This window comes from Streptomyces sp. 11x1, assembly GCF_032598905.1.
Taxonomy (GTDB): Bacteria; Actinomycetota; Actinomycetes; order Streptomycetales; family Streptomycetaceae; genus Streptomyces.
Genome location: NZ_CP122458.1, coordinates 8,949,607 through 9,064,949, shown reverse-complemented (window position 1 = coordinate 9,064,949; position 115,343 = coordinate 8,949,607). Strand labels below are relative to the sequence as shown.

At 71.0% G+C, this 115,343-nt stretch carries 89 protein-coding genes, 3 rRNA genes, 1 pseudogene and 1 riboswitch (2 of these 94 only partly in view); of the genes and pseudogenes, 34 read left to right on the top strand and 59 right to left on the bottom strand.

Annotation, left to right across the window (positions count from 1 at the left end; genetic code table 11):
* The 5 genes from P8T65_RS39850 to P8T65_RS39830 all read right to left on the bottom strand — a co-directional run.
* A protein-coding gene (locus P8T65_RS39850; RefSeq protein ID WP_184896552.1) for a mannose-1-phosphate guanyltransferase crosses the window boundary here: on the bottom strand, positions 1-2,413 show its 5' portion. 83 nt of this gene lie to the left of the window's left edge; only the first 2,413 of its 2,496 coding nucleotides appear in the window; it begins with the start codon at positions 2,411-2,413; the stop codon falls past the left edge of the window.
* A gap of 112 nt (positions 2,414-2,525) precedes the next feature.
* Positions 2,526-3,134 (bottom strand): CDP-alcohol phosphatidyltransferase family protein, encoded by a 609-nt coding sequence (locus P8T65_RS39845; protein WP_184896551.1) that lies wholly within the window; start codon positions 3,132-3,134, stop codon positions 2,526-2,528.
* Positions 3,135-3,245: 111 nt separating this feature from the next.
* Positions 3,246-3,362, bottom strand: a 5S ribosomal RNA gene (gene rrf / locus P8T65_RS39840).
* Between the two features lie 95 nt (positions 3,363-3,457).
* A 23S ribosomal RNA gene (locus P8T65_RS39835) occupies positions 3,458-6,581 on the bottom strand.
* Between the two features lie 308 nt (positions 6,582-6,889).
* A 16S ribosomal RNA gene (locus P8T65_RS39830) occupies positions 6,890-8,415 on the bottom strand.
* The 16S, 23S and 5S rRNA genes sit together here, the layout of an rRNA operon.
* 571 nt (positions 8,416-8,986) lie before the next feature.
* On the opposite strand from P8T65_RS39830, the gene P8T65_RS39825 reads away from it, so the two are divergent.
* Both P8T65_RS39825 and ptsP read left to right on the top strand, forming a co-directional pair.
* Positions 8,987-9,436: a PTS glucose transporter subunit IIA gene (locus P8T65_RS39825; RefSeq protein WP_316730248.1), complete on the top strand. Its 450-nt coding sequence runs from the start codon at positions 8,987-8,989 to the stop codon at positions 9,434-9,436.
* Between the two features lie 78 nt (positions 9,437-9,514).
* Positions 9,515-11,185, top strand: coding sequence for a phosphoenolpyruvate--protein phosphotransferase (gene ptsP, locus P8T65_RS39820; RefSeq protein WP_316730247.1), 1,671 nt, complete (start codon positions 9,515-9,517; stop codon positions 11,183-11,185).
* A gap of 61 nt (positions 11,186-11,246) precedes the next feature.
* Here ptsP and P8T65_RS39815 read toward each other — a convergent pair whose 3' ends face one another.
* Both P8T65_RS39815 and P8T65_RS39810 read right to left on the bottom strand, forming a co-directional pair.
* Positions 11,247-12,155 carry a hypothetical protein gene (locus tag P8T65_RS39815; protein WP_316730246.1) on the bottom strand — a complete coding sequence of 303 codons (909 nt, stop codon included), beginning with the start codon at positions 12,153-12,155 and terminating at the stop codon, positions 11,247-11,249.
* Positions 12,156-12,233: 78 nt separating this feature from the next.
* Positions 12,234-14,201, bottom strand: coding sequence for an acetoacetate--CoA ligase (locus tag P8T65_RS39810; RefSeq protein WP_316730245.1), 1,968 nt, complete (start codon positions 14,199-14,201; stop codon positions 12,234-12,236).
* Positions 14,202-14,415: 214 nt separating this feature from the next.
* On the opposite strand from P8T65_RS39810, the gene P8T65_RS39805 reads away from it, so the two are divergent.
* Complete coding sequence (locus P8T65_RS39805; RefSeq protein ID WP_316730244.1) at positions 14,416-16,782, top strand: TIM-barrel domain-containing protein; 2,367 nt, start codon at positions 14,416-14,418, stop codon at positions 16,780-16,782.
* 30 nt (positions 16,783-16,812) lie between these two features.
* Here P8T65_RS39805 and P8T65_RS39800 read toward each other — a convergent pair whose 3' ends face one another.
* Positions 16,813-17,349, bottom strand: a complete 537-nt coding sequence (locus P8T65_RS39800) for an NUDIX domain-containing protein (protein ID WP_316730243.1) — start codon at positions 17,347-17,349, stop codon at positions 16,813-16,815.
* A 260-nt stretch (positions 17,350-17,609) separates the two neighbouring features.
* Here P8T65_RS39800 and P8T65_RS39795 point away from each other — a divergent pair, with 260 nt between their 5' ends.
* The 4 genes from P8T65_RS39795 (at position 17,610) to glpK (ending at position 21,912) form a co-directional block, all read left to right on the top strand.
* A complete protein-coding gene (locus P8T65_RS39795; protein ID WP_316730242.1) occupies positions 17,610-18,035 on the top strand; it encodes a zinc ribbon domain-containing protein in 426 nt (141 codons plus the stop codon).
* A complete protein-coding gene (locus tag P8T65_RS39790) occupies positions 18,032-19,222 on the top strand; it encodes a lipid-transfer protein (protein WP_316730241.1) in 1,191 nt (396 codons plus the stop codon). The genes P8T65_RS39795 and P8T65_RS39790 overlap by 4 nt, the downstream gene beginning before the upstream one ends.
* 337 nt (positions 19,223-19,559) lie before the next feature.
* Positions 19,560-20,345 (top strand): MIP/aquaporin family protein, encoded by a 786-nt coding sequence (locus P8T65_RS39785; protein ID WP_316730240.1) that lies wholly within the window; start codon positions 19,560-19,562, stop codon positions 20,343-20,345.
* Between the two features lie 46 nt (positions 20,346-20,391).
* On the top strand, positions 20,392-21,912 hold the full coding sequence (glpK, locus tag P8T65_RS39780; protein ID WP_316730239.1) for a glycerol kinase GlpK: 1,521 nt from the start codon (positions 20,392-20,394) through the stop codon (positions 21,910-21,912).
* 111 nt (positions 21,913-22,023) lie between these two features.
* Here glpK and P8T65_RS39775 read toward each other — a convergent pair whose 3' ends face one another.
* From P8T65_RS39775 to P8T65_RS39760, 4 genes are read right to left on the bottom strand one after another with little or no spacing between them, the layout of a single operon-like run.
* A complete protein-coding gene (locus P8T65_RS39775) occupies positions 22,024-22,629 on the bottom strand; it encodes an ATP/GTP-binding protein (protein WP_316730238.1) in 606 nt (201 codons plus the stop codon).
* Positions 22,630-22,687: 58 nt separating this feature from the next.
* Entirely contained in the window at positions 22,688-23,083 is a 396-nt protein-coding gene (locus tag P8T65_RS39770) for a DUF742 domain-containing protein (protein WP_086802490.1), read from the bottom strand.
* A 9-nt stretch (positions 23,084-23,092) separates the two neighbouring features.
* Complete coding sequence (locus P8T65_RS39765) at positions 23,093-23,527, bottom strand: roadblock/LC7 domain-containing protein (protein WP_316730237.1); 435 nt, start codon at positions 23,525-23,527, stop codon at positions 23,093-23,095.
* Positions 23,524-26,307 (bottom strand): nitrate- and nitrite sensing domain-containing protein, encoded by a 2,784-nt coding sequence (locus P8T65_RS39760; RefSeq protein WP_316730236.1) that lies wholly within the window; start codon positions 26,305-26,307, stop codon positions 23,524-23,526. The genes P8T65_RS39765 and P8T65_RS39760 overlap by 4 nt, the downstream gene beginning before the upstream one ends.
* A 418-nt stretch (positions 26,308-26,725) precedes the next feature.
* Here P8T65_RS39760 and P8T65_RS39755 point away from each other — a divergent pair, with 418 nt between their 5' ends.
* From P8T65_RS39755 to P8T65_RS39740, 4 genes are all read left to right on the top strand, one after another.
* Positions 26,726-27,277, top strand: a complete 552-nt coding sequence (locus P8T65_RS39755; protein ID WP_316730235.1) for a hypothetical protein — start codon at positions 26,726-26,728, stop codon at positions 27,275-27,277.
* A gap of 221 nt (positions 27,278-27,498) precedes the next feature.
* The gene (locus tag P8T65_RS39750) at positions 27,499-28,965 is read left to right on the top strand and encodes an aldehyde dehydrogenase family protein (protein WP_316730234.1); all 1,467 of its coding nucleotides are present in this window, start codon (positions 27,499-27,501) and stop codon (positions 28,963-28,965) included.
* Between the two features lie 67 nt (positions 28,966-29,032).
* The gene (locus tag P8T65_RS39745; protein ID WP_316730233.1) at positions 29,033-30,622 is read left to right on the top strand and encodes an amino acid permease; all 1,590 of its coding nucleotides are present in this window, start codon (positions 29,033-29,035) and stop codon (positions 30,620-30,622) included.
* Positions 30,623-30,685: 63 nt separating this feature from the next.
* Positions 30,686-32,236 carry a GMC family oxidoreductase N-terminal domain-containing protein gene (locus tag P8T65_RS39740; RefSeq protein WP_316730232.1) on the top strand — a complete coding sequence of 517 codons (1,551 nt, stop codon included), beginning with the start codon at positions 30,686-30,688 and terminating at the stop codon, positions 32,234-32,236.
* A 71-nt stretch (positions 32,237-32,307) separates the two neighbouring features.
* Here P8T65_RS39740 and P8T65_RS39735 read toward each other — a convergent pair whose 3' ends face one another.
* From P8T65_RS39735 to P8T65_RS39720, 4 genes are all read right to left on the bottom strand, one after another.
* Positions 32,308-37,005, bottom strand: coding sequence for a hypothetical protein (locus P8T65_RS39735; RefSeq protein WP_316730231.1), 4,698 nt, complete (start codon positions 37,003-37,005; stop codon positions 32,308-32,310).
* A gap of 83 nt (positions 37,006-37,088) precedes the next feature.
* Entirely contained in the window at positions 37,089-37,967 is an 879-nt protein-coding gene (locus P8T65_RS39730) for a hypothetical protein (RefSeq protein WP_316730230.1), read from the bottom strand.
* A 148-nt stretch (positions 37,968-38,115) separates the two neighbouring features.
* Entirely contained in the window at positions 38,116-39,639 is a 1,524-nt protein-coding gene (locus P8T65_RS39725) for a hypothetical protein (protein ID WP_184896515.1), read from the bottom strand.
* A gap of 121 nt (positions 39,640-39,760) precedes the next feature.
* On the bottom strand, positions 39,761-40,459 hold the full coding sequence (locus tag P8T65_RS39720) for a GntR family transcriptional regulator (RefSeq protein ID WP_316730228.1): 699 nt from the start codon (positions 40,457-40,459) through the stop codon (positions 39,761-39,763).
* A gap of 139 nt (positions 40,460-40,598) precedes the next feature.
* Here P8T65_RS39720 and P8T65_RS39715 point away from each other — a divergent pair, with 139 nt between their 5' ends.
* From P8T65_RS39715 to P8T65_RS39695, 5 genes are read left to right on the top strand one after another with little or no spacing between them, the layout of a single operon-like run.
* Positions 40,599-41,918: an MFS transporter gene (locus P8T65_RS39715; RefSeq protein WP_316730226.1), complete on the top strand. Its 1,320-nt coding sequence runs from the start codon at positions 40,599-40,601 to the stop codon at positions 41,916-41,918.
* Entirely contained in the window at positions 41,915-42,799 is an 885-nt protein-coding gene (locus tag P8T65_RS39710) for a putative hydro-lyase (protein WP_399102106.1), read from the top strand. Before P8T65_RS39715 ends, P8T65_RS39710 begins: the two co-directional genes overlap by 4 nt.
* Positions 42,800-42,825: 26 nt before the next feature.
* A complete protein-coding gene (locus P8T65_RS39705) occupies positions 42,826-43,584 on the top strand; it encodes a 5-oxoprolinase subunit PxpA (RefSeq protein ID WP_316730225.1) in 759 nt (252 codons plus the stop codon).
* Positions 43,581-44,192 carry an allophanate hydrolase subunit 1 gene (locus P8T65_RS39700; RefSeq protein WP_184896509.1) on the top strand — a complete coding sequence of 204 codons (612 nt, stop codon included), beginning with the start codon at positions 43,581-43,583 and terminating at the stop codon, positions 44,190-44,192. The genes P8T65_RS39705 and P8T65_RS39700 overlap by 4 nt, the downstream gene beginning before the upstream one ends.
* Positions 44,189-45,061, top strand: a complete 873-nt coding sequence (locus P8T65_RS39695; RefSeq protein ID WP_316730224.1) for a biotin-dependent carboxyltransferase family protein — start codon at positions 44,189-44,191, stop codon at positions 45,059-45,061. The genes P8T65_RS39700 and P8T65_RS39695 overlap by 4 nt, the downstream gene beginning before the upstream one ends.
* A gap of 30 nt (positions 45,062-45,091) precedes the next feature.
* On the opposite strand, the gene P8T65_RS39690 is transcribed toward P8T65_RS39695, so the two are convergent.
* The 5 genes from P8T65_RS39690 to P8T65_RS39670 all read right to left on the bottom strand — a co-directional run bounded on the left by P8T65_RS39690 (position 45,092) and on the right by P8T65_RS39670 (position 50,495).
* The gene (locus tag P8T65_RS39690; protein ID WP_316730223.1) at positions 45,092-45,940 is read right to left on the bottom strand and encodes an SGNH/GDSL hydrolase family protein; all 849 of its coding nucleotides are present in this window, start codon (positions 45,938-45,940) and stop codon (positions 45,092-45,094) included.
* On the bottom strand, positions 45,937-47,121 hold the full coding sequence (locus P8T65_RS39685; protein ID WP_316730222.1) for a glycosyltransferase: 1,185 nt from the start codon (positions 47,119-47,121) through the stop codon (positions 45,937-45,939). The genes P8T65_RS39690 and P8T65_RS39685 overlap by 4 nt, the downstream gene beginning before the upstream one ends.
* Positions 47,118-48,242, bottom strand: a complete 1,125-nt coding sequence (locus P8T65_RS39680) for a glycosyltransferase family 1 protein (RefSeq protein WP_316730220.1) — start codon at positions 48,240-48,242, stop codon at positions 47,118-47,120. The genes P8T65_RS39685 and P8T65_RS39680 overlap by 4 nt, the downstream gene beginning before the upstream one ends.
* 139 nt (positions 48,243-48,381) lie before the next feature.
* A complete protein-coding gene (locus P8T65_RS39675; protein ID WP_316730218.1) occupies positions 48,382-49,800 on the bottom strand; it encodes a HEAT repeat domain-containing protein in 1,419 nt (472 codons plus the stop codon).
* 302 nt (positions 49,801-50,102) lie between these two features.
* Positions 50,103-50,495: an ankyrin repeat domain-containing protein gene (locus P8T65_RS39670; RefSeq protein ID WP_184896500.1), complete on the bottom strand. Its 393-nt coding sequence runs from the start codon at positions 50,493-50,495 to the stop codon at positions 50,103-50,105.
* Between the two features lie 271 nt (positions 50,496-50,766).
* Here P8T65_RS39670 and P8T65_RS39665 point away from each other — a divergent pair, with 271 nt between their 5' ends.
* A complete protein-coding gene (locus P8T65_RS39665) occupies positions 50,767-50,961 on the top strand; it encodes a hypothetical protein (RefSeq protein WP_005485586.1) in 195 nt (64 codons plus the stop codon).
* 37 nt (positions 50,962-50,998) lie between these two features.
* The gene (locus P8T65_RS39660) at positions 50,999-52,579 is read left to right on the top strand and encodes a hypothetical protein (protein WP_316730216.1); all 1,581 of its coding nucleotides are present in this window, start codon (positions 50,999-51,001) and stop codon (positions 52,577-52,579) included.
* A gap of 35 nt (positions 52,580-52,614) precedes the next feature.
* Here P8T65_RS39660 and P8T65_RS39655 read toward each other — a convergent pair whose 3' ends face one another.
* Positions 52,615-54,114: a PLP-dependent aminotransferase family protein gene (locus P8T65_RS39655; RefSeq protein ID WP_316730215.1), complete on the bottom strand. Its 1,500-nt coding sequence runs from the start codon at positions 54,112-54,114 to the stop codon at positions 52,615-52,617.
* 63 nt (positions 54,115-54,177) lie between these two features.
* Between P8T65_RS39655 and P8T65_RS39650 the strand changes: the two genes are divergently transcribed.
* The 4 genes from P8T65_RS39650 (at position 54,178) to P8T65_RS39635 (ending at position 57,728) form a co-directional block, all read left to right on the top strand.
* Entirely contained in the window at positions 54,178-54,924 is a 747-nt protein-coding gene (locus P8T65_RS39650) for a hypothetical protein (RefSeq protein ID WP_316730214.1), read from the top strand.
* Positions 54,921-55,688, top strand: a complete 768-nt coding sequence (locus P8T65_RS39645; RefSeq protein WP_316730213.1) for a glycerophosphodiester phosphodiesterase — start codon at positions 54,921-54,923, stop codon at positions 55,686-55,688. Before P8T65_RS39650 ends, P8T65_RS39645 begins: the two co-directional genes overlap by 4 nt.
* Before the next feature lie 43 nt (positions 55,689-55,731).
* Complete coding sequence (locus P8T65_RS39640) at positions 55,732-57,087, top strand: MFS transporter (protein WP_316730212.1); 1,356 nt, start codon at positions 55,732-55,734, stop codon at positions 57,085-57,087.
* Positions 57,088-57,353: 266 nt separating this feature from the next.
* Positions 57,354-57,728: an RNA polymerase-binding protein RbpA gene (locus tag P8T65_RS39635; RefSeq protein ID WP_003977404.1), complete on the top strand. Its 375-nt coding sequence runs from the start codon at positions 57,354-57,356 to the stop codon at positions 57,726-57,728.
* A gap of 333 nt (positions 57,729-58,061) precedes the next feature.
* On the opposite strand, the gene fxsA is transcribed toward P8T65_RS39635, so the two are convergent.
* The 4 genes from fxsA to P8T65_RS39615 form a co-directional block, all read right to left on the bottom strand.
* Positions 58,062-58,667 (bottom strand): FxsA family membrane protein, encoded by a 606-nt coding sequence (gene fxsA, locus P8T65_RS39630; protein WP_316730201.1) that lies wholly within the window; start codon positions 58,665-58,667, stop codon positions 58,062-58,064.
* Between the two features lie 45 nt (positions 58,668-58,712).
* Positions 58,713-59,531, bottom strand: coding sequence for a polyprenol monophosphomannose synthase (locus P8T65_RS39625; protein ID WP_316730200.1), 819 nt, complete (start codon positions 59,529-59,531; stop codon positions 58,713-58,715).
* 596 nt (positions 59,532-60,127) lie between these two features.
* Complete coding sequence (locus tag P8T65_RS39620; RefSeq protein WP_316730198.1) at positions 60,128-61,732, bottom strand: amidohydrolase; 1,605 nt, start codon at positions 61,730-61,732, stop codon at positions 60,128-60,130.
* Between the two features lie 306 nt (positions 61,733-62,038).
* A complete protein-coding gene (locus P8T65_RS39615; protein WP_033532524.1) occupies positions 62,039-62,479 on the bottom strand; it encodes an Lrp/AsnC family transcriptional regulator in 441 nt (146 codons plus the stop codon).
* 268 nt (positions 62,480-62,747) lie between these two features.
* Here P8T65_RS39615 and P8T65_RS39610 point away from each other — a divergent pair, with 268 nt between their 5' ends.
* The gene (locus P8T65_RS39610) at positions 62,748-63,206 is read left to right on the top strand and encodes a hypothetical protein (RefSeq protein WP_316730194.1); all 459 of its coding nucleotides are present in this window, start codon (positions 62,748-62,750) and stop codon (positions 63,204-63,206) included.
* A gap of 395 nt (positions 63,207-63,601) precedes the next feature.
* Here the strand turns inward: P8T65_RS39610 and P8T65_RS39605 are convergent, their stop codons facing one another.
* Entirely contained in the window at positions 63,602-64,780 is a 1,179-nt protein-coding gene (locus tag P8T65_RS39605) for an acyl-CoA dehydrogenase family protein (protein ID WP_316731870.1), read from the bottom strand.
* A gap of 357 nt (positions 64,781-65,137) precedes the next feature.
* Here P8T65_RS39605 and P8T65_RS39600 point away from each other — a divergent pair, with 357 nt between their 5' ends.
* Positions 65,138-66,385: a glycoside hydrolase family 18 protein gene (locus tag P8T65_RS39600; protein ID WP_316730193.1), complete on the top strand. Its 1,248-nt coding sequence runs from the start codon at positions 65,138-65,140 to the stop codon at positions 66,383-66,385.
* Between the two features lie 90 nt (positions 66,386-66,475).
* Here P8T65_RS39600 and P8T65_RS39595 read toward each other — a convergent pair whose 3' ends face one another.
* From P8T65_RS39595 to P8T65_RS39585, 3 genes are all read right to left on the bottom strand, one after another.
* Positions 66,476-67,135: a TetR/AcrR family transcriptional regulator gene (locus P8T65_RS39595; RefSeq protein WP_316730192.1), complete on the bottom strand. Its 660-nt coding sequence runs from the start codon at positions 67,133-67,135 to the stop codon at positions 66,476-66,478.
* 103 nt (positions 67,136-67,238) lie between these two features.
* Positions 67,239-67,385 (bottom strand): SCO1431 family membrane protein, encoded by a 147-nt coding sequence (locus P8T65_RS39590; RefSeq protein ID WP_184896477.1) that lies wholly within the window; start codon positions 67,383-67,385, stop codon positions 67,239-67,241.
* A 150-nt stretch (positions 67,386-67,535) separates the two neighbouring features.
* A complete protein-coding gene (locus P8T65_RS39585) occupies positions 67,536-68,921 on the bottom strand; it encodes a peptidase C39 family protein (RefSeq protein WP_316730190.1) in 1,386 nt (461 codons plus the stop codon).
* A 172-nt stretch (positions 68,922-69,093) separates the two neighbouring features.
* Between P8T65_RS39585 and P8T65_RS39580 the strand changes: the two genes are divergently transcribed.
* Both P8T65_RS39580 and P8T65_RS39575 read left to right on the top strand, forming a co-directional pair.
* The gene (locus P8T65_RS39580) at positions 69,094-69,747 is read left to right on the top strand and encodes a hypothetical protein (protein WP_316730189.1); all 654 of its coding nucleotides are present in this window, start codon (positions 69,094-69,096) and stop codon (positions 69,745-69,747) included.
* A gap of 434 nt (positions 69,748-70,181) precedes the next feature.
* Positions 70,182-72,059, top strand: coding sequence for an AAA family ATPase (locus tag P8T65_RS39575; RefSeq protein ID WP_230219294.1), 1,878 nt, complete (start codon positions 70,182-70,184; stop codon positions 72,057-72,059).
* A gap of 246 nt (positions 72,060-72,305) precedes the next feature.
* Here the strand turns inward: P8T65_RS39575 and P8T65_RS39570 are convergent, their stop codons facing one another.
* From P8T65_RS39570 to P8T65_RS39530, 9 genes are all read right to left on the bottom strand, one after another.
* A complete protein-coding gene (locus P8T65_RS39570) occupies positions 72,306-73,394 on the bottom strand; it encodes a hemolysin family protein (RefSeq protein WP_184896470.1) in 1,089 nt (362 codons plus the stop codon).
* Positions 73,391-74,857 (bottom strand): hemolysin family protein, encoded by a 1,467-nt coding sequence (locus P8T65_RS39565; RefSeq protein WP_316730188.1) that lies wholly within the window; start codon positions 74,855-74,857, stop codon positions 73,391-73,393. The genes P8T65_RS39570 and P8T65_RS39565 overlap by 4 nt, the downstream gene beginning before the upstream one ends.
* Positions 74,858-75,101: 244 nt before the next feature.
* Positions 75,102-75,566, bottom strand: a complete 465-nt coding sequence (locus tag P8T65_RS39560) for a PH domain-containing protein (RefSeq protein WP_184896468.1) — start codon at positions 75,564-75,566, stop codon at positions 75,102-75,104.
* Between the two features lie 20 nt (positions 75,567-75,586).
* Positions 75,587-76,444, bottom strand: a complete 858-nt coding sequence (gene hisG, locus P8T65_RS39555) for an ATP phosphoribosyltransferase (protein WP_184896465.1) — start codon at positions 76,442-76,444, stop codon at positions 75,587-75,589.
* A 50-nt stretch (positions 76,445-76,494) separates the two neighbouring features.
* Positions 76,495-76,767: a phosphoribosyl-ATP diphosphatase gene (locus P8T65_RS39550; RefSeq protein ID WP_003988914.1), complete on the bottom strand. Its 273-nt coding sequence runs from the start codon at positions 76,765-76,767 to the stop codon at positions 76,495-76,497.
* A 34-nt stretch (positions 76,768-76,801) separates the two neighbouring features.
* A complete protein-coding gene (ribH, locus tag P8T65_RS39545; protein WP_033532534.1) occupies positions 76,802-77,287 on the bottom strand; it encodes a 6,7-dimethyl-8-ribityllumazine synthase in 486 nt (161 codons plus the stop codon).
* A 57-nt stretch (positions 77,288-77,344) separates the two neighbouring features.
* Positions 77,345-78,634, bottom strand: coding sequence for a bifunctional 3,4-dihydroxy-2-butanone-4-phosphate synthase/GTP cyclohydrolase II (locus tag P8T65_RS39540; RefSeq protein WP_316730185.1), 1,290 nt, complete (start codon positions 78,632-78,634; stop codon positions 77,345-77,347).
* Positions 78,631-79,263 carry a nicotinamide mononucleotide transporter family protein gene (locus P8T65_RS39535; protein ID WP_316730184.1) on the bottom strand — a complete coding sequence of 211 codons (633 nt, stop codon included), beginning with the start codon at positions 79,261-79,263 and terminating at the stop codon, positions 78,631-78,633. Before P8T65_RS39535 ends, P8T65_RS39540 begins: the two co-directional genes overlap by 4 nt.
* Positions 79,260-79,880: a riboflavin synthase gene (locus P8T65_RS39530; protein WP_184896457.1), complete on the bottom strand. Its 621-nt coding sequence runs from the start codon at positions 79,878-79,880 to the stop codon at positions 79,260-79,262. Before P8T65_RS39530 ends, P8T65_RS39535 begins: the two co-directional genes overlap by 4 nt.
* Before the next feature lie 154 nt (positions 79,881-80,034).
* Positions 80,035-80,165: riboswitch (FMN riboswitch) on the bottom strand.
* Positions 80,166-80,450: 285 nt separating this feature from the next.
* On the opposite strand from P8T65_RS39530, the gene P8T65_RS39525 reads away from it, so the two are divergent.
* From P8T65_RS39525 to P8T65_RS39515, 3 genes and pseudogenes are all read left to right on the top strand, one after another.
* The gene (locus tag P8T65_RS39525) at positions 80,451-80,858 is read left to right on the top strand and encodes a helix-turn-helix domain-containing protein (RefSeq protein WP_316731502.1); all 408 of its coding nucleotides are present in this window, start codon (positions 80,451-80,453) and stop codon (positions 80,856-80,858) included.
* On the top strand, positions 80,855-81,538 hold the full coding sequence (locus P8T65_RS39520) for an IS630 family transposase (protein WP_316724412.1): 684 nt from the start codon (positions 80,855-80,857) through the stop codon (positions 81,536-81,538). Before P8T65_RS39525 ends, P8T65_RS39520 begins: the two co-directional genes overlap by 4 nt.
* A 245-nt stretch (positions 81,539-81,783) precedes the next feature.
* Positions 81,784-82,547 (top strand): annotated as a pseudogene (locus tag P8T65_RS39515) (SDR family oxidoreductase).
* 89 nt (positions 82,548-82,636) lie between these two features.
* On the opposite strand, the gene P8T65_RS39510 reads toward P8T65_RS39515, so the two are convergent.
* The gene (locus P8T65_RS39510) at positions 82,637-83,851 is read right to left on the bottom strand and encodes an ROK family transcriptional regulator (RefSeq protein ID WP_316730183.1); all 1,215 of its coding nucleotides are present in this window, start codon (positions 83,849-83,851) and stop codon (positions 82,637-82,639) included.
* Positions 83,852-84,287: 436 nt separating this feature from the next.
* On the opposite strand from P8T65_RS39510, the gene P8T65_RS39505 reads away from it, so the two are divergent.
* Positions 84,288-85,499, top strand: coding sequence for an MFS transporter (locus P8T65_RS39505; RefSeq protein WP_316730182.1), 1,212 nt, complete (start codon positions 84,288-84,290; stop codon positions 85,497-85,499).
* A gap of 108 nt (positions 85,500-85,607) precedes the next feature.
* Here P8T65_RS39505 and P8T65_RS39500 read toward each other — a convergent pair whose 3' ends face one another.
* A complete protein-coding gene (locus P8T65_RS39500) occupies positions 85,608-86,774 on the bottom strand; it encodes a glycoside hydrolase family 6 protein (protein WP_316731869.1) in 1,167 nt (388 codons plus the stop codon).
* Between the two features lie 209 nt (positions 86,775-86,983).
* Here P8T65_RS39500 and P8T65_RS39495 point away from each other — a divergent pair, with 209 nt between their 5' ends.
* A complete protein-coding gene (locus P8T65_RS39495) occupies positions 86,984-87,721 on the top strand; it encodes a DUF5995 family protein (protein WP_316730180.1) in 738 nt (245 codons plus the stop codon).
* Positions 87,722-88,021: 300 nt separating this feature from the next.
* Here the strand turns inward: P8T65_RS39495 and P8T65_RS39490 are convergent, their stop codons facing one another.
* The 8 genes from P8T65_RS39490 to P8T65_RS39455 form a co-directional block, all read right to left on the bottom strand.
* Positions 88,022-89,734, bottom strand: coding sequence for an NAD(P)/FAD-dependent oxidoreductase (locus tag P8T65_RS39490; protein ID WP_316730178.1), 1,713 nt, complete (start codon positions 89,732-89,734; stop codon positions 88,022-88,024).
* Positions 89,735-89,791: 57 nt separating this feature from the next.
* Positions 89,792-90,580: a carbon-nitrogen hydrolase family protein gene (locus tag P8T65_RS39485; protein WP_316730176.1), complete on the bottom strand. Its 789-nt coding sequence runs from the start codon at positions 90,578-90,580 to the stop codon at positions 89,792-89,794.
* Positions 90,581-90,829: 249 nt separating this feature from the next.
* Positions 90,830-92,029 (bottom strand): MFS transporter, encoded by a 1,200-nt coding sequence (locus tag P8T65_RS39480; RefSeq protein ID WP_316730175.1) that lies wholly within the window; start codon positions 92,027-92,029, stop codon positions 90,830-90,832.
* A 135-nt stretch (positions 92,030-92,164) separates the two neighbouring features.
* Positions 92,165-93,670: an HAD-IA family hydrolase gene (locus P8T65_RS39475; RefSeq protein ID WP_316730173.1), complete on the bottom strand. Its 1,506-nt coding sequence runs from the start codon at positions 93,668-93,670 to the stop codon at positions 92,165-92,167.
* A 68-nt stretch (positions 93,671-93,738) separates the two neighbouring features.
* A complete protein-coding gene (locus P8T65_RS39470; protein WP_316730171.1) occupies positions 93,739-94,821 on the bottom strand; it encodes an ABC transporter ATP-binding protein in 1,083 nt (360 codons plus the stop codon).
* Positions 94,822-94,824: 3 nt separating this feature from the next.
* Complete coding sequence (locus tag P8T65_RS39465; protein WP_184896431.1) at positions 94,825-95,673, bottom strand: ABC transporter permease subunit; 849 nt, start codon at positions 95,671-95,673, stop codon at positions 94,825-94,827.
* A complete protein-coding gene (locus P8T65_RS39460; RefSeq protein ID WP_316730169.1) occupies positions 95,661-96,563 on the bottom strand; it encodes an ABC transporter permease subunit in 903 nt (300 codons plus the stop codon). The genes P8T65_RS39465 and P8T65_RS39460 overlap by 13 nt, the downstream gene beginning before the upstream one ends.
* Positions 96,560-97,711: an extracellular solute-binding protein gene (locus P8T65_RS39455; RefSeq protein WP_316730167.1), complete on the bottom strand. Its 1,152-nt coding sequence runs from the start codon at positions 97,709-97,711 to the stop codon at positions 96,560-96,562. Before P8T65_RS39455 ends, P8T65_RS39460 begins: the two co-directional genes overlap by 4 nt.
* Positions 97,712-97,938: 227 nt before the next feature.
* Between P8T65_RS39455 and P8T65_RS39450 the strand changes: the two genes are divergently transcribed.
* On the top strand, positions 97,939-98,679 hold the full coding sequence (locus P8T65_RS39450) for a GntR family transcriptional regulator (protein WP_316730166.1): 741 nt from the start codon (positions 97,939-97,941) through the stop codon (positions 98,677-98,679).
* A gap of 94 nt (positions 98,680-98,773) precedes the next feature.
* Here P8T65_RS39450 and P8T65_RS39445 read toward each other — a convergent pair whose 3' ends face one another.
* The 5 genes from P8T65_RS39445 to rpe form a co-directional block, all read right to left on the bottom strand.
* Positions 98,774-99,226 carry an Lrp/AsnC family transcriptional regulator gene (locus tag P8T65_RS39445; RefSeq protein WP_045557267.1) on the bottom strand — a complete coding sequence of 151 codons (453 nt, stop codon included), beginning with the start codon at positions 99,224-99,226 and terminating at the stop codon, positions 98,774-98,776.
* A gap of 82 nt (positions 99,227-99,308) precedes the next feature.
* Complete coding sequence (locus P8T65_RS39440) at positions 99,309-100,562, bottom strand: transposase (protein ID WP_316730164.1); 1,254 nt, start codon at positions 100,560-100,562, stop codon at positions 99,309-99,311.
* 444 nt (positions 100,563-101,006) lie between these two features.
* The gene (locus tag P8T65_RS39435; protein WP_316730163.1) at positions 101,007-102,449 is read right to left on the bottom strand and encodes a GuaB1 family IMP dehydrogenase-related protein; all 1,443 of its coding nucleotides are present in this window, start codon (positions 102,447-102,449) and stop codon (positions 101,007-101,009) included.
* A gap of 294 nt (positions 102,450-102,743) precedes the next feature.
* Positions 102,744-103,787, bottom strand: coding sequence for a sugar-binding transcriptional regulator (locus P8T65_RS39430; RefSeq protein WP_215451002.1), 1,044 nt, complete (start codon positions 103,785-103,787; stop codon positions 102,744-102,746).
* Positions 103,788-103,946: 159 nt separating this feature from the next.
* Positions 103,947-104,633: a ribulose-phosphate 3-epimerase gene (rpe, locus tag P8T65_RS39425; RefSeq protein ID WP_316730161.1), complete on the bottom strand. Its 687-nt coding sequence runs from the start codon at positions 104,631-104,633 to the stop codon at positions 103,947-103,949.
* Positions 104,634-104,794: 161 nt separating this feature from the next.
* On the opposite strand from rpe, the gene P8T65_RS39420 reads away from it, so the two are divergent.
* A complete protein-coding gene (locus P8T65_RS39420; RefSeq protein WP_316730160.1) occupies positions 104,795-106,948 on the top strand; it encodes an MMPL family transporter in 2,154 nt (717 codons plus the stop codon).
* 16 nt (positions 106,949-106,964) lie between these two features.
* Here P8T65_RS39420 and P8T65_RS39415 read toward each other — a convergent pair whose 3' ends face one another.
* Entirely contained in the window at positions 106,965-108,392 is a 1,428-nt protein-coding gene (locus P8T65_RS39415) for a transcription antitermination factor NusB (RefSeq protein WP_316730159.1), read from the bottom strand.
* A 139-nt stretch (positions 108,393-108,531) separates the two neighbouring features.
* Complete coding sequence (gene fmt, locus P8T65_RS39410) at positions 108,532-109,464, bottom strand: methionyl-tRNA formyltransferase (protein ID WP_316730158.1); 933 nt, start codon at positions 109,462-109,464, stop codon at positions 108,532-108,534.
* A 412-nt stretch (positions 109,465-109,876) separates the two neighbouring features.
* Here fmt and P8T65_RS39405 point away from each other — a divergent pair, with 412 nt between their 5' ends.
* Positions 109,877-110,446, top strand: a complete 570-nt coding sequence (locus tag P8T65_RS39405) for a hypothetical protein (protein ID WP_316730155.1) — start codon at positions 109,877-109,879, stop codon at positions 110,444-110,446.
* Positions 110,447-110,525: 79 nt separating this feature from the next.
* Here P8T65_RS39405 and P8T65_RS39400 read toward each other — a convergent pair whose 3' ends face one another.
* From P8T65_RS39400 to coaBC, 3 genes are all read right to left on the bottom strand, one after another.
* Complete coding sequence (locus P8T65_RS39400) at positions 110,526-112,718, bottom strand: primosomal protein N' (protein WP_316730154.1); 2,193 nt, start codon at positions 112,716-112,718, stop codon at positions 110,526-110,528.
* Positions 112,719-112,877: 159 nt separating this feature from the next.
* Positions 112,878-114,086, bottom strand: coding sequence for a methionine adenosyltransferase (metK, locus tag P8T65_RS39395; RefSeq protein ID WP_215450995.1), 1,209 nt, complete (start codon positions 114,084-114,086; stop codon positions 112,878-112,880).
* 240 nt (positions 114,087-114,326) lie between these two features.
* Positions 114,327-115,343, bottom strand: partial view of a bifunctional phosphopantothenoylcysteine decarboxylase/phosphopantothenate--cysteine ligase CoaBC gene (gene coaBC, locus P8T65_RS39390; RefSeq protein ID WP_316730153.1) — the 3' portion only. 186 nt of this gene lie beyond the right edge of the window; only the last 1,017 of its 1,203 coding nucleotides appear in the window; the start codon falls outside the window, past its right edge — the gene reads right to left on this strand; its stop codon occupies positions 114,327-114,329.

The following is a 115,343-nucleotide window of genomic DNA, read 5'->3' as shown; positions in this document are numbered from 1 at the left end:
GATGTGTGACGGCTTCGGCGGGATCCGGGAGGACCATCACCCACCGCCCGTCGGTCTCCACGACCCGCACCCCGTCGGTGGTGTCCACGAAACGGTCCCCGGCCGCCTCCACGACCCGCCGCATCACCAGGCCCTTGACGGCCCACGGAGTGGCGAGATCCCGCTTCAGGACGTGCGCCCGCGGAATCCGCGCGTCGATCTGGCTGAGCGTGAGCTGCGTGCGCGCCACCAACCCGATGAGCCGTACGAAGGCCGCCGTCCCGTCGAAGACGCTGCTGAACTCCGGCACGATGAAACCGCCGCGCCCGTCGCCGCCGAAGATGGTCGTCTCGTCCCCGCCGACCCGCGTGAGGTCGTCGGGCGAGGTGGTCGTCCACTCGACCTGCGTGCCGTGGTACGCGGCGACCTGCTCGCCGATCCTGGTGGTGGTGACAGGGAGCGCGACCCGTCCGCTCCGCCGTTCGGCGGCCACCAGGTCGAGCATGACCAGCAGGGCCCGGTCGTCCTCGACGATCCGGCCCTTCTCGTCGACGAGCGACAGCCGTTCACCGACAGGGTCGAACCGGACGCCGAATGCGGCCCGCGAGGACGCGACGATCTCGCCCAGTCGCACCAGACCGGAGCGCCTCATGTCGCCCGTCTCCGTCGGGCGCGACTCGTCGAGACCCGGGTTGATCGTCAGCGAGTCGACACCCAGCTTGCCGAGCAGACTCGGCAGCACCAGACCGGCGCTGCCGTTGGACGCGTCCACGACGACCTTGAGCCCCGACTCGGCGATCCCGGTGGTGTCGACGTTGCGGAGCAACGACCCGGTGTACGAGTCGAACACACTGGCCGGGAAGTGCAGGTCCCCGATCTCGCCCGGGAACGCGCGCCTGTACTCCTGCCGCGCGAACACCCGGTCCAGCTTGCGCTGGCTGGCCTGCGACAGGTCGGCGCCCTGCCCGTCGAAGAACATGATGTCGACGGAGTCGGGAACGCCCGGTGTCGTCCGGATCATGATCCCGCCGGCGCTGCCCCGGGCGGTCTGCTGCCGAGCCACCGGCAGCGGGACGTTCTCCAGGTCCCGTACGTCGATGGCGCTGGCCTGCAGCGCCGAGATGACCGCCCGCTTCAGCGCGCGGGCGCCTCGGGAGTGGTCGCGGGCGGTGGTGACCGTGGAACCCTTCTTGAGGGTCGTGGCATAGGCACCCGCGAGCCTCACGGCCAGCTCGGGGGTGATCTCCACATTCAGGATGCCGGAGACGCCCCGGGCACCGAACAGGTGGGCTTGCCCTCGGGATTCCCAGATCACCGAGGTGTTGACGAAAGCACCGGCCTCGATCGTCTTGAAGGGGTAGACGCGCACGTTCCCCTGGATGATCGATTCTTCGCCGACGAGACACTCGTCGCCGATCACCGCGCCGTCCTCGATCCGCGCGGCGCGCATGATGTCGGTGTTCTTTCCGACCACGCAGCCACGCAAATTGCTGTGCTGCCCGATGTAGACGTTGTCGTGGACCACGGCCTTGTGCAGAAAGGCCCCGCTCTTGACGACGACGTTCGAGCCCACGACCGTGTGCTCGCGGATTTCGGCGCCTGCTTCCACCTTGGCGTAGTCCCCGATGTACAGCGGCCCGCGCAGCACGGCGTCGGGGTGCACTTCGGCGCCTTCGGCGATCCACACACCGGGCGAGAGCTCGAACCCGTCGATCTCGACGTCGACCTTGCCCTCCAGCACGTCGGCCTGAGCCTTCACATAGCTCTCGTGCGTGCCGACGTCCTCCCAGTAGCCCTCGGCGACATAGCCGTAGACCGGCTTGCCCTCCTTCATCAGCTGCGGGAAGACATCGCCGGACCAGTCGACGGGAACGTCTGCCTCGACGTAGTCGAAGACCTCCGGCTCCATCACATAGATGCCCGTGTTGACGGTGTCGGAGAAGACCTGGCCCCAGGTGGGCTTCTCCAGGAATCGCTCGACCTTGCCTTCCTCGTCCACGATCGTGATACCGAATTCCAATGGATTCGGCACCCGAGTCAGACAGACGGTGACCAGCGCACCCTTTTCCTTGTGGAAATTGATGAGCTCGGTGAGGTCGAAGTCGGTGAGGGCATCCCCGGAGATGACGAGGAAGGCATCGTCCTTCAGCGCCTCCTCGGCGTTCTTGACGCTCCCGGCGGTACCGAGTGGCTTCTCCTCGTTGGCATAGGAGAGCTCCATCCCGAGCTCCTCGCCGTCCCCGAAGTAGTTCTTGACGAGTGACGCCAGGAACTGGACAGTAACGACGGTCTCATTGAGCCCATGCCTTTTGAGCAGCCGCAGTACGTGCTCCATGATCGGGCGGTTCGCCACGGGCAGGAGCGGTTTGGGCATGCTCGAGGTCATGGGGCGAAGGCGTGTGCCTTCGCCTCCGGCCATCACGACGGCCTTCATGTCGGAAGCGTCCTCCTTGAAGAGACGGTCTAGCCGACTTCACCCGTCCAGATTGTCCCGCACTTTTCCGACACGGGCCATCGAGCCACTAACGGCCGCCCACTGGGCGGGCTCAATCGGCCATGGCGTCCGCACTGACGAGTCGGCGGACCTGAACCACGTAGAGGATCCCTGCCCACCAGTACAGCGTTGTACCCCATCCGGCGAACGCCCATCCGAAAATAGCAGCGAGTGACGAGATCCATCCGCTTCCGTCACTGAGCAGCAGCAACGGGAAGGCATACATAAGGTTGAACGTAGCCGCCTTGCCGAGGAAGTTCACCTGGGGCGGCGGATAGCCGTGCCGTCTGAGGATGCCCACCATCACCAGCAGAACCAGCTCACGCAGGAGCAGGACAGCGGTCAACCACAAGGGCAGAATCTCGCGCCAGGTGAGCCCCACGAGAGTTGACAGGATGTACAACCTGTCAGCCGCGGGATCGAGAAGCCGGCCGAGGCTGCTGATCTGGTTCCAGCGTCGAGCCAGCATGCCGTCCAGATAGTCACTGACGCCGCTGAGAGCGAGCACCAGGAGCGCCCAGCCGTCGGCCTTGGGGCCGCCGAACTCGGGCCAGAGAATCAGCCACAGGAAGACGGGAACGCCAACGAGCCGCGCCATGCTGAGGATGTTCGGGATGGTGAGGACCCGGTCCGTCTGGACCCGTGTCTCCTGGACCTCCACCCGGGTGCCTCCTGGGGGAAAATGAGCCAACGATGCCCCCTGACCCTACCTCAACGCAAAAAAGCTCTGGCTCCTGGGCTTGTGTGCCCAAGAGCCAGAGCTCTAAAAGGAGTTCGGCGGCGTCCTACTCTCCCACAGGGTCCCCCCTGCAGTACCATCGGCGCTGTAAGGCTTAGCTTCCGGGTTCGGAATGTAACCGGGCGTTTCCCTCACGCTATGACCACCGAAACACTATGAAACTATGAATACCGCACCATCCCTCATGACCATGAGAAATGGGGTTGTTCGTGGTTTCAGAACCAACACAGTGGACGCGAGCAACTGAGGACAAGCCCTCGGCCTATTAGTACCAGTCAACTCCACCCGTTACCAGGCTTCCATATCTGGCCTATCAACCCAGTCGTCTACTGGGAGCCTTAACCCCTCAAAGGGGGTGGGAGTCCTCATCTCGAAGCAGGCTTCCCGCTTAGATGCTTTCAGCGGTTATCCCTCCCGAACGTAGCCAACCAGCCATGCCCTTGGCAGAACAACTGGCACACCAGAGGTTCGTCCGTCCCGGTCCTCTCGTACTAGGGACAGCCCTTCTCAAGACTCCTACGCGCACAGCGGATAGGGACCGAACTGTCTCACGACGTTCTAAACCCAGCTCGCGTACCGCTTTAATGGGCGAACAGCCCAACCCTTGGGACCGACTCCAGCCCCAGGATGCGACGAGCCGACATCGAGGTGCCAAACCATCCCGTCGATATGGACTCTTGGGGAAGATCAGCCTGTTATCCCCGGGGTACCTTTTATCCGTTGAGCGACGGCGCTTCCACAAGCCACCGCCGGATCACTAGTCCCGACTTTCGTCCCTGCTCGACCCGTCGGTCTCACAGTCAAGCTCCCTTGTGCACTTACACTCACCACCTGATTGCCAACCAGGCTGAGGGAACCTTTGGGCGCCTCCGTTACCCTTTGGGAGGCAACCGCCCCAGTTAAACTACCCATCAGACACTGTCCCCGATCCGGATCACGGACCCGGGTTAGACATCCAGCACGACCAGACTGGTATTTCAACGACGACTCCACCCGAACTGGCGTCCGAGCTTCACAGTCTCCCAGCTATCCTACACAAGCCGAACCGAACACCAATATCAAACTGTAGTAAAGGTCCCGGGGTCTTTCCGTCCTGCTGCGCGAAACGAGCATCTTTACTCGTAGTGCAATTTCACCGGGCCTATGGTTGAGACAGTCGAGAAGTCGTTACGCCATTCGTGCAGGTCGGAACTTACCCGACAAGGAATTTCGCTACCTTAGGATGGTTATAGTTACCACCGCCGTTTACTGGCGCTTAAGTTCTCAGCTTCGCCACCCCGAAGAGTGACTAACCGGTCCCCTTAACGTTCCAGCACCGGGCAGGCGTCAGTCCGTATACATCGCCTTACGGCTTCGCACGGACCTGTGTTTTTAGTAAACAGTCGCTTCTCGCTGGTCTCTGCGGCCACCCCCAGCTCACCGAGTAAATCGGATCACCAGGTGTGGCCCCCCTTCTCCCGAAGTTACGGGGGCATTTTGCCGAGTTCCTTAACCATAGTTCACCCGAACGCCTCGGTATTCTCTACCAGACCACCTGAGTCGGTTTAGGGTACGGGCCGCCATGAAACTCGCTAGAGGCTTTTCTCGACAGCATAGGATCATCCACTTCACCACAATCGGCTCGGCATCAGGTCTCAGACTATGTGCCAGGCGGATTTACCTACCCGACGTCCTACACCCTTACCCCGGGACAACCACCGCCCGGGATGGACTACCTTCCTGCGTCACCCCATCACTCACCTACTGCAAGTCTGGTTCGTCGGCTCCACCACTCCCCTTCACCCGAAGGATCCGGGACGGCTTCACGGACTTAGCATCGCCTGGTTCAATGTTTGACGCTTCACAGCGGGTACCGGAATATCAACCGGTTATCCATCGACTACGCCTGTCGGCCTCGCCTTAGGTCCCGACTTACCCTGGGCAGATCAGCTTGACCCAGGAACCCTTGGTCAATCGGCGCAAACGTTTCTCACGTTTGTATCGCTACTCATGCCTGCATTCTCACTCGTGAACCGTCCACAACTCGCTTCCGCGGCTGCTTCACCCGGCACACGACGCTCCCCTACCCATCCCAGCGGGCGTTGGCCCTCATGCTGGAATGACACGACTTCGGCGGTACGCTTGAGCCCCGCTACATTGTCGGCGCGGAATCACTAGACCAGTGAGCTATTACGCACTCTTTCAAGGGTGGCTGCTTCTAAGCCAACCTCCTGGTTGTCTCTGCGACTCCACATCCTTTCCCACTTAGCGTACGCTTAGGGGCCTTAGTCGATGCTCTGGGCTGTTTCCCTCTCGACCATGGAGCTTATCCCCCACAGTCTCACTGCCGCGCTCTCACTTACCGGCATTCGGAGTTTGGCTAAGGTCAGTAACCCGGTAGGGCCCATCGCCTATCCAGTGCTCTACCTCCGGCAAGAAACACACGACGCTGCACCTAAATGCATTTCGGGGAGAACCAGCTATCACGGAGTTTGATTGGCCTTTCACCCCTAACCACAGGTCATCCCCCAGGTTTTCAACCCTGGTGGGTTCGGTCCTCCACGAAGTCTTACCTCCGCTTCAACCTGCCCATGGCTAGATCACTCCGCTTCGGGTCTTGAGCGTGCTACTGAGTCGCCCTGTTCGGACTCGCTTTCGCTACGGCTACCCCACCCGGGTTAACCTCGCAACACACCGCAAACTCGCAGGCTCATTCTTCAAAAGGCACGCAGTCACGACGCACTGAGTAAACTCAATGCGCGACGCTCCCACGGCTTGTAGGCACACGGTTTCAGGTACTATTTCACTCCGCTCCCGCGGTACTTTTCACCATTCCCTCACGGTACTATCCGCTATCGGTCACCAGGGAATATTTAGGCTTAGCGGGTGGTCCCGCCAGATTCACACGGGATTTCTCGGGCCCCGTGCTACTTGGGTGTCTCTCAAACGAGCCGCTGATGTTTCAGCTACGGGGGTCTTACCCTCTACGCCGGACCTTTCGCATGTCCTTCGCCTACATCAACGGTTTCTGACTCGTCCTGTTGCCGGCAGACAACAGAAGAGAGATCCCACAACCCCGTATACGCAACCCCTGCCGGGTCTCACACGCATACGGTTTGGCCTCATCCAGTTTCGCTCGCCACTACTCCCGGAATCACGGTTGTTTTCTCTTCCTGCGGGTACTGAGATGTTTCACTTCCCCGCGTTCCCTCCACACTGCCTATGTGTTCAGCAGCGGGTGACAGCCCATGACGACTGCCGGGTTTCCCCATTCGGAAACCCCCGGATCAAAGCCTGGTTGACGACTCCCCGGGGACTATCGTGGCCTCCCACGTCCTTCATCGGTTCCTGGTGCCAAGGCATCCACCGTGCGCCCTTAAAAACTTGGCCACAGATGCTCGCGTCCACTGTGCAGTTCTCAAACAACGACCAACCACCCATCACCCCGAACCAGTAGATTCGAGTGCACCGGGGCCGGCACTGAAGGCAGCCACACGGCCGTGCCCTCAGACACCCAACAGCGTGCCCGACCGGATTCCGTCCGGAGATCATGTTTTCCACGCTCTTGCGAGCAGTACTAACAGCCTCCGGCCCGTGAAACCGGCCGAATAATCAACGTTCCACCCATGAGCAACCACCGTCGGACGTTCGCCGACGTTGTGGCCCTGGATCTCTTGCGAGATCTAGATGCTCCTTAGAAAGGAGGTGATCCAGCCGCACCTTCCGGTACGGCTACCTTGTTACGACTTCGTCCCAATCGCCAGTCCCACCTTCGACAGCTCCCTCCCTTACGGGTTGGGCCACCGGCTTCGGGTGTTACCGACTTTCGTGACGTGACGGGCGGTGTGTACAAGGCCCGGGAACGTATTCACCGCAGCACTGCTGATCTGCGATTACTAGCAACTCCGACTTCATGGGGTCGAGTTGCAGACCCCAATCCGAACTGAGACAGGCTTTTTGAGATTCGCTCCGCCTCACGGCTTCGCAGCTCATTGTACCTGCCATTGTAGCACGTGTGCAGCCCAAGACATAAGGGGCATGATGACTTGACGTCGTCCCCACCTTCCTCCGAGTTGACCCCGGCAGTCTCCTGTGAGTCCCCATCACCCCGAAGGGCATGCTGGCAACACAGAACAAGGGTTGCGCTCGTTGCGGGACTTAACCCAACATCTCACGACACGAGCTGACGACAGCCATGCACCACCTGTACACCGACCACAAGGGGGCGACCATCTCTGGCCGTTTCCGGTGTATGTCAAGCCTTGGTAAGGTTCTTCGCGTTGCGTCGAATTAAGCCACATGCTCCGCTGCTTGTGCGGGCCCCCGTCAATTCCTTTGAGTTTTAGCCTTGCGGCCGTACTCCCCAGGCGGGGAACTTAATGCGTTAGCTGCGGCACCGACGACGTGGAATGTCGCCAACACCTAGTTCCCACCGTTTACGGCGTGGACTACCAGGGTATCTAATCCTGTTCGCTCCCCACGCTTTCGCTCCTCAGCGTCAGTAATGGCCCAGAGATCCGCCTTCGCCACCGGTGTTCCTCCTGATATCTGCGCATTTCACCGCTACACCAGGAATTCCGATCTCCCCTACCACACTCTAGTCTGCCCGTATCGAATGCAGACCCGGGGTTAAGCCCCGGGCTTTCACATCCGACGCGACAGACCGCCTACGAGCTCTTTACGCCCAATAATTCCGGACAACGCTCGCGCCCTACGTATTACCGCGGCTGCTGGCACGTAGTTAGCCGGCGCTTCTTCTGCAGGTACCGTCACTTTCGCTTCTTCCCTGCTGAAAGAGGTTTACAACCCGAAGGCCGTCATCCCTCACGCGGCGTCGCTGCATCAGGCTTTCGCCCATTGTGCAATATTCCCCACTGCTGCCTCCCGTAGGAGTCTGGGCCGTGTCTCAGTCCCAGTGTGGCCGGTCGCCCTCTCAGGCCGGCTACCCGTCGTCGCCTTGGTGAGCCGTTACCTCACCAACAAGCTGATAGGCCGCGGGCTCATCCTTCACCGCCGGAGCTTTCCACACTCATCGGATGCCCGAGAGTGTCGTATCCGGTATTAGACCCCGTTTCCAGGGCTTGTCCCAGAGTGAAGGGCAGATTGCCCACGTGTTACTCACCCGTTCGCCACTAATCCCCACCGAAGTGGTTCATCGTTCGACTTGCATGTGTTAAGCACGCCGCCAGCGTTCGTCCTGAGCCAGGATCAAACTCTCCGTGAATGTTTACCGGTAATCCGGTGCACACACACGAGAGCGGAACCACCGGAGGAATAGTCCGATGGTTCACAGCATCCTCGCTGTGTTTGTTTCAAAGGAACCTCGCCCCAGCCGAGATCGGCCAGGAACGGGGTATCAACATATCTGGCGTTGATTTTTGGCACGCTGTTGAGTTCTCAAGGAACGGACGCTTCCTTTGTACTCACCCAAGCAATTTCCTGGGTTTTCCTCCGGGCGCTTCCCTTCGGTGTTCCAAACTCTATCAGTGTTTTTCCGGCCCCCTGACCACCATCCTGCAGGCATGCAGAAAATGATCCCAGGATAGGATCTGAACCATCTGATCGAGTTCGGTACTGCCGGGGTCGGACACGCAGTGCCGCTCGCCCCGAGGCAGGTCTACGACTCTACAACGGGCCGCGGAGCGGGTGCAAATCACTTCGAGGGGTGGTCTAGACCTCTCATGCGAAGCTATCGTGCGGAACGGGTACTTCAACTGACTACCCTGCTGCTCAGAGCGCCGTCCCGGGACAAGCGGGGACGGTGTCCTCATAGATCTCCACCTGGGAGGCTTCCCATGACCACCGTGACGTCCCCTCTCGCAGGACGCGCCATCGGACTGGCCGCCGTACCGGACCCCGTGTTCTCGGGGGCGATGGTCGGCCCCGGCACGGCGATCGACCCCGAGCGTGAGGCAGGAGAGGCCGTCGCTCCCGTCGACGGGGTCATCGTCTCCCTGCACCCGCACGCGTTCGTCGTGGTGGACGGCGAGGGGCACGGCGTGCTGACGCATCTCGGGATCGATACCGTGCAGCTCAACGGTGAAGGGTTCGAGCTGCTCGTGAGCAAGGGCGACACCGTACGACGGGGTCAGGCCGTGGTGCGCTGGAACCCCGCCGCCGTGGAGGCCGCGGGCAAGTCGCCGGTCTGCCCCGTGGTGGCCCTGGAGGCGACGGCCGACTCCCTCACCGAGCTCCGCGAGGACGGGGAGGTGAAGGCCGGCGACACCCTCTTCGGCTGGCGGTGATGCCGGAGGCCGTACCGGACCCCGAGTTCCACAACCACCGCGGCGGTGGGAACCGTCGCACTAACGGAGACAGGTGAGATGGAGACAACGCTGCGAGGCGTCGGTGTGAGCCACGGTGTGGCGATCGGCGAGGTTCGGCACATGGGAACGGCGGTGCTGGAGCCGCCCGCCAAGCAGATTCCGGCGGAGGACGCGGAGCGCGAGCAGGGGCGAGCCCGTAAGGCCGTGGACGCCGTGGCCGCCGATCTGATCGCGCGCGGCAATCTGGCCGGTGGCGAGGCCCAGGCTGTCCTGGAGGCCCAGGCGCTGATGGCCCAGGACCCGGAGCTGATGGCGGATGTGGAGCGACGTATCGCCGTGGGGAGCACGGCGGAGCGTGGTGTCTACGATGCCTTCGCCGCGTACCGGGCGCTGCTGGCCGCGGCCGGCGAGTACCTCGCGGGTCGCGTGGCGGACCTCGACGATGTGCGGAATCGTATCGTCGCCCGGCTCCTCGGGGTTCCGATGCCGGGGGTACCGGACAGCGTCGAGCCGTACGTCCTCATCGCCCGTGACCTCGCGCCCGCGGACACGGCGCTGCTCGACCCGACGCTCGTCCTCGGTTTCGTCACCGAGGAGGGCGGGCCGACCAGTCACAGTGCGATCCTGGCGCGGGCGCTCGGGGTGCCGGCCGTGGTGGCGCTGCCGGGGGCCGGGGAGCTCGCCGAGGGCACAATGATCGCCGTGGACGGCAGTACCGGTGAGATCTTCGTGAACCCGAGTGCGGAGAAGAAGGCCGAGCTGGAGGCCGCCGCGGCGGCGCGGAAGGCCGCGCTGGCCGCGTCGAGCGGGCCCGGCGCGACCTCCGACGGCCATCGGGTTCCGTTGCTGGCCAACGTGGGCGGCCCCGCTGATGTGCCGGCGGCCGTGGAGGCCGGGGCCGAGGGGGTCGGGCTGTTCCGGACCGAGTTCCTCTTCCTGGACGACAGCAAGGCGGCGCCGTCCGAGGAGAAGCAGGTCGAGGCGTATCGCAAGGTGCTGGAGGCCTTCCCCGAGGGGCGTGTGGTCGTGCGGGTGCTGGACGCCGGCGCCGACAAGCCGCTGGAGTTCCTCACTCCGGCCGACGAGCCGAACCCGGCGCTCGGTGTGCGTGGTCTGCGGACGCTTCTCGATCATCCCGAGGTGTTGCGGACGCAGTTGACGGCGCTCGCGAAGGCCGCCGAGGGTCTGCCGGTCCATCTCGAGGTCATGGCGCCGATGGTCGCGGACCGCACGGACGCCAAGGCGTTCGCCGACGCGTGTCGCGAGGCGGGGCTGCGGGCCAAGTTCGGTGCCATGGTGGAGATTCCGTCGGCGGCGCTGCGGGCGCGGTCGATCCTGCGGGAGGTGGAGTTCCTCTCCCTGGGGACGAACGACCTCGCGCAGTACACGTTCGCGGCCGACCGGCAGGTGGGGGCGGTGTCCCGGCTCCAGGACCCGTGGCAGCCGGCGCTGCTCGATCTCGTCGCGCTGTCCGCCGAGGCGGCGAAGGCCGAGGGCAAGAGCTGTGGCGTCTGCGGCGAGGCGGCGTCGGATCCGCTGCTCGCGTGTGTGCTGACCGGTCTGGGTGTCACCTCCCTGTCCATGGGTGCGGCGTCGATTCCGTATGTGCGGGCGACCTTGGCGAAGTACACGCTGGCGCAGTGCGAGCGGGCGGCGGCCGCCGCGCGGGCGGCGGACACGGCCGAGGAGGCGCGTGGCGCCGCGCAGGCGGTGCTGTCGGGCGAGTAGCCGGGAGGGTCCGGCCGGCGTCGAGGGGCGCTCCACCTTGGGTGGGGCGCCCCTCGCCCGTTCAGTGGGCGTGGCCGTGCGAGGTCGGGCCTCCCTCGCCGAGGTCGTCGCCGAGGTCGGGTGGGGTGCAGTAGTCGACGCCGGACTCCGGGGAGACGAGGTCTCCGGATTCCATGTCGGTGCAGTAGGCGTCGAAGACCTCTCCCGCGGTGAGTGGTGCGAGGTCGTCGCCGCGCAGGCGCCAGCCGTAGACGCGCTCGGTCCGGTCCGGGGCGGTGGTGCGCATGACGAGTCCGCCGGGGCTCCGGGTGGCGAGGCCGAGGGCGAGAACGGTGGCGAACTCCAGAGCTTCGGCCTCGTCGAGCCGGGTGGCTCCTTCGGTGCTCTGGTCGACGTGGAGGACGGCGGTCAATGCCTGGGGTTCGGCCGAGACGCTGCAGACCAGGTGGCGTTCGCCCGGGCCCGCGGTGTCGAGGATGCGCTTGAGCAGGTGCATGGCGCGGGAGAAGGCCGCGCGTCCGATGTCCTCGCCGCAGCAGGCGCAGTCGCCGATCTGGGCGAGGCGAGTGGTGGCGTACTCCCAGGTGGCGAGGCGGACGGCTTCGTCGATGAGGTCGGGGACGAGCTCGGCGAGGGGCTGTCCTTCGTACGGGACGGCGGCGCCCGTCGCGGCCAGCTCGGCGGTGAAGCGGGTGCGGCTGGAGGGGGTGTCGGGTTCTAGGCCGGTGTCGGCGCAGAACTCGGCGTACTCCTCGGGGTCGAAGAGGGCGACCGTGGTGTGGTTGCCCTGCGCGGAGAGGGTCCGGAGCAGGGCTTCCACCTGTCGGAGGTAGGTCGTGTGATCGTCGAAGGCGAAGCTGCGGTAGCGGCGCATCGCGGTGAAGTCGTGTTCGTCGGCCAGCAGGCCGATGGTGCCCGCGATCTCGCGGCGCAGGACGCGGCGCATGCCCTGGTGGCTGGTGTGTGCCATGTCTTCCCCCTGTGCGAACGGTCGATCAATGCTCACTCACAGTAATCGAGGGCACTGACAACGCGGTCGCGACCGGGGTCAGGAGCGCCGGCGGGCCAGGTCCTCGTAGAAGTGCAGGAGGTCGAGGTTGTCGATGGAGCCGGGGTTGACCGCCTTTTCCAGTGGGGTGCCCTGGAGGAGGCGTTTGACGGGGACCTCGATGCGTTTGCCGGTGAGGGTGTGCGGGACGCCGGGGACTTCGATGACCTCGTCCGGGACGTGGCGGGGTGAGAGCTGTTCGCGGATGGTGCGTTTGATGCGGGTGAGGAGGGCCTCGTCGAGGGTTGCCCCCGGGGCGAGTTGGACGAAGAGGGGCATCCAGTAGCCGCCGTCCGGCTGTTCGATGCCGAGGACGAGGGACTCCTTGATCTCGGGGAGGCGTTCGACGGCCTCGTAGATGTCGGCCGATCCCATGCGGACGCCCTGGCGGTTGAGGGTGGAGTCGGAGCGGCCGTGGACCACGACGGAGCCCCGGGAGGTGAGGGTGATCCAGTCGCCGTGGCGCCAGACGCCGGGGTAGGTGTCGAAGTAGCTGTCGTGGTAACGGGTGCCGTCGGGGTCGTTCCAGAAGTGGATCGGCATGGACGGCATGGGGTTGGTGACGACGAGTTCGCCGACCTCGTCGACGAGGGGTTTGCCGCTGGGGTCCCAGGACTGCAGGTCGGTGCCGAGGCAGGGGGCCTGGAGTTCGCCGATGTGGACGGGGAGGGTGGGGACGGCTCCCGCGAAGCAGGAGCACACGTCGGTGCCGCCGCTGACGGAGGCGATCCAGAGATCCTCGCGGACCTCGTCGTGGAGCCAGCGGAAGCCGTCGGGCGGGAGCGGGGAGCCGGTGGTGCCGACGCACTGGACGCGGGAGAGGTCGTAGTCGCGGCCGGGGTGGACGCCAGCCTTGGCGCAGGCCATCACGTACGCGGCGGAGGTGCCGAAGAGGGTGGCGCCGGTGCGTTCGGCGACGCTCCACTGGGCGCCTGTGTCGGGGTACCCGGGGCTGCCGTCGTACAGGACGACGGTGGTGCCGGTGAGGAGGCCTGAGACGAGGAAGTTCCACATCATCCAGCCGGTGGAGGTGTACCAGAAGAAGCGGTCCTCGGGGCCGAGATCACAGTGCAGGCCGAGTTGTTTGAGGTGTTCGACGAGGATGCCGCCCTGGGACTGGACGAGGGCTTTGGGCAGGCCGGTGGTGCCGGAGGAGTAGAGCACCCACAGGGGGTGGTCGAACGGGACCTGTTCGAAGGTGGGTGCCACGTCCGCGGAGGTCAGGGCGGACCATTCCAGGGCGCCCTCGGGGGCGTCGGTGCCGAGGACTGGGATGTGGACCACGGCGCGCAGGGTGGGCAGTTCGCGGCGGAGTTCGGCGACGATGTCGCGGCGGTCGTGTTCCTTGCCGCCGTAACGGTAGCCGTCGACGGTGAACAGGACGACGGGCTCGACCTGCTGGAAGCGGTCGAGGACGCTGCGGGCGCCGAAGTCCGGTGCGCAGGAGGTCCAGACGCCGCCCACGGCGGCCGTGGCGAGGAGGGCGACGACGGCCTGCGGGATGTTCGGGAGGTAGCCGCTGACGCGGTCACCCGGGCGTACGCCGAGGGCGCGCAGTTCGGCGGCGAGGGAGCCGACCTGGCGGCGCAGCTCCGCCCAGGTCACGGGGCGGGGTTCGTGGGTCTCGTCGACGTGGAGCAGGGCCGGTTCGTCGGCGCGGGCGTCGGCCGCGCGGAGTGCGTGTTCGGCGTAGTTGAGGGTGGCTCCGGGGAACCATGGGGCGCCGGGCATGGTGCGGTCGCCGAGCACGCGCGTGTAGGGGGTGGAGAACCGTACGTCGAACCATTCGGTGACGGCTGTCCAGAACGTCTCGAGTTCGTCGACGGACCAGCGGTGCAGGGCCGGGTATCCGCCTTCGGCGGGGGCTCCGTGGTGTTCGGCCGCCCAGGACTGGAATGCGGTGATCCGGGCCCGGGCGATGCGGTCCGCGTCGGGTTGCCAGAGCGGCGAGGGGTTCGCTGAGGTCATGGGGTGGCTCCCGGGGCTGTGCGCGTGGTGCGCGTCGGGCGCGCACGGGCAGGGGTGTGCGCGTGACGTGGCTGACACGGACGATGCCATGTGATCGACTTCCGCACCAGGGTGAGCCGCTGCCGGACGTCGAGGTGAACATGTGGCGGCACGGTGGGTGAACGGCAGTTGAACGGTTCACACGAATCGTCCGGTGGATGGCATGGTGAGCGTCATGAACGGTCGTGACCTGGTGCGTTCGGTGAAAACGATCGGTTCGGCGGGGGTGGCGCAAGGGCTGCGCACCGTGCGGGCCGCATGGCGCAGGAGGCGTGCCGACGCGGCCGCTCTGCCGACGCGGGGTGCCGAGCGTGCCAGGGTGCCGGGGCCGGTGGTGGGTGTGGAGCCGGGGCCCGGCGGCGGGGTCGTACGGTTCAGCAGGTCCGAGCTGCGGGTCACCGTCGATGTGCACGGCGCGGTCTTCTGGGGCTGGGACGGGGCCGGTCCCGAGCCGTCGTACGCGCTGGCGGGCCGGTGCCCGGAGCCGGATCCGCGGGCCGTGCTGGAGCCGGACAAGGACGGCGCCTGGCGGGTCGTGGCCGAGCGCGTCACGGTCGTGGTGTCGCGGCTGGGCGCCGTGGAGGTGCGTACGCCCGGTGGAGTGGTCCTGCGGCGTGATCTGCCGCCCCGGTGGTGGGAGCCGGTGGGTGGAGGTGAGGCACGGTGGGTGCAGCGGTCGGAGGTGGCGGCCGACGCGCGGTTCTTCGGGCTGGGCGGACGGGCGTCGGGTCCCCGGCTGCGGGGCGGAACGTATCGGCTGTGGAACACGGACCCCGGTCGTCCGTTCGCGCCGGGCGACGACCCGCTGTACATCACGATGCCGGTGCAGATGGTGGTGGCGGACGCGGCCACGCATCTGGTGTTCCACGACACCACCTGGGACGGCACGGTGACGCTGCGGGAGGGCGAGGAGGGCGCCGGGTCCGGGCACGACCGGGCCGGGACGTCCGAGCTGCGGATGGACGGCGGGCCCCTGCGCTGCTGGGTCATAGTCGGCACGCCCGCGCGCGTGCTGCACGCCTGGGCCGCGCTGACCGGGGCTCCGGCGCTGCCGCCGGCGTGGGCGTTGGGCCATCATCACGCGCGGTGGGGCTTCGGGAGCGAGCAGGAGGTGCGGCGGATCGTCGCGGGCTACCGGGAGCACGGGCTGCCGCTCGACGCGGTCCATCTGGACATCGACCACTACGACGCCCACCAGGTCTTCACGGTCGACGCGGAGCACTTCCCGAAGCTGCCGGTGCTCGCCGAGGAGTTGCGGCGGGAGGGGATCCGGTTGGTGTCGATCGTGGACGCGGCGGTCGGTGCGCGGCCGGGCGACGCGGTGTACGACAGCGGGACGGCCGAGGACGCCTTCGTGCGCGACGCCACCGGGAAGGTCGCGGAGGGGCTCGTGTGGCCCGGGGATTCGGTCTTCCCGGACTTCACACGCGCGCGTACGCGCGCGTGGTGGGGTGGTCTCTACGGGGAGCGGCTGGCGCAGGGCTTCGCGGGGTTCTGGCACGACATGAACGAGCCGACGTCGTTCACGGCGTTCGGGGAGAACACGCTGCCCCGGTCGGCCCGGCACGATCTGGAGGGCCGGGGCGGTGATCATCGCGAGGCACACAACGTGTACGCGCTCTGCATGGCCCGCGCGGGGTACGAGTCGCTGCGTGAGCTGGTGCCCGAGGAGCGGCCGTTCGTCTTCTCGCGCTCCGGGTGGGCAGGGATGCAGCGCTACGGCGGGACGTGGTCGGGGGACGTGGCGACGGGCTGGCCGGGGCTGCGGGCGTCGCTCGCGCTGGTGCTGGGGCTGGGGCTGTGCGGGGTGCCGTACTCGGGGCCGGACGTGGGCGGATTCGACGGGAGTCCCTCGCCGGAGCTGTATCTGCGGTGGTTCCAGCTGGGCGCGTATCTGCCGCTGTTCCGTACGCACGCGAGTCTGCGGGCGGGGCGGCGCGAGCCGTGGGAGTTCGGGGACGAGATCGTCGAGCACGCGCGCGTGGCGCTCGTCGAGCGGCGGCGGCTGTCGCCCTACTTCATGACGCTGGCCCATCTGGCGCGTCGTACGGGGGCGCCCTATGTGCGCCCGTTGTGGTGGGGTGCGCCCGAGGACCGGACGCTGCGCGACTGCGAGGACGCGTTTCTCCTGGGTGACTGTCTGCTGGTGGCGCCGGTGCTGGAGCCGGGCGTGGAGCGGCGTGCGGTGCGGCTGCCTCGCGGCCGTTGGTACGACACGGTGACGGGGCGGGCGTACCAGGGGCCGGGGCAGGTGCTGCTGGACGCGCCGCTGTCGCGTGTGCCGGTACTCGCGCGCGCGGGTGCCGTGGTTCCGGTCCGGGGCGCCGACGGCGGCCTGGAGCTGGAGGTGTGGGCACCTGCGCGCGGGCGGACGGGGGGCGGGCTCGTGGTGCCGGACGCCGGGGACGGCTGGGACGAGCCGGAGGTCGAGCGGTACACGGCGCGTTGGGAGGGGTCGCGGCTGGTCGTGGAGCGGGAGGGGGACGAGGGGCCGGTCGAGCCCGCGTATCCCGTGAAGGTGCGCGGGCTCGACCAGGGGTGAGCCCGGTGGTGGCTCAGGCGTGGCTTCGGCTCAGATGTAGCGGCCGTCGAAGAACGCCTGGACGGCCAGGGTGTGCAGGGGGAAGGCGAGTTCGGTGGGTCTGCGCAGCAGGTGCCAGCCCTCCGTCTCGTCGGTGGCGACGGGCGCCGGGAGGCCGGCGGCCGGGCGCTCCGGGAGGAGCCCGAAGAGCAGGAGATGACCGGCGGGCGAGCTCATGGCGTCGGCGAGGCGTACGTCGCGGTCGGCCACGCAGATGCCCGTCTCCTCCTTGAGTTCACGGGCGACGGCGTGGCGCCAGTCCTCCCGGTGGTCGATGAAGCCGCCGGGCAGGGCGGTGCCCCCGCGCGCGGGGGCGATGGTCCGTGTGATCACCACGAGGGCGGTGCCCTGGGTGTCGTACACGGGCTGGAGGGCCACCGCGACGGGGATCGGATTGCGGTAGGCCACTGAGTGGCAGGCCTCGCAGGTGCGGGGCCAGCCGGAAACGCCCTCTCCGTAGGGCGCTCCGCAGCTCGAACAGTGCGAGTCCGGTGCGAAGTTGGCGGGTGGGTGTTGATTAGCGGACACGCGGCGGACTGTATCCGATCATCTGCTGGTCGTCTCGTCGGGGCGGCTGTACGCGCCACGCCGTGGGGCCCGCCCGTACGGGTGAGGGCCGGCCGGAACCACCCCCGTGGGCCCCGGCCGGTCCTCCCGATACAGCGACGCCGGGAGGGGCTCGTTGGTTCGCCGAAGGGCCTGCCCAATTCCGGATGCCCGTGCCAAACTTCCTGACGGTTCATCAGATCCGTACGCCGGGAGGGGTTTTGTCGCGGAGTCGCACACCTGTGGTCGCGGGCTGGTTCACCGGGGAGGGCGAGGAGTTCCGGCTGCTCGGCACACGCTGTGCCGCGTGCGCCTCGGTGTTCTTCCCCCGTGAGGACGTCTTCTGTCGCAATCCGGGCTGTCCGGGGGGTGAGCTGCGCGAGGTCCCGCTGTCGCGCCGGGGGCGGGTGTGGTCGTACACGGACGGCCGGTACCGGCCTCCGTCACCCTACGTGTCCGATCCGGAAGTTCCGTGGGAGCCGTACGCGTTGATCGCTGTGGAACTGACCGAAGAACGTCTCGTGGTGCTGGGACAGGCGGTTCCCGGGGTCACCGTCGCCGATCTGGCGGTGGGCATGGAGGTGGAGCTCGTCCCCGGGGTCCTGAACGAGGACGCGGAGACGGTCTGGACGACCTGGCAGTGGCGGCCGACGGGGGTGACGGCATGACGGGCGAGGTGGCGGTGCTCGGCGCGGGCATGCACCCGTGGGGCAAGTGGGGCAGGAGCTTCGTCGAGTACGGGACGGTGGCCGCGCGCGCGGCGCTGACGGACGCGGGCCTCGACTGGCGGGACGTCGGGTCGATCGTCGGCGCGGACACGGTGCGGGGCGGTTATCCGGGCTACGTGGCGGGGGCGACCTTCGCGAAGGCGCTGGGCTGGCAGGGGGCCCGGGTCACGAGCGTGTACGCGGCCTGCGCGTCCGGGGCGCAGGCGGTCGGCACCGCGCGGGCCCAGATCCTCGCGGGTCTCGCGGACGTGGTGCTGGTGGTGGGCGCGGACTCGGCTCCGAAGGGGTTCTTCCGGCCGGCGGGCGGGGACCGGGCGGACGATCCGGACTGGTTGCGGTTCCGGGTCCTCGGTGCCACCAATCCGACGTACTTCGCGCTGTACGCGCGGCGGCGGATGGCGGTGCACGGGGACACGACGGAGGACTTCGCGCGGGTCAAGGTGAAGAACTCGGCGGCGGGGGCGCTCAATCCGTACGCGCGCTATCGCAAGCGGGTCACCGCGGAGGAGGTCGCGGCCTCGGCCGTAGTCGCCGACCCGCTGCGGCTGCTGGACATCTGCGCGACCTCGGACGGAGGTGCGGCGCTGGTGCTGTCCAGTATGGAGTTCGCGCGGCGGCACGGGGTGCCCGAGCCGGTGCGGATACGGGCGGTGTCCACGGTGACGCCCCGCTACCCCAACACGGTGCTGGATCTGCCGGACATCGCCACGGACTCGGCGGTCGCGGTGGCGCCGTCGGACGAGACGTTCCGGGCGTCGATCGCGCGGGCGGCGTACGAGGAGGCGGGGATCGGGCCCGGGGATCTCTCGTTCGCCGAGGTCTACGACCTGTCCACCGCGCTGGAGTTGCAGTGGTACGAGGATCTGGGGCTGTGTGGTGAGGGCGAGGCCGCGAAGCTGCTGCGGGACGGCGCAACGGCACTGGGCGGCCGTGTACCGGTGAACTGCAGCGGAGGGCTGGCGTCTTTCGGGGAGGCCGTCCCGGCGCAGGCGATCGCCCAGGTGTGCGAGCTGGTCCGGCAGTTGCGCGGCGCGGCGACGGACCGGCAGGTCGATGGGGCGCGGGTGGGGCTCAGCGCCAACCAGGGCCTGTTCGGGCACGGGTCGGCGGTGATCGCTGTCCGGTGAGGGCGGCGGTTCGGTGAGGGCGGGTCGGTCGGTGATCGTGGGCATGTGATCCTCTGCGGCGCTGTGAGCGGTCGCCGGGCGGTACGTGCCGTGCGCTCCGACGGGTGCGCCCCGTAGGCGCCTTCAACCGTTGTTGTGCGTGTTCTTGACGCCCCCTAGGTGCCGGTGAACACTTCCGGGTGTCGGTCGGCATCGCCGGATTCGGGCGTCTTTGCGCACCGCGCCGCTCGGGCTCCCCGCCTGCAACGGACCATCGCCACGGGCGATGCGGCCGCGACGGCACGCTCGTCACGGAGGCCCGGGGCCGATCGCTCCGGGCCGGGGCCAAGGAGCCGCCATGAGCAACGGAGACATATTCGTCGGTGAGGTCATCGGTACGGCGATCCTGATTCTCTTCGGCGCCGGTGTGTGCGCCGCCGTCACTCTCAGGTTCTCGAAGGCGAGGGCGTCGGGCTGGATCGTCATCGCGTTCGGCTGGGGCTTCGCCGTACTGGCGGGCGCCTACACCGCCGCTCCCCTCTCGGGCGGGCACCTCAACCCGGCGGTGACCCTGGGGATCGCGGTCGACACGGAGACCTGGGACAAGGTGTGGGTGTATCTGCTCGGCCAGATGGTCGGCGCGATGATCGGCGCCCTGCTCGCCTACCTCGTCTATCTCGCGCAGTTCCAGGCGAACGTCCGCAAGGAGGGCACCACGGAGGGTACGGCGGACGAACCGACGCCGACCCTCGGGATCTTCTCGACCATCCCGGAGATCCGGAGCCCGGTCGCCAACCTGATCACCGAGGTCATCGCGACGATCGCCCTGGTGCTGCCGATCCTCGCGTTCGGCCGGAACACGGGCATCGGCATCGGCCAGATCCCCGGCGAGGAGGCCGGGATCTACGGCTCCGGGATCTCGGTCCTGCTGGTGGCGTTCCTGGTGGTCGGCATCGGCCTCTCGCTGGGCGGTCCGACCGGCTACGCCATCAACCCGGCCCGTGACCTCGGCCCGCGCATCGTGCACACCTTCCTGCCGATCCCCAACAAGGGCACCTCGGATTGGGGTTACGCCTGGATCCCGGTGGTCGGCCCCCTGGTCGGCGGGGTCCTCGCGGGCCTCGTCTACAACGCAGCCTTCTGACGCACCGCCGTAAGACGTGAATCGACGCAAGACGTGAGGGGATGTCATGCCGGACAACGCCCAGAAGTACGTCGCCGCCATCGATCAGGGCACCACTTCGAGCCGTTGCATCATCTTCGACCAGGGCGGTGCCATCGTCGCCGTCGACCAGCGCGAGCACCGTCAGATCTTCCCCAAGCCGGGCTGGGTCGAGCACGACGCCACGGAGATCTGGTCGAAGGTGCAGGCGGTCGTCGCCGGGGCCATCGCGAAGGCGGGCCTGCGGGCGGAGCAGATCAGCGCGCTCGGCATCACCAACCAACGGGAGACGACGGTCCTGTGGGACCGGGCGACGGGCAAGCCCGTGCACAACGCGATCGTCTGGCAGGACACCCGTACGTCGGCGCTGTGCAACGAACTCGGCGGCACGGACGGGCAGGACCGTTTCCGTGAGCAGACCGGGCTGCCCCTGGCCAGCTACTTCTCCGGTCCGAAGGCCGCCTGGCTGCTCGACAACGTGGCCGGTCTGCGCGCACGTGCCGAGCACGGCGAGATCGCGTTCGGCACGATCGACTCCTGGCTGATCTGGAACCTGACCGGTGGTACGGACGGCGGCCGGCACGTCACCGATGTCACCAACGCCGGACGCACCATGTTGATGAACCTGGAGACCCTCCAGTGGGACGCCTCGATCCTCTCCGCGATGAACATTCCGGAGGCGGTGCTGCCGGAGATCAGGTCCTCCGCCGAGGTGTACGGCACCGCGGTCGGCTCCCTCGCCGGCGTGCCCGTCGCCTCGGCACTCGGCGACCAGCAGGCGGCGGTGTTCGGCCAGGCCTGCTACGACGTGGGCACGGCGAAGAACACCTACGGCACCGGAAGCTTCCTGCTGCTCAACACCGGGAACCGGCCCGTGCCCTCGAAGAGCGGGCTGCTCACCACCATGGGGTACAAGATCGGCTCGGAGGCACCGGTGTACTGCCTGGAGGGGTCGATCGCGATCACGGGGGCCCTGGTCCAGTGGTTCCGGGACCAGCTCGGCATCATCCGCAGCGCCGACGAGATCGAGTCCCTCGCGGCGAGCGTCGACGACAACGGCGGGGCGTACATCGTGCCCGCGTTCTCGGGTCTGTTCGCCCCCTACTGGCGCTCGGACGCGCGGGGCGTCGTGACCGGGCTGACGCGTTACGTCACGAAGGCGCATCTCGCGCGGGCTGTGCTGGAGGCGACGAGCTGGCAGACGCGGGAGGTGGTGGACGCCATGTTCCAGGACTCCGGGGTCCCCATCACGACGCTCAAGGTCGACGGCGGCATGACCAAGAACAACCTGCTGATGCAGCACCAGGCGGACGTCCTGGGCGTACCGGTGATCCGGCCCAGGGTCTCGGAGACGACCTGTCTGGGGGCCGCGTACGCCGCCGGTCTCGCGACCGGCGTGTGGAACGACCTGGACGAGCTGAAGTCGCACTGGCAGCGGGACGTCGAGTGGACGCCCGCCATGGAGGCCTCTGTGCGTGACCGCGAGTACCACAACTGGCGCAAGGCGGTGGAGAAGAGCCTCGGCTGGCACGAGGACGACGCGAACTGACGGCGAGACCCACGCGAGCGTGCGTCGGCGTCGGCGTCGTACGGGGCTCCCCGCGCGCGTGCCCATGAAGCCACGGCCCGTACCCCTGTCGGCGGGGGTACGGGCCGTGCCTCAGGTGGTGACGGTCTGGCGCTGCCCCGAGGCGTGGGCCATCGCGTGCCGGACGACGGCGACGAGGATGTCCTTGACCGAGTCCCGCTGGCGGGCGTCGCACAGGACGACCGGTACGTCGGGGTCGAGGTCGAGGGCCTGGCGGACCGTCTCGGCCGGGTAACGCGCGGCGTCGTCGAAGCAGTTGACGCCGATCACGAAAGGTATGGAGCGCCGCTCGAAGTAGTCGACGGCGGCGAAGCAGTCCTCCAGGCGGCGGGTGTCGACGAGGACGACGGCCCCGAGGGCGCCGGAGGCGAGTTCGTCCCAGAGGAACCAGAAACGGTCCTGTCCGGGGGTGCCGAAGAGGTACAGGACGAGGTCCTCGCGCAGGGTGATACGGCCGAAGTCCATGGCGACGGTGGTCGTCGTCTTGTTCTCCACACCGCTGGTGTCGTCGACCGGGCGGCCCGCCTCGGTCAGCACCTCCTCGGTGCGCAGTGGCTTGATCTCGCTGACCGCGCCGACACAGGTCGTCTTGCCCACGCCGAAGCCGCCGGCCACGAGGATCTTGAGCGTGACGGGCTCGACCGGGGGTGTGCCGCGCTCAGAGCGCCCGAGGATCATCGGTCTTTCTCCTGCTGGAAGGGGTGTCTGTCACGTGTTCGCTCCGCCTCCGCGCCGCTCAGAGCGCCCGGAGGCCGTTGATGACGTCGCGCAGGATGCTCTCGTCCACCAGCTCGGCAGGCGGTACGGGGCGGGTCACGTGGACGAGTTCCTCGTCCACGAGGTCTCCGACGAGGACGCGGACCACCCCGACGGGGAGGTCGAGGTCGGCGGCCAGTTCGGCCACCGACTGAGGGGTGTCGCGGCAGAGCTCGACGATACGGACGTGCTCAGGGGAGAGGGAGTGGTCCTCCTCCGGGTCGTCGACGTGCGGTTCCGTGACGACCACGGCGATCAGGTCGAGGCGGTGCTGGATCGCGTGATTGGTCCGGCCGCGTGTCATCGCGTACGGACGCACCACTGGTCCGGCCTCGTCGTCGAACCAGTGGCTTCTTCCCTGACCGTCTCCGCTCATGCCATCCCACTACCCGCCCTGGGCCACGTCGGTGCGCGGGGCGGATCCCAGATGGACGCCGACCCGCTTGACGAGGAGGGTCATCTCGTAGGCGACCTGGCCGATGTCCGCGTCGGAGTCCGCGAGGACGGCGAGGCAGCTGCCGTCACCGGCGGCCGTGACGAAGAGGAAGGCCTCGTCGAGCTCGACGACGGTCTGCCGGACGCTGCCGGCCTCGAAGTGACGGCCGACGCCCTTGGCGAGGCTGTGGAAGCCGGAGGAGACGGCGGCCAGGTGCTCGCTGTCCTCTCTGGTGAGATCCTTGGAGACGCCCGTGGGCAGTCCGTCGCTGGAGAGCACGAGCGCCTTGCGGATGCTGGCGACACGCTCCACCAGGTCGTCCAGGAGCCAGTTCAGCTCCCCGGACGTGCCGGTCGCGGTCCTGTCGGCGTTCGGTGCGGTCATCGACCGTCCCCCTTAGTCGTTCCTCGTGGTGCTGAGCCGTCCCGGGCGCCATCGCCCTCGACGTTCTCCTCGCGGCCGCGCTGCCAACCCCGTTGGAGCGAGGCCATACGGCTGCGTACCTCGTCTGCGTCCCGCTCGGCCGGGTCCTGGTGCCGCTCGGGGCGGGACCTCTCGCGTTCGTTGCGCCGGTCCGGTCCCTCCTTCAACTGCGGTGCCAGGCTGGCCTGTCGGACACGACGGGGCAGCGGGCTCGGAGCTGATTCTGCCTGGTCGGTCGTCGTGTCCGCGCGCGGGGTGGGCTCGCCCGTGCCGTACGGCGAGGTCGTCGGGGCCGAGTCGCCCGCCGGGGTCGTGCGGCGGCGCTGGGGCAGCGCGGGGCCGTCGTGGCCGCCGGGGGGCAGGGCGGTGAGCGGGCGGGTGTCCGCGGTGCCCTCGGGGCCCGCCGGGCGGCCCTGAGCAAGCTCGTCCTCCGGGTGCCTGGTCCTGGCCCCGGTCACCGAACGGCCGTGCGAGCTGACGAGATGGGGGGTCCGGCGCTGGGGCAGCGGCACGGGGCCGAGCGTCGGGTCGGGGTCGGTGAAGGGGGCCTGCCGCCCTTCACCGTCACGCGCCGGCTGCTGGTCGTCGGTGATCCCGGTGAGCGAACGGCGGGGCCGGAACAGCCCGCCCTGCTCGGGCTCCTCGTCGCCGAGGGGGGCCGGGAAGCCGCCCAGGGGCTCCAGGTCGACCGGTGCTTCCAGCTCCACCGGGCCGTCGAGGATGCCCGCGGTGAGCCCAGGGAGCCGGACCGGCACCTGGGAGAGGGCCGCGTTGCGCTCCTCCTCCAGTTCGGCCTCGCGGGTGGGGTGAGCGCGGTCGAGCCGGAAGCCGATGCCGTTGGTGTCGGGGACGTCGTCGGTGAGCAGGGCGTCCGGGATGAACACCACGGCCGTCGTGCCGCCGTACGGGGAGGGCTGGAGGGAGACGCGGACCTTCTGCCGCTGGGCGAGCCGGCTGACCACGAAGAGCCCGAGCCGGTCGGTGTCGGAGAGTTCGAAGTCGGGGGTCTCGGCGAGCTTGAGGTTGGCGTCCAGGAGCGCCTCGGCCGACATGCCGAGGCCTCGGTCGTGGATCTCCAGGGTGAAGCCGTTCGCGACCCGCTCGCCGTGCACCTGGACGGCGGTGTGCGGGGGCGAGAACACCGTGGCGTTCTCCAGGAGTTCGGCCACCAGGTGGGTGAGGTCGGCGACCGCGGGGCCGGTCACGGCGACCCGGGGCAGCCGACGGACCTCGATCCGCTCGTAGTCCTCGACCTCGGCGACGGCCGCGCGCACGACGTCCATCAGCTGGATCGGCTTGCGCCACTGCCGGGAGGGGGCCGCTCCGGAGAGGATGACCAGGCCCTCGGCGTGGCGGCGCATACGGGTCGTCAGGTGGTCCAGACGGAACAGGTCGGCGAGTTCGTCGGTGTCCTCGGTCCGGCGTTCCATGGTGTCGAGGAGGGTGAGCTGCTTGTGCAGCAGGACCTGGCTGCGGCGGGCGAGGTTGACGAAGACTTCGGAGATCCCGCTGCGGAGTTCGGACTGCTTGACGGCGGCCTCGACGGCCGCCCGCTGCAGGGTGTTGAGGGCCTGGCTGACCTCGCCGATCTCGTTCTTGTCGTACTCGAGGTGGGGCACCTCGGTCTCCACGTCGACCTGTTCGCCCGCGGCGAGCCGGCGCATCACGCTGGGCAGCCGGACCCCGGCGGTCTCGTGGGCCTCCTGGCGGAGCCGGCGCAGGTCGCGGATGAGGATGCGGCCGATGCGGACGGACATGAAGAGCGAGAAGAGCAGGGCGAAGAGGCCGAGGACACCGGCGACGGCGGCCTTCAGGATGACGTTGGTGACCAGCGGGCGGACCCGGTCCTGGTAGCGGTCGCCCGCTTCGATGCTGAGGTCGCGGAGGTCGGCGAGCACGGGCTCGACCGAGGTGTCCCAGCTCTTCGCGGTGAACTTGGTGGGCCTGCCTGGGTCGGAGGCGATGACGGCCTGTTCGACCGAACGCAGGGGCGCGGTGCTGGCGTTCTTCCAGTAGTCGGCGAAACGGTCGCGGTCGGCGGTGGGCAGCTGCGGCAGGCTGATGTCGTACATCAGGGTGCGCTGGGCGACCAGGTCGGAGAAGTCGCGGATCTCCTCCTTGGTGATGCGGTCCGCGACGAGCACCGAGCTGAGCAGCGCGTCCTCGCGGGAGAGGAGTTCACGGGCGCGGCCGACGTTGACCAGGGCGCGGCCCTGCTTGTCCATCTCCACGCTGTCGAGCGCGGGCAGGTCGGAGAGCAGGGTGAAGCAGGGGTCGACCAGTTCGTTGTAGTGGCCGAGGGCCTGGGTGACGGTGACGGTGCCGCTCTCGACGGTCGTCCGCAGGGAGGGCAGGGTGTCGAGGGCGTCCAGGATCGTCGTCAGCCGCAGCGAGGTGGACTCGCCCATCTCGTCCCGCAGGTCGGCGTCAGCGGCGTGCTTGCGGAACTCCCCGACGGCCTTGTCCGTGGCGGCCCGGCTGCGGTCGAGTGCCGCGACCGCCTCGTCGGACCGGGGGTCGGCGAGGTAGACGAGGGTCTGACGGCGTTCCTGCTGGAGCACACGGATGGTGTCCTCGGTGGGGAAGCCGACTTCCTCGACGATGTCCGCGACCCTGAAGAGATCGCTCGCCTCACGGCCCGTCAGCACCGTGGCGAAGGTCCAGACACCCGTCAGGGCCACCAAGGGCACGAGCAACAGCGCCACGATCTTCCGGCGGATCGATTTCCCGCGAAAGCGCATGGCCTCCCCCAGCTCGACCCCCGCCAGGTCCGGGGGTACACATGTGCGTCAACAAACGGCGTGAGCCTACTACCGACTCACACGTATCTCGAAGAGGCGTCCGGGCGCCCGCGGCACCAGAGGCGAACCGGACAGGGGGAGTTGTCCGTTCATTGGGGGAGATTGCCGCCAGCCGTCCGGCACTTGAACCAATGACATCCCGTCGGGGAAGTCTGCCGGTTGGCCGGATTTTTTCGTTCCGCGGGAATCTTCGGCGGACCTCGATCGTCTTTCTGTACGGGAATCGGAGGCGGAATCGGCCATAGATCCCGCAGGCCGCTCTCAGGCGGCGTAAACCAGAGGAAGTCGGGCACCAGTGGGGGGCCGGGTCCATGGATCCGGATCTGTTGGTCCACCGGCGGTGGGGAGTGACGAGTTGATGGGCACGGCGGAGCGGCGCGCAGCGTCCGGTGACGGAGCAGCTGCGCCCGAGGTGGCGGCGCGGAGCGCTCGCACACCGGACCGCGGCCTCCTGACGGGGGGCGGCGTCGCGGTGGAAGAACGGGGGCTCTCCGCGCGTGGCGACGAAGAGCAGGTGTATTACCGGCCGTTGTGGATCGAGGAGCCGGCCCGCAGGCGGCGGCTGCCCGATCCGGTGCGGACGGCGGCGGTGCGCGCGGTCCTCATCATCGCGGTGACACTGCTTCAGGCGATGGTGGCGGTCCTGTGCACCCTCGCGGGTTCCTGGCTGGCGTTCCCCATGGTGCTGAGCAGCGTGGCGAGCACGATCGCGGCCACCTGGGGCGTCCTGGACGTCTGGGTGACCCGCCAGGTGTGGAAGCAGCGCAACGGGGTGGTCTCCGCCCCGAGCAGCACGGCGCGTTCGCTGCGCCGGGAGCGGCGGCGGGCCCGCCATGAGGCACGGGCGGCCGAGCGTGCGCAGGCGCGAATACGCCGTCGGGGTGGCGCCGGGCAGTTGTCGCACCCGTAGGGCGGCAGGGGCGGGCCTTGCGAGAAGGGCCCGCCCCCTCGGGCGGCGGTTCTGCCGCCCGACCGCCTCCTCCTGTCGTCCCTCGCCGAGGGCGATGCTCCTGACCAGGCGTGTTGACTGTCACATTTGACTCCCTCTTGGGCATAGAACGCAGTCTTCCGGTTAGGCGCTCAGCCGCGAGGGCGCCTGCCGTACGGCGCTGACCAGGAGGAACGAAAGACATGCCCGAACTTTTCATCGGCGGAGCATGGCGATCCGCGCTCGACGGCCGGACGCGTGAGATCCGCTGCCCCGCCGACGGCAGCCTGGTCGCGGTCGTCGACGAGGCCGGCGCCAAGGACACCGTGGAGGCGATCGCCGCCGCGCGGCGCGCCTTCGACGAGGGCCCGTGGCCCACCACCTCGCCCGCCGATCGCGGTGACCTGCTGCTTCGGGTGGCTGATCTCCTCGTACGCGACAAGGACGCGCTCGCCCGCGCCGAGTCCCTCGACACCGGCAAGCGGCTGGTGGAGAGCGAGTACGACATCGACGACATCGCGAACTGCTTCCGCTACTTCGGGCGTGCGGCCACCGCCGAGACGGGCCGGGTCGTCGACACCGGTCAGCCGGGCGTCGACAGCCAGGTCGTGTACGAGCCGGTCGGGGTGTGCGCGCTGATCACCCCCTGGAACTATCCCCTGCTCCAGACGGCCTGGAAGGTCGCTCCGGCGCTCGCGGCCGGCAACACGTTCGTGCTGAAGCCGAGCGAGCTGACCCCGCACACCGCGATCCTTCTGATGCGGTTGCTGGCGGAGGCCGGGGTGCCGGAGGGCGTGGCCAACCTCGTCCTGGGCGCCGGTCCCGAGGCGGGTGCCCCGCTGTCGGAGCACCCCGATGTGGACCTGGTCTCGTTCACCGGTGGCCTCGAGACCGGCCGTCGGCTGATGGCCAACGCCGCCGCGAGCGTGAAGAAGGTCGCCCTGGAGCTCGGCGGCAAGAACCCGAACATCGTCTTCGCGGACGCCGACTTCGACACGGCCGTCGACATGGCGCTGACCGCGGTCTTCCTGCACTCGGGGCAGGTCTGCTCGGCGGGCGCCCGTCTGCTGGTGGAGGACTCGTTGCACGACCGGTTCGTCGACGAGGTCGTCCGCCGGACGCGGGAGATCCGGTTGGGCGGGCCCTTCGACGAGCGGGCGCAGACCGGCCCGCTGATCTCCGCCGCCCACCGCGCGAAGGTCGAGGAGTACGTCGCCCGGGGCATCGCCGAGGGCGCGGTGCTGCGCTGCGGCGGCGAGCGGCCGAGCGGCGACGCGTACGACGAGGGCTTCTACTACCTGCCGACCGTCCTGGACGAGTGCACGGCCTCGATGTCCGTGGTCCAGGACGAGTCGTTCGGGCCGGTGCTGACGGTGGAACGGTTCAGCAGCGAGGACGAGGCCGTACGGCTGGCCAACGACACCATCTACGGTCTGGCCGGCGCCGTATGGACGACGGACGAGGCCAGGGCCCGGCGGACGGCGGCCCGGCTGCGGATCGGCACGGTGTGGATCAACGACTACCACCCCTATGTGCCGCAGGCCGAGTGGGGCGGATGCAAGCAGTCCGGATTCGGCCGTGAGCTCGGGCCGACGGGACTCGCCGAATACCGCGAGGCGAAGCACATCTGGCGCAACACGGCCCCGGCACCGCAGGGTTGGTTCGCCTAGTCCGCTGATCTCGGCACCCGCAGAGCCGCTCCCCCCTCCCCTCCCCAGGCCCATCAGGAGTCCGCTCATGACGACCATCGAGCAACCCACCGGACCGAAGAACTCCTCCGACGACACCGAACTCACCGAGTTCGGCTACAAGCCCGAACTCAAGCGCACCCTGGGCAACTTCCACACCTTCGCCGCCGGGATCAGCTATATCTCGATCCTGACCGGCACCTTCCAGCTGTTCTACTTCGGCTTCGCCAGTGGCGGCCCGGCCTACTGGTGGTCGTGGCCGATGGTGTTCGTCGGCCAGTTCATGGTCGCGCTGTGTTTCGCCGAGCTGGCCGCCCGCTACCCGGTCGCGGGCTCGGTCTACAACTGGTCGAAGAAGATAGGCAATCCGCATCTGGGCTGGCTCGCGGGCTGGATGATGCTGGCCGCCTCCGTCGTGTCGATCGCGGCGGTAGCGCTGGCCTACCAGCTGACGCTGCCGCAGATCTCAGACGTGTTCCAGTTCGTCGGCGACGGCACCGGCAAGTACGACGTGGCGACCAACGCGGTCGTCCTGGCCGCGGTGCTGATCCTGTTCACCACCTTGGTGAACGCCTTCGGCGTCAAGTTGATGGCACGGATCAACACCGCGGGCGTGTTCATCGAGCTGATCGCCACCGTCGTCCTGATCGTGCTGTTCGCCGTCCACATCACCCGCGGCCCGCAGGTGGTCCTGGAGACCAACGGCACGGGGGACGGCTACGGCAACGGCTACCTGGGCGCGTTCCTCGTGGCGTCGCTGGCGTCGGCGTACGTCATGTACGGCTTCGACACGGCCGCCTCGCTCGGCGAGGAGTCCCTGGACCCGACCCGCAACGCCCCGCGCGCGATCATCCGGGCGATCGTCGCCTCGTTCGTCCTCGGCGGTCTGATCCTGCTCCTGGCGCTGATGAGCGTCTCCAGCCTGAAGGGCGAGCAGCTGTCCACGGACGGCCTGCAGTACGTGGTGCTCAACGTGCTCGGCCCGACGGCCGGCAAGGCCATGCTGTGGTGCGTCCTGATCGCGGTCACCGTGTGCGCTCTGGCCGTCCACACCGCGGCCGTCCGGCTGGCGTTCGCGATGGCCCGCGACAACAACCTGCCCGCGTCCTCGAAGCTGGCCAAGTGTCACCCGCGTTTCCAGACGCCGGTCCTGCCGACCGTGATCATCGGCGTGCTGGCGCTGGCGATCCTCGTGGTCAACATCCGTCAGCCGCAGATCTTCACCGTGGTGACCAGCATCGGCATCATCATGATCTACCTGGCCTATCTGGGCGTCACCGTGCCGATGCTGGTGGCGCGGCTGCGCGGCACGTGGCAGCCCGCCGGGGACGGCCGGTTCTCGCTGGGCCGCTGGGGCCTGCCCGTGAACATCCTCGCCGTGCTCTGGGGCGCGGGCATGACCCTCAACCTGATCTGGCCGCGCGCGGCGGTCTACAACGCGGCCGCCCCGTTCCACTGGTACCTGCAGTGGGGCGCGGTCCTCTTCGTCGGGATCATCGGCGGCGGAGGCTTCGCCTACTACTGGTTCGTCCAGCGGCACAAGACCGGCGTACTCGCCGAGCACCGCGTGGTCGCCGAGGCCGACACCACGCCGCCCGCGCCGCCCGCCGCCCCTCTCGCCACCCCGGCGGCGGACTGAGCGCCGCCCAGCACAGCACGGCACAGCAGCTCGACAGCACAGCACCCAGGAGGTCAACTCCCCATGTTCGAAGACGAGTTCGACTACGTAGTGGTCGGCGGCGGCACCGCGGGCAACGTGGTGGCGGCCAGACTCTCCGAGGACCCGTCGGTCACGGTGTGCGTCCTGGAGGCGGGCCCCAGCGACGTCGGCGACGACGACGTCCTGAAGCTGGAACGCTGGATGGGCCTGTTGGAGTCCGGCTACGACTGGGACTACCCGGTGGAACCGCAGGACAGCGGCAACAGCTTCATGCGGCACGCGAGGGCGAAGGTCCTCGGCGGCTGCTCGTCCCACAACTCCTGCATCGCCTTCTGGGCACCGGCGGAGGACCTCGACGACTGGGCGGCCGCGGGCTGCACGGGCTGGTCGGCGGCCGATCTCTTCCCGCTCTACCAGCGCCTGGAGACCAACGACGCGCCCGGCGACCACCACGGCCGCTCCGGACCGGTGAAGCTGCGCACCATCAAGAGCGAGGACCCGTGCGGCAACGCCCTGCTGGAGGCGTGCGTCCAGGTGGGTATCCCGACGACGCCGTTCAACACGGGCACGACGGTGGTCCGGGGCGCCAACTGGTTCCAGATCAACTCCGACGAGAACAACATCCGCCAGTCCTCGTCGGTGGCGTATCTGCACCCGATCATGGGCCGGCGTCCGAACCTGGACGTGCGCACCGGGGTCCGCGCCAAGAAGCTGGTGCTCGACGGGCGGCGCTGCGTCGGCGCCGAGTATCTGGACCCGGACCTGATCCACACCCGGACGGTGCGCGCGCGGCGTGAGGTCGTCGTCTCCTGCGGCGCCATCGACACTCCCAAGATCCTGATGCTCTCCGGCATCGGCCCCGCCGAACAGCTGCGCGAGGTGGGTGTCGACGTGGTCGTGGACTCGGCGGGCGTCGGCGAGAACCTCCAGGACCACCCCGAGGGCGTCATCATGTGGGAGGCCGCACAGCCGATGCCCACCACGTCCAACCAGTGGTGGGAGGCGGGCATCTTCTACGACACCGAGCCGGGCCTGGACCGGCCGGACCTGATGTTCCACTACGGGGCCGTGCCGTTCGACATGAACACGGCCCGGCACGGCTACCCCACGTCCGAGAACGCGTTCTGTCTGACGCCGAACGTGACGCGGGCGATGTCCCGGGGCACCGTGCGGCTGCGCACCCGCGACTACCGGGACAAGCCGAAGGTCGACCCGCGCTACTTCACGCACGAGCACGACGTGCGCGTGATGACGTACGGTCTCCGGCTCGCCCGGCGGATCGCGGCGCAGCCGGCGCTGAGCGGGTGGGCCGGGGCCGAGCTGGCGCCCGGACCCGACGTGCGGACCGACGAGGAGCTGTTCGACTACATCCGCAAGACCCACAACACCGTCTACCACCCGGCCTGCACGGTGAAGATGGGTGCGGACGACGACGCCTCGGCCCCGCTGGACGCGCGGCTGCGGGTGAAGGGGATCGAGGGGCTGCGGGTGGCGGACGGGTCGGTGATGCCGGATCTGGTGACCGTGAATCCGTGCATCACGACGATGATGATCGGCGAGAAGTGTGCGGATCTCTTGAAGGCCGACGCGTAGCCGCCGCAGTGACGAGGCCGTGGGGAACTGCGGATCCGTTCGGGCCGGTCGCGCAGTTCCCCGCGCCCCTTTCAGGGCGCGGTCGTGGTGGGCCTCTTGTACATACGTGTCGCCGTGATCTCCGTGTGGGCCGTCTCTCCCGGCTGGGGCTGTGGGGGCAGACCCGGGCGGAGGTGCTCCTCCACGCTGATGTACTTGAGGCCCGCTCGTAGGTCGGCGTCGTTGCGCAGCCGGATGACCAAGGGGAACTCCGCCAGGGCCGTCGTGTCGAAGAGCCCGGTGGTGTAGAGGAGCTGGACGCCGAGGGCGTCCGAGACCGCGCGCTGGAGTTCCAGCAGGTACGTCGCGTTGGCGCGTCCGATGGGGTTGTCCAGGAACAGGGTGCCGGCGTGACGGTGCTTGTCCCGGCCCCGGTCGTTGCTGCGCAGCGCCGCCATCGTGCAGTACAGGGCGATGGCCGCGGTGAGCAGCTGGCCGCCCGAGAAGACGTCGCCCATCTGGCCGACGGGGACGCGTTCGGCCCTCAGCACCGCGTCCGGCTTGAGGATCTCCACGGCGACCCCCCTGGGCTGGAGCGCGGCGCTGACGCCCCGCAGCAGCAGGGACATGCCGTCGCGGCGCATGTCGGAGTTCTTCTTCACGGCCGCGCGGGTCGCCTCGTCGACGACCTCGCCGAGACGTTCGGTGAGGGTGGCCTGGTCGGGCTCCTCGAAGCGGATCCGGAGGAACTCCTGACCGGACCACTCCCCGAGGCCCTCGGGGAGCCGGGAGAGCCGCTGGGCGGAGCGCAGCGTCGCGAGGGCCGACTCCACGAGCCCCCGCAGCCGGTCGACGATGGAGTCCCGGTTGCGCTCCAGCTGGGCCAACTCGTCTGTGAGGACCCGGAGTCGGGGCGCGAACGCGTCGGCCCACTTCTGCGCGTGCTCCGGGAGCGAGGCGGCGGGCAGCTCCCGGATCTGCTGGCGGGCGGGCGTACGGACCTGTTCGTAGCGCGTGGAGTTGGCGTGGCGTACGAGGACGTCGCTCGCCTCGCGCACGGAGCCCTCGGCGGCGGAGAGGTCGGCGGCGCAGCCGCGCAGGGAACGGCGGGCCTCCCCGGCGGCCCTGCGGGCCTCTTCCAACCCTCCGGGGTACGGCTCGGGCTCCTCCTGGTCGTCGTCAGCGGAGTGGTCGCGCAGGAGGTCCCGCAGGAGGGCGGCGGTCTCGTCGAAGCCGCCGGCCGCGTCCTCGGCGGCGCGGTGGGACTCCAGCAGCTCGGCGTGGGCCTCCCGGGCCTGGGTCAACGCCTCGGCGCGGGCGGCCAGTTCGGCCGTGGCCGTGCGCAGCAGGGCCTGGGCGTGGTCGGCGTCGCGCGGGAGCAGTTCCTCGGGCAGTTCGGTGTGCGCCTCGCCGTCCTGTGGCGCGTGCCGCTCGGCCTCGCCGCGCAACCGGCCGAGCTGCTCGCTCGCGGTGGACATCCGGGTTTCCAGGAGCTGGACGAGTTCCTCGGCACGCGCGGCCGCCGCCTGCCGCGACGGCCCGTCGGAGCCGTCGGGCGACTGGAGCAGTTGCTCGGCGCGGTTGCGGACCTTGTTGGTGAGCCGGTCGAGCTCGGCGATCGCGGCGCTCTCGTCGCTCTCGGCCCGCGCCTGTTCGGCCCGCAGGTCGGCATCGACGCCGACCTTCTCGTACACCTGGGACGCGGCGCGGTAGGCCTCGCGGAGGGCCGCGAGGGGCTGCTTGGACGCGTCGGAGTCCGTCTCCGGTACGTCGTCGGGGGCGCCCGCGATCTCGGCCCGCTCGGCGCGCAGCGCACGCGCCGTGCGGCGGGCGTCGTCCGCGCCGCGCTGGGCGGCACGCCGGTCCTCGTCGGCGGCGCGGGCCCGGTCCAGGCAGGACTGGGCGCGGGCCTCGGACTCGGCGGCCTCGTCGGCGAGTTCACGGAGCTTGACCTGCCAGCCGGCCCGCTCGCGCAGCCGGAAGGCCAGTCCGGCGAGGGCGTCGGCGGCACGGCGGGACTTCTGTGCTGCCTCCTGCCGTTCGTCCCGCACCTGCGCCGCCTCGGCGGCCGCCTCCTCGGCCTCGGCCCGCACGGTCCGCGCCTCGGCGAGCTCCGCCTCGGCCTCCTCGGCGAAGGCACGCGTCTCCCGCGCGGTGTCCGCCAGTTCGGTGAGCCGTCCCGCCGGGCAGCCCGTGCGCCAGGAGGAGAGCCGGGCCGCCAGCTCCCGGTCCTTGCCGAGGCGGGCCGCCAGCTCCCGGATCTCCTCGTCCCGCTCGGTGGCCCGCGCGCGCAGCGCCTGCCGCTCCTCGTCCGCCGCGTGCTCGTCGTGCATGGCCGGGTTCGGCGGGACGAGGAAGACGTCGGAAGCGTGCCCGTCGCCCGCGTCCATCGGCGGCGTCGGGGCCAGCAGGGCCGCCGCCGTGCCGACGGCCACGGCGGACCTCGGGAGCAGTGCGGCGTCACTCAGTGCCTCGCGGGCCCGGGCGTGCGAGTCCGGGTCGGTGATGATCACGCCGTCGACCAGTTCGGGACGCGCGGCGAGCACGCGGGCGTGGTCGGTGGGGTCGACAGCCTGGGCGAGGTAGCGCCAGCCGGGGAGGGCGGGGATACCGTGCTCACCGAGGAACTCGACGGTGGCCAGGACGTCCGGGCCGGGCGGCAGCAGTCCGCCGTCGCCGAGGGCGCCGAGGATGCGGGCGTCGTCGGCCGCGGCGGTCCGCAGCTCGAAGAGGTGGCGCTCGGCGGACGACACGTTCTCGTCGAGCAGTTCGCGCAGTTCGTCGGCGAAGCGGTCCAGCTCCTCGGGGGTGAGGGGGCCGCCGTCGCCGCTCGAGCCACCCGAGCCACCGGGACCGTCCGATCCGCCGTCGACGTCGGCCTCGGCCCCTCCCCTGCGAGGACCCGGCACCGCGCCCGAGGCCCCGCCCGCTGCCCGGCCCACGGCACCCGGCAGACTCAGCAGCTCCGCCAGCCGCTCCTCCGCCGCGAGGGCCTCCGCCGTGCGTCGCTCCCCGTCGTAGGCGCGCTCGGCGGCGATCGCCGCGTCCGCCGCGCGGGCGGCCGTGAGCTCCGCGCGGGACTCGGCGGCGGCCGCCTCCCGGGCGTGCTCGGAGGCGCGGCGCGAGGTCTCGCGCGCGGTGTCCCAGGCGGCGACGGCCGTCTTCTCGGCGTCGCTGGCGGCGAGCGCGGCCCGAGCCGGGTCGGCGTCGGGCGCGCTGTCGTCCAGCCAGCCCGCGCGGACCGCCTCGGCGGTCTCCTGCTCGACCTCGCTGAGCCGCTGCTTCAGGTGTCCGATCTCGCTGCGGGCGCGCTGCGCCTCGGTGGCGGCGACGGTGGAGTCCCGGTAGGCGGTCTCGCCGACCTCTTGCAGGGCGGCCGACTTCTCCTCGCCCTCGTTCGCGAGCTCCTCGGCGCTCTCGGCGGCGGCGTGCAGGGCGCGTACGAGGTCGACGGCGGCCTTGGCGCGGGCGGCGAGCGCGGGAGCGGCGTCCCGTTCTGCCTCCTGGATGGCGGCTGCCACCCGGGCGACGCGGTCGGCGGCGGCCCGGTGCCTGAGCACCGCCTCGGCGGCCTGCCAGGCGGAGTGCAGGGTGCGCGCGTCGGCCAGCTCCCGCTTCTGCGCCGCGGCCGCCTTCTCGGCGGCGGCGAGCGCCAACGAAGCGTGCCGGTAGGCCAGTTCGGCGGCGATGAGGGCGCTGCGGTCCCGGGCGGCCTCGGAGTGCGTGACCGCGTACGCGGCCGCGGTGACCCGCTGGGCGAGATCGGTGCCCCGCAGTCGCTCCCGAGCGGCACGCGCCGACAGCCGCCGCGCCAGGGTACGGGTGCGCCGCTCGGCGCCCGCGTGGACGTCCCGGGCCCTGGAGCGTCCCTCGGCCGCCTCCACGATCCGGCTCAGCAGATCCACGGACCCGGCCGTGAAGTCCCGTTCGGCGATCAGTTCCGCCCGCCGCCCGAGCTTGTTGCCGAATCCGGAGACAAGGTCGGCCAGTCCGTCCGTGTCCCGGGTGTCGGTCACGGCCCGCAGCAGCAGGTCGGTGAAGTCGGAGTCCTTCTTCACCGCGAAGAGGCCGGCGGCCTCGCCCTCGTCGGCGTTCATCTCGCGCTGGTAGCGGAAGAGTTCGGGATCGAGACCGAGGTCCGTCAGATGCTCGTTCCAGCGGTCGTGGATCTCCTCCCAGTGCACTTCGAGGTGCGGATACGCCTTGCCCGCGTCGGTGAGGGCGTCCCGGAACCCCTTCATGGTCCGCCGCCGCCCCCGCGCGCCGGACGTGCCCTCGACGGACGGCCGTACGGCGGTGGCCTCGGCGACGGGCAGATTGTCGAGGCTCAGACCCGGGCCGGGCCGGAAGGAGTACCAGGCCTCGGCGAACTTCCGCGGATCGTTGGAGACCTGGCGCCCCCGCCACTCGCTCACCTTGCCCACGACCACGCACTCGCCGGTCAGCGTGTGCTGCCACTCCAGGGCGACGTGCCCACAGTCTTCCGCGAGCAGGAACTTCCGCAGCACACCGGAGCTGGCGCCGCCCAGCGTGTTCCGGTGGCCCGGCAGCATCACCGAGAAGATCAGCTTGAGCAGTACGGATTTGCCGCCGCCGTTCTCCAGGAAGAGCACCCCGGCCGGCGCGGGCCTGCGCGGCGGCTCGGTCGGCTCGTCCTCGAAGAACTCCGCCTGCTGCGGCGCGGGGTCGGGCACGTACTCGCCCACACCTCTCAGGTCCAGCACGGTGTCGGCGTAGCGCGCACCGGCCGGCCCGATGGAGTAGAGGCGGACCCGGGACAGCTCGTACATGGCGGCGGACTTTCGCGGTCGTGACGGTGGATCGTGCGGGGGGGGAGGAGGTCGAGGACGGTGGTGGGGGACGGAGGTCGGGGTCAGGAGTGGAACGGCAGTCCGGCGTCGGCCACCAGCTCCAGGTCGTCGGTGTCCTCGGCGGGCAGCAGCGTGGCCGAACCGTCGGTGACCGGTACGACACCCAGTTCCAGCAGTTCCGCCATCGCGGCGCTGCCCGCCATGTCCCGCACCTGGAGCTGATAACGCGCGGTCGTGCGATACGTACCGCCGTTGTCGTCGCCGGTGCGCTGGAGGAAGCCCGAGTCGGTCAGGAAGCCCACCGCCTTGCCGATGATGCCGGTGGTGGACCCGGCGAGCCGGCGGGCGTCCTTGGTGGCCCCGGTGGAGCTGCGTCGCGCCCAGATCCGCCAGGCCGACTCCAGGCCGGGCGCGTCGGTCGCCGGGTCGGTGTTCTCGCCCTGCTCCTCGGCCCGCTCCTCCAGGCGTCGGCAGGCCTGCCGTACGAAGGCGTCGACCCCGTTGACCGAGACCCGCCCGATGTATCCGTCGTCCGCGAGGTCCTCCGGGCGGGGGAACGCCATCGCGGCCACGGCGAGGTGGGCCAGCCCGTGCAGGAAGCGGTCCACCGAGTCCGCCGACGTCCGTCGTGCGTACTCGCCCATCCGCACCGCGAAGACGGAGTCCTCGGCGGCCGTCACCGCCATCCCCGCCCGCGGCGACACCTCCAGGACGACCAGCCCCAGCCCGGTGGCGACGGCGTCGGCGAGCCGGGCGAACGGCGGATCCTCGCGGTACCGGCGCAACAGCTCCCCGTACTCCTGGTCCCGGGCGGGCTGCAGCTTCGGCTGAAGCCCGAAAGAGACGAGCCGAGCGGCGTCGGCGGCGTCGGCGGGAGTGAGGGCGGCAGCCACCGGAGCGGCTGCCGTCTCCGGCTCACCCCACTCGACATGCTCACTCACGACAGGAACTCCTCGATCTCATAACCAGGGGGTACGGCAAGCGCCCTCGCGGGGGCGCGGGACGGTGACATGTGCGGCCCGGCCGCGTGAGCACGGTCAGCCACGAAGCAGCCGCACACCGACCACGGGCAAAAACCCGAGGGCGTCCTCACACCGCCTCCCTGTCCGCCGCCATGCCCGCGGAATCCAGCAGGGCCATGCCCACGATCAGATCGGCCCCACCGAACTCGGGGTCGTCCAGCTCCGTCCCGTCGTCCACGGCGAACAGCAGCCTCTCCTCCCCCTGCCGATAGGCCGTACCGACCGGCGGACTCGCCGCGTGCACAGCCAACAGGGCGACCAGATAGGGCAGTTCGGGGTCCTGGAGCCGCGCCTGCGCCAACAGCCCCGACAGCCGCCGGGGCGCGTCCGCCGGCAGATCCAGCAGCACCTTCGCCGCAGCCAGCTGCTCCTCGCTGAACCGGCTGTCGTCGGGCGTGGCGATCAGATCGGGCTCCGGCATCTCCACCCCGAGGTGCTCCCGCTCGACGGGCGGGGTGAACAGCAGCTCCACGAGGTCCCCGACCCGCACGGATCCGGGTGTGCGCAAACCGGTGCCGCGAGCGAAGAACGCGTCGGTCACCCGCCGCGCCTGCTCCACGGGCAGGGGCAGCAGGGGCCCGACGAGATGCCCGTACAGGTCTATCCCGGAGGTCGTCATCGGGGTGGCGAAGGCCTGCCGGTCCTGCTCGGCACGGAAGAGCGGGCCGGCCTCCAGCAGGCGGGACTGCAGCTGTGTGTGCCGCCGGATGCAGTCCTTGACGATGTCGACCAGCTCGGCGGCGCGCCGCTTCTGCTCGGGATCCTCCGACTCGTCCCGGGCCTTGCGGATGTTCGTGAGAATCGCGTTCTCGTGGCGGTAGCGGTCGGCGACGTGGTCGAGGGCCTCGGCGATCATGTCGGGCACGGTCTGGAGCCAGTCGACCGCGCGGACGTTGCGCCGGGTCGCGTCCAGGGCCTTGCGCAGCGTCTCGGAGTACTGCACGGTCCGGTAGCGGGCCTGCTCGGCGGCGAGCTGGGCGTCGGCGAGGCGGCCCCGGCTGATCAGGACCTCCAGCTTGACCTCGGCGGCGATCTGGGCGCTGGTGACGTCCGTGTCGAGGGCGCCCACGAGAACGTTGACGGCCTCGTCGGTCGTGCGGAGGTAGACACCGCCGCCGTAGCCCGGGACCTCCTCGATCAGTTTGAAGTCGTAGTCGCGCCGGACGTAGGTGCCGTCGGGGGTGAAGGTCCCGTACACCGCCCGGAAGCCGCGGTCGACGCTGCCGACGTTGATCAGGTTCTCCAGGACCCAGCGGGCCACCCGCTCGTGCTCCTCCACGGGCCGCCCGGGTGCCTGGGCGGCGATGCGCGGGATGAGGCGGGCGACGATCTGGTCGTGGTCCGCGCCCGTGTCGAAGTCCATGTTCAGGGTGACCAGGTCGATGGCGGCGAGCGCTACCTCGGCCATGCCGTACACCGTGTACTCACCGGCGAGGTTCGCCTTGCGCGCGTCCAGGTCGTGCAGCGGCGCGGTGCAGGCGAGCGCGCGCAGCCGCCGCGCCAGCCCCTCGTCGGCGGCCGGCCCCTGCGCGGGGCGCGGCCCCGCGCTGAGCTGGGGCGGAACACTGTCCGTCGATGCGGGTGAAGTCACGGTGCACAGACTAGGTCCTGGGTCTGACAACGACCCAAACGCGCCGCCGGACGAGCCACCCAGCCGCCGGACGAGCCACCGAACGAGCCCCGAGCCACGGCGCCGCTCACGGGGCGGCCGCTCACAGGGCGCTGTCCCGCACCCTCCGCCCATAGACCTCGACCATGCGCCGCAGCGAGTCGTCGAGATACTCGACCAGCATGCGTTCGGCCTCGGCCCGCTCCCCCCGTTGCAGCGTCCGCAGGATGAGCAGGTTGCGTGCCAGGTACGGCTCGTACAGCTCGCGCGGATTGTCCACCACGTGGAACGCGAGCCTGAGTTCGGCGAAGACGCTGCGCATCAGCTCGTCGGTGCGGGCGCTGCCGGCGAGCGCGACCAGCTCGCGGTGGAAGTGGATGTTGGCGGTGGACACGCCTTTCCAGTCACCTTCGCGGGCGTCCCGCTGCCCCTCGGCGACGGCTTCGGCGAGCCCTTCCAAGCGGTACGGCGGATCCCCGAGCCCGCGCACGACGGCGCACTCGACGAGACGGCGGGTGCGGTAGATGTCCGCCACGTCCTCGACGGTCAACACCCGGACGAAGACACCCCGGTTGAGCTCATGGACGAGGAGACGTTCGTGGGTGAGCAGGCGGAACGCCTCACGGAGGGTGTTGCGGGAGACGCCGAGGGCACCGCCGATGCTGTCCTCGGAGAGCCGGGTCCCGGGTGGGAAGAAGCCTTCGGCGATGCGGCTGCGGAGGATGTCCGCAACCCGCTCGGCGGTGCTGGTGCGTCCCAGGAGGGCACGGTCGTCGGCAAGTCCCGTCAGTTCGGCGGCCATGCCGGAATTCAAGCGCAGACACGAGAACGAAACAACAGGGGTATTGAAGGATCGTTCAACGATCCTCTACCTTGCTGGACAGCCCCCTCTCCACGGCTCGGTCCTCACGCACCCTCCCCCCCCTCACTGCGAGGTGCTCATGAGCACGAACCCTCCCTCCCAGGCCCTGACCTCCACAGGCGAACCCCACCCCGACGGCCCTGTCGCCGACGACGGTCCCCTCGGCTGGCTGCGAGCCCTCGGCCCACGCGGCCGCCGCGCCTTCGGCGGCGCGTTCGGCGGCTACGCGCTCGACTCGTACGACTACTTCACGCTGCCGCTGAGCATGGTCGCGCTCACGGTCTACTTCGGCCTGGACAACGGCCAGACCGGGCTGTTCACCACGGTCACCCTGGTCGTCTCCGCCATCGGCGGCGCCGCCGCGGGTGTGCTCGCGGACCGGATAGGCCGGGTGAAGGCGCTGATGATCACCGTGATCACCTACGCCGTGTTCACCGTGGCCTGCGGCTTCGCGCCCAACTACGAGACCCTGCTGGTCTTCCGTGCCCTCCAGGGGCTCGGCTTCGGCGGTGAGTGGGCGGTCGGCGCGATCCTCGTCGCCGAGTACGCGAGCGCCAAGCACCGGGGGCGTACGCTCGGCGCGATCCAGAGCTCCTGGGCGGTGGGCTGGGGTCTGGCCGTGATCGTCTACACGATGGTCTTCTCCTTCCTCGACGACGACCTGGCCTGGCGCGTGATGTTCTGGACCGGCGCGCTGCCGGCGCTGCTGGTGATCTGGGTGCGCCGCTCGGTCGAGGACGCCCCGAAGGCCAAGGCCGCACGCGAGCGGAGCGCCGAGAAGGGCTCGTTCGCCGTGATCTTCCGGCCGGGCACGGCCTCCGCGCCGGGACTGCTGCGCACCACGGTGTTCGCGGTGCTGCTCTCCACCGGCGTCCAGGGCGGCTACTACACCCTGGCGACCTGGGTGCCGACCTATCTGAAGACGGAGCGCGGTCTGTCGGTCGTCGGCACCGGCGGCTACCTCACGTTCCTGATCTCCGGTGCCTTCATCGGCTATCTCACCGGCGGCTATCTCACCGACGTGCTGGGCCGCCGCCGGAACATCTGGCTCTTCGCCGTGCTCTCGGCGCTGTGCATCCTGGCGTACGCGAACCTCCCCGACGGCGCCAACACGCTGCTGCTGGTGCTCGGTTTCCCGCTCGGGTTCTGCATGTCGGCCATCTTCAGCGGCTTCGGTTCCTTCCTCAGCGAGCTGTACCCGTCGGCCGTCCGGGGCACCGGGCAGGGCTTCACGTACAACACCGGGCGCGCGGTCGGTGCCGTCTTCCCGACCACGGTCGGCTTCCTCGCGGACAGCTGGGGCGTGGGCGGCGCGCTGGTCTTCGGCGCGCTCGGCTACGGCCTGGCGGCGGTGGCCCTGCTCGGCCTCCCGGAGACACGTGGAAGGGAACTCGTGTGAACGACATGACCACGCGGCACGCCGGCCCCGCCACCGCTGCGCACGACCGTCCGGCCACCCCCGCCACCCCCTACGACCGCCCCTTCGCCGCCGTCGACCCGCGCGCGCACGCGTGGACCCCCGAGGAGGCACGTGCCCGGTTCCGTTCGGGCGCCGCGGGCCCCACCGCCGGGGTGGCCGCCGGGCACACCCAGGCGAACCTGATCTCGGTGCCCGCCGACTGGGCCTACGACATGCTGCTGTTCTGCCAGCGCAACCCCAAGCCGTGCCCCGTGCTCGACGTCACGGACGCCGGAGCGTGGACGACCCCGCTGGCCCCGGGCGCGGACCTGCGCACCGATCTGCCGCGCTACCGCGTCTGGGAGCACGGCGAGTTGGTGGCCGAGCCGACGGACGTGGTCGACGTCTGGCGCAAGGACCTGGTGTCGTTCCTGATCGGCTGCAGCTTCACCTTCGAGTCGGCGCTGACCGCCGCGGGCGTGCCGATGCGCCACGTCGAGCAGGGCCGCAACGTCTCGATGTACGTGACCGACCGCATGTGCCGGCCCGCCGGGCGGCTGCACGGCCCGATGGTGGTGTCGATGCGCCCGGTGCCACCCGCGCACCTGGCGGCGGCGATCCGGGAGAGCAGTCTGCTGCCGGCCGTGCACGGTGGTCCGGTGCACTGCGGCGAGCCGACGGGCCTCGGCATCGCCGACCTGTCCCGTCCGGACTTCGGCGACCCCGTGGACGCCGAGCCGGACGACATCCCGGTGTTCTGGGCCTGCGGGGTGACACCGCAGGCCGCCGTGACGGCCTCACGCCCGTCGTTCGCGATCACGCACGCGCCGGGCCAGATGTTCCTGACCGACGCCCGCGACGAGCAGTACCGCGTCCTCTGACACACCCGAGCGGGAGAATGGGATCCATGAGCTCCATCGATCTGAACGCCGACCTCGGCGAGGGCTTCGGCCGCTGGACGCTGACCGACGACGAGCGACTGCTCTCCGTCGTCACCAGCGCCAATGTGGCCTGCGGCTTCCATGCGGGGGACGCGGTCACCATGCGGCGGGTCTGCGAGCTGGCGGCCGAGCGCGGGGTCCGGATCGGCGCCCAGGTCTCGTACCGCGACCTGGCGGGCTTCGGGCGGCGCGCGATGGACGTACCGCCCGCCGAACTGGCGGCCGAGGTGGCGTACCAGATCGGTGCCCTGGAGGTCTTCGCACGCGCGGCGGGCACGCGCGTGTCGTACGTGAAGCCGCACGGCGCGCTCTACAACCGCGTCGTGCACGACGAGGAGCAGGCGGCGGCGGTGGTCGAGGGAGTGCTCCTCGCCGACGCCACGCTGCCCGTCCTCGGCCTGCCCGGCTCGCATCTCCTCAAGCTGGCCGAGAGGGTCGGGCTGGCCGCCGTCACCGAGGCGTTCGCGGACCGCGCGTACACCGACGAGGGGACACTGGTGCTGCGCGACCAGGAAGGTTCCGTGATCACGGACGCCGACGCCGTGGTCGAGCGGTCCGTCGGCCTGGCCTGTTCCGGCACAGTCGTCGCCCACTCGGGTGAACGGATTCTCGTCCGGGCCCGCTCTCTCTGCCTGCACGGTGACACACCGGGCTCGGTGGAGTTGGCCCGGCGGGTGCGGGCCGAGCTGGCGGCGGCGGGGGTGCGGGTGGAGGCGTTCTCATGAGAGCTCTGCCTGTCGGAGCCCGCGCGCTGCTGATCGAGGTGGCCACGGGCGACGAGGCCGAGGCCCTGCACGCCGAACTGCTGCGCCGCCGCGCCACGGGCGAACTGTCGGTGGGCGAGATCGTCCCCGCCGCCCACACGGTGCTCCTGGACGGCCTCGACGACCCGTTCCGCCTCGCCGAACTCCTCGCCACTTGGGACGTCCCCCCGATCCCCACGCGCACGCAGGACGTCGTCGAGATCCCCGTACGGTACGACGGCCCCGACCTGCCGGACGTCGCCGCCCACTGGGGTGTCGATGTCACCGAGGTGGCCCGGATCCACGCCGGCGCCGCATATCGCGTCGCGTTCTGCGGCTTCGCCCCCGGCTTCGGCTACCTCACGGGCCTGCCTCGCGAGGTCCCGCGCCGGGCAACCCCGCGCACGTCGGTCCCGGCGGGGTCCGTCGCCCTGGCCGGCCCCTACACCGGCGTGTACCCACGTGCGTCCCCGGGCGGCTGGCAGCTGATCGGTACGACGGACGCGGTGCTGTGGGACCACCAGCGCGTACCGGCCGCGCTGCTGGCGCCGGGCACCCTGGTCCGCTTCACCCTTTTGGAGACGCCGTGACGGACGATGCCCTCGTGGTGGTCCGTGCGGGTGCCCTGACCACCGTCCAGGACCTGGGCCGCCCCGGCCACGCCCACCTCGGCGTGCCCCGCTCGGGCGCTCTGGACGCACCGGCGGCCGCCCTGGTCAACCGTCTGGTGGGCAACCCGCCGGACGCAGCGGTGCTGGAGACCACCCTCAACGGCTGCTCCGTGCGGCCCCGCTCGGCGACCGTCGTGGCGGTCGGCGGGGCCCCCTGTGCGGTCACCGTGGACGGCCGCCCGGCCCCGTGGGGTGCACCGGTACGGGTCCCCGGCGGGGCCCTCCTCGACATCGGCCCCGCCCGCTCCGGCGTACGCGGCTATCTGGCCGTCTCCGGCGGGGTGGCCGTCGAACCGGTGCTGGGCAGCCGCTCCACGGACCTGCTGTCCGGCCTCGGCCCGCTCCCGCTGACGGACGGCACCGTGCTCCCGCTCGGCCGCCCGGGCCGCCCGCACGCGCGCGTGGATGTCGTCCCGCATCCGGCGCCGCCCTCGGAGCTGGTGCTGCGCGTCACCCTGGGCCCGCGCGACGACTGGTTCACCGAGGCGGCACTGCGCACCCTCACCCGGCATCCCTATGCCGTGTCGTCCGCGAGCAACCGCATCGGGCTGCGCACGGAGGGGCCCGCTCTGGAGCGCTCCCGGGCGGGTGAACTCCCCAGCGAGGGGATGGTGCTGGGCGCCGTCCAGGTGCCGCCGGACGGCCGCCCGGTCGTCTTCCTCGCCGACCATCCGACCACCGGGGGCTATCCGGTGATCGCGGTCGTCCACCCGGCGGACCTGCCCGGCGCGGCCCAGGCCACGCCGGGCACGCCGGTGCGGTTCGTCGCTGTTCGGCACCGTCGCTGACCGCGGGCGGTGCCGGCGCCTCGGGCCGCCCTACGCCACCTCCGGCCGTTGCTCGGCGGCGGACAGCGCGGCCAGGGCGGACGCCACCGCGTGGGAGGCGGACAGGTCCAGCCGCGCGCTGGTGCCGCGCGCCCTGTGGCGCACCTCGGCGGCGGCGAGGGCCAGGAGCTGCGGGAGCAGGTCGGTGCAGCGCCGGGCCACCCAGCCCGTCCCCGCGGTGGCCAGCCACCAGAGGCCGGCGCCGCGGGTGGGGGCCGGGGAGTCGGGCTCGGCAGAGGGCGCGGGGCCCGTGGCGACTCCCGCCCCGGCGAGGAGGGTGTGGAACCGGAGGGCGAGCTGTCGGTGCCCCCGCTCGCCGGGATGCAGCCGGTCCGCGCTCCACATCGCGCGGTCCGTCAGCCAGGCGCCCTCCGACGCGTGCAGATGGACGGCGCCGTGGCGCTCGGACAGGGCGTGCACGACGGTGTTGACGGCCCGCTGCCGTCGGGCCAGGGGCCGGGCGAGCGCCCCGGGCAGGCCGAGCATCGCCCCGGGGTCGGGCAGACAGGCGGTGAGCAGCACGGCTCCGGACGCGCGCAGGGCGCCGTAGACCGTGTCGAGACGGGCGGCGACGGCGTGGATGTCGAAGGTGCACCGCAGGGTGTCGTTGACCCCGATGACGACCGAGGCGACGTCCGGGCGGAGGTCGAGCGCGGCAGCCAGCTGCCGGTCCAGGACGTCGCGCGTCTGGGAACCGCTGACGGCCAGGTTGGTGAACTCCATGCCGGGTCCGAGTCCGTGGGCGAGCAGCGCGGCCCAGCCCCGCCGACCGCCCGCGACGGGGTCGCCCACGCCCTCGGTGAGGGAGTCGCCGAGTGCCACGAACCGCCGGGCTCTCATCCCACTTCCTCCCACACCGGGCGTCCGACGGTCGCGTCGTGCGCGGCGAGGAAGGCGTCCACCGCCGTCCGCCAGCCGAAGCACTCGGCACGCGCGCGTGCCGCCTCCCTGCGCTCGCCCTCGGACCGGTCCAGCAGCAGTTCGACGGCGTCCGCGAAGGACTCCCCGTTGTCCGAAGCCGTTGCGCCTGCCGGTCCGACGACCTCCGGCAGCGCGGACGAGGAGCTGGCCACCACGGGCGTACCGCAGGCCATGGCCTCCAGGGCGGCCAGCCCGAACGTCTCGGCGGGGCCGGGGGCCAGTGCCACGTCGGCGGACGCCTGAAGGGCGCCCAGCGCCCCGCGGTCGCCCACGTGGCCCAGGAAGGTCACCGGCAGCCCGCGGGCGCGCTGTTCGAGCCTGCCGCGCAGTGGCCCGTCCCCGGCGACGACCAGCACGGCCCGCCGCCCGCGCGCGAGCAGCGCCTCCAGGGCATCGACGGCCGTGCCGGGCCGCTTCTCCACGGACAGCCGCGAGCACATCACCAGCAGGATCTCGTCCTTGCGCGCGTGCCGCTGCCGCAGTCCCCGGTCGCGCAGGGCCGGGTGGCGTCCCACGAGGTCGACACCCAGGGGTGCCCGGACGACGTTCCGCGCGCCGATCCGCACGAACTCCCGTTCGGCGAACTCGGTGGTGCACACCACCCGCGAGTAGGTGTGGGCCGTACGGACGTTGAGGGCGTCCGAGGCCCGGCGGGCCATGCCCTCGGAGAGCCCCCAGGTCCGCAGCACCCCGTCGGCGGTCTCGTGCGAGACCATCACCGCGCGCACCCTGGCCCGCCGGGCCCACTTCCCCGTCCAGCGCAGCGTGGTCCGGTCGGAGACCTCCAGCCGGCCGGGCTCCAGCGATTCCAGGAGTCCGGCCACCCGCCGCCTGTCCATGAGGACGCGGTAGCCGCCGGTGCCCGGCAGCAGCGGCCCGGGCAGGGTGATCATCCGCCCCTGCTCGGTCGCGCGGTCGGTGTACCGCTCTCCGGGCACGACCAGCACGGCCTCGTGCCCGGCCGCCTCGTAGCCGCGGCCCAGTTCCCGCAGCGCGGTCCGCAGTCCGCCGGAGGAGGGCGCGACAAAATTGGCGAGCCGCACGATCCGCAGCCCCGTCCGGGCACCGTTCCTCGGTGCCCCGTCGGCAGCCGTGCTCATGCCGCCACCGCCGTCCGCGCCGTCAGCACGTCGGCGTAGTGCCCGATGAGCTGGTCGCCGACGGCCGCCCAGGTGCGCCCCTCGACCATGGCCCGTCCGGCGGCCCCGTAGGCGGCCCGCAGTCCAGGGTCGGCGGCGAGCGACCACACGGCGTCGCGTACGGCGGCCGCGTCGCGCGGCGGGACCAGGAGACCCGTGCGCCCGTGGGCGACGAGGTCCAGCGGGCCCCCGGCGGCGGGCGCCACCACGGGCACCCCGCTGGCCATGGCCTCCTGCACCGTCTGGCAGAAGGTCTCGAAGGGGCCGGTGTGGGCGAAGACGTCGAACGAGGCGAAGATCCGCGCGAGTTCCTCGCCGGTGCGCCGGCCCAGGAAGACGGCTCCCGGCAGCGCTTCGCGCAGCCCGGGTTCGCTCGGCCCGTCGCCCACGACCACGACCCGCACGCCCTCCAGGCCGCACACCCCGGCGAGCAGTTCGATCTGCTTCTCGGGGGCGAGACGGCCGACGTAGCCGACGATCAGCTCGCCGTTCGGGGCCAGTTCGCGGCGCAGTGCCGCGTCGCGCAGGTCGGGGCGGAATCGGACGGTGTCGACGCCGCGCGGCCACAGGCTGACCCGAGGCACACCGTGTGCCTCCAGGTCGCGCAGGGCCGCGCTGGACGGGGCGAGGGTGCGGTCGGCGGCGCCGTGCACGGAGCGGATGCGCCGCCAGGCCGCCGCCTCACCGGCGTGCACGTAGGTGCGGGCGTAGCCGGCGAGGTCGGTCTGGTAGATGGCGACGGCGGGGACGCCGAGGCGGGCGGCGGCCGCCATGCCGCGCACGCCGAGGACGAAGGGGCTGGCCAGGTGGACGATGTCGGCCCGGTGTTCGACGATCGCCGCGGCGACCCGGCGGCTGGGCAGGGCGACGCGGACCTGGGGGTAGCCCGGGAGCGGGAGGGAGGGGACGCGGACGACCGGGCACGGCGCCTGGAGATCGGCTTCGGCTCCCTGGGCGGTGGCCGGGGCCACGACGAGCGGGGCGTGCCCCCGCGCGACGAGGTGCCGCGCGGTCTGCAGGGCGCAGTGGGCCACGCCGTTCACATCGGGGGGAAAGGACTCGGTCACTATGACGACACGCATACCGGTGTTGTCGTCGTGCCGGACGTGGCCGCGTCAACGTGGATCTTTCCGCGCGGGGAACGTCCCGTGAGCGTTGCGCTGCCCACCTGTCCTGGTCGGACCGTGTCCATGCCCGCCTGATGTCCGGGTCACCCCCTGTTCACATTGCGGGCATGTCAGGACCGATTCGGCTGCGTACAGCTGTCTGGACCTCGGCCTCCTCGGCCGGGTCGGCGGCGAGCCTGCGGAGCTGGTCGACGACGCGCGCGTCTCCCGTCTCGGCGTGCCGGGCGGCGATCTCGCGGGTGGTCTCCTCGCAGTCCCAGAGGCACTCGACGGCGAAGCCGGCGGCGAAGGAGGGGTCGGTGGCGGCGAGCGCGCGGGCGGCGCGGCCGCGCAGGTGGGAGGAGGCGGTCTCGCGGTAGATGTGGCGCAGGACGGGCGCGGCGCAGACGATGCCGAGGCGTCCGGTGCCGTCGACGAGGGTCCACAGGGTCGGCGCGTCCGGTCCCTCGCCGCGTACGGCCTCGCGCAACGCGCCGAGCACCAGGTCCCTGTCCTTGGTCCCGCCGAGACAGGCGAGCATGCGTCCGGCGGCGGCGCCCAGGGGGTCGGGCCGGTGCACCCAGCCGCGTGCCCGGTCGACGGCGGCCATACTGCGCATCCGTTCGAAGGCGTCGACGGCGGCCTGCACGACCATCGTCGTGCCGTCGGCCATGGCGCCCTCGATCAGGTCGAGGGCGTCGGGATCGTTGCCGTCGGCGAGGTAGCGCAAGGCGGTGCAGCGGGCGCCGTCGTCGCCCGACCTGGCGGCGGAGAGGATCTCGGGCCGGTCGTCGGGGCCGGCGACGGCGGTCAGGCACCGCGCCGCGGGCACATGGAGGACCGCTCCGCGTTCGATGCCCTGCTGGGCCCACTCGAACACGGCCTTGACGCTCCACCCGGGCCGGGGCCCGCTGGGTCGCATCTGCCGCTGCCAGCGGTCGAAACAGCCGGTCTCGTGGGCGGCGCGCACGCGGGTGGCGATCGCCTCGCGGGGGTCGTCGGCCCACAGCCGCCAGGGCCGGGGTTCGAAGGCGTCGCGGACGGCGGCGGCCAGCTCGGCCTCACCCTCCGGATCGGTGGTGAAGCGGGCCAGGACGGGTTCGGCGAGGGAGCGCAGCCCTTCGTCGTCGTCCCTGAGGGCCAGCTCGTCCAGGGCCCAGGCCCAGCTGGTGCCCACGGCGGCGTACCTGCGCAGCAGTTCGAGCGCGTCCCGCCTGCCGTACGAGGCGAGGTGCCCGAGGACCGCGAGGGCCAGCCCGGTGCGTGACTCGTCGGTGTCGAGCACGTCCTCGGCGTCGAAGAGGTGCCGCTCGATCTCGTCGAGCTCACCGCTCAGGTCGAGGTACAGACGGGCGTAGTAGAGCGAGCGGTTCTCCACCTGCCAGTCGTGGCGGGGGTCGCTCAGCACACAGTGGTTCAGCGCCGCGAGCGCCTCGGCCCGCGGGGCGGTGAGCGCATGCAGGGTGCCGTCGCCGCGGCCCCTCTGCAGCAGGCCGAGCAGCGTACCGCTGGGCGCTATGACCGGTTCGAACATGGGAAACAGCCTCACATCAAGCGTCGGCGCAACCGGGAATCCTGCATTACCTGGCCGCGTGACAACACGTCGGAGCGCCCGCCGTCTCTTGCTTGCTGAAGACCATCTTCCTCTGCCTCTCGTCGGTGGCCCATGCGGACCGCGTCACGGCCCACGCGGTGCGGCAACACCTGCCCAGCCATCATGTCCGTGAATCACGACGTCATGATGACCCGGCGGTTCTCGCTGCCGCGACCGAAATATCCGGCGGCCCCGTACCGCCTCCCCCGTCTTTCGTGTTTTTCCTGGTCAGAACATGTTGATCAGTGCGCTGCGAACAGTTCGAGCAGATGTGTCCTGCCGAACATCCGGGCGGTGTCGACCGCGTTCGGAGTGCCCGCGGCCGGGTCGGCCCCGTCGTCCAGGAGAACCCGGATGACGCTCTCCTCGCCCTTGAAAACCGCCCCGGCGAGGGGGGTCTGGCCGCGGTCGTTGACCCGGTCGGCCTCCCCGCCACGGGCCAGGAGGGCCCGGACGGCGTCCGCGTGACCGTGGTACGCGGCGAGCATCACGAGGGAGTCGCCGCGATCGTTGGTGAGGTCGGCCGGAACACCCGCGTCGACGTACGCCACGAGCGCCTCGGTCTCGCCCCTGCGGGCCAGATCGAAGATCTTGGTCGCCAGCTCCACGACCTCGGGGTCGGGGGCTTCGCTCATCGCCGGGACCACCTCTCACAGACACGCCTCGAAGCCGAACGGGTGAATCGCCAGGGTACTGGCTCGACGCACACATCAGCGGACAGAGCCGAGGCAAAGATCACACCGAGTCCCGTCGCGCGCAACAGCCCAGCTCGGACGGCCCAACCATGACTCGGCCATCGGAGCGAATTCCATCGAATTTCACCCATATGCACCTTTTATCGTATGGATACATCCTGTGACCTTGGAAGAACTCATGGTGACTGTCCCCCCAACCAGGAGAGCCCAAATGATCCTGAACATCTCAGGCGTCGTCCTGCTCGGCGTCATCGTCTTCCTGTTCTTCCGCAAGGACGGCCTGAAGGCATCGCACTGCATCGTCGTCACGCTGTTCGGCTTCTATCTCGCCAGCACGGGCATCGCCCCGAGCATCACAGCGGGCGGCGAGAGCCTCGCGAGCCTCCTCGGCGGGATCAAGTTCTGACCCCGCCCCCATCCGCACGCACCCCCAGGAGACTGCCGTGGCCCGGGTCCCCCTCCCCCGCATTCTGAGCACCGGTGGCGCGCACCTCGCCAGGAGCCGGGAGCTGGCCCGGACGGCGGCCGACGGCGCCACCGACGTCCTCCACCCGTTGATCACGATCACGCGTGGACTGCGCCGGCTGGTCGCCGCCGGGCGCCGCAGATGGGCCGAGACCCCGAAGGACCGTCGTGGGTCACTGCTCTTCCTCGCGGCCTCGATCGTCCTGGTCGTGACCCTGGTGCCGTACGGCCTGCTGCTCGCCGTCATCGCCCTGATGGCGGCGGCAGCCTGGGCGGGCCGCGAGGGCGCCGTCGCGGAGCCCGTCGGCCCGGACGAGTCCCAGACCCAGCGACTGCGCTCCCTCTACGAGGCCCTGGTCCCCTACTTCTCGGCCTCCGAGGACCCCGAGCCGCTCTACGCGCGCGGCGGCGCCTGGGACAAGGCCTTCCCCACCTACGCCTTCGACGGCACGGGCCGGATCTGCCACCTGCTGATCCGCTACCCCGCCTACTTCACGGACGGCGAGGCGGAGGCGCGCGCACGCGTCGAGCAACTGCTGCACACCAAGGCGGGCCGCGGCCGCGAGTACCGCTTCACCTGGGACGAGGAGGGCAACGAGCTCACCGTCGCCGTCCTCCCCCCGCTCGCCACCGACATCACCGCACAGCGCTTCGTGACGGCACCGGGTGAGACGGTCCTCGGTTTCACCGACGAGACCCACGTCCAGCGCACGCTCCCCCTCTCCTCCGGCGAGGAGCAGCGGGACGTGCCGCCGGTCGTCTGGCGCACCGGCGTCCGCTCCACCGAGCCTCATCTGCTGGCCGTGGGCGAGCCCGGCAGCGGCACCACGACCCTGCTCCGCTCGATCGCCCTCCAGGCGCTCCAGCACGGCGACGTCGTGATCGTCGAGGGCGGCGGCAGCGGCGAGTACGCGTGCCTGAGCGGGCGCGACGGGGTCCTCGCCGTGGAGAGCGGGATCTCCGGGGCCCTGGCGAGCCTGGAGTGGGCGTCCCAGGAGACGGAGCGCCGGCTGATCGCCACGAACCGTGCCCGTCAGGCGGGCCTACCGGCGCCGGACGACATCCGTCGGCCCCTGTGGCTCCTCCTCGACCGCCCGACCGTGCTCACCCACCTCGCCGCGGCCGAGGGCCGGCCCGACCCGCAGTCCCTCCTGCAGATCCCCCTCAGGCACGGCCGCGCGGTCGACGTCACCGTCGTGATCACCGAACAGTTCGACCACCTGGACGCCCTCACGGAGGTGGTACGCCAGCACACGCGCGCGCGTGTCGTGCTGGGCCCCGCCTCCCCAGGCCAGGTCGAGACGGTTCTGGGCGCCGCACCCCCCACGACGCCCACCCCGGACATGCCCCCGGGCCGCGGCTACGCCCGCCTGGGCCCCGCCCCTGCACTCCGCCTCCAGGTCCCGACCACACCCGACCCCTACGACGACACCACCCCCGAGCCCCACCGCCAGGCGGTGCTGGACCTGCTCCCGCCCCACACGACCCTGGCGGACGCCCTCACCAAGGCGGCCCCGGCGGAGGGAAGAGCGGACGGATCGAGCGGACGGCCGAGCTGAGGGGATGAGCCGCCGCGCACCCACCAACCGCGCCCTCACGCCACGAACGTCCGCGGCCCCTCGCTCCCGCCCGACGCCCCGTCCCGCACCAACCGCGCAGCCGCCGCCAACCGCACCGCCGCCTCCTCGGCCACCGCTCCCCCCACGGTGAACGGCAGCCGCACATACCCCTCGAACGCCCCGTCCACCCCGAACCGGGGTCCGGAGGGCACCCGGACCCCCACCCGCTCCCCCACCTCCGCGAGCCGCGACCCCGACAGCCCCCCGGTGCGGACCCACAACGTCAGTCCGCCCCGGGGCTCCGAGAACTCCCAGTCGGGCAGCTCCCGGCGCACCGCGGCCACCAGAGCGTCCCGGTTCTCCCGGGCCTGCTCCCGGCGCACCCCCACGGCCTGCGCCCAACCTCCGGTATTCATCAGCCAGTTCACGGCCAACTGCTCCAACACCGGCGTCCCCAGGTCCGCGTACGCCCGGGCCGCCACCAGACTCCGGATCACATCCGGCGCCGCCCGCACCCACCCGATCCGCATCCCCGCCCAGAACGCCTTGCTGGCGGACCCGACCGTGATCACCGTGGACCCCGCCGGATCGAAGGCGCACACGGGCCGCGGCATCTCCACGTCGTCGTCGAGCCACAGCTCGCTCATCGTCTCGTCGGCGACCAGCACCGTCCCGGCGCCCCGAGCCGCGTCGACGAGCCCCCGCCGCCGGTCCTCGTCGGCGAGCGCCCCGGTCGGGTTGTGGAAGTCGGCGACGACGTACGCCAATCGCGGCGCCGCGTCCCGCAGCACCTGCCGCCACCGGTCCATGTCCCACCCGGCGAGCCCGTCCGCCATGGCGACCGGCACCAGCCGCGCCCCCGCCTCCCGCATCAGCTGGAGGATGTTGGCGTACGACGGCGACTCCACCGCGATCCGCTCACCCCGCCCGGCGAAGAGGTGACAGATGGCGTCCATGGCCCCCATGGCGCCGGTGGTGACCATGATCTGCTCGGGCATCGTCGGGATGCCGCGCGCGGTGTACCGGTCGGCGAGCATGGAGCGCAGGGCGGGCAACCCCGCCGGGTAGTCGCCGTGCGTGTGGGCGTAGGGCGGCAGTTCCTCCAACGCGCCCTGCACCGCCCGGGTGAGCCAGGGCTCGGGCGCGGGCAGCGCGGCGCAGCCCAGGTCGATCATCGATCCGAGCGCCTCGGGCGGCAGCGGCTCCAGACCGCGCGCGGGCAACGGGTTCCCCGCCGGCACGGCGGTCCAACTGCCCGCTCCCCGCCGGGACTCCAGGAAGCCCTCCGTGCGCAGCGCCTCGTAGGCCGCCGCGACGGTCGTACGGCTCACGGAGAGGGAGAGCGCCAGCTCCCGCTCGGCGGGCAGCCGGGCCGCGACGGGCACACGGCCCTCCAGCACCAGCAGACGGATCCCGTCGGCGAGCGCGCGGTAGGCGGGCGGGCGGCGGGTGCCGGGGCCGGCGGGGCGCTCCTGCTGCGAGGTGAGCAGCCGGGCGAGCTGAGCCGCGCCGACCGCCGAAGTCCACTGCGCCATGTTTCCAGTCCACCTTCCGCGAATTGGCCATGGAAGCCATCTCTCTCCAAGCCACAGAGTGTCATGCGTCAGGCCACCGGCACCACCAGGGGGAACATCTTGCCCACACAGCACGAGCCACGGCACGAACCGCGGTCCGAACCGCAACAGGACAGACGGGAACCCGCACGGCCGCATCGGGGGCGTCGGCTGGTCCAGCTCTACACCGGGCTCGCGCTGTACGGCGCCAGCTCCGCGCTCCTCGTACGGGCGGGGCTCGGCCTGGAGCCCTGGAACGTGCTGCACCAGGGCCTGGCGGAGCTGACCGGGCTGACCATCGGGGTGGTGTCGATCGTCGTGGGCGCGGCGGTGCTGCTCCTGTGGATCCCGCTCCGTCAGCGCCCGGGCCTCGGCACGGTCTCCAACGTCTTCGTGGTGGGCATCGCGATGGACGCCACCCTGGCGCTGGTGCCGGAGGCGCACACCATGGCCGTACGGATCCCCCTGCTGGCCGCCGGGATCGTGCTGAACGGCGCGGCGACCGGTCTCTACATCGCGGCCCGCTTCGGCCCGGGCCCGCGCGACGGCCTGATGACGGGGCTGCACCGGCGCACCGGGCGCTCGCTGCGGCTGATGCGGACGGCCGTGGAGGTCGCGGTGCTGGCCACCGGCTTCGTCCTCGGCGGCACGGTCGGGGTGGGCACCCTTCTCTACGCCCTCTGCATAGGGCCCCTGACCCAGTTCTTCCTGCGCGTGTTCGCCGTGCCCTCGGAAACCGGCAGCACGGTCGTTGCCACCGGTCCACCGAAGCGGGCGATACTTCCCAGGTGACCGCCCTCATACGCCACCCCTACCTCGACCACCCGGGCCCGATCGCCTTCGCCCACCGGGGCGGGGCGGCCGACGGCCTGGAGAACACCACGGCCCAGTTCCGGCGGGCGGTGGAGTCGGGCTACCGCTACATCGAGACCGACGTCCACGCCACGCTCGACGGCAAGCTCGTCGCCTTCCACGACTCGACCCTGGACCGGATGACCGACGGGGCGGGCCGGATAGCCGATCTGTCGTGGAGGGAGATCGGCAGCGCGCGTGTGGCGGGCGTCGAGCCGGTCCCTCTCTTCGAGGAGCTGCTCGAAGAGTTCCCCGAGGTCCGCTGGAACGTGGACGTCAAGGCGGAGCCCGCGCTGCACCCGCTGCTCAACCTGATCGCCCGCACCGCGGCCTGGGACCGGGTCTGCGTCGGCTCCTTCTCCGAGTCCCGGGTGGCCCGCGCCCAGCGCCTCGCCGGTCCGCGCCTGGCCACCTCGTACGGCACGAGCGGCGTGCTGGGGCTGCGGCTGCGCTCGTGGGGCGTCCCCGCCACGGTGCGCCGCTCGGCGGTCGCCGCGCAGGTGCCCGAATCGCACGCCGGGGTGCCCGTGGTCGACCACCGGTTCGTGCGCGCGGCCCATGCGCGCGGGCTGCGGGTGCACGTCTGGACCGTGAACGAACCGCAACGTATGCACCGACTGCTGGACCTGGGCGTCGATGGCATCATGACCGATCACATCGACACGCTGCGCAAAGTGCTTGAGGACCGGGGGACCTGGGTCTGACGCCCTCGCGCGGCCCGTTCACGGGGAAGCGAGGGGGGCACGGGTGGGCACCGACACCGTGCGGACGGACGCGGCCGACGAGGCCGCGGGCAGACGGCGCGAACAACGCGGCTGGTACTTCTACGACTGGGCCTGCTCCGTCTACTCGACCAGCGTCCTGACCGTGTTCCTCGGCCCCTATCTGACCGAGGTCGCCAAGTCCGCCGCCGACGCGGACGGCTACGTCCATCCGCTGGGCATACCGGTCCGCGCCGGTTCCTTCTTCGCGTACTCGGTGTCCCTGTCGGTGATCCTCGCCGTGGTGATCATGCCGCTGGTGGGTGCGGCCGCCGACCGTACGGGCCGTAAGAAGCCGCTGCTGGCCGCGACTGCCTACGTCGGCGCCGCCGCGACCGCGGGCATGTTCTTCCTCGACGGCGACCGCTATCTGCTCGGCGGTGTCCTGCTGGTCGTGGCGAACGCGGCGCAGTCCGTCGCGATGATGCTCTACAACTCCTACCTGCCACAGATCGCGCCGCCCGAGGAGCGCGACGCCGTCTCCTCCCGGGGCTGGGCCTTCGGCTACGCGGCCGGCTCCCTGGTCCTGGTCGGGAACCTGATCCTCTTCACCGCCCACGAGGCCTTCGGCATCTCCGAGGGCATGGCCGTCCGCATCTGTCTGGCCTCGGCCGGCCTGTGGTGGGGCGCCTTCACCCTGATCCCGCTGAACCGTCTGCGCGACCGGCGTCGACCGGCCGGCGAGTCCGCGGGAACGACGGCCCCAGGACTGCGTCAACTGGCGGCGACCGTCCGTGACATGCGGCGCCATCCGCTGACGCTGAGCTTCCTCCTCGCCTACCTCGTCTACAACGACGGCATCCAGACGGTGATCTCCCAGGCCTCGGTGTACGGCTCCGAGGAACTCGACCTGGAGCAGTCCACCCTCATCGTGGCCGTGCTGCTGGTGCAGATCCTGGCGGTGGGGGGCGCCCTCGGCATGGGCCGGCTCTCCCGCCGCCACGGCGCCAAGCGCACGATCCTCGGCTCCCTGGTCGCCTGGACCCTGATCCTCGCCGCCGGCTACTTCCTCCCGGCGAGTGCCCCGCTGTGGTTCTTCGTCCTCGCCTCGGGCATCGGCCTGGTCCTCGGCGGCAGCCAGGCCCTGTCCCGCTCCCTCTTCTCCCATCTCGTCCCGCCGGGCAAGGAGGCCGAGTACTTCGCCGCGTACGAGATGAGCGACCGCGGCATGAGCTGGCTGGGCCCGCTGCTGTTCGGCGTGACCTACCAGCTGACCGGAAGTTATCGGGACGCGATCATCTCGCTGGTGGCCTTCTTCGTCCTGGGCTTCGCCCTGCTCATGAGGGTTCCGGTGCGCCGGGCGATCAGCGACGCGGGCAATCCCGTGCCGGACAGGATTTAGCGCCGGAAGCGAAAGAGCTGTAGTGTACGCGTTTGGCCTGCCTGGCGTACCGTTACTGCGCGTCAAAGATGCCGAAACGCTGGGTGACATCTGCTGCCAGATGTGACAAACCGGGCGCCGGTGGGTACAACAAGGGCGGCTACGACGGCGACGCATGACCCGGAACGGGACACGGAACGGGAATCTTTACCGCCGACCGGACGTTGACCGGATGACGACGACAGCGACACCTGTCCTGTGGGCGACAAGCCCGGGAGGCACGATTCATGAGTGAGCGAGCTCTTCGCGGCACGCGCCTCGTGGTGACCAGCTACGAGACGGACCGCGGCATCGACTTGGCTCCGCGCCAGGCCGTGGAGTACGCATGCGAGAAGGGGCACCGCTTCGAGATGCCCTTCTCGGTCGAGGCGGAGATTCCGCCGGAGTGGGAGTGCAAGGTCTGCGGGGCCCAGGCACTCCTCGTGGACGGCGACGGCCCTGAGGAAAAGAAGGCCAAGCCCGCGCGTACACATTGGGACATGCTGATGGAGCGGCGCACGCGTGAGGAACTCGAAGAGGTCCTCGAAGAGCGCCTGGCGGTTCTCCGCTCCGGCGCGATGAACATCGCGGTGCATCCGCGAGACAGCCGCAAGTCCGCGTAACCCCTCCGGGGGCCGGGCGGACCGACAGCGCAACCGATGACCGCGGGCGCCGTACGAACCTGTACGGCGCCCGCGGTCTTTGACCTGCGTAGTGCGTTGTCGGGTGCGGGTGGGTGGGGCTTCTCGCGCAGTTCCTCGCGCCCCTGAAAGCTGCAGGCACCCGCGGCCCAGAAAGCGAAGGGCTGCGGGCCTGAAAAGCACGGGGCGCAGCCCCTGCTTTTCAGGGGCGCGGGGAACTGCGCGACCAGCCCCCACCGGACCCGCGGATGAGGGTCATAGGGGCGCAGCCCCTGGGGATGGGACGGGTAGGGGCGGCGGGGGCGAGGAAGTGGCTCAGCGGCTCAGCGGCGGACGGGGCGGCAGGTCTCCAGAACCCCCGGAGCCCTCGTCGTCCCGGATGACCTCCCCCTGCACGACCTTGCCGTCGGGCCGGTGCATCCGCGCCTGCTGGAACGCATCCCCGAGAGAACCCGAACTCGCCTCACGAATCTTCCGCTCGAAGGTCCGCTCCGTGTAGCGCCCCAACGCCCTCTGCACCGGCGGGATCAACAGCACCAGCCCCACCGCGTCCGAGACCAGCCCGGGCAGCATCAGCAGCAGGCCGCCCAGCATCAGGAAGCCGTTGCCCTCGCTCTTTCCTGAGCCGGGTCCGGATCCGGGTCCCGCTCCCGCTGGGGCCGCCCCACCCTGCTGCTGTTGCAGCGTCTCGGACAGCACCCGGAACGCCCGCCGCCCGGCCCGCTTCACCACGGCCGAGCCGCTGACGAAGCCGGCAACGAGCAGCAGGAAGACCGTGAACCCGCCGGCCGCGCCCGCGACCACCGTGAGCAGCCAGATCTCCAGCACCAGCCATGCGGCGACGCCCAGCGGCAGGAACGTGCGCAGCCGGGAACGCCGGGGCCGGACAGGGTGGGTCGAGGACGGAACGCCAGTCGTCATGCTCCCAGTGTGCCTGGCCCGGGCTCAGCACGGGATAAGGGGAGATCAGGGCTTTCGGTCGTCCCGCCCCGGCAGCTTCCCGTCCCGCCCCAGCACCTTGCCGACCCGCTCCCCGACACCCCACGCCGTGACCCGCCAGAGCGCCTCGACGAGGATGTCCCGGCTCATCTTGGAGTCGCCCAACTCGCGCTCGACGAAGGTGATGGGCACCTCGACCACGTGGTAGCCCGCCTTGATCGCGCGGCGGGCGAGGTCGACCTGGAAGCAGTACCCCTGCGAGGCGACCTCGTCGAGGCCGAGCCCTTCGAGGGTCTCGCGGCGGAACGCCCGGTAGCCGCCGGTGACGTCACGCACGGGGACGTCGAGCAGCACCCGGGAGTAGAGGCTGCCGCCGCGGGAGATGAACTCGCGGGATCTGGGCCAGTTCACGACGCGCCCGCCCGGCACCCAACGGGAACCGAGGACGAGGTCGGCGCCCTTGAGCGCGGTGAGCAGCCGGGGCAGTTCCTCGGGCTGGTGCGAGCCGTCGGCGTCCATCTCGATGAGGACGCCGTAGCCGTTCTCCATGCCCCAGCGGAAGCCCGCGAGATAGGCCGCGCCGAGCCCCTCCTTGCCCTTGCGGTGCAGCACCTGGACCTGGTCGTCCTCGACGGCCAGTTCGTCGGCGAGCTTGCCGGTGCCGTCGGGGCTGTTGTCGTCGGCCACCAGGACGTGCGCGTCGGGAACGGCCTTGCGCACCCGGCCCACGATCGCCTTGATGTTCTCCGCCTCGTTGTAGGTCGGGATGATCACCAAGGCCGTGCCGAGCGGGCCGAACCGCCTCTCCTGGCCTTGAGCCGCGAGGGTCCCGTCGCCGTCGTTCACTGCTGCCCCTTCAAGTCCTCCGTACGCAGGGGACCACCATAGTGGCCACGGCCTGCGATGGAGTGTCGGCCGGTGTCCAGAGGGGTGTCGATTCAACAGGGGGTGTGCGGGAGCGCGCTCTGCGTAGCCCGTGCGCCGCCGGAGAGGACCTCGCACGACCTGCGAGGCCGCGGGCGGAGGGGGGAATCACCTGCGACGGATGGGGGCCCGACGCCCTTCGGGCCGACCTGGGGCCCGCTGGCTGCGGGTCGACCGAAAGCCGTTGTCTACTGAGCGTCCGGGCCCCACCCGGGTCGCACCTACCCGACCGGGCCGGAACGTTCCCTCGCCGGAGCGCGGACCCTGGGCCTGGCTCCCAGTGAGGGTGCGCCGGTGCGGCACACCGCCCCTGACCCAGCGGCGCTTCGGCGACCGCGCGGAAGTTCCCCGGTCGGACGTCCGGTGGTGGACCCGGCAGAACCTACCCGCCCCCTGCCGCCAACTGTCAACCACCGTTTGACCTGCGGAGATTGCCTCTCATGCCTGGTGGGAGGGGAGGATGCGCAGGTCGCGCGGTGCCTCGGCGGGCCATGATCGGCTCCGCGTCCCCCGGGAGATCACTCGCCCGGCCGTACGAAAACCGTGCGCCCCGCGACCACGGTCCGCAGACAGACGGGCAGGTCGGAGCCGGGGCTCAGGTCGGGCAGGCCGGGGGTGCCGGAGCGAGGGTCGGTGGACCAGCGGGCGACGCGGTCGTCGGGGGCCTGGACGACGAGGTCGCCGGTGCGCCACACCGCGTAGTCCGCGGGAGCGCCCGGCACGAGGACGCCCGCGTCGTCGCGTCCGATCGCCCGCCAGCCGCCCCGTGTGTGCGCCGTGAACGCGGCACGCACGGAGACCCGGTGCTCCGGCGTGCGGTGGAAGGCCGCCGCCCGGACGGTGCCCCAGGGGTCCAGAGCCGTGACCGGACTGTCGGACCCGAACGCCAGGGGCACCCCGGCCCGCAGCAGCGCCGCGAACGGGTTCAGGGTGCGGGCACGGTCGACGCCCAGCCGCTGGGCGTACATGCCCTCCTCCCCGCCCCACAGCGCGTCGAACGCGGGCTGGACGGAAGCGGTGAGGCCGAGTTCGGCGAAGGCGGCGACGGTGTCCGGGGTGAGCATCTCGGCGTGCTCGACCCGGTGCCGGGCAGCCCGCACCCGGGCCAGGCCGACCTTCTCGGCCGCCATCCGCACACCCTCGACCACCGCGGCCACCGCGGCGTCCCCGATGGCGTGGAAGCCCGCCTGGAGGCCCGCCTCGGTGCAGGCGATCACATGGGCGGCGACGGCGACGGCGTCCAGGTAGGCCGTGCCGGTGTGGTCGGCGTCGGCGTACGGCTCGTGCAGGCACGCCGTGTGCGAGCCGAGGGCGCCGTCGACGAAGAGGTCGCCGGCGGCGCCGACCGCGCCGAGGGCTCGCGCCTTCTCCACGTCGCGCTCCGCCCAGTAGCCGACGACGCGCGGGCCGGGTTCCTCGGCGGAGAGCCGCAGCAGCCCCGTGAAGTCGTCCTCGGAGGAGATCTCGGGGCCCGCACACTCGTGCAGCGAGCCGATGCCGAGGGAGGCGGCGTGGGCGAGGGAGGCGCGCTGGGCCTCGATGCGCTGGGCGGGGGTGATGGCGCCGAGGGCGGTGGCGCGTACGGCGTGGTGGGCGTCGCGGGTGAGCGGGCCGTCCTCGAAGGTGTCTGCGCCGGGGACCATGTCCAGCAGGGCGGTGGTGACGACGGCCGAGTGGACGTCGATCCGGCTCAGGTAGAGCGGGCGCCCGCCGGTGGCCTCGTCGAGTTCGGCGCGGGTCGGGGGGCGGCCCCCGGGCCAGCGGGCGGCGTCCCAGCCGTGACCGAGGAGGACGCGGTCGCCGGGGCGCGCGGCGGCGAATTCCCGTACGAGAACGAGCGCGGCCTCCAGGGACGGGGCGGCGGTGAGGTCGAGGCCGGTGAGCGCGAGGCCGGTGGCGGTGGTATGCACATGGGCGTCGGTGAACGCCGGGGTGACCAGGGCCCCTTCGAGATCGACCACCTCGTCGACGCCGGCCGCGAAGGCGTCGGCGGCGCCCTCGGAGCCGACCCAGGCGATCTGGCCGTGCTCCACGACCATCGCGGTGGCGAACGGGTCGGCGGGGCTGTGGACTTCTCCACCGCGGAGCAACACGGTGTTCGACGGGGCTGTGCGATCGCTCATGGGGACAGTCTCGCGTGCGGCGGCTGCCGCGACGTACTTGGGCCGGTGTTTCGAGGCACCCGGTGCTGTCGGCTGCGCCCGCCCCTCCCCACTCTCGACTTCGCTCGAGCGGGAGGTGCCCCCATCGCCCGGAACGACTGCCCACAGCGATGAGCAGTCGGCAGTGAACCGACGAGCGGCAGACCGGCAGACGGCACAGATGCCAGACAAACGGCAGGCGGCAGGCGGCAGGCGGCAGGCGGCAGGCGGCAGGCGGCAGGCGGCAGGCGGTCGAGGAGAAGTCGGGCGGCGGCCGTGCCGCGGCGGTCAGATCCTCGGGGGCCTGGCCTCGTACGGAGTGGACAGCACCACCGTCGTCCGCGTCGAGACGCCGGCGAGCGACCTCAGGCGCGCCAGCAGCTCCTCCAGCTCGTGCGGGGTCGCCACGCGGACCTTGAGGATGTAGTTCTCGTCGCCGGCGACGCTGTGGCAGGCCTCGATCTCCGGGACGCCCGCGAGGCGTTCGGCGATGTCGTCGGGGGCGCTGGGATCGAACGGTTTGACCGAGATGAACGCGGTCATCGGCAGCCCGACGGCCTCCGGGTCGACGACCGCGGCATAGCCCCGGATGACGCCACGCTGCTCGAGTCGGCGCACCCGCTGATGCACCGCCGACGTGGACAGGCCCGTGGCCTTGCCCAGGTCGGTGTAGCTCATCCGCCCGTCCGCGACGAGCAGCTGCACGATCTGTCGGTCCAGCTCCTCCATGGCGCAAGAACCTACAGGGCGGTTGATCGCCTCCGATACCTGAGCGGCGCAGGTCATGCCCGGTTCGTGATGTGCCCGAGAACCGCCTGTGAGCCATACGGGTGACAGCCGGACCATCTGGGGCACCTGCGAGCGGCATGTGACGAAGACCACAGCACCCGAACAGGCTTCGTGATGATCTCGTGATTACCTCCGAGACGGGGCGGGAAGTGCTTGCTGTGGTCGAGGCCGCAGTGCCTTCACGGCCCAGCCCGAGGGGGAGAATCCCATGCAGAATCTTAAGCGCCCTGGTCGTACCGCACCCAAGCGACTCCAGGCGGTCATCGAGCCCGAGCCGGAGGGCGTCGAACCGGACGACGAGTTCGACGCGTACGACACCTTCGAGACGTACCGGGTGATCTGCCCGGACTGCGCTCAGCCCATCGCCCTGCTGTCCGAGGAGGACAGCCTCCCCGAGCACGCGCGCGTCGTGTCGCCGTGGAACCCCTTCGGGCTCACGGCCTGTGCCGGCACCGGTCGTTCGGCGAGCGAGGCCCGGTCGGCGGACGAGTCCGTCGAGGCTCAGGAGCAGGACACCGCGCTGCTGTTGACGCTCCCGCAGGGCCTCGACTGGCGGACCCAGCCCTTCTCGCACGTCGGCGGCCCGGGCTCGCGACCGATCCGCGTGCCGGTGATGCGGCGTCAGCAGCCCGAGCAGAGCCAGGCCGATCAGCGCCAGGCCGCCTGATTCAGGGCCCGGTCGGGCCCGACGCCTCCGTGCCCGGCGGGCAGGCCCGTCCTGCCCCGTTCGGTTCCGGCGCGAACTCAGACACGATTCCCGGGAACGGTGACCAGCGCGGCCTCGTGCGCGTTGGCCCGGTATGACCCCACCTTTTTCGGTGACCAGGAGTCGGCTTCACATCTTCGTACCGGCTTCGGCAGAATCGCTTCCGCAAGGGTCGGCCCCGCTTCAGGACCCGCCCATCTACCGTGCTCTGCTGCGGACTTGGGCCGACCGGGGCCGCACTCTGCCGGGGCGTCACGATCCGGAGTGGGTGCGACTGGCGACGCCGCCGAGCGGTCTCGACCAGTTCGGCACCCGCGCGGACCCGTTCGGGGCGCCCGGCTTCTCCCGTGGTTCGTTCAGCGTGACTCGGGCCCCGCGAGGTGACGTGCGATGACCATCCGCTGGATCTGATTGGTTCCCTCGACGATCTGGAGCACCTTGGCCTCGCGCATGTACCGCTCGACGGGGAAGTCCGTCGTGTAGCCGTACCCGCCGAGGATCTGAACGGCGTCCGTGGTGACTTTCATCGCAGCGTCGGTGCACAGCAGCTTCGCCATGGCCGCCTGCCGGGAGAACGGCCTGCCCGCGTCGCGCAGTCGCGCCGCCGTGAGGTAGAGCGCGCGGCCCGCCTCCACCTGTGTCGCCATGTCCGCGAGCATGAAGCGCAGCCCCTGGAAGTCGGAGATCGGGCGCCCGAACTGCTGCCGTCCGGTGGCGTAGGCGACCGCTTCGTCGAGTGCCGCTTGGGCCACGCCGATCGCGCAGGCCGCGATGCCGAGCCGTCCGGAGTCGAGCGCGGACAGGGCGATCGCGAAGCCCTGGCCCTCCTCACCGATGCGCCTGCTGTCGGCGACGCGCACCCCGTCGAAGTGGAGCTGCGCGGTGGGTGACCCCTTCATGCCCATCTTCTTCTCCGGTGCCGCGGCGCTCAGCCCCGCGGCGTCCCCCGGCACCAGGAAGGCCGTGATGCCCCGGGAACCGGAGCCCTCGCCGCCCGTTCGGGCCATCACCGTGCAGAAGTCGGCGTTGCCGCCGTGGGTGATCCACGCCTTGGTGCCGCTGATCACCCACTCCTCGCCCTCCCGTACCGCCTTCGTCCGCAGGGACGCGGCGTCCGAGCCGGACGAGGGCTCGGAGAGGCAGTACGCGCCGAGCAGACGGCCGCCCAGCATCGCCGGCAGATGCTCGGCCCGCTGCTCCTCGGTCCCGTAGTCGGCGAGGGCGTGACAGGCCAGGGTGTGGACGCTGACCCCGAGGCCGACCGTGAGACGGGCCATGGCCAGCTCTTCCAGCGCCTGCAGATAGACCTCGTACGGCTGGCCCCCGCCACCGTGTTCCGCGTCGTACGGCAGGCCGAGCAGTCCCGACTCGGAGAGCAGACCGAAGAGTTCGCGAGGGAACCGGCCGGCGTCCTCTTCCGCGGCCGCGTGCGGGGCGATCTCCCGCTGCGCGATCTCACGGACGAGCGAGATCAGATCGCGGGCCTCTTCCGTGGGCAGTTGACGGTCCACCGGCTGCGCGGCGCGCTCGGGCATGGCAACGCTCTCCTCCCTGTAGGGCACGGCGGCGGACACTTCACCGGGGATGGGGTGGTGCCGCCGGGTCACACGTGCCACAGCCGATGGTCCTCCTCCGGATCGCGGAAGCCGCTGATCAGCGGCGGTGGCGCTTGGAGTATGCCCGATCCGGAGCAGCGAGTCGCCGGTTAACGACCGTTCATCCGGGCACTTTTCGAGCCCGCCGCACCCTCACCCAAATTGGTCCGAACCATTGACCCCAGTGGTCTAGTCCTCTACGTTCTCCACCAACAACGCGACACCGCGTTCACCCCCCTCGGCACAGCAGGTCCAGGCAGGACCCTCCCCGTCCCGCTCTCCTCCCCCGGAGTCACGATGCTCAGACCGCACAGCCCCCGCGTCCCCGTCAGGACGCTCGTCGCCGCCACGTGTTGCGCCACTCTCGGCGCAGGACTGCTCGCCGGAGCGGGCACCGCGACCGCCACCCCGGCGGAGGCCGGCTCCCCGCAGCGCACGCCCGGCGCGGCCCCTTCCAAGGTCGTCGGCTACTTCATCGACTGGGGCATCTACGGCCGCAAGTACTACGTCAAGAACATCGAGACCTCAGGCTCGGCGAAGAAGCTCACGCACATCAACTACGCCTTCGGAAACGTCGTCGACGGCAAGTGCTCCCTCGGCGACGCCTGGGCGGACACCGACAAGCCCTTCACCGCCGAGGAGTCCGTGGACGGCGTCGCGGACAGCGCGGACCAGCCGCTGAGCGGCAACTTCAACCAGCTGCGCAAGCTGAAGAAGCTGCACCCGAACCTCAAGATCGTCTGGTCGTTCGGCGGCTGGACCTGGTCCGGTGGCTTCGGTGAGGCGGCGAAGGACCCTGAGGCCTTCGCGAACTCCTGCTACGACCTCGTCGAGAACTCCCGCTGGAAGGACGTCTTCGACGGGATCGACATCGACTGGGAGTACCCCAACGCCTGCGGCCTCACCTGCGACACCAGCGGCAGCGAGTCCTTCGAGGAGCTGATGGCCGCACTGCGCAAACGATTCGGCAAGAAGGAGCTCGTCACCGCAGCGATCACGGCCGACGCCAAGCCCGGCGGCAAGATCGACGCGGCGGACTACGCGGGCGCCGCGAAGTACGTCGACTGGTACAACCCGATGACCTACGACTACTTCGGCTCCTGGGACGCGACCACCGCCCCGCACTCGCCGCTGTACCCGTACCCGGGCATCGCCGACAAGCACTTCAACACCGCCGCCACCATCCAGAAGCTGAAGGGCCTCGGCATCCCGTCCTCCAAGCTGCTGCTCGGCATCGGCTTCTACGGCCGCGGCTGGACCGGGGTGACTCGGTCCGCGCCCGGCGGTACGGCGACCGGCCCGGCCGCGGGGACGTACGAGGCGGGCTACGAGGACTACAAGGTGCTCAAGAAGACGTGCCCGGCCAACGGGATCGTCGGCGGCACCGCGTACGCCAAGTGCGGTGACGACTGGTGGAGTTACGACACCCCGCGGACCATCAAGGGGAAGATGGCGTACAAGGACGCGCAGGGCCTCGGCGGCACCTTCTTCTGGGAGCTGAGCGGCGACACCGCCGATGGTGAACTGATCAAGGCGATCAGGTAACCGCGGCGAAGGGGGACTTGGGGTGGGGGTCGGTCGGTCACGGACCCCCACCCCGAGTGCGTCGCCGGGTGTCGCCGCCCCGGGGAGCGCTCAGGCGTCCCGGCGGGCGGGCTCCGGCGCGAGATAGGCCGGGGCCAGCTCCTCGATGGCGCGCAGCGAGCCGCCCAGCATCTTGACGAGCAGGTCGCGCATGGTCTCTCGGGGCAGCTCAGGGCGGTCGATCCAGTCCAGCGTGGCGCCCTCGACCGCGCACACCCAGCCGAACAGGCCCATGCGGGCGACCGGTTCGATGTCGGTCCTGCCGTACGCGCCCTCCGCGATGGTGGCGACGATCGCCTCGCGGACGCCGTCCCGGATCGCGTGCACCTGGGTGTCGAAGCCGACACCGCCACTGACGATCGTGCGGTAGGCGGCCTGATTGTCCTCGGCGTACCGCAGATAGCAGTCTATGGTCCGGTGCACCCGTTCCACGGGCGGCAGTTGGAGCCCGCTCGCCGCGAACGTGATCAGATCGGCCACCGAGTCCTCGACGATCGCGAGGTAGTAGCCGCGCTTGGACTTGAAGTAGTAGTAGATCAGTCCCTTGGCCACGTGCGCCTGTCGCGCGATGTCGTCCATGGACAACGTGTCGTACGACGTGTCGGCGAACAACTTGCGCCCGATGGAGATGAGTTCGGCGCGGCGCGCCAGCGAACGGTCGGTGCCGCGAACCCGCGGCGGTGCGACTCCACGCTGTTGACTGCTGTTCAATTTCGGTCCTGGTCTCCAACTGCCAGCGGGACAACCGCAGTATGGCAGACCCTCACCACCAGCTTGTTCGACTCTGATCGACAGAATCGAGCGGCGGATCAGATCACAGCAGACCCAGCTGGGCCACCAGCATCGCGACGACCACGACCAGGGTCCAGCCCATCACGTGCTCGACGATCTTCGGGCCGTCGTCCCCGGGCCCGCCCGTGCGGGTCCGGACGCGGGTGGCGGTGGCGGAGGTCGCGGTCATGGCAGCTCGCTGGTGTGATCGGTGTGCGATGGGCTCCCCCCACCGCCTCGTCCACCTTGCCACCGCATGGGCGGTTCGCGGCCGAGACCTTGGTCACACGTCGGCGCGGCCCCGGTCGTCCGGGAGCCGCGCCGCACCTGGTCTGCCGCGTCAGAGGATGCCCACCGCCGAGAGCGCCGCGCGCTGGCGGGCCGTGGGCCGCGCCGGGAAGTACACGTAACAGACGCCGCCGGTGCCGGAGACGACCTTGCCGGCGGCGTTGTACCGCTTGGTCCGCAGCCAGATGTTCTCCCACTCGCGCCGCCGGTAGACCCGGCGCACCGCCTCGTTGGTCGGCGAGTTCGGGTCGTTGGCGATGACGTCGCCCTCGGCCGTGAAGCCGATCACCGTCATCAGATGCCCGGCCGTGCCGTAGCCCGCTCCCGTCAGCTCCTCCGCGAGGAACGACTGGGAGGTGATCGCCGGGATGCCCGCCCCGATCAGTGTCTCCAGGTCGGTGAGCGAGCCCAACCGGGTCACCACGCCCTGGAGGTCCTGGTAGGTGGCGGCGTACGCGGCGTTGAAGGGCCAGTTGCCGCAGCCCTCGTACTGGTAGTCGAAGGTGAACCGCGCCGCGTGGCACACCTGCGGGTCCGTGAACGCCGGGTCGACCCAGGCCAGGTCGGCGGCGGTGGGCTTCCTGCCCCAGAACTCTATGACCATCTGCGAGGAGGTGGGGCTGCACCAGGCCTCGCCGCCGTTGTCGTACTCGGGGTACTGGCCCTTGTGGATCTCCTGCGAGTAGCGCGGGACGTCCAGCTCCCGTGCGAGTCCGGGCGTCGAGGCGGGGACGGTGAAGCGGTCGGGGACGTCGGAGCCCATCGCGCCGAGGCGCCAGACCATGGGGGTCAGCCGGGTACCGGGCGTGCGGTACAGCGTCAGGCGCAGCCGGTAGGAGGCCAGGCGCAGGCCCGTCGCCGGGTCGTCGATCGCGAAGGTGTCCGTCCAGACACTGCTTCTGCCGTCCTTCTGGCCGTCGACGGACATCCGTCTGATGTCCCGGTCCCCGGCCGCCCACCGGCCGAGCACGTACCAGGGCGTGTCGGTGCCGTCGGAGTACGTGCCCTTGAGCTCGATCCCGATCCAGGTGCCTTCGGGGGTGTGCGCGTTCCAGGAGGCGACGGCCTCGGTGGCGGGCACCGTGAGCCGGTGGACCGCCGAGGTCCAGGTCCCGTACTCCCAGGCGGCCGTACGCCCGGTGTGCGGGTCGGTGTAGTCGGTGGTCCCGAGCGGCGAGTCGATCACCAGCCCCGGCCGCGTCCCCGCCTTCGCCAGGGTGCCCCGGGCGCTGCCCGAGCACCAGTCGGTGTACGAGGTCCAGGCACGGAAGTCAGTGAAACGTTCCGGTGCTCGCGTGGGGCGGACGGGGGCCTCGCCCCGGCCGCTCGTGGTGTCTGCGACCGCCTGACCCGCCGCTCCCGCGGCCGCCGCGGCGGCTGCGGTGGCGACGGCTGCGGTCAGGACGGTCCTGCGGGACGGCTCGGAGAGGCTCGTCATCTGCGGGTGACCCCCAGTGGTCCGGAAGGAACGGTTCAGACGCACGGCTGTTCGCCCACTATGGACGCCGGGGAACGACTTCTGCCAGCACCTCGCGCCGCGCCACGCCCGCCAATATTGGTCGACACCAGTGGCGTATCCGCGGCCGCGCGGCATGGTGTTCAATCCACCTATGCACGATTCCCCCGCTCCCGTGGACCCCGCCGTCGACGACCTCGCCGCGCGGCTGCGGCGGCTGCCGCCCTCCTGCGGGCCGGTCCGGCTGGTGGGGGTGGACGGGCACGCCGGTTCCGGGAAGAGCACCTTCGCCGGACGACTGGCGGACGCGCTCGGCGGCGCCCCGGTACTGCACCTCGACGACATCGCGACGCACGAGGAGCTGTTCGCGTGGACGGATCGCCTGCTGGACCAGGTGATCGAGCCGCTGCGCCACGGGCGGAGCGCACGCTACGCACCGTACGACTGGCGTGAACGCGGCTTCGGCCCGGCGCGTGTGCTGCCGAGCGCGCCGGTGGTCGTCGTGGAAGGGGTGGGTGCGGGCCGACGGGTGTTGCGGCCGTTTCTGGCGTGGCTCGTGTGGATGGAAGTGGCGGAAGGGGACGCCTGGGCACGGGGGCGGGCGCGGGACGGGGCGGAGCAGGACGACTTCTGGGCCGACTGGGTCCGGGCGGAGCGGCGGCATTTCGCCGAGGATCCTTCTCGGCCGTTCGCCGATCTGCTGATTCGGCCGGGAAACGCGGGGTACGAGGTGCTCACGGGACCCCCGACGGCTCCCGGATCGGCACCGCACCTCACTCAGGGTGACGAGCCATCCGCAATGTGCTGAACTTGTGAAGAGGGCTGTCCGAGAAGTTGCCCGAGGGCCCCAACTCGGCTTGACCGGGGGGCCGTACAGGTCTTACGTTCTCAATGTGCGGTCATTCGATACCGCCCAGATACGCGAAGCCCCCGGTTGTTCCCCCGTGATCGGGGGCTTCGTTCTGCCTTCTTCGCGGCTTTCCGGAACCCCAGGGACACCATTCCTTCACCCTCGGTGACCGTCCGCAATGCGCCCCGTCTGCTCCCACCTCGCAGGACGAGGGTTGCGGCACCCTTCGAAGGGCGCCCGACCCGCAGGTACGATGCCCAAGGTGCGACCTTCGGACGGCTGCAGCAACGCACCGGCGCAACTCCCGTCCGCGGCACAGCGGTTCGACGAAGGCTGCCGACGGGCACCGGCCCGTTCGGTTTCCAGCGGGGGCACGGTTTGTGGGGGACGTGATGGACTTCGGCTCGCGGGGCCCCGAGGCCCCGGCCGACCTCGCCTGGCTGCGAGGCGTGGACGCCTACACCATGGGCGCCTATCCGCAGGCGGAGGAGGAGTTCCGCGCCGCGGTGCGGATGGATCCGGGCATGGCGGACGGCTGGCTCGGGCTGCACGCGCTCCGGGTGGACACGACGACCGCGCTGCTGCGCATGTTCCGGCACCGGGAACGCTTCGGGGAGCAGCGCACGCGGCACCGTCGTACCCTCAACTCCTGGTACTGGCTGGGCTGGTGGGTACAGCCGGTGCTGGAGAGCCCGCGTGATCTGCTCCTCGCGCACGCCTCGCACTGGCTGGACGGACGCCATGTGCCCGAGCTGGACCGGGCGCTCGCCGGGCTGCCGCCGGTCGACGCGGACCATCAGGTGCGGTTTCTGCACGCCTGCCGCGCCTATCTGGTCAAGGACTGGGAGCAACTGGTCCGGCACACCGATCCGCTGCTCGACGATCCCCTGCTGGGCATCGAGGCCGGCCTGTTCGGCGGGATGGCCAGGGTGCGGCTGGAGACGTACGGGCAGGCAGAGCCGCTGCTCTCCGCGGCGCTGATGCGCTGCCGCAGCGAGCAGCCGCAGCGCAAGGAGCTGCGGTACTGGCTGGCCCGCGCCCACGAGGGCACGGGGCGCAGCGCGGCCGCGCTGCCGCTGTACCGGGCCGTGCACCGGGTCGACCCCGCCTTCATGGACACCTCCGCCCGGCTGGCCGCGATCGCCGAGGGGGACGGGTACGACGACGATGCGAGCGACTTCGCCGCGATCTCGCTCGCCGGGATCGGCCAGGACGTGCTCGACGGCGACGGGCTGGAGCCGTTCTTCGACGCCGAGGGCCGGGATCTGAAGGTGTCCGATCCCGGACCGCCGCCGTCGGGCGGGCTGCCGCCCGAGGCCGGCGACACCTTCGTACGGGAGAAGTCCGCCGTGGTGCCGGTGGAGCCGCTGTCCCTGCCGGCGGGGCCGACGGATCCGGAGCTGTTGGAGGAGGCGCTGGCCGAGCTGGAGCGGATGGTCGGGCTGGAGCCGGTGAAGCGGCAGGTCAAGGCGTTGTCCGCGCAGCTGAACATGGCGCGGTTGCGGGCCGGGCAGGGGCTGCCCGTGCAGCCGCCCAAGCGGCATTTCGTCTTCTCCGGGCCCTCGGGCACCGGGAAGACGACCGTGGCGCGAATACTGGGCCGTGTCTTCTACGCGCTCGGGCTGCTCGGCGGCGATCACCTCGTCGAGGCGCAGCGTGCGGATCTGGTGGGCGAGTACCTCGGGCAGACCGCCGTGAAGGCCAACGAGCTGATCGACTCGGCGATCGGCGGGGTGCTGTTCGTGGACGAGGCGTACTCCCTGTCCAACTCCGGGTACGGCAAGGGGGACGCGTACGGGGACGAGGCGCTTCAGGTGCTGCTGAAACGGGCCGAGGACAACCGGGACCATCTGGTCGTGATCCTGGCCGGCTATCCGGAGGGGATGGACCGGCTGCTGGCGGCGAACCCCGGACTGTCGTCCCGGTTCACGACGCGGGTCGACTTTCCCTCGTACCGGCCGTTGGAGCTGACCTCCATCGGGGAGGTGCTCGCGACGGAGAACGGGGACGTGTGGGACGAGGAGGCCCTCGACGAGTTGCGGTCCATCTCCGGGCATGTCGTGGAGCAGGGGTGGATCGACGAGCTCGGGAACGGGCGGTTCTTGCGGACGTTGTACGAGAAGAGCTGTGCGTACCGGGATCTGCGGTTGTCGGGGTATCCGTCGATTCCTACGCGGGATGATCTGTCGACGTTGCGGTTGCCGGATCTGATGCAGGCGTACGGGGAGGTCTTGTCGGGGCGGGGGCCCGGAGAACCCTCGGCGATGTGAGTCTTTCTCGCCCCCGCCGCCCCTACCCGTCCCATCCTCAAGGGGCTGCGCCCCTTCGACCCCGCTCGCTTGTCGGTCGTCTGCGGGTCGGTGGGGCTTCTCCCGCAGTTCCCCGCGCCCCTTTTCAGGGGCGCGGGGGAACTGCGCGAACGGGGTCCGGGGCGGAGCCCCGAGTCTTTGACGCGGGTGTCGAAGGGGCGCGCAGCCCCTTGAGGATGGGACGGGTAGGGGCGGCGGAGGCGAAACTCAGCTGGCGAGGGCCTGCTTCGGGGGTTCGCTGAGCCTTGGCTCTGTCACCCGGGTCGGGGGGACCTCCCGGTGGGCCGGGTCCCGGACCTCGCCCACCAGCAGTTCCAGGACGTCCTCCAGCGCCGCCAGACCGAGCACCTTGCCGGAGGCATCCGCCACCTGCGCCAGATGCGTGGCGGCCCGCCGCATGACCGTCAGCGCGTCGTCCAGCGGCAATTCCGCGCGGAGGGTGGTCATGGGCCGCCAGATCTGCTGGGGGACGGCACGGTCGGAGTCCTCCAGGTCCAGGACGTCCTTGACGTGGAGGTAGCGGCCCATGAAGGCCCCGTTCTCCGCGACCACCGGGAAGCGGGAGTAGCCCGTGCGGGCGGTCAGGGCCACGACCTGCGCGGGCGTCACCGAGGGGGCCACCGTCACCAGGGTGTCCCGCTTGAGCAGGACGTCCGTCACCGGGCGGGAGCCCAGCTCCAGCGCGTCCTCCAGACGCTCCTGCTCCTCGGGGTCGAGCAGCCCGGCCTGCCCGGAGTCCTCGACCAGCCGACCCAGCTGGACGCTGGTGAAGACGGCCTCGACCTCGTCCTTGGGCTCGACGTGAAAGAGTCTGAGGACCACGCGGGCGCAGGCACCGAGACCGGCCGTGACGGGCTTGCACAGCCGCGCGAAGGCCACCAGGGCAGGGCTCAGCCACAGCGCCGTCTTCTCCGGCGCCGCCATCGCCAGGTTCTTCGGCAGCATCTCGCCGATGACGAGGTGGAGGAAGACGACCACGGCCAGCGCGATGACGTAGCCCAGGGGATGGATCATGCCGTGCGGCAGGTGGATCGCCTCGAAGAGCGGCTCCAGCAGCCGGGCCACCGTCGGCTCGGCCACCGCGCCCAGGGTCAGTGAGCAGACGGTGATGCCGAACTGGGCGGCCGCCATCATCTGGGGCAGGTTCTCCAGGCCGTGGAGGACCTGGCGGGACCGGGTGGTCCCGAGGGGTTCGATCTGGCTGCGCCGGACGGAGACCAGGGCGAACTCGGCGCCGACGAAGAAGCCGTTGGCGAGCACGAGGAGCAGGGCGAACAGGAGTTGGAGCATGCTCATCGGGTGGCCTCCACGGCCGAGGCGGCGTCTGTGGCGGGGGTGGCGCCCGTGACGCGGGCAGCCTCCGTGACGGGGATGGTCGCCTTCACGTCGGCCGCCGCCGCGGCGGTGTCCTTGCCGACGGCTGCCGCCTCCCGGCCGGGGGCGGTGTCCGTGGCGGATGCGGTGCGCACGAGCCGGACGCGCTCCGCGCGGTAGTGGCCGACCTGGCGCACCGCCAGCCGCCAGCCGGGCAGCTCGGCGTGGTCGCCGGGGGCAGGGATACGGCCGAGCAGATCGGCGACCAGGCCGGCGACCGTCTCGTACGGGCCCTCCGGGACGTCGAGACCTATGCGCTGGAGCACGTCGACGCGGCAGCTGCCGTCGGCGTCCCAGGCGAGGCGGCCGTCCTCGGGCGGGGCTGCGGCGAGTTCGGGCCGCTCGTGCACGTCGTGCTCGTCGCGCACCTCGCCGACCAGTTCCTCGACGATGTCCTCCAGGGTCACCACCCCGGCCGTCCCGCCGTACTCGTCGACGACGACGGCGATGGGCTGCTCGCTGCGCAGCCGGGCCAGCAGCGGCTGCACGGGCAGCGACTCGGGGACGAGCAGCGGGGTCCTGGCGATCCGGCCGACCGGGGTGTGCAGTCGTTCGTGGGCGGGGATCGCGAGGGCGTCCTTGAGGTGGACCATGCCGACGATCTCGTCGATCCGCTCCCGGTAGACGGGGAACCGGGAGAGGCCGGTGGCGCGGGTCAGGTTGACCACGTCCTCGGCGGTGGCCGAGGACTGCAGGGCGCTGACCTTGACACGCGGTGTCATCACGTTCTCCGCGGTCAGGTCGCCCAGGGAGAGGGTACGGACGAAGAGGTCGGCCGTGTCCTGTTCCAGGGCGCCGGCCTGGGCCGAGTGCCGGGCGAGGGAGACCAGTTCGCCGGGGGTGCGGGCGGAGGCCAGCTCGTCGGTGGGCTCGACGCCGAAGGCGCGGACCAGACGGTTGGCGACCGCGTTGAGAGCGGCGATGACCGGGCGGAAGAGACGGGAGAAGACGTGCTGGGGGCCCGCGACGAAGCGGGCGACCTGCATGGGCTTCGACACCGCCCAGTTCTTGGGGACCAGTTCGCCGATCACCATCTGCACGGCCGAGGCCAGCAGCATGCCGACGACCACGGACACCCCGGACACGGCGCCTTCGGGTATGCCGATGGCGGTGAAGGGGCCGTGGAGTATCTCCGCGAGAGCCGGTTCGGCGAGCATGCCGACGACCAGGGAGGTGATGGTGATGCCGAGTTGGGTGCCGGAGAGCTGGAAGGACAGCTCCTTGAGCGCGCCCACCACCTTGTGGGCCCGGCGGTCGCCCTCGGCGGCGGCCTTCTCGGCCTCCGGGCGCTCGACCGTGACGAGGCCGAACTCGGCGGCCACGAAGAAGCCGTTGGCGAGGATCAGCAGGAACGCGGCTCCGAGGAGCAGCAGGGGGATGGTCATGCCGCCGCCTCGGTGTGCCGGGAGGGGGCGGCGCAGGTACTACAGGACGATCCGTCCATCGCTGGAGGGAGTCACTCCTCGAATAGCAGGGAGCCCCTGCCTTCCGGGGTGGAACGACAGAGGCGGAGGCGCGACGAAAACGCCTCCGCCAACAGATTAATCAAGACAGGGGCCGGTGCGGCAGGGGCGACGGCCCCGAGTCGGCCCTGATCTTGGTCCGGGTCCCCCCGGACACGCGTCCGGGTCAGCCCTGACGCTGCTCGGGCTCGGTGACCGACCGGGCCTCGACCAGCGCCCTCAGGGTCCGGGCGTCCTCGATGGCTCGCTGCTTGGCGATGCCCGGCTGGATGCCGAGCGCGGGCATGCTGGTGCCGTCGGTGAGGTCGAGGAAGACCCAGGGGTCGCCCACCCGCAGGTTGACCTGCACGATCTCGGCCCAGCCCAGCTGCCGCCGCGCGGTGATGTTCACGACGGTGACGCCGGCCTCGTCGGCGACGACCTTGGGCCGGGAGAGCATGCACAGCACCCCGGCGAGCATGGCCGCCGTGAAGACGAAGCTGAGCCGCTCCCCCGGGCCGAGCGTGGGCAGCAGCAGCGCGACGACCGTGATGACCACGAAGATCGCGCCGGCGGCGGTCAGCAGTACGGCCCGGGTGCGGCCCGGCCGAAAAGTGACGGGCAGGGCGGGGAGGGGGGACTGGTCCGGCATGGCGTGCGACTCCCCGGCCGTCAAAGGCGGCAGGCGTGGATGGCGGTGGTCAGGATGGCCCGTGCGCCGATGTCGTAGAGGTCGTCCATGATCCGCTGGGCCTCCTTGGCCGGGACCATCGCCCGGACGGCGACCCAGCCCTCGTTGTGCAGCGGCGAGACGGTCGGGGACTCCAGGCCCGGGGTGAGCGCGACGGCCTTCTCCAGCTGCTCGACGCGGCAGTCGTAGTCCATCATCACGTACGTCCGGGCCACGAGGACACCCTGGAGGCGGCGCAGGAACTGCTGCACCTTGGGCTCGTTCTCCGAGGTCGTGTCGGCGTCGACGCGGCGGATGACGACGGCCTCGGACTTCATGATCGGCTCGCCGAAGACCTCCAGGCCGGCGTTGCGCAGGGAGGTGCCGGTCTCGACGACGTCGGCGATGACCTCGGCGACGCCCAGTTCGATGGCGGTCTCGACGGCTCCGTCGAGGTGGACCACGGAGGCGTCGATGCCGTTGTCCGCGAGGTGGCCCGCGACGATGCCCTCGTAGGAGGTGGCGACCGTCTTGCCCTTGAGGTCCGCCACGCCGTCGGCCGTGCCCGGCTTGGAGGCGAAGCGGAAGGTGGAGCGGGCGAAGCCGAGGGGAAGGATCTCCTCGGCCTTGGCGCCGGAGTCGATGAGCAGGTCCCGGCCGGTGATGCCGATGTCGAGGCGGCCGGAGGAGACGTAGATCGCGATGTCGCGGGGGCGGAGGTAGAAGAACTCGACCTCGTTGGCCGGGTCGACGATCCGCAGCTCCTTGGACTCCCGGCGCTGCTGGTAGCCGGCCTCATGCAGCATCTCCCCCGCAGGGCCGGACAGGGAACCCTTGTTGGGGACGGCGATGCGCAGCATGAGGCGAGCTTCCTTCGTTCGTACGTACGGGATCGAATGCGGTGTGCGGCTCAGAGGTGGGCGTACACGTCGTCCAGGGAGATGCCGCGGGCGACCATCATCACCTGGACGTGGTAGAGCAGCTGCGAGATCTCCTCGGCGGCTGCCTCCTTGCCCTCGTACTCGGCGGCCATCCAGACCTCGGCGGCCTCCTCGACGACCTTCTTGCCGATGGCATGGACGCCCTTCTCGACCAGTTCTGCGGTGCGGGAAGTGGCGGGATCGCCCTGGGCGGCCTTGTGCTGGAGCTCGGTGAAGAGCTCCTCGAACGTCTTCTTGGACATGGTGAGGCTCAGCCTACGCGCAACCGGCCGTGCCTCAGCGCCAGGGTTCAGATACTGAGCGGAGGGTCGCGGCGGTCGCCACCGCCGCGGTCACCGCCTCGTGGCCCTTGTCCTCGTTCGAGCCCTCGATACCGGCGCGGTCCAGGGCCTGCTCCTCGGTGTCGCAGGTCAGTACGCCGAAGCCGACGGGGACTCCGGTGTCGACGGAGACCTGGGTGAGCCCCTGGGTGACGCCCTGGCACACGTACTCGAAGTGGGGGGTGCCGCCGCGGATGACGACACCGAGGGCGACGATCGCGTCGTAGCCGCGACCGGCCAGGACCTTGGCGACGACGGGGAGTTCCCAGCTGCCGGGGACCCGCAGCAGGGTCGGCTCGTCGATGCCCAGGTCGCGCAGGGCGCGCAGGGCGCCTTCGACGAGGCCGTCCATCACCTTCTCGTGCCACTGGGCCGCGATGACCGCGACGCGCAGGTCGCCGCAGTTGCGTACGGACAGTTCGGGTGCGCCCTTGCCGCTCACGTTGCTCCTTGGTTCCTGGAACTCTTGCTCGTTGGTCTTGCCGCTGGTCGTTCGGTGTTACTGGTTGCCGCAGGTGGACGTGGTGGCCGTGTCCAGCCAGGGCAGGTCATGGCCCATCCGGTCCCGCTTGGTGCGCAGGTAGCGCAGGTTGTGCTCGCCCGCGCGGACGGGCATCGGCTCGCGGTCGGTGACGGCGAGGCCGTGCCGGACGAGGGCGTCGGTCTTCTCGGGGTTGTTCGTCATGAGGCGCAGGCTGCGGACGCCGAGGTCCTGGAGGATCTGGGCACCGGCGCCGTAGTCCCGGGCGTCGGCGGGCAGGCCCAGCTCCAGGTTGGCGTCGAGGGTGTCACGGCCGAGCTCCTGGAGTTCGTACGCGCGCAGCTTGGAGAGCAGTCCGATGCCGCGCCCCTCGTGGCCGCGCAGGTAGACGACGACGCCGCGGCCCTCGGTGGCGATGCGCTGGAGCGAGGTCTGCAGCTGAGGGCCGCAGTCGCAGCGCAGCGAGTGGAAGATGTCGCCGGTGAGGCATTCGGAGTGGACCCGGACGAGGACGTCCTCGCCGTCGCCGATCTCGCCGTGGACGAGGGCGACGTGCTCGACGCCGTCGACGGTGGAGCGGTAGCCGTAGGCCGTGAAGTCACCGAAGGCAGTGGGGAGTTGGGTCTTCGCCTCGCGCCTGACGGTGGGCTCGGAGCCGCGCCGGTAGGCGATGAGGTCCTCGATGGAGATGATCGTCAGGCCATGCTTGCGGGCGAACGGGATCAGATCGGGCAGGCGCAGCATGCGGCCGTCCTCGCCGGCGATCTCGACGATCGCGCCGGCCGGGCGCAGACCCGCGAGGCGGGCGAGGTCGACGGCGGCCTCGGTGTGGCCGTCGCGCACGAGCACCCCGCCGGAGCGGGCGCGCAGCGGGAAGATGTGGCCGGGGCGGACGAAGTCGCCGGGCTCGGCGGTGCCGCTCGCCAGGAGTTGCAGGGTGGTGGCGCGGTCGGAGGCGGAGATGCCGGTGGTGACGCCGTGCCGGGGGCCCGCGTCGACGGTGACGGTGAAGGCGGTGCGCATGGACTCGGTGTTCTGCTGCACCATCTGCGGCAGTTCGAGCCGGTCCAGCTCGTCGCCCTCCATGGGGGCGCAGATCATGCCCCGGCACTCGCTCATCATGAAGGCGATGATCTGGGGGGTGGCCTTCTCGGCGGCGATGACGAGGTCGCCCTCGTTCTCGCGGTCCTCGTCGTCGACGACGACGACGGGACGGCCCGCCGCGATGTCGGCGATGGCCTGCTCGACGGGGTCGAGCCGGAAGTCCTCGATGTCGTCGGTGCTGTAGAGGATCGGCGCCGTGCTCATGCGGGGGCTCCTTCCAGGGCGGGCTTGCGGGAGCGCAGCCACCAGTCGCGCATGCCCCACAGGACGAGCGCGCCGTAGATGATGTAGACGAATCCGGAGAACGCGTATCCGTTGGCGAAGTTGAGGGGAACGCCGACGAGGTCGACGAGCAGCCAGGCGAACCAGAACTCGACCATGCCGCGTGCCTGGGCGTACATGGCGACGATGGTGCCGGTGAAGATGTAGGCGTCCGGCCAGGGGTCCCAGGACAGGGTCGGGAAGGCGGTGAACAGGCCGCCGACGGCGAGGGTGCCGAGCACGGCGCCGGCGATCAGGTAGCCGCGCTCGCTCCAGGTGGCGAAGCGGGGGGTGATGGCGCCGTCCGCCGACCGTCCCTTGGTGCGGTTCCACTGCCACCAGCCGTACGCGGCGACGGCCATGACGATGACCTGCTTGCCGGCGCTGCCGGTGAGGTCGCCGACGAAGAGGCTGAAGAGGACCAGGCCGGAGAGGAACTGCACGGGCCAGTTCCACAGGGAGCGGATCGCGCCGAGGGCGAGGGCGATCAGTCCGAGGACGTTGCCGATCATGTCCGACCAGAGGATCTGCTGGCCGAAGGCGGTGAAGGCGACGCTGTTCAGGGAGTTCACCGTCCCGCTCCCGGGGTGCCCGCCGTCCCCTGGCTGCCCAACAGGCGCTCGACGTACTTGGCGATGACGTCGACCTCAAGGTTCACCGGGTCGCCGGGCTGCTTGCGGCCGAGTGTGGTCAGGTCGAGGGTGGTCGGGATGAGGCTGACCGTGAAGTAATCGGGGCCGGCGTCGACGACGGTGAGGCTGATGCCGTCGACGGTGATGGAGCCCTTCTCGACGACGTACCGGGTGAGGTCCGCCGGGAGCGAGATCTTGACGATCTCCCAGTTCTCGGACGGCTTGCGCTCGATGACCTGGCCGGTTCCGTCGACGTGGCCCTGCACGATGTGTCCACCGAGGCGCTCACCGACGGCCATGGGGCGTTCGAGGTTGACTCGGGAGCCGACGGCGAGGGCGCCGAGGCTGGAGCGTTCGAGGGTCTCCGCCATGACGTCGGCGGTGAACCAGTCGTCCTCGTGCTCGACGACCGTGAGACAGACGCCGTTGACGGCGATGGAGTCGCCGTGCTTCGCCCCCTGGGTGACGACGGCGCCGCGCAGACGGAAGCGGGAGGAGTCGCCGAGGTTCTCGACGGCGGTGACCTCACCCAGCTCTTCGACGATTCCGGTGAACACTTCCCGGGTCCTCCTGCCTCGTGGGGCACGGACTCCGGGGCTGTCGAAGACGACAGACAGAGCGGACAGCGGCACCGGGAGCGACGCCGTGTGTGGGCCCACCCCTGTCGAGGCAGACCGAAAACAGACGGCGGCGCGCACGTATGCCCACCCGCCGCGCACTGCCTCCCATCCGGACTTTAACCGTCGGTCCAGGAATTTCACCTGGTCAACCGGCCGCTGGAAGCGACCGGGTCGCGGACTGTAACCGCCGGTTCGGACTTTCACCGACCCCGGAGTGCGCTGCTTCTGGTACATGGCCAGTGTGCCACGCCCGGTCGGCACCCATGCGAGTGAGGGCTGTGGGGTGGCTCACAGGCGGCATCACTGGACTTCTCCGGCGAACACCGACGGGTTTCGGCTATCACTGACCTAGTAGACTGTCGCGACTAAGTGTCGTTATGGTTGGTGGAGTTGGTGTCGGGCAGGCTTCGCTTGATGCTTCCGTCCGGCCGGGCAGGGGGTGCTGTGTCCTCGCAGAAGAAGTATCCGGTTGTCTTGAGTGCCGAAGACCGTCGGGCGTTGGAGCGTGTGACGACGACGGGGGTCCGCAGCGCGTCGATGATCAGGCGGGCGCGGGTGCTGCTCGCGTTGGACACCTCGGCCGGCGAGGTCGCTCCGCGGGCGGTGATCGCGGAGCGGGTCGGGGTCTCGTGCGATTCGGTCCGCCTGATCTCGAAGCGGTATGCGGAGACCGGCGGCGATGTGTGGGCCACGGTCGGCCGGAAGGAACGCGCACTGCCGCCGGTGCCCTCCCCGGTGACCGGCGAGGTCGAGGCAAGACTGATTGCGCTGGCCTGCTCGACGCCGCCCGAAGGACACGCCCGCTGGTCGCTGCGCCTGCTGGAGAAGCACGTCGCGCTGGCCGAGGACATCCCGGATCTGGACCACTCCACGATCGGGCGGGTCTTAAAAAAACGGAACTGCGCCCTCACGTGAAGAAGTGCTGGACCATCCCGCCGGCCGCGAACGCGGCCTTCGCCGCGGCGATGGAGGACGTCCTGGCGGTCTATCACCGGCCCTTCGACCCGGCGCGCCCGGTGGTGTGCATGGACGAGAAGCCGTACCAGCTGCTCGGCCACGTCCGTGATCCGCTCCCCGCGCGGCCGGGCCGTGACCGGCGCGAGGACAACGAGTACGTCCGCTCGGGGACCTGCTCGATCTTCTGCTGGGTCGAGCCGCTGCGCGGATGGCGGCGCGTGGACGCGCAGTCCCGCCGGACCAGGGTCGACTGGGCGCACCAGGTCGAGCACCTGCTGACCGTGGACTATCCCGACGCCGCCACGGTCGTGCTGGTGATGGACAACCTCAACACCCACACCACCGCCTCGCTCTACGAGGCGTTCGACCCGGCAAAGGCCTTCGCGCTGGCCCAGCGCCTGGAGATCCACCACACCCCCAAACACGGGTCCTGGCTCAACATCGCCGAGATCGAGCTCTCCGCGCTCACCCGTCAGTGCCTGGACCGCCGCATCGACGACCTCACCGTGCTCAACACCGAACTCGCCGCCTGGCAGCAGCACACCAACAGCAACCAGCGCCAAGTCGACTGGCACTTCACCACCGACGACGCACGCGTGAAACTGCGCCACCTCTACCCAACCACACGACGAAATTAAGCCGCGACAATCTACTAGGGTCAATTTCCGTCACGGCGGCCCCTCTCGAAAGGGTCGCGACCCATTGACCACCTTGGTCTAGTCCTTTTAAAGTCTGCGGTCGCGGTACCCGCCTCGAACGGCCCGGCGGCGGTGACGACGGCCCTTGCCCCGCCGCCGGGTCCCCCGCGCTGCCGGCCGGGGCCGTGACCCGCACGCTGGTGTCCTCGGGACGGCGACGCGTCGACGCGAAGAGGACGGACAGCATGACCACGATCCTGGTGACCGGTGGGACCGGCGTTCTCGGCCGGCCTCTCACCGAGCGGTTGCGCGCGGACGGGCACGAGGTGCGGGTGCTCAGCAGGCACGCGCGGCCGTACGCCGTCGATCTCGTCGCGGGCGGGAGCGGGCTGGACGAGGCCGTGGCCGGGGTGCACACGATCGTGCACTGCGCGACGTCGCCGCGCGGAAGCGACGAGAGGGCGGCGGAACACCGGATCGAGGCGGCACGGCGGGCCGGGGTGGGCCATCTGGTCCACATCTCGATCGTCGGTGTGGACCGGGTGCCGCTGGGCTATTACCGGTCCAAGCTGGCCGTCGAGCGCCTGGTCGAGGGGGCCGGGCTGGGCTGGGCTGGACGATCCTGCGCGCGACCCAGTTCCACGACCTTCTCGTGCTGCTCTTCGATGTTCTCTCGAAGCCGCCGGTCATGATGCTCCCCGCCGGGGTGAACGACCAGCCCGTCGCCGTCACCGAGGTCGCGGGCCGTCTGGCGGACCTTGCCGCGGGCGCCCCCGCGGGCCGGGTGGACGACCTGGGCGGCCCGGAGATCCTCACCTTCCCCGAACTGGCCCGCGCCTACCTGACGGCCACCGGCCGCCGCCGCCCGCTCCTGAACGTCCCCCTGTTCGGCACGGCCTACCGGGGCTTCCGGGACGGCGGACACCTGGCGCCGGAGCGGGCCGTGGGGAACGGGACGTTCGCGGAGCACCTGGAGCGGCGGTTCGGGACGAGGCCGGGCAAGCGGTGAAGGCCAGAAGCAGGGGGCCGGGTACGAGGGTCACCCCCCTGGACCTGACCTGCTGAACGTCCGGCTGTCGCGCGGGCTGGACGTCGGACCTACCGCGCGGGCGCTCCGAACAGGTCGTCCTGGGCCGCCTCCCGGGCCATGAGCAACGCGCCGCGCAGGACCGCGGTCCCGCCGAGGCCGCCGGCCCGCACCTCCGTCGGCAGCGGCGACATGGCCGCCAGCCGCTCCCCCACCCTGACGGCGAGCTCCTCCCCACCGGCCTGCCCGACCTCACCCCCGAGCACCACACACCCGGGGTCGAGCACGGCGACGACCGAGGCGGCGCCGATGGCCACGCGGTCGGAGAGGGCGTCGAGGAAGGCGGCGTGGGGCGCGGGCGCCGACGCGGGCGCCGCGTCGTTCGTGGCGAGGGTGGTCGCCGCCGACCGCACCAGCGTCGCCGCGTACGGCTCGTGCGGCGCGGCCTCGGCCGTGAGGCCGTGTGCGGCGGCCAGCGCCGTCACCGCCGCCGCGCCGCCGAGGGAGTGGAAGCCGCCCTCGCAGTCGACGGCCGAGGGGACCGTGGCCGTGCCCGGGACCGGGAGGAAGCCGATCTCCCCGGTGCCGCCGGAGGCACCGCGCCGGAGGTGGCCGTCGAGGACCACGGCCGCTCCGGTGCCGAGGCCCAGCCAGAGGAGGACGAAGGTGTCGCGGTCGCGGGCGGCGCCGTCGCGCTGTTCGGCGAGCGCGGCGAGGTTGGTCTCGTTCTCGACGAGCACGCGCGCGGGGAGCCGTTCGCCGAGGGCGGCGACCAGGCGGCGGTGCCATGCCGGCAGGCCGCTGGAGTCACGGAGTTCTCCGGTGGCCGGGTCGATCAGGCCGGGGGCGCCGATCACCACCGTGTGCAGCCGGTCGGCGCCCGCTTCCTTGGCCGCGCGCTCCACCAGGGTGACCGCCTGCTCCACCGCGGGCCCGGTGCCGGTGTCGTCCGCGATCGGGACGGACGCCCGCGTCAGCTCCGTGCCGATCAGGTCGGCCACGACGACCGAGACGCCCTCGGTGCGCACATCGAGGGCGGCGAGGTGCGCGCGGTCGGCGACGATGCCGTGGACGCGGGCGTTGGGCCCGCGCCGCTGCTCCCCGGACTCCCCCACGACCTCGATCAGCCCGGCGGCCGTGAGGCGCTCCACGAGGTCGGCCACGGTGGGCCGGGACAGCCCCGTGAGCTGCTTCAACCGCCCTGCCGTCAGCGGCCCTTCCTGCTGCAGCAGCCGCAGGGCGAGCCGGTCGTTGATGGCTCGGGCGGTGCTGGGTGATGCGGGCATGCCGGGATCCTCCCAGAAAGGCGGCGCTCAGGGGTGGTCGGGCCTGGAGCACCTGCTCCCCGCCCCACCTCCTATCTATCAGGCAGGGTTCCTGATAGTTTACGTCAGCGCCATGGGACCCGGGTGGGCCTAGGGCATCGGGGAACCGGAGAGCCGAGGGCGGTAGGCGGGCAGACAGGCAGGCGGTTGCAGACAGGCAGGCGGCTGAGGAACGGAGCGCGGGGGTGTGCCCCCGTACAGGACGCATCCGTGGCGCGGGGCACGGGAGACGCCGGGAGCAGCGCCGGCTGGGCCGCCGTCCGTACGACGGCCGAGAGCCGAAGGCCGGCCGAGTGCCCTCGTGGCGCACCCGGAGTCGGGGCTCGGCGCCCTCGCGACGCGACGACAGCCGAGGCGCGGCGCCTCGCGGCATACCGAGGATTCACGGAGGCGGAGAATGAGCGCGGTGATCTACGAGCGGCGCGAGGTGAGGCGGGCGCGGTACGCCGTGGCGGCCGTGTTCGCGGTGCACGGCGCCGTCACCGGCTCGTTCGCGACCCGCGTGCCGTGGATCCAGGACCATGCGGGTGTCAGCGCGGGCCAGCTGGGTCTCGCACTCGCCTTCCCCGCGATCGGCGCCTCCCTGGCCATGCCGCTTGCGGGACGCATCAGCCACCGGTTCGGCGCCCGGACGGCGTTGCGCGGACTGCTCTCGCTGTGGACGCTCGCCCTGGTGCTGCCCTCCCTCGCGCCGAACCTCTGGACCCTCTGTCTCGCGCTGTTCGTTTACGGCGCGTCGGCGGGCACGGCGGATGTCGCCATGAACGCGCTCGGTGTCGACGTGGAGAACCGCCTCGGGAAGTCGATCATGTCGGGGCTGCACGGCATGTGGAGCGCGGGCGCCCTCGTCGGCTCGGCGGCCGGCACGCTCGCCGCGCACCTCGGGTCGGACGCCCGGCTGCACCACGCGCTCGCCGCGGCCTCGCTCACCGCGTTCGGGCTGATCGCCTGCCAGTGGGTCCTGGATCTGCGGCCCACCGAGGACGAGGAGCCGCCGCCCCGGTTCGCGCTGCCGCCGAAGTCGGCGCTGCTCATCGGCGCGGTCGGGTTCTGCGCGGTGTTCGCGGAGGGGGCGGCCCTGGACTGGTCGGCGGTCTACCTGCGGAACCAGTTGGAGACCTCGGCCGGGCTCGCGGCGGCGTGCACCACCGGGTTCATGCTGACCATGGCGGTGGCCCGGCTGGCGGGCGACGCGGTGGTCAACCGCTTCGGCTCGGTCCGTACCGTCCGGGCCGGCGGCGTGCTGGCCGCACTCGGCGGGGTCCTCATCGTCGTCGCGGACGCACCGGCGGTGGCGATGACCGGGTTCGCCCTGATGGGCCTCGGCATCGCGGTCGTCGTGCCGCTCTGCTTCGCCGCCGCGGGCCGCAGCGGGTCGAACCCCAGTCTGGCCATCGCGGGGGTCGCCACCATCACCTACACCTCGGGGCTCGTCGCGCCGAGCGCGATCGGCGGCCTGGCGCAGCTGACCAGCCTGGTCGTCTCGTTCGGCCTGGTGACCGTGCTGGCGTGCGGCCTGGTCGTCTTCGCGGGCGTGCTGCGCACCAGCGATCGCGACCGCCCGCAGGTGCCCCGGCCGAACGTGGCGCTGCCCGACCTGAAGCCCTGACCCGGCCGCGCCCGGTTCCCCCGCTGCCCGACCTGAAGCCCTGACCCGGCCGCGCCCGGTTCCCCCGCTGCCCGACCTGAAGCCCTGATCCGGGCGCCGGGCTCCCCCTCACCCGCGCGCCAGCTCGTACGCGTACCCCGGCGAGAACGCTCCGGCCCTCCCCCGGCAGCCGTCGGACTCGCCCGGGAGTTTCACCCACAGATAGGCGTCGACGCGGGGTTCGCCGGTGGTGAGGGTGGGTGGGCGGCCGAGGGCGCGGCCCGCGGGGTCGCACCAGGCGCCGTCGGCCGGGGCGCCGTTGCCGTTGCGGCTGGTGTCGATGACGGCGCCGAGGTCGGCGGGAGCGCCGAGGGCGTCGAGGACTCGGCGGGTGTAGGCGACCTCGGCTTGCGTGCGGTTGAAGTTCGACACGTTGCTGAAGACGCCGTCGGAGCCGTCGGGAGCGGCGGCGCCCGCCTGCCGCAGGAGTGCGGCCTGCTCGACCGGGGTGTTCCATTCCGAGTGCCCGGCGTCGTAGTAGACGCGGGCGCTCGGGTTGGCCGCCTTGACGACCCGGCCCGCGCGGGCGAGTGAGGAGAAGCGGTCGGCGCGGGCGTCGGCGGAGAGACAGTCGGACTGGGCGATCGCGTCCGGCTCCAGGATCACGATGACGTCGTCCGAGCCGAGCCCGGCGGCGAACGCGTCGATCCAGGTGTCGTACGCGTCCAGGTTCGGCGCCCCGCCCTGCGAGGCACCGCCGCAGTCCCGGTCGGGGATCGCATAGGCCACGAGGACCGGCACCTGGTCCCGCGCGGCGCCCCCGGAGGCGACCGCCGCGACCTGTGAGGTGATCGTGGCGGGGGTGGGGGCGGTGAACCAGACGGCGGCGGGGCGATCGGCGATGCCCGTCTCGATGGCGGCGCCGCGCGGGTCGTCGGGGTGGTCACGGACCCAGTCGAGGACCTGCGAGTCGGGGTGGCGGTAGAGCTCGCCGGGGCCGGTCCCGGGTGCGGCCCGCCGTTCGGTCCGCTCCGCCGAGGGCGCCGTGCCGGCCTTCACCGAGGGCCCGCGCGAGTGCGAGGGCGACGGCGAGGTCGAGGTGTGTCGTGGGGAGGTGGGGCCGGGAGAAGCCGGTCCGGTCGGGCCGGAAAGCGCGGAGGGGGCGGAGAGACCGGACGGGTGGCCCCCTGAGCGGCTCGTCGGCGGTCGGTCCTCGTCGCCCCTCTCGCCGCCCGTCGCCGCCACCATCGCGGTGACCGTTCCGACGACGGCCACGATCGCCGCGGCGGCCGTCATGGCCGCGCGCCGCACCGCCCGCCGACGTTCGGCCCGGCGTGCGGCCAGACGCTGGGCGCGTAAGCCTGACACGTGGTGCTCCCCCCTGCTCCCCGGGCCGCACTGCGTCGGCTCCCCGGCACTTCCCGCCGCGCCCGCGTTACCCCGTTCCGGGGACGCGCCGGGCACGGCGGCACCGGTGTCAGCGTAGGCCTGCGACCCTGCCCCCTATGGCGCAGTGGGAACATTTCACCAATTCCGGGGACTCGACGGGCACGGCGGTCGCGGTCGGCGCGGTGGACACCGTCGTCCGCCGTATGCGTGCACTGGACGCGGTCCTTCCCGAGCGGGACGGAATCGCGGTCTTCAACGGGGTCTACCTCGCCGTCACGGAGGCCATCGGCCGGCGCCTGGACACCGGTCACTTCCCGGACGCCGAGGCCGCGATCACTCTGGACGTGCTCTTCGCCGAGCGGTATCTGAGCGTCGCCGAGGGCGGCCGCGCACCCGCGTGCTGGCGGCCGCTGCTGCAGTTCCGGCGTCATCCCGGGGTACGCCCGCTGCAGTTCGCCCTCTGCGGCATCAACGCGCACATCGGGCACGATCTCGCGCTGGCCGTCGTGGACAGCTGTCGTACGCTCGGCTGCGGACCAGCCGATCTGGAGGACGAGTTCGAGCAGGTGGGCGATGTCCTCGTCGCGTTGGAGGAACGTATCCGCGAGGAGCTGATGCCGGGTCCCGATCTGCTTCAGATCGCTGATCCGCTCACCCATCTGCTCGGCGCGTGGAGCCTGGAACGCGCCCGTGAGGCCAGCTGGTCGGCCGCCCGCGCGCTGTGGGCGCTGCGCGGACTCCCGGATCTCGCCGAGGAGTTCGCCCACCGGCTGGACGCGGCGGTGGGCCTGGCGGGCCGCATGCTGCTGACCCCGCTGCCCGAGCGAGCCGACTGGCCCCGAACCCGCTCCTAGCGTCTGTCGTTTGGATCACGGCGGCTTCGGGCGACGGCGCCTGACGGCTGCCGGTGAGCGGGGCTTGGTGCGTGCAGCTGCAAGGCGGAGGACGGCGTCAACGCGGAGCGTTGGCAACTGACGACAACGCGGCAGATGTGCTTACCAAGCCCCGCGGCCCAGGCGTGGTCCAAGCGACAGGCCCTGGGAGACCGCTGAAGATCTTGCTCTGGCCGCCCGACTCACCCTGGATTGCCGGTAAATGTCAATCGCCATCAAGCAGGGCAAGCCGGGCGCATTTTCAAGATCTTCAGGACGCTTCTAGTCCTCGGGGAGTTCGACGGGAGCGATCGTGTCGTAGAGGTCTCCCGGGCCGGGGTTGGTCGCGTCCGTGGTGCCGCCGAAGTGGTGCATGACACCCCAGACCGCGTTGAGCGCGGTCTGGATCGCGCCCTCCGCCCAGCCGGCCGTCCAGGAGATGTCGTCGCCGGCGAGGAAGATGCCCCGCTTGTCGTCGGGCAGCCGGTCCTGCATGAAGTGGGTGAACAGGCGCCGCTGGTAGCGGTAGTGGCCGGGCAGGTTCGCCTTGAACGCGCCCATGAAGTAGGGCTCGTTCTCCCAGGAGACGGTCACCGGGTTGCCGATGACGTGGCTGCGGACGTCGACGTTCGGGTAGATCTCGCCGAGCGATTTCAGCATGACCTCCATCCGCTCGTTCGCCGACAGTGGCAGCCACTTGAGGCTGTCGTCGCACCAGGTGTAGGAGAGGCAGATGACGGCGGGCTTGTCGGGGCCGTCGTCGAGGAGGTAGGTCCCGCGCGTCATCCGGTCGGTGAGCGTCATCGACATCACGTCCCGCCCGGTCGGATTTCCCCTGTCGTCGACGGCCTTGTCGAGCCAGAACGGCCGGTCCACGGGCACGAAGAGCTTGCTGGACTCCATGTAGTGGGTCCGCTCGATGGCCGTCCAGTGGTCGATCGGGAAGAGCGAGTCGTCACAGGCGATCTTCGACAGCAGCATCCAGGACTGGGCGGTGAAGATCGCCGCCCGGTACGTACGGATGTCACCGTTCGCGTCCGTCACCGTGATCCGGTTGCCGGCGGTCCGCTGCAGCCGGGTGACGGCGGGCCGCGGCTCCCCCTCGGCGTGCAGGGACCGCAAGGACGTCCCGAACGGCCAGTGCACGATCTTCTCGGGCTCACGCTCCCAGAGCCGCAGCGGGAGCTGCTGGCTGCCGCCCACGATGCCGCGGTGGTGGTCGTCGGCCTCGGTGTAGACGACGCGCAGGATCTCCAGGATGGAGTTGGGGAAGTCGGTGTCCCAGCCGCCGGTGCCGAAGCCGACCTGGCCGAAGATCTCGCGGTGCCGGAAGGACTTGAACGCCTCGGAGTCGCAGAGGAAGCCGTAGAAGGTCTGGTTGTCGAGCCGCTCGACGAGCTTCGCCCAGATCTCCCGGATGCGCGGCACGTCCCGCTCACGCAGCGCCCGGTTCATGTCGGAGAAGTCGGCGCCCTCTTCCAGGCAGGCCTTCCAGGCGGCGGCCACGTCCCGGTACACCTGCGGCAGATCGTCGATGGTCTCGGCGTAGTGGGACTCGCCCTTGAGGTCGACGACGGTCGACGGCGTGGCCTCCGCGAGGGGGTTGGGGAACGGCCGGGTCTCCAGACCCGCCAGGTCGATGTAGTGCTGGAGCGCCGTGGAGGACGGCGGGAAGCGCATGGCCCCCATCTCGGCGGTGAGCGACGGATCGCACCCGTCGAAACCGACCGTCCGCAGACGCCCGCCGATCCGGTCGGCCTCGTACACGACCGGCTTGAGCCCCATCTTCATCAGCTCGTACGCCGCCACGATGCCGGACAGCCCGCCGCCGATGACCGCGACCTCGGCCCCGTGCTCGGTGGCCGGTATCTGGCCCAGACCGGCCGGGTGGGCCAGGAAGTCGTCGTACGCGTACGGGAAGTCCGGGCCGAACATGGTGATCGGCGGCTGCTGCTCGTCTGCGTGCTCGACGGCGTTGGGCACGGTGGACGTCATGGGGTACGGACTCCTTGCGGTGAAGCGGGTGTTCGGGGTGGGGCGGGGGGGCGGGGCTCAGACGAGGGAGCCGTAGAGACCGGGGCGACGGTCCTGGAGATACGGGTTCGCCTCGCGGGAGGCCGCGACGAACGCGGGGTCGACCTCGGCGAGGACGAGGTCCTCCGCGCGTCCGGCGCGGGTGCGCGCGACCCCGTCCGGCCCGGCCAGTGTGGAGAGCCCGACGAACTCGAACTCCCCCTCGCGGCCGACCCGGTTGACGTAGGCGACGTACATCTGGTTCTCGAAGGCCCGCACCGGGATCATCGACTCGGCGACGAACTGGAAGGGATGCATCTGGGCCGTCGGCACCACCAGCAGATCGGTGCCGGCGAGCGCGTGTGCGCGGACGTTCTCCGGGAACTCCACGTCGTAGCAGATCAGGAGTCCGACGCGGAGCCCGCCCAGGTCGGCCTGGACGACGCTGCGCTCGCCGGGTGCGAAGTGGTCGCGCTCGAAGCAGCCGAAGAGATGCGTCTTGCGGTAGTTCGCCAGTCGGACGCCCTCGGCGGAGACGAGCTGCGCCGAGTTGAAGACGGCCTCACCGGCGCGCTCCGGGTACCCGTAGACGATCGCGACGCCGTGGCGTCCCGCGATCTCGGCGACCGCGTCGGCCGAGTCGCCGTCGGCCGCCTCGGCGAGCCGCGCGATGTCGTCGCCGATCGCGTACCCCGTCAGGAACATCTCCGGCGTCACCACCAGCCCCGCCCCGGCGTCGGCGGCCCGCCCCGCGGCCTCGTCGAGCACCTTCAGGTTCCCGACGACCGAGCCGGGCAGACCGGAGCTCTGGAGCAGGGCGGTACGCATGCGTGTTCCTCACCGGGACAAAGGGGTGTTCGGGGGCCAGAAAGGGGGCCAGAAAGACGGTACGGCCGCCGCGCCGACCCGGACAAGCGGCGGCCATTGCGCACCGAGGGACGATTCATTGCGTGGGTGCCGGCCCGCACGACGATTCGTTGCGCGCCTGAGAAAGGGCGCCACCCGCGCCCCTTGAGGGGCGCGGGGAACTGCGCGATCAGCCACAATGCACCCGCAGCCGCCCACGCGCCCCGCGCTCTACGCGCCTCTTCGCCCCACCAACACACCCGCCGTCACGAGATACGGCACCGCGAACACGGCGAACACCACCCCGTGCGCATACCCCGCCGCCCCGATCACCGCGTACGCGGCGAAGACGGCGACCGTCGCCGTCTCGGTCCCCATGCTCGCGACGGACGTCACCGTCGCCCGCCGAGCCGCGTCGATCCGGTCCTGCAACCTCGCGTCGGCGAGCACGTTGACCAGCTGGAAGCCCCCGAAGGCGACGGCCACCAGAGCGATGCCGGCCGGTGTCCCCAGCAGCGCCCCCACGGCCAGCGCGACCGCCGAGCCCGCGAGCACCGACCCCAGCCGGGCCGTGCCCCACCGCTCCCCCAGGCCGGTCAGCAGGCTGCCGATCGCCGGCCCCACCCAGATCACCAGCAGCAGGTACGGAACCGTCTGCTCGGCCACCCCGGTGTCCCGGACCAGCAGCGGCGTGTACTCGTCGAGCGCGCCCCAGACCGCCCCGACGGCCGGCACGAGAAGCATCGCGCCCCGTACGGACCGGTCCCGGCGGACCTCGGTGAGCCCCGCCCGCAGGGTGGCGAGGGTGGAGTCGTGCTTCGGCCCCGGCACCGCTTCCCGGTGTTCGGGGAACCGCGTGGCCGTCACCGAGGTCAGCACACAGGCCAGGATGCTCGCCGTGCCCACGGCCGGGTAGCCGCCGAGGTCGAGGACCGGACCGGCGAACCCCATCGCGGCCATCACGGCGACCATGCCGACCGCCTGGGCCCGGCCGACGACCCGCGCGTACCGGTCGGCGGCGCCCAGCCGGTCGAACTCGTCGTAGACCAGCGCTTCCAGCGCACCGGAACCGAGCGCGCCGCGCACTCCCCACAGGACGAACCCGAGAGCGAAGGCCCAGTACGAGGGAACGATCACCCACAGGGCGAAGCCGACGGCGGTGAGCAGCGGCCCCGCCCACAGCAGCAGTCGCCGGGAGACGGCGTCGGCCCAGGCACCGGAGGGCACCTCCAGCACGATCCCGGTGACGGACCACAGGGCGAACAGGGAGGAGATCTGCCAGATCGACAGGCCGGTGTCGCTGAACAGCAGCGCGTACACCGGGTAGAGCAGCACGAAGTCGTCGAGGAACGCGTAGGCGTACAGCGTGGCCGTGAGCCGCCGGACACCGGTGGTCGCGTCACCGGGCGCACGCGCGGGTGAGAGAGTCATGAGGCCTTCCCGAGGGAGCGGATCGGACGTCGTCGGTACGGCGTCCGAGGCGGTCCTCGGGAGGCGCGGCTGGTGGATCAATGTCGCCAGGTCATGGCACCGATGCTAGCCCGGCCGCACCTTCCGGCCCAGGGGTTATCGGGGATCGCGCCCGGCGTCCGGCTGCGGCTGCGGCTGCGGCTCCAGCGCGAACGTGGTGATCACCGCGGCGTGGTCCGACGGCCAGTCGTTGTCCTCGACGTCCGGCCACGGGCGGGGGGTGCCGCTGACATGGGTCCGGGAGTCGAGCACCGCGAGGCCCCGGTGCAGGACGAAGTCGATCCGGTCCTGCGGCTCGGGCCGGCCGCTGCCGTCCTCGTGTTCGACGTGGATCGGCGACCAGGTGTGGCCGGGCTGCCGCACGGGGTCGGGGTGGGCCTCGCGGTAGGAGTCGCGCAGTCCGTCCGCCTCGGCGGCCCTGGTCACCGGCCAGTCGACGTCCGGCCGGTCGAGGTGCGAGGGGCTGTTGAAGTCACCGACCAGCACGACGGGCACGGCGGGCGCGGTGTCGTCGAGCCGGCGCAGACAGTCCCGCAGCTGGGCCAGCCGCACCTCCTCGTGGGCGATCAGCTCGGCGGCCGGCAGCCCGTCGAAGGCGGCCTCGTAGGGTCCGTACGGCTGGTAGTCGAGGTGGACCGTCCAGATGTCGACCTCGGCGCCGGTGTCGGTCCTGATACGGACGCCGGCGGCCCCGTAGAAGCCGACGTCGGGGTCACCGAGGCGGGCCGTGATCGGGTGGCGGCTGATGATGCCGAGGTTGTCGCCGGCCCGGTGGTGGTGCCAGCCGAGGGCGTCGGCGAGTTCCTGGGCGGCGGTGCCGTACGTCTCCTGGAGGCCGACCACGTCGACACCGGTCTCGGTGATCACCTTGAGCTGCTTGGCGCGATGGTCGCGGACCTTGGTGCCGCCGTACCAGAGGTTCCAGGTCATCACGCGCAGGGCGGGTCCGTCGGGCGCGACCAGCAGCCGCAGGCTCGCCGGTGTCACGGCCTCCAGGCTCTCCCGTACGGTCCGGCCCGGGGCCTCCTCGATGGGGGCGAGCGAGGGAACGGCGAGGACCACGCATCCGGCGGCCTCTGCCGAGGTGACCCCGGTGCTGGTGTCCTCGACGGCGACGCAGGCGGCGGGGTCGACACCGAGGGCGTGACAGGCGGCGAGGTAGGGGTCGGGGGCGGGCTTGGTGTGCTCGGTGTCGTCGGCGGTGACGGAGACGGCGAACAGGTCTCGGCCGAGGACGTCGAGGACGGTGTCGGCGACGGCACGCGGTGACGCGGTGACCAGGGCGGTGGGGACGCCCTCGCGGGCCAGGGCCCGCAGCAGCTCCAGCGCGCCCGGGCGGGGCACGATCCCGGTGCGGACCCGTTCGGCGAACTCCCGGTGCAGTTCGGCGGCGAGCGTGTCCCCGTCGGCGCCGGTGAGGGCGGCCAGCCAGCCGGCGGTGTGCTCGACGGGGCGGCCCAGTACGTCGGGCTGGTCGGCCTCGGTCAGCGCGCGTCCGAGGCCGACGGCCACCTCTGCGACCGCCTCCCACCACAGCCGCTCGGTGTCGACGAGCGTGCCGTCCATGTCGAACAGGGCGGCCTGGAGCGGGGATCGGGACACGGGACTCTCTTTCCGTGGGGGTGTGTCGGGACTGCGGGTCCCGCCGTGGGGAAGCGGGCGCCCGTGTCTCAGCGGGTGGGCCGGGCCGCGACGAGTACCGGCCGCTCGGGGAGGCTGACCGTCACGGAGCTCCCGGCGCCGAGGGCCGCCGCCTCGTGGGTGGGCAGGTCGGCCTTGACCTCGGTTCCGTCGGCGAGCCGTACGGTGAGGCGGGTGGCGGCGCCGAGGAACGCGGTGGCGACGACCCGGGCGTCCCCGATGTCGTCCGCCCGTACGCCGACCGCCTCCGGCCGTACCAGGACGTCCACGTCCGCGGTGTCCGGAGCCGTGCCGTCCACGGGGAGCCGACGGCCGAGGACCTCGACGGTGGTGCCGTCGAGCCGGCCCGGGATCCGGCTCATCGTGCCGACGAACTCGGCGACGAAGGCGGTGGCCGGGCGGCCGTACAACTCCACCGGGGTGGCGCACTGTTCGAGGCGTCCGGCGTGCATCACCGCGACCCGGTCGGCCATGGACAGGGCCTCCTCCTGGTCGTGCGTCACGAAGAGGGTGGTGATGCCCAGCTCCTGCTGGAGCCGGCGGATCTCCTCGCGGAGGGTGAGCCGCACCTTGGCGTCGAGGGCGGAGAGCGGTTCGTCGAGCAGCAGCACACGGGGCCGCAGGGCGAGCGCCCGGGCGAGGGCGACGCGCTGCTGCTGGCCGCCGGAGAGCTGGTGGGGATACTGGGCGCCCTTGTCGGCGAGGCCCACGAGATCGAGCAACTCGGCCGCCCGGGACCGCCGTTCTGCCGTGCGCACCTTGCGCATACGCAGGCCGAAGGCCACGTTGTCGAGGGCGCTGAGGTGCGGGAAGAGGCTGTACGACTGGAAGACCATCCCGGCGTCGCGCCGGTGGGCCGGGACGCGGGTGACGTCCTCCCCGTCGACCAGCACCTCGCCGGCGTCGGGGTGTTCGAAGCCGGCAAGCATCCGCAGGGCGGTGGTCTTGCCGCAGCCGGAGGGGCCGAGCAGGGCGAGCAGTTCGCCGGGGCGGACGGCCAGGTCGAGGCCGTCGAGGGCGACGGTGGCGCCGAACTCCCGGCGCAGGCCCCGGAATTCGACGGTGGCGGCGGTGTCGGTAGCGGATTTCTCAAGATTCTCGAGCACGGTCATGGTTCATCCCCCGGAGGCGGAAGCGGTTCGGGTACGTCCGCCGAAGGAGGCGAGCGCGAGGAGCATGGCCCAGGTGACGAGCAGGCTGAGCACCGAGACGGCCACGGACAGCTGGGCCTGCGAGCCGCTGACGTTGACGATCCACACGGCGAACGGCCGGAAGCCGAGCAGTTGGGCGACGGTGAACTCGCCGAGCACGAGCGCCAGGGTGAGGAAGGCGGAGTTGAGCAGCGCCCCACGCAGATTGGGCAGCACGGCCCGCACCAGAGCCTGCGGCCAGCTCGCCCCGCAGCTGCGGGCGGCCTCCACGAGGGTGCGGACGTCCATGGCGCGCAGCCCCGCGTCCAGAGCGCGGTGCACGAAGGGCAGCGCCATCACGACGTAGGCAAGGACCAGGACCACGGGGAAGTCGGGGTTCTGGACCGCGACGAAGGTCTGGAACAGCGGGGTCCTGGAGAGGTGTTCGGGCCCCCACTTGAGCACGGTGCCGAGGCCGGCGACGAACGCGATCGGCGGCACCACCAGCGGCAGGGCGCACACCACCTCGACGACGGGCCGCAGTCGGGGGGCGCCGAGCCTCAGCGCGACCATGGCGGGCACCATCAGCAGCAGCACGACGGCGATGGTCGCGGCGGCCAGTTCCAGCGAGAGCAGCAGACTGGTCACGAAGCCGTCGGTGCTCAGGATCCGCGTGTAGGCGTCGAAGGTGACGCCCTCGCCGGGCACGTCGACCGTGAAGATCACGGAGGCGGCGAGCGGGACGAGGAAGTACAGCCCGGCACAGGCGAACACCAGCGGACGCCACAGGGCCGGGCGGCGCGACGCCGGTCGCGCCGGGTTCAGGCCAGCCATCGCGCACTCCGTCGTTGCAGGGGCAGGTAGACGGCCATGACCAGTCCGGCGATCAGGACCATGTCGAGGCTGAGGGCGAGCGCCACGTTCTCCTGGCCGACCAGGACGTTGCCGGAGATGGCGTCGGCGATCTGCAGGGTGACCAGCGGGATGGAGCTGCCCACCATGGCGGCGGCGGTGGCGTACGCGGCGAAGGCGCTGCCGAAGAGCAGCACCAGCCCGCCGAGCAGTGAGGGCGCGAGCACGGGCAGGGCCACGTGGATCCAGTACTGAATGCCGGTGGCGCCGTTGTTCTGGGCGGCCTCCCGCCACTGGACGCGTAGTCCGTCGAGGGCGGGGGTGATGGTGAGGACCATCAGCGGGATCAGGAAGTACAGGTAGACGATGACCAGTCCCCAGAAGCTGTAGAGGTCCCAGCCCTTGTCCGTGAGACCCAACTGCCTGGTCAGCACACCGGAGTTGCCGAGAGTGGCGACGAACGCGAAGGCGAGCGGGACTCCCCCGAAGTTGGCGAGCACCCCGGAGGCGGTGAGCACGGCCTCGCGCAGCGCCGGGAAGCGGGAGGTCACCACGGCCTGGGCGAGCGGCAGCCCCAGGACGGCGGCGAGGCCCGCCGAGACGGCGGAGAGTTTCACACTGCCGAGCATGGCCGTGAAGTAGGCCCCCTGCACGGAGGCCGTCATGTTCGCCGTGGTGTACGACGTGGCGCCCGTGGCCGGGTCCTTCACGGTGAACGCGCCGTTCAGCATGGCGACGGCGGGCAGTCCGAAGGCGACCGCGACGAAGGCCAGCAGCGGGAGCACGGCGAGCCAGCCGCCGGGGCGTGGCCGCCGCTTCACGGAAGCGGCGGCCACGAGTGCCGGGTCGGCCTCGGTGACGACGGCGGTCACCCGGAGACCGCCTTGGCCCAGCCCTGCGCGAGCGCGTCCTTGGCCTTGGTCTGCTGCTCCTCGGTCGGGAACTCGGGGGTGCCCGACACCTTCGGCAGCTTGGCGGCGGCCGTCTCGTCCAGCGTGCCGGCCTTCTCCATGGCGAGCATCAGGGCCGGGCGGGCGTAGCCGGCGAGCCACAGGTTCTGGCCCTCGGCGCTGTAGAGGTACTCCTGCCAGAGCCGGGCGGTCGCCGGGTGCGGGGCGTCCTTGTTGATGGCCTGGGAGTAGTACTGCGAGAACTTGCCGTCCTCCGGGACGACGACCTTCCAGTCGACGCCCTTGGACTTGAACTCGTCGGCGTACCCGGCGTTCAGGTAGTCCCAGTCGATGCTGATGGGAGTCTCGCCCTTCTCGACGGTCGCGGGGGTCGACTCGACGGGCGTGTAGTTGCCGTTCTTCTTCAGCTTGGCGAAGAAGTCGAGGCCGGGCTGGATGTCGTCGAACGAACCGCCGCTCGCCAGCGATGCCGCCCAGACGCCGCCGAAGGCCGAACCGGACTTGGTGGGGTTGCCGTTGAGGGCGACCTGCCCCTTGTACTTCGGTTCCAGCAGGTCGGCGAAGCTCTCCGGGCACTCCTTGACCCGCTTGGCGTCGCACCCGATGGATATGTAGCCGCCGTAGTCGTTGTACCACTGGCCCTTCGGGTCCTTCTGACCCTCGGGGATGTCGTCGAACGCGGCCACCTTGTACGGCGCGAGCAGCCCCTGCTGGGCGGCGCTGATGGCGAAGGAGCTGCCGAGGTCGAGCACGTCGGGCGCGCGGTCCTGTCCCTTGCGCGAGGTGACGGCGTTGATCTCGTCCTGGCTGGCGCCGTCCGGGTTCTCGACCTCGATCTTGATGCCGTACTTCTTCTCGAAGCCGTCGATCAGCGCGCCGTAGTTGGCCCAGTCACGGGGCAGGGCGATCGCGTTGAGCTTGCCCTCCCGCTTGGCGGCGGCGATCAGCTGGTCCATGCCACCGAAGTCCTCGGCCGAGGTCGCTTTGGCCGCGTTGACGCCGTCGCCGCTGGTGGTGGTCTCGGGTGCCGCGCCACAGGCGCTGAGGGTGAGGACGGCGGCTGCGAGGGCGCCACCGATGACGACGGTTCTCGGCGGGAAGAGGTTCACGAGCTCTCCAGGGGTACGCGCAGGGACGATCTGGGTGGAGCACTTGTCTGAACAAGTTGGCCTCATTAGGTCCGCGCTTCATATCACGCACGTAAACAGCGGCGAAATACTCGTGCACGTTTTCCGGCACAATCCCTGCCCGGAGGTCACGTTCGGCACCCCCTTCCCCACCTCGTTAGGCTGGTCGTGCTGCGCACAGCGGGCGACCGGACGAGCGGAGGGGGACCATGGCGGCGCGACACGAGGAGATCGCCGAGGCACTGCGGCGGGCGATCGACCGTGAGGAGTACACGGTGGGCAGTCTGCTGCCGCCGGAGACCGAACTCGCGGCCCGCTACGGCGTCTCACGCGGCACGGTCCGCCAGGCCGTGGCGACCCTGACCGCCGAGGGCCTCATCGGCTCACGCCAGGGTGCCCGCCGGGTGGTGCTGGCCGGCCGCCGCAGCCAGAGCTTCGCGGAGCTGCGCAGCTTCGCCCAGTGGGCGCGCGCGATGGGCCGCGAGGCCACGGGCCGGGTGATCACGCAGGAGTACCGGACGGCCACCGCCGAGGACCGCGTGCGCCTCCAGCTCGCCCCGGGCGCGCAGGTTCTGCACGTGCTGCGGCTGCGGGGCCTGGACGGGCAGCCCGTCCTGCTGGAGCGCACGGTCTACGCCGACTGGATCTCCCCGGCCGTCGAGCCCATCGAGGAGGACTGTCCCTCGGTGACCCAGCGCCTGCTCGACGACACGGGCCTGGTCTTCGCCTACGGGGAGCACGTCATCGACGCCGTGGCGGCCGGCGCCCGGGACGCCGAACTCCTCACCGTGCGCCGCACGAGCCCTCTCCTGCGGGTCCGGCGGGTCACCACCACCCGCGAGGGCCGCCCGGTGGAGTGGTCCGACGACCGCTACCGCCCGGACGCGGTGAGCTTCAGCATCCACAACTCGATCGGCAACAACGCCCTGGCGAGAAAAACCGCGGAGTGACGTGTGAACCCCGGCCACCTTCAAGGGGCGCGGGAAACTGCGCGAACAACCCCCACGCACCCGCGCCCGCCGACGAACCGCCCACCCCGAGCTCTCAGGCGGGCGACCCGGAAGAAAACCGCCGCAGCAAAGGAGAAAGGACGAGCACCGACTTGGTCCGCTCGACGAACGGCTCCCCGGCGATCCGCTCCAACACCCGCTCGAAGTGCCGCATATCGGAAGCGAACACCTGCACCACGGCATCGGCCTCACCGGTGACCGTCGATGCGGCCACCACCTCCTGATACCGCTCCAGCCCCCGTTGGATCGTCTCCGGCGAGGTGTTGCGCCGGCAGTAGATCTCGACGAACCCCTCGGTCTCCCACCCGAGCGCGGCAGGATCCACCCGGACGGTGAATCCGGTGATCGCCCCGGTCGCCCGCAGCCGGTCCACCCGCCGCTTCACCGCGGGCGCGGAGAGCCCCACGAGTTGGCCGATGTCGGAGTAGGAGCGGCGGGCGTCCTCGGCGAGGGCGTGCACGATGCGTTCGTCGAGATCGTTCAGCACAGCGGGTGGATCACTTCTCTGGGGTAGACGGGGACGAGGGAGACGCGGGATCGAGGGAGTCGCGAGTCGCGATAGCCGTAAGTCAACGTACCTGGGACTGAAGTCCCGGGCTTGCACAACGGGCGCCACTGGCTGTGGTGCTGCGCTTGCGTCCGGTCCCGCCCTCGGGTGTCGGGGGTGGGTCTGGGGCGGTTGACTGCGCCCCGCGTCGCCACAACTCTTCCGCGCGGGCGCAGATGTTGCGGGAGCTGTTGCGGTCTGTGTGATCAACGAATCCGCAGGACCGGCACGCGAACCAGGCCTGGGAGACCCGGTTCGCCTTGTCGATGTGACCGCATTCGGCGCAGGTGCGGGATGTGTACGCCGGATCGACGTACACCACCGGCACCCCTGCCCTGCGGGCCTTGTACGCGATGAACTGCCCCAACTGGGCGAAGGCCCAGCTGGAGTGGGCGGCCCGTTGGGGCTTGCGAAGCCGTACCCGTTCGCGGATGCCCGTCAGGTCCTCCAGGGCTATACCGCGTCCGGTGCGTTCTGCCTCGGCCACCACATGTTTCGCGATCTTGTGGTTGATGTCTTTGGCCCGCCGTGCTTCCTTGCGCCCGCGCTTCTTCAGCCGACGCCTGGCGGAGGGGGTGTCCTTCTTCTGCAGTTTTGTGCGCAGGGCGCGCTCGCGCAGCCGCCCCCGATTCAGGGCCCGCCCTGCCATGATCTGGCCGTCGGAGGTGGTGGCGATGTTCACGATCCCCAGGTCGATGCCGAGGAAGCCGTCCGGGCCGATGTTCAGGGGCGCTTCGGGGATTTCGCAGGTGGCGTTTAGGAACCACATGCCGTCCCGGTACAGCAGGTCGGACTCGCCCTTGCGGTACAGGGCGAGGCGGGCGAGCTGTTCCGGGGAGGTGGTGAACGCCACGCCCTTCACCCGCCCCGACAACGTCCAGATGGAGATGGTGCGGTCCGGGATCTGCCAGGACAGCATCCGGTCGTCATAGGGCTGCGCGCCCTCGGACCGGAACGCGATCGGCTTCTCCGTGGCCCGCCGGTACCGCTTGGACCACGGCTTGCCGAGGTTCCCGGCCTTCGCATTCGCCGCCAGCGTGCGATAGGCGTCACAGGTCTTCTTGATGACGTGCTGGGCGGCCTGCGCGCCCAGCCCCCACCGCTGCCTGATCTTGGAGTAGGTGTGCTCGCGCAGCGCGAAGGTCCGCTTCACATCCTCGACGAAGGCGACCTCCGACGCCCAGGACGCCGCCTCGTTGCAGGCGCGCAGGGTCGCCTCAAGCGCCTCCGCCTGTACGGACGTCGGCAACAGCTTGACCTGCACCACCTGCTTCATGGCGCCCGAACCTACCCAGCCTTCCGCACGCACAGACGACTTCCGCACACCCGTCCCACCATCCAGCGACCTGCAGACCGCACGTTCGACACCCCCCGGCTCCGCCGGACAGCCCCACGGGCGCTCCGTCCCCGAACTCCCGGACGCCGCGACGCTCCGCGTCGCCACCACACGATGCGATTCCTCCCAGGCGTAAGCGCTAGGGGTCTCTCGCAAGGATCTCGCTGAAGTAGAACACGAGCCCCACGGCTCCCCTCATCCAGACGCAGAACCCGAATCCCAGCGCGGGCAGCACCGGAGACAGCGGCCTGCTCGACAGAGTCGCCTGTGGGCGAACGCGGGTGTCTCGTTCCCCGGTGGGTGTGCTCCTTGCGGGAAACCCTCGAGCGAGCCCGTGCCGAGCCCTCGCCCGCCGACACACCGCTTCCCGGATCCGAAGGCGCCCTAACTCCAGCTGGCGTGCAGAGGCTTGCCCTCCGCGTACCCCGCAGCGCTCTGCACCCCGACGACCGCCCGCTCGGCGAACTCCTCCAACGACCCGGCCCCCGCGTAGGTGCAGGAGGACCGCACCCCCGCGATCACCGAGTCGATCAGGTCCTCGACCCCCGGCCGCGCCGGGTCCAGGAACATCCGCGACGTCGAGATGCCCTCCTCGAACAGCGCCTTGCGCGCCCGGTCGTACGCCGACTCCTCGCTCGTCCGGTTACGGACGGCCCGCGCGGACGCCATCCCGTACGACTCCTTGTACAGCCGCCCGCCGGCGTCCTGCTGGAGGTCGCCGGGCGACTCGTACGTCCCCGCGAACCACGACCCGATCATCACGTTGGACGCGCCCGCGGCCAGCGCCATGGCGACATCGCGGGGGTGGCGCACGCCGCCGTCGGCCCACACGTGCTTGCCGTACTTCTTCGCCTCGGCCGCGCACTCCAGGACGGCGGAGAACTGCGGGCGCCCGACCCCGGTCATCATGCGGGTCGTGCACATCGCGCCGGGCCCGACACCGACCTTGATGATGTCCGCGCCGGCCTCGATCAGGTCCCGCACGCCCTCGGCGGCGACGATGTTGCCCGCCACGATCGGCACCCGGGGGTCGAGATCGCGCACCAGCTTGATCGCGGTGATCATCGACTCCTGGTGGCCGTGCGCGGTGTCGATGACGAGCGTGTCGACGCCCGCGTCGAGCAACTGCTTGGCCTTGCCCACGAAGTCGCCGTTGACGCCGACGGCGGCGGCGACCCTCAGCTTGCCGTTCGCGTCGACGGCGGGACTGTACAGCGTGGCGCGGAGCGCGCCCTTGCAGGTCAGGATGCCCGCGAGACGGCCGTCCCGGTCGACGGCGGGCGCGTACCGGCGGTTGGCCGCGTCGAGCCGGTTGAAGGCCTCACGGGGGTCGATGTCGGCGTCGAGGAGCAACAGGTCCCGGGACATGACGACTTCGAGCTGGGTGAAGCGGTCGACACCGGTGAGATCCGTGTCGGTGACGACGCCGACGGGCCGGAGCCCCTCGTCGACGACGACGCCCGCGTTGTGCGCGCGCTTCGGCAGCAGGGCCAGCGCGTCGGCGACCGTCTGGTGGGGGTTGAGCACGATCGGGGTGTCGAGGACGAGGTGGCGGCTCTTCACCCAGGAGATGACGTCGGTGACGACCTCGATCGGGATGTCCTGCGGGATGACCACCAGGCCACCGCGGCGGGCGACCGTCTCGGCCATCCGGCGGCCGGCGATGGCGGTCATGTTGGCGACGACGAGCGGGATGGTGGTGCCCGTGCCGTCCGGGGAGGCCAGGTCCACGCCCTGCCGCGATCCGACGGCGCTACGGCTCGGGACCATGAAGACGTCGTCGTACGTCAGGTCGTACGCGGGCTGGATGTCATTGAGGAAACGCACGTGCCGCACATCCCAGTGGTTCAGAGGTGACCCCCTGACAGGACCGCCAGGGGGAAGAGCACGTACCTCATTGTCCCATGTCGGCGGGTATGAGCGGCCCCGACGGATCCTCCAGAGGGGCCTCGGGCGGCCTAGGAGGATCCTCCGAGAGCGCAGTCTCCACGCATCCCGTACTCACCGAAAGCCCACCCGCCCCGTCAGGGGCACGGGGAACCGCGCGACCAGCCACAGCGGAGCCGCGGCTATCCACCGGCCCCAGTCCCCCACTCGCCCTTCCCCCGGCCCGGCGGAGCGCTACACCCCGTCCGGGTCCGCCCGGTTGAGCGCCGGACGCGGTGTCTGGCCGGCTGTCAGCAGAGAGTCCGCGGCCGAGGTGTCCGTGACGAGGCTGGTCACCAGCCCCGAACGCAGCACGGCGTCGATCGCGGCCGCCTTGCGCTGCCCGCCCGCGATCGCGACGACCTCGGGGATACGGCGGAGCTGGTCGGCCTTGACCGTGATGCACCGCTCGCCGAGGTCGCGCCCGACCCGGCGGCCGTCGGCGTCGAAGAGGTGCGCCGACATCTCGGCGGCGACCCCGAGGGAGGCGTAGTGCCCCCGCTCCTCGTCGCTGAGCATGTCGTGCACGGTGGAGATGCCCGCCTCCCAGGAGCCGATGGAGACACAGGCGACCGTGACCTTGTCGAAGTACTCGAAGGCCCGCGCGATCCCGGTCTGATGGCGCAGCGCGGCCGCGGTGGCCGCGTCCGGCAGCAGCATCGGCGCGTAGATGGGGTGGGCGTCGCCGCCGGACACCTGGGCGGCCCGCCGCACCGCCTCGACCGAGCCGCGCTCGGCGGTCCCGGCGTCGTACACGCCCGTCAGCTGCACCACCGTGCAGGGCGGCAGCCGGTCCAGGGCGGCCGCCATGTGGATGGTGGAGCGGCCCCAGGCGAGGCCGAGGACATCGCCCTCGTTGACCAGTTCACCGAGCAGGTCCGCGGCGACCTCGCCGAGGTTCTCCGGGTCGGGGGACTCCTCGGCGTCGGCCGGGGACTCGACGACCACGGCGTGCCGCAAGCCGTACCGGGCCCGCAGCGCGTCGGAACGCTCCGCGTCCAGCTCCGCCGGGACACGGATCTCGATCCGTACGAGATCCCGCTCGAGGGCGGTCTCCAGGACCCGGGCCACCTTGAAGCGGCTCACACCGAACTCCTCGGCGATCTGGATCTTGGACTTGCCCTCGAGGTAGAAACGGCGTGCCATGGCCGCCGCCTGAACCAGCTCAGCGGGTCCCATCCGCATGGCTGACCGGCCCGCCGACATACCCGACACGGTCATCTCCTCACTGCTCTTCACACATGGATACGCCGTTCATCCTTGCAGATCCGACGTTTTCGATCAGCCCGAAGGAACGCCGTTCACGTTTCCTTGGCCCTCTGGACGCACGACGTGCCCCGCCGGCCTCGGCGTTCGCCCGGGCGTTCCTCCGTAATTCAGTGGCCGCAGGCCCGGCATTCAGTGGCCGCAGGCCCAGCCCGCGGTCGTCGTCGCGGCCTCCGCCTGGGCCCGCAGCGCGCGGACCGCCTCGGCCGGGTCCTGCGCCCCGTAGACCGCGGAACCGGCGACGAAGACGTCCGCGCCGGCCTCGGCGCAGCGCTCGATGGTGGACGCGGCGACCCCGCCGTCGACCTGGAGCCACAGGTCGAGGCCGTGCTTGCTGATCAACTCGCGGGTCCGGCGGATCTTCGGGAGCATGATGTCGAGAAAGGCCTGGCCTCCGAAGCCCGGTTCGACCGTCATGATCAGCACCATGTCGAGTTCGGGCAGCAGGTCCTCGAACGGTTCGATCGGCGTCGCGGGCTTGAGCGCCATGGAGGCCCTGGCCCCCTTGGCCCGGATCTCGCGGGCGAGCCGCACCGGTGCGGCGGCGGCCTCCACGTGGAAGGTGACGGAACCGGCACCCGCTTCCACGTACTGGGGCGCCCACCGATCGGGGGCCTCGATCATCAGATGGCAGTCCAGCGGCGTCTCCGTCGCACGGGCCAGGGATTCTACGACCGGCACACCGAGCGTGAGGTTCGGGACGAAATGGTTGTCCATCACGTCTACATGGAGCCAGTCGGCTCCCTCGACCGCCTTCGCCTCGTCGGCGAGACGGGCGAAGTCGGCGGACAGGATGCTGGGGTTGATCTGCGCGGCCATGGGCCAAGACTGCCATGCCCTCCAGGGGTTGCGGGCATCGGTCCGGGGTGTAGACCGTGGTTCGTCGGCCGCGGGCCCGTCGTGGTCGCTCGCGCCGACGCGGCGAAGCCGCAGATGTCACTGTCCCGCGCCCCTGAGAGGGCGCGGTCGTGGAGGTCGGTATGACAGGGAACCTCGGCATCGGGCACCTCGTCTGCGGCCGGCGGGCCAAGTGGGTCGTGCTGGGACTGTGGCTGGTGGTGCTGTTCGTGGTCGCGCCGTTCGCCACGAAGCTCACCGACGCCCAGGACAACGACGCCGCCTCCTGGCTGCCGGGCTCGGCCGAGTCGACCCAGGTCCTGGAGATCTCCGAGGACTTCCGGCCGGAACAGATACCGGCGGTCGTGGTCTACGCCCGGGAGAGCGGTCTGACCGCCGAGGACCGGGCGACGATCGAGGCGGACGTACGGGAGCTCAAGCAGCTGACCGCCCACAAGATCATCGGCGACCAGACCCGTGGTCCCGTCTACGACCGCGCGGTCGACCCGAGGGCCGCCCAGGTCTACGTGCCGATCACGATGGACGAGAAGGGCTGGGAGCGGATCGCGCCGGCGGTGGACTCGATCCGGGACGACGTGGGTGAGGGCGGCGACGGACTCGCCGTGCACATCACGGGTCCGGGCGGCACGTCCGCCGACTTCTCCGAGGCGTTCGAGGGCATCGACTCCACCCTGCTGCTCTCGGCGATGGCCGTCGTCATCGTGATGCTGCTGCTCACCTACCGCAGTCCGACCCTCCTCCTGGTGCCGCTCCTCGCGGTCGTCGCGGCCCTGTTCACGGCCCAGGCCCTGATCTATCTGCTCGCGGAACACGCCGGCTTGACCGTGAACGGCCAGAGCGCGGGCATCCTCACCGTCCTCGTCTTCGGCGCTGGCACCGACTACGCACTCCTGCTCGTGGCCCGCTACCGCGAGGAGCTGCGCCGTCACGAGGACCGCCACGAGGCGATGGCCCTCGCCCTGCACCGGGCGGGCCCGGCGGTGCTGGCGTCCGGCGCGACGGTCGTGCTGAGCATGCTGGTGCTGCTGGCGGCCGAGATGAACTCCACGAGCGGTCTGGGTCCGGTGGCGGCCATCGGTGTGGCGATCGCACTGCTCGCGATGCTGACCCTGTTCCCCGCCCTGCTGGTGATCTTCGGCCGCTGGATCTTCTGGCCGGTGATCCCGCACCTCGGCACCCCCGACCCGACCGAGCGGGGTGTGTGGGCCCGGATGGGCCACCGTTTCTCCCGCCGCCCCCGCACGGTCTGGGTGGCGACGGCGGCCGCCCTCGCGCTGTGCTCACTGGGCCTGATCCAACTGCGCGCGGAAGGCATCAGCAACGCGGACGCCTTCACCGGCAAACCGGACTCGATCGTCGGCCAGGAGGTCTCCGCGCGCTACTTCCCCGCGGGTAGCGGCGATCCGCTCGTGATCATCAGCAACCAGGAGCAGGCCCGGGAGGTGGGCCGGGTCGTCGCCGACACGGAAGGCGTCGTGCCGGACTCGCTCGGCCTGCCGCCCGGCACGAAACCCGCCCACGACGGCCGGGTCCTCTTCGAAGCGACCATGTCCGACCCGGCCGACAGTGAGGCGGCGAAGCAGACCGTGGAGCGGGTCCGGGACGCCGTGCACGCCGTACCGGACGCCGACGCCCAGGTGGGCGGCGGTACGGCGGCCCTGCTGGACATGGACGAGGCGACCACCCACGACAACATCCTGATCATCCCGCTGGTGCTGGTCGTGGTCCTGCTGATCCTCTGTGCCCTGCTCCGCGCCCTGATCGCCCCGCTCCTGCTGATCGGGACGGTGATCCTGTCCTTCGCCGCCGCGCTGGGCATCAGCGCGCTCGCGTTCAGACACCTCTTCGACTACGCGGGCGAGTCGACCGACTTCCCGTTGTTCGTCTTCGTGTTCCTGGTCGCCCTGGGCATCGACTACAACATCTTCCTGACCACCCGCATCCGCGAGGAGGCCACCCACCAGGGCACCCGCAAGGCCGTGGTGACCGGCCTGGCGACGACCGGCGCGGTGATCACCTCGGCCGGCCTGGTCCTCGCCGGCACCTTCGCCGCCCTCGGCACGCTCCCGATGGTCGCCTTCGCCGAGATCGGCTTCGCGGTCGCCCTGGGCGTGCTCCTGGACACCTTCATCGTCCGCTCCGTGCTGGTCACGGCCCTGTTCCTGGATGTCGGCCCGAAGGTGTGGTGGCCGCACCGGCTGGCCCGGGAGGACGGCGGAACACCGCCACCGCCGCCGAAGGAACCGGTGGGCAGCGCCGCGGGGCCGGACGGCTGACAGGCAGGGCGGAGCGTCACGCGACCCGGCGGATGAGGGCCAGGTACATGGCGTCCGTCCCGTGCAGATGGGGCCACAGCTGGATGTCGGGCCCCTCGCCCAGCGCCGGTACGCCCTCCAGCAGGGGCCGCGCGTCGATCAGGTCGGCCGCGTCGCCGTAACTCTTGAGCACGTCGTCGACGACCGCGCGGGTCTCGGCGAGGTGCGGCGAGCAGGTCGCGTAGCCGACGACTCCGCCGACCCGCACGGACTCCAGCGCGGTCCGCAGCAGCGCCCGCTGGAGCGGGGCGAACCCGTCCAGGTCCTCGGGCCTCCGCCGCCAACGGGCTTCGGGGCGCCGCCGCAAGGCTCCCAGCCCCGTGCAGGGCACGTCCATCAGCACCCGGTCGAACGCCCCCTGTCGCCAGGGCGGGCGGGTTCCGTCAGCGGCGATCACCTGGTACGGCCCGGGATTGCCGTCCAGTGCCTTGGCGACCAGTCCGGCCCGGTGCGGCTGCTTCTCGGAGGCGAGCAGCACGGCCCCGCGCTCGGCGGCGAGGGCGGCGAGCAGCGCGGCCTTGCCGCCGGGCCCGGCACACCCGTCGAGCCAAGCCTTGTCCGGACCCTCCAAGGGCGCGTTGGCGAGAGCGAGCGCCACCAACTGACTGCCCTCGTCCTGCACCCCCGCACGGCCTTCCCGTACGGCGTCCACGGCACCCGGCTCCCCGCCCTCGGAGAGCCGCACGGCGTACGGCGACCAGCGCCCCGCCACCGCGGACTCCTCCCGGAGCAGTTCCTCGGCGGTGGACCGTCCGGGCCTGGCGACGAGCGTGACCTCGGGCCGCTCGTTGTCGGCCTCCAACAGCTCCTCGATGCCGGCCCGCCCGCCGCCGAGGGAGTCCCACAGGGCGGAGACGACCCAGCGGGGGTGCGAATGCACGACCGCGAGGTGGTCCTCCGGGTCGTCCTCGTAGGGCGGCGCGACCCGCTCCAGCCAGCCGTCGAGGTCGTGCCGCGCCACCTTGCGCAGCACGGCGTTCACGAACTTGGCCCGTCCGTCGCCGAGCACGACGCGCGCGAGGTCGACGGAGGCGGACACGGCGGCGTGCGTCGGGATCCGGGTGCCCAGCAGCTGGTGCACACCGAGGCTGAGCACATCGAGCACCGGCGGGTCGACCTCACGCAACGGCCGGTCGACGCACTCCGCGATGACCGCGTCGTACGTCCCCTGCCGCCGCAGCGTCCCGTACACCAGCTCGGTCGCCAGCGCCGCGTCCCGCCCGTCGAACTTGACGGGCCCCTCCTTCTCCCGCGCCCGGCGCAGCAGCGGCGGCAGGACGAGGTTCGCGTACGCGTCCCGTTCGTCCACAGCCCGGAGCGCCTCGAAGGCGAGCATACGGACGGGGTCCTTCTGGGGACGGCGGTACGGCTTGCCCGGCTTGCCCGGACGGGACTGCTCACTCACGAAAAAGGTGCTCCGGATACGGGACGAGACATCACGGCCAGGGTACGCCGGGGGCGCGGGCCACCGGGCGTCGGCCGCGGAGACCTGCGGTCGGGGCGGCCACCAGCCCGGCGGAATCGAGGATCGAGGACCGAGTCGCTCAGGCTCCGACCGACTCGCCGGATTCGATCCGTACCCCGCGCGCCCAGTCGGCGGCCCGCATCGGCTTCTTGCCCTGCGCCTGCACCCAGAGCAGTTCGACGGCGTACGACCCGGTCCCGACATACACGTTGTTCTTGCCGACTTCGAGTGCGCCCGGGGCGAGTTCGGTCCGCTCGGGCACCGGCGCGACGTGGACGAGCTTCAGCCGCTCCCCGCGGAACGTCGTCCAGGCGCCCGGCGCGGGTGTGCAGCCGCGCACGACCCGGTCGACGCGCAGCGCGGGGGTGGACCAGTCGATCCGGGCGTCCTCCACGGTGATCTTCGGCGCGAGGGTGATCCCGTCGGGGGGCTGGGGCACGGCCTTCAGGGTGCCGTCCTCGATCCCGTCCATCGTGGCGGCGAGCAGCCCGGAGCCCGCGAAGGCGAGCCGGGTCAGCAGGTCCCCGCTCGTGTCGGTCGGCCGGATCTCCTCGGTGACCGTTCCGTACACCGGCCCGGAGTCGAGCCCCTCCTCGATCAGGAAGGTGGACGCGCCCGTGATCTCGTCCCCGGCCATGATCGAGTGCTGCACGGGAGCGGCGCCCCGCCAGGCGGGCAGCAGGGAGAAGTGCAGGTTGACCCAGCCGTGGGCAGGCACGTCGAGGGCGACCCGGGGCAGCAGGGCCCCGTAGGCGACGACGGGGCAGCAGTCGGGCGCGATCTCCCGGAGCCGCGCGAGAAACGCCTCGTCCCGGGGCCGGTGGGGCTTCAGCACCTCGATGCCGGCCTCCTCCGCCCGCTGCGCCACCGGGCTCGCGACCAGGCGCCGCCCCCGCCCCGCCGGAGCGTCCGGCCGCGTCACGACCGCGGCCACCTCATGCCTCCCCGACGCGATCAGGGCGTCCAACGCGGGAACAGCGACCTCTGGGGTACCGGCGAAGACGAGCTTCATGGATGTCTGACGGCCTCTCGGACGAAAGTTCGTACGCCCTCACGCGACGACGCGGGACAACGCCCCAGTCTATGTTCCGCACCTCCCCCAACCGCCCACTCCCCCAACGCCCCACAGTGCACCCCACGCCGCACAGCGCACGCCACGGCCCGCAGTCGCCGACGGCGGAGGACCCCCACGGGAGACCCGCACTTGTCAGCCCACCCGCACGGGCGGTGCGCGGGTGGAAGAACAAGGTCCAGGCCCAGCCGCAGCGGGGGCGCACCCCCACCCACGCGCCCCACGCACATGCCCCCACGCCCCCACCCCGTTACCAGCGGAGCGAATTCGCGTTGGTCAAGAAAGAGTTGACCGATACGCGCCGCAATGGCGGCACTTCCCCTTTTCCAACGCCGGTTCGAGAGGCTTGTTCATGGCCGACCACGCAACCCACGACGCCCAGGCTCGGGCCAGCCTGCACTTGCTGGTGCGGGACATCGAGCGGGTCCGCCGGCAGGTGGACGCACTGCGCACCCTCACCGCCCAGTTGGGCAACGTCTACCGCCCGCGCCGCTCCGGCCCCTCCACGGGCTTCGTCGTCTACGGACGCGCCCCCGCTCCGACCGTCCGCCTCGCCCAGGAGCTGCGGGACAGCGTCGAGACCCTCGTCACGGCAGCCGTGGACTTCGACCGCTCGCTCGGTTTCTCATGGGACGCGGTGGGCTCGGCCCTCGGGGTCACCAAGCAGGCCGTGCACCGCCGCTACGGCGCCCGCCGCGCCGCCGCGCAGGCCGCCGCCGAGGCGGAACGCACGGGGGACCCCCAGGGAAGCCGCACCGTCAACGTCGGCTCCGGCATCCCCACGGTCCCGGCGGCCCGCTCGATGCCCGCTCCCCTGCCCGCCCCGGTGCCCGCGCACATGCCGACGCAGCCGACAGCGGGCAGCCCCACCCTCCGCGAGGACGTGAGACCCACGGCCTTCCCCGGCCCTCGCAACGGCTGACCCGCCCGACGTCTGCCTCCCGGTCACCGACCGACCGGGAGGCAGACGCATGCCGGAGCTGCCCGGACCTCCGTACCGCTCACCCGATGTCCAACGGATCCACCCGGATCCGCACGCGCGCCCCCTCGTTCACCCCACGCGCCATCCGCGCCGCCTGCGCACTCTTCAACGCGCCGGCCAGCGCGCCCCCGCTCCCCGGCGGTACCCGGATCAGCGCCCGCTCCCACTGCTCCCCCGGTACCGGCACCCCGGCCCGCCGCGCCCTTCCCGCACCTGCCGCAGGACCGCTGCTCGCCCCGGGAACAGGCGGTCCCGCCACGGGCACAGGCCCCAACACCTCCGCGTCCGAGGGCAGTTGGACAGCGGTCAGGAAATCGGCCACCGCCTGGGCCGGGCCGGACACGGCGGCCATCCGCGACACCGGGGGGAACCCCAGCTCGGCCCGTTCGGCGAGTTCCCGCACCGCGTGTCCCACCGGATCCCACCGCACGAGCGCCTGCACGGGCCGCAGCGTCGGCTCGGCCACCACGACGACCGTGCCGCCGAGCCCTTGGTTCCGCACGAGCGCGGCCGCGCCGATCCACCGTCGCAGCGCGTCCTCCCCGGCCCGCAGATCGGGCCGCCCCAGCATCGCCCACCCGTCGAGCAGCAGGGCCGCCGCATACCCGCCCTCCGCGACCGGTTCGGCCCCGGGCGTGCTCACCACCAGCGCGGGCGTCCCCGGCACGGTGTCGAGCACCTGCTCCCGGCCGGAGGTCCGCACGGGCACGGCGGGAAAGGCCCGCCCCAGCTCCTCGGCGGTCCGCCGCGCCCCCACGACCTGTGCCCGCAGCCGGTGCCCCCCGCACTCGGGGCAGTGCCAGCCGCCCTCCTCACGCCCGCACCATCCGCACCGCAGCGCACCTGAGTCGTCCCGCGCCTGAAGCGGTCCCGCGCAGTGCCGGCACCTGGCGGGTTCACGGCAGCGCGCGCAGGCCATCCGCGGCACATATCCGCGCCGGGGCACCTGCACCAGCACGGGGCCGTCCCGCAATCCGTCCCGCGCGACCTGCCAGGCCAGACTCGGCAACCGCGCCGCCCGAGCGGCCTCGTCCCGCGCGAGGTCCGCGTCCCCCACGGTCCGCACCAGCGGAGCGGCGGCCCGCACCTGCTCCCGCCCGGCCACGATCGGCGCGGCCCAGCCGCTCTCGACCAGCTGGGCGGCCTCGACCGTACAACTCCAACTCCCCAGCAGGAAGCCGCACTTGTCCCGGGACGCCCGCAGCTCCAGCACCTCCCGCACATGCGGGAACGGGGCGTTGTCATCACTGTGACTCGCGTCGCCGTCGTCCCACACGACGACCAGCCCGAGGTCCCGCACCGGCGCGAACATGGCCGCCCGGGTCCCCACCACGGCCCGTACGGCCCCCCGCCGCACGGCCAGCCACTCCCGGTACCGCCTCTCCTGGCCCGCGTCGGCGGTCAGCAGCGCGTGCCGCCCCTCCCCCAGCAGCCGCCCGAGCGCCTCGTCGACCCGCGCGGCGGGCCGTCCGGCCGGTACGACCACGAGCGCCCCGCGCCCCGACGCCAGCGTCGCCTGCACGGCCCGCGCGATCTCCTCGGCCCACTCGGGCCCCGGCAACGCGGTCCACACGGCCCGGGGCGCACCGCCCTCGGCCAGCGCCCGCAGGAATTCCCTCCCCCGGCCGTACCGCAGCCACGACCCCGGCTCGGGTGCGGGCGGCGGCGACGCCGGCTCACCCATCCGCACCGCCTCCGCTCGACCGTGCCGAGGCGGAACGGCCAGCTGCAGCACATCGGCGAGGCTCCCCGCGTACCGGTCCGCCACGGCCCGCGCCAGCCCCAACAGCTCGGGCCCCAGCACCGGTTCCGGGGAGACGACCTGCGCGAGCGCGGCCAGCGGCCCGGAGTACTCCGACTCGGCGACCCGCTCGACGAGAAAGCCGTCGATCAGCGAGCCGCCCTCCCGTCGCCCTTCACGGACGTTGCGCCCCCCGGCGCCGAACCTCACCCGCACCCGCACGCCCGGCTGGGCGACCGCGTCCAGCTCCTCCGGCACCGCGTAGTCGAAGTACCGGTCGAGGTGCAGCACGCCCTTGTCGACCAGCACCCGGGCCACGGGCAGCTCCTTGGCCAGCGCCGCCCCCCGCCAGGTCCGCGGTTTCGCCCGCGGCACCTTGGCCCTGCGCACGGCCTCCCGGACGAGAGCCAGTTGCTCCGGCTCGCCGTCCCCCGTCGCGCCCCCGCCCCTCGTACCGTCCTCGCTGCTCACACGCCCATCCTCCCAAACCCCACTGACAGCCGACGCCGCCCGGGAGCGCGCGAGACGGCGGTCGGACCGTCCTCGGCACGGGGAATGCGACGAGGCCCGGCACTCCCGAAGGAGTGCCGGGCCTCGTCGGAGATCCGGAGGAGTGCCGAGTCGGAGGGCTCAGAGACCCGCGGCCTTGCGCAGTTCCTCGACGCGGTCCGTGCGCTCCCAGGTGAACTCGGGCAGTTCGCGGCCGAAGTGGCCGTACGCGGCGGTCTGACCGTAGATCGGGCGCAGCAGGTCGAGGTCACGGATGATGGCCGCCGGGCGGAGGTCGAAGACCTCGTCGATGGCCTTCTCGATCCGGTCGGTGTCGACCTTGGCGGTGCCGAAGGTCTCCACGAAGAGGCCGACGGGCTCGGCCTTGCCGATGGCGTACGCCACCTGGACCTCGCAGCGGGAGGCAAGGCCGGCCGCGACGACGTTCTTGGCGACCCAGCGCATCGCGTACGCCGCCGAGCGGTCGACCTTGGACGGGTCCTTGCCCGAGAAGGCGCCGCCGCCGTGGCGGGCCATGCCGCCGTACGTGTCGATGATGATCTTGCGGCCGGTCAGGCCCGCGTCACCCATCGGACCGCCGATCTCGAAGCGGCCGGTCGGGTTGACGAGCAGGCGGTAGCCCTCGGTGTCCAGCTTGATGCCGTCGTCGAGGAGGGCCTTCAGCTCCGGCTCCACCACGAACTCGCGGATGTCCGGGGCGAGAAGGGACTCCAGGTCGATGTCGCTGGCGTGCTGGGAGGAGACGACGACCGTGTCCAGGCGGACCGCCTTGTCACCGTCGTACTCGATGGTGACCTGGGTCTTGCCGTCAGGGCGGAGGTAGGGGATGGTGCCGTTCTTGCGGACCTCGGACAGGCGCTTCGACAGACGGTGCGCCAGGAAGATCGGGAGCGGCATCAGCGTCGGCGTCTCGTCCGACGCGTAGCCGAACATCAGGCCCTGGTCGCCGGCGCCCTGCTTGTCCAGCTCGTCCTCGTCGCCTTCAACCCGGGACTCGTACGCCGTGTCCACACCCTGAGCGATGTCCGGGGACTGCGCGCCGATCGACACCGACACACCGCAGGAGGCGCCGTCGAAGCCCTTCTTCGACGAGTCGTAGCCGATGTTCAGGATGGTGTCGCGCACCAGCTGCGCGATCGGCGCGTACGCCTTGGTCGTGACCTCGCCGGCCACGTGCACCAGGCCGGTCGTGATGAGCGTCTCCACGGCGACGCGGGACGTGGGGTCCTCGCGCAGGAGCGCATCGAGAATGGCATCGCTGATCTGATCGGCGATCTTGTCGGGGTGACCCTCGGTCACGGACTCCGAGGTGAACAGACGACGGGACACAACGCTCCCTGGGGTTGCAGCGGCTGCTGGCTGATCATTGTCGGACGCGATCGGGGGCTGCGCCCGGCGTCGTCCGAGAACAGTTTATCGGTCGGGCTCGGCCACTGGCCCACCCGTCTCGCCTCTCGGGAGCTCTGTGACCTGCGGCACCCGCATTCTGCCCAATGGCCGCCGCGGTCCGCCAGGGTCGCCACGCCCCAATGTCAGCGGTTCGGGTGAGGGCTGACGCGAATGCCACCATCACCCGAACCTGTTCACCACCAGGTCCCAGACCGTCTCCGCCAGGGCTTCCTTGGGGCCGTACGGGACCGGTGTCTCGCTTCCGTCGGCTCCCAGCACCACGGCCTCGTTCTCCTCGGAGCCGAAGGTCTTGCGCTCCCCCACCTCGTTCACCACCAGCAGATCGCACCCCTTGCGGGCCAGTTTGGCGCGGCCGTTGGCGAGGACGTCGTCGGTCTCGGCGGCGAAGCCGACGACCACCTGGCCGGGACGCGGACGGTCCGCCGAGATCTCCGCGAGGATGTCCGGATTACGCACCAGGACGACGGGCTCGGGCTCCTGGCCGTCCTTCTTCTTGATCTTGCCGCTGGCGTAGGTCTCCGGCCGGAAGTCGGCCACGGCCGCCGCCATCACCACGACGTCCGCGTCCGGCGCCGCCTTGAGCACCGCCTCGCGCAGTTGGACCGCCGTACCGATCCGGACGACGTCCACGCCCGCCGGGTCCGGCAGTCCGGTGTTGCCCTCGATCAGCGTGACCCGGGCGCCGCGCGCGGCGGCCGTACGGGCGAGGGCGTACCCCTGTTTGCCGGAGGAGCGGTTGCCGAGGAAGCGGACGGGGTCGAGGGGCTCCCGGGTGCCGCCGGCGGTCACCACGACGTGCCGGCCGACGAGGTCAGGCTCGGTGACGCCCCGCGCCAGCACCCGGCGGCAGACCTCGAAGATCTCCGCGGGGTCCGGCAGTCGGCCCTTGCCGGTGTCGACGCCGGTCAGTCTGCCCACGGCGGGGGCGATGACGAGGGCGCCGCGGCGGCGGAGCGTCTCCACGTTCTCCTGGGTGGCCGGGTGTTCCCACATCTCGGTGTGCATGGCGGGGGCGAAGACGACCGGACAGCGAGCGGTGAGGAGGGTGTTGGTCAGGAGGTCGTCGGCCAGGCCGTGGGCGGCCTTGGCCAGCATGTCGGCGGTCGCCGGGGCGACGACGACCAGGTCGGCCTCCTGCCCGATGCGCACGTGCGGCACCTCGTGGACGCTCTCCCA

Bases quoted from the DNA above. Each gene is read 5' to 3' on its own strand.
- P8T65_RS39420 (WP_316730160.1), top strand. From the start codon at position 104,795: ATGACAGGGAACCTCGGCATCGGGCACCTCGTCTGCGGCCGGCGGGCC.
- P8T65_RS39540 (WP_316730185.1), bottom strand. From the start codon at position 78,634: ATGAGCACGGCGCCGATCCTCTACAGCACCGACGACATCGAGGACTTC.
- P8T65_RS39570 (WP_184896470.1), bottom strand. From the start codon at position 73,394: ATGAGCATGCTCCAACTCCTGTTCGCCCTGCTCCTCGTGCTCGCCAAC.
- P8T65_RS39580 (WP_316730189.1), top strand. From the start codon at position 69,094: ATGCACGATTCCCCCGCTCCCGTGGACCCCGCCGTCGACGACCTCGCC.
- P8T65_RS39740 (WP_316730232.1), top strand. From the start codon at position 30,686: ATGTTCGAAGACGAGTTCGACTACGTAGTGGTCGGCGGCGGCACCGCG.
- P8T65_RS39550 (WP_003988914.1), bottom strand. From the start codon at position 76,767: ATGTCCAAGAAGACGTTCGAGGAGCTCTTCACCGAGCTCCAGCACAAG.
- P8T65_RS39490 (WP_316730178.1), bottom strand. From the start codon at position 89,734: ATGACGTCCACCGTGCCCAACGCCGTCGAGCACGCAGACGAGCAGCAG.
- P8T65_RS39680 (WP_316730220.1), bottom strand. From the start codon at position 48,242: ATGCGTGTCGTCATAGTGACCGAGTCCTTTCCCCCCGATGTGAACGGC.
- P8T65_RS39590 (WP_184896477.1), bottom strand. From the start codon at position 67,385: ATGACCGCGACCTCCGCCACCGCCACCCGCGTCCGGACCCGCACGGGC.
- P8T65_RS39810 (WP_316730245.1), bottom strand. From the start codon at position 14,201: ATGACCTCAGCGAACCCCTCGCCGCTCTGGCAACCCGACGCGGACCGC.
- P8T65_RS39450 (WP_316730166.1), top strand. From the start codon at position 97,939: ATGGCGGCGCGACACGAGGAGATCGCCGAGGCACTGCGGCGGGCGATC.
- P8T65_RS39585 (WP_316730190.1), bottom strand. From the start codon at position 68,921: ATGACGAGCCTCTCCGAGCCGTCCCGCAGGACCGTCCTGACCGCAGCC.
- P8T65_RS39510 (WP_316730183.1), bottom strand. From the start codon at position 83,851: ATGCCCGCATCACCCAGCACCGCCCGAGCCATCAACGACCGGCTCGCC.
- P8T65_RS39610 (WP_316730194.1), top strand. From the start codon at position 62,748: ATGCAGAATCTTAAGCGCCCTGGTCGTACCGCACCCAAGCGACTCCAG.
- P8T65_RS39495 (WP_316730180.1), top strand. From the start codon at position 86,984: ATGGCGCAGTGGGAACATTTCACCAATTCCGGGGACTCGACGGGCACG.
- P8T65_RS39720 (WP_316730228.1), bottom strand. From the start codon at position 40,459: ATGGCCGCCGAACTGACGGGACTTGCCGACGACCGTGCCCTCCTGGGA.
- P8T65_RS39620 (WP_316730198.1), bottom strand. From the start codon at position 61,732: ATGAGCGATCGCACAGCCCCGTCGAACACCGTGTTGCTCCGCGGTGGA.
- P8T65_RS39480 (WP_316730175.1), bottom strand. From the start codon at position 92,029: ATGACTCTCTCACCCGCGCGTGCGCCCGGTGACGCGACCACCGGTGTC.
- P8T65_RS39560 (WP_184896468.1), bottom strand. From the start codon at position 75,566: ATGCCGGACCAGTCCCCCCTCCCCGCCCTGCCCGTCACTTTTCGGCCG.
- P8T65_RS39465 (WP_184896431.1), bottom strand. From the start codon at position 95,673: ATGGCTGGCCTGAACCCGGCGCGACCGGCGTCGCGCCGCCCGGCCCTG.
- ptsP (WP_316730247.1), top strand. From the start codon at position 9,515: ATGGAGACAACGCTGCGAGGCGTCGGTGTGAGCCACGGTGTGGCGATC.
- P8T65_RS39815 (WP_316730246.1), bottom strand. From the start codon at position 12,155: ATGGCACACACCAGCCACCAGGGCATGCGCCGCGTCCTGCGCCGCGAG.
- P8T65_RS39505 (WP_316730182.1), top strand. From the start codon at position 84,288: ATGAGCGCGGTGATCTACGAGCGGCGCGAGGTGAGGCGGGCGCGGTAC.
- P8T65_RS39655 (WP_316730215.1), bottom strand. From the start codon at position 54,114: ATGGCGCAGTGGACTTCGGCGGTCGGCGCGGCTCAGCTCGCCCGGCTG.
- P8T65_RS39775 (WP_316730238.1), bottom strand. From the start codon at position 22,629: ATGATCCTCGGGCGCTCTGAGCGCGGCACACCCCCGGTCGAGCCCGTC.
- fxsA (WP_316730201.1), bottom strand. From the start codon at position 58,667: ATGACGACTGGCGTTCCGTCCTCGACCCACCCTGTCCGGCCCCGGCGT.
- P8T65_RS39790 (WP_316730241.1), top strand. From the start codon at position 18,032: ATGACGGGCGAGGTGGCGGTGCTCGGCGCGGGCATGCACCCGTGGGGC.
- fmt (WP_316730158.1), bottom strand. From the start codon at position 109,464: ATGAAGCTCGTCTTCGCCGGTACCCCAGAGGTCGCTGTTCCCGCGTTG.
- P8T65_RS39700 (WP_184896509.1), top strand. From the start codon at position 43,581: ATGAGAGCTCTGCCTGTCGGAGCCCGCGCGCTGCTGATCGAGGTGGCC.
- P8T65_RS39735 (WP_316730231.1), bottom strand. From the start codon at position 37,005: ATGTACGAGCTGTCCCGGGTCCGCCTCTACTCCATCGGGCCGGCCGGT.
- P8T65_RS39750 (WP_316730234.1), top strand. From the start codon at position 27,499: ATGCCCGAACTTTTCATCGGCGGAGCATGGCGATCCGCGCTCGACGGC.
- P8T65_RS39405 (WP_316730155.1), top strand. From the start codon at position 109,877: ATGGCCGACCACGCAACCCACGACGCCCAGGCTCGGGCCAGCCTGCAC.
- P8T65_RS39605 (WP_316731870.1), bottom strand. From the start codon at position 64,780: ATGCCCGAGCGCGCCGCGCAGCCGGTGGACCGTCAACTGCCCACGGAA.
- P8T65_RS39690 (WP_316730223.1), bottom strand. From the start codon at position 45,940: ATGAGAGCCCGGCGGTTCGTGGCACTCGGCGACTCCCTCACCGAGGGC.
- P8T65_RS39500 (WP_316731869.1), bottom strand. From the start codon at position 86,774: ATGACGGCCGCCGCGGCGATCGTGGCCGTCGTCGGAACGGTCACCGCG.
- P8T65_RS39615 (WP_033532524.1), bottom strand. From the start codon at position 62,479: ATGGAGGAGCTGGACCGACAGATCGTGCAGCTGCTCGTCGCGGACGGG.
- P8T65_RS39785 (WP_316730240.1), top strand. From the start codon at position 19,560: ATGAGCAACGGAGACATATTCGTCGGTGAGGTCATCGGTACGGCGATC.
- P8T65_RS39745 (WP_316730233.1), top strand. From the start codon at position 29,033: ATGACGACCATCGAGCAACCCACCGGACCGAAGAACTCCTCCGACGAC.
- P8T65_RS39565 (WP_316730188.1), bottom strand. From the start codon at position 74,857: ATGACCATCCCCCTGCTGCTCCTCGGAGCCGCGTTCCTGCTGATCCTC.
- P8T65_RS39715 (WP_316730226.1), top strand. From the start codon at position 40,599: ATGAGCACGAACCCTCCCTCCCAGGCCCTGACCTCCACAGGCGAACCC.
- P8T65_RS39485 (WP_316730176.1), bottom strand. From the start codon at position 90,580: ATGCGTACCGCCCTGCTCCAGAGCTCCGGTCTGCCCGGCTCGGTCGTC.
- P8T65_RS39685 (WP_316730222.1), bottom strand. From the start codon at position 47,121: ATGAGCACGGCTGCCGACGGGGCACCGAGGAACGGTGCCCGGACGGGG.
- P8T65_RS39440 (WP_316730164.1), bottom strand. From the start codon at position 100,562: ATGAAGCAGGTGGTGCAGGTCAAGCTGTTGCCGACGTCCGTACAGGCG.
- P8T65_RS39600 (WP_316730193.1), top strand. From the start codon at position 65,138: ATGCTCAGACCGCACAGCCCCCGCGTCCCCGTCAGGACGCTCGTCGCC.
- P8T65_RS39825 (WP_316730248.1), top strand. From the start codon at position 8,987: ATGACCACCGTGACGTCCCCTCTCGCAGGACGCGCCATCGGACTGGCC.
- P8T65_RS39770 (WP_086802490.1), bottom strand. From the start codon at position 23,083: ATGAGCGGAGACGGTCAGGGAAGAAGCCACTGGTTCGACGACGAGGCC.
- P8T65_RS39635 (WP_003977404.1), top strand. From the start codon at position 57,354: ATGAGTGAGCGAGCTCTTCGCGGCACGCGCCTCGTGGTGACCAGCTAC.
- P8T65_RS39670 (WP_184896500.1), bottom strand. From the start codon at position 50,495: ATGAGCGAAGCCCCCGACCCCGAGGTCGTGGAGCTGGCGACCAAGATC.
- P8T65_RS39665 (WP_005485586.1), top strand. From the start codon at position 50,767: ATGATCCTGAACATCTCAGGCGTCGTCCTGCTCGGCGTCATCGTCTTC.
- P8T65_RS39675 (WP_316730218.1), bottom strand. From the start codon at position 49,800: ATGTTCGAACCGGTCATAGCGCCCAGCGGTACGCTGCTCGGCCTGCTG.
- P8T65_RS39805 (WP_316730244.1), top strand. From the start codon at position 14,416: ATGAACGGTCGTGACCTGGTGCGTTCGGTGAAAACGATCGGTTCGGCG.
- P8T65_RS39650 (WP_316730214.1), top strand. From the start codon at position 54,178: ATGCGTCAGGCCACCGGCACCACCAGGGGGAACATCTTGCCCACACAG.
- P8T65_RS39705 (WP_316730225.1), top strand. From the start codon at position 42,826: ATGAGCTCCATCGATCTGAACGCCGACCTCGGCGAGGGCTTCGGCCGC.
- P8T65_RS39755 (WP_316730235.1), top strand. From the start codon at position 26,726: ATGGGCACGGCGGAGCGGCGCGCAGCGTCCGGTGACGGAGCAGCTGCG.
- P8T65_RS39470 (WP_316730171.1), bottom strand. From the start codon at position 94,821: ATGACCGTGCTCGAGAATCTTGAGAAATCCGCTACCGACACCGCCGCC.
- P8T65_RS39575 (WP_230219294.1), top strand. From the start codon at position 70,182: ATGGACTTCGGCTCGCGGGGCCCCGAGGCCCCGGCCGACCTCGCCTGG.
- rpe (WP_316730161.1), bottom strand. From the start codon at position 104,633: ATGGCCGCGCAGATCAACCCCAGCATCCTGTCCGCCGACTTCGCCCGT.
- hisG (WP_184896465.1), bottom strand. From the start codon at position 76,444: ATGCTGCGCATCGCCGTCCCCAACAAGGGTTCCCTGTCCGGCCCTGCG.
- P8T65_RS39765 (WP_316730237.1), bottom strand. From the start codon at position 23,527: ATGACCGCACCGAACGCCGACAGGACCGCGACCGGCACGTCCGGGGAG.
- P8T65_RS39760 (WP_316730236.1), bottom strand. From the start codon at position 26,307: ATGCGCTTTCGCGGGAAATCGATCCGCCGGAAGATCGTGGCGCTGTTG.
- glpK (WP_316730239.1), top strand. From the start codon at position 20,392: ATGCCGGACAACGCCCAGAAGTACGTCGCCGCCATCGATCAGGGCACC.